At 68.2% G+C, this 115,343-nt stretch carries 102 protein-coding genes (1 of these 102 running past the window's edge); 52 read left to right on the plus strand and 50 right to left on the minus strand.

Annotated features, from left to right (window positions below):
• From LGY53_RS18905 to LGY53_RS18925, 5 genes are all read left to right on the plus strand, one after another.
• Window positions 1-669: IS630 family transposase (locus LGY53_RS18905; RefSeq protein ID WP_225727995.1), on the plus strand; the 669-nt coding region annotated here is incomplete at its 5' end.
• Window positions 670-790: 121 nt separating this feature from the next.
• On the plus strand, window positions 791-2,440 hold the full coding sequence (gene lnt, locus LGY53_RS18910) for an apolipoprotein N-acyltransferase (RefSeq protein ID WP_225727996.1): 1,650 nt from the start codon (window positions 791-793) through the stop codon (window positions 2,438-2,440).
• 361 nt (window positions 2,441-2,801) lie between these two features.
• Window positions 2,802-16,712 carry a non-ribosomal peptide synthetase gene (locus LGY53_RS18915; protein WP_225727997.1) on the plus strand — a complete coding sequence of 4,637 codons (13,911 nt, stop codon included), beginning with the start codon at window positions 2,802-2,804 and terminating at the stop codon, window positions 16,710-16,712.
• 231 nt (window positions 16,713-16,943) lie between these two features.
• A complete protein-coding gene (locus tag LGY53_RS18920; RefSeq protein WP_225727998.1) occupies window positions 16,944-17,933 on the plus strand; it encodes an ATP-binding cassette domain-containing protein in 990 nt (329 codons plus the stop codon).
• Window positions 17,930-18,772: an ABC transporter permease gene (locus tag LGY53_RS18925; RefSeq protein ID WP_225727999.1), complete on the plus strand. Its 843-nt coding sequence runs from the start codon at window positions 17,930-17,932 to the stop codon at window positions 18,770-18,772. The genes LGY53_RS18920 and LGY53_RS18925 overlap by 4 nt, the downstream gene beginning before the upstream one ends.
• 54 nt (window positions 18,773-18,826) lie before the next feature.
• Here LGY53_RS18925 and LGY53_RS18930 read toward each other — a convergent pair whose 3' ends face one another.
• Window positions 18,827-19,162, minus strand: coding sequence for an RNA polymerase-binding protein RbpA (locus tag LGY53_RS18930; protein WP_167475669.1), 336 nt, complete (start codon window positions 19,160-19,162; stop codon window positions 18,827-18,829).
• Between the two features lie 266 nt (window positions 19,163-19,428).
• Between LGY53_RS18930 and LGY53_RS18935 the strand changes: the two genes are divergently transcribed.
• On the plus strand, window positions 19,429-19,773 hold the full coding sequence (locus tag LGY53_RS18935; RefSeq protein ID WP_167479492.1) for a hypothetical protein: 345 nt from the start codon (window positions 19,429-19,431) through the stop codon (window positions 19,771-19,773).
• Here the strand turns inward: LGY53_RS18935 and LGY53_RS18940 are convergent.
• From LGY53_RS18940 to LGY53_RS18950, 3 genes are all read right to left on the minus strand, one after another.
• The gene (locus LGY53_RS18940) at window positions 19,745-20,785 is read right to left on the minus strand and encodes a hypothetical protein (protein WP_225728000.1); all 1,041 of its coding nucleotides are present in this window, start codon (window positions 20,783-20,785) and stop codon (window positions 19,745-19,747) included. The genes LGY53_RS18935 and LGY53_RS18940 overlap by 29 nt on opposite strands.
• Window positions 20,786-20,884: 99 nt before the next feature.
• Window positions 20,885-21,109 (minus strand): hypothetical protein, encoded by a 225-nt coding sequence (locus tag LGY53_RS18945; RefSeq protein ID WP_225728001.1) that lies wholly within the window; start codon window positions 21,107-21,109, stop codon window positions 20,885-20,887.
• A gap of 68 nt (window positions 21,110-21,177) precedes the next feature.
• Window positions 21,178-21,906 (minus strand): DUF2599 domain-containing protein, encoded by a 729-nt coding sequence (locus tag LGY53_RS18950; protein ID WP_225728002.1) that lies wholly within the window; start codon window positions 21,904-21,906, stop codon window positions 21,178-21,180.
• 186 nt (window positions 21,907-22,092) lie between these two features.
• Here LGY53_RS18950 and LGY53_RS18955 point away from each other — a divergent pair, with 186 nt between their 5' ends.
• A complete protein-coding gene (locus tag LGY53_RS18955) occupies window positions 22,093-26,028 on the plus strand; it encodes an AAA family ATPase (RefSeq protein WP_225728003.1) in 3,936 nt (1,311 codons plus the stop codon).
• On the opposite strand, the gene LGY53_RS18960 is transcribed toward LGY53_RS18955, so the two are convergent.
• Window positions 26,025-26,819 (minus strand): transporter substrate-binding domain-containing protein, encoded by a 795-nt coding sequence (locus tag LGY53_RS18960; RefSeq protein ID WP_225728004.1) that lies wholly within the window; start codon window positions 26,817-26,819, stop codon window positions 26,025-26,027. The two genes, LGY53_RS18955 and LGY53_RS18960, sit on opposite strands and share 4 nt — an antisense overlap.
• 83 nt (window positions 26,820-26,902) lie before the next feature.
• Window positions 26,903-27,583 (minus strand): M23 family metallopeptidase, encoded by a 681-nt coding sequence (locus LGY53_RS18965; RefSeq protein WP_225728005.1) that lies wholly within the window; start codon window positions 27,581-27,583, stop codon window positions 26,903-26,905.
• Window positions 27,584-27,766: 183 nt separating this feature from the next.
• Here LGY53_RS18965 and LGY53_RS18970 point away from each other — a divergent pair, with 183 nt between their 5' ends.
• The gene (locus tag LGY53_RS18970) at window positions 27,767-28,126 is read left to right on the plus strand and encodes a helix-turn-helix transcriptional regulator (RefSeq protein WP_225728006.1); all 360 of its coding nucleotides are present in this window, start codon (window positions 27,767-27,769) and stop codon (window positions 28,124-28,126) included.
• On the opposite strand, the gene LGY53_RS18975 is transcribed toward LGY53_RS18970, so the two are convergent.
• Window positions 28,108-29,094, minus strand: a complete 987-nt coding sequence (locus LGY53_RS18975) for a glycosyltransferase family 9 protein (protein WP_225728007.1) — start codon at window positions 29,092-29,094, stop codon at window positions 28,108-28,110. The genes LGY53_RS18970 and LGY53_RS18975 overlap by 19 nt on opposite strands.
• Before the next feature lie 190 nt (window positions 29,095-29,284).
• On the opposite strand from LGY53_RS18975, the gene LGY53_RS18980 reads away from it, so the two are divergent.
• The 3 genes from LGY53_RS18980 (at window position 29,285) to LGY53_RS18990 (ending at window position 30,881) form a co-directional block, all read left to right on the plus strand.
• Window positions 29,285-29,695: a VOC family protein gene (locus LGY53_RS18980; protein WP_225728008.1), complete on the plus strand. Its 411-nt coding sequence runs from the start codon at window positions 29,285-29,287 to the stop codon at window positions 29,693-29,695.
• A gap of 106 nt (window positions 29,696-29,801) precedes the next feature.
• A complete protein-coding gene (locus LGY53_RS18985) occupies window positions 29,802-30,380 on the plus strand; it encodes an HdeD family acid-resistance protein (protein WP_225728009.1) in 579 nt (192 codons plus the stop codon).
• A gap of 150 nt (window positions 30,381-30,530) precedes the next feature.
• On the plus strand, window positions 30,531-30,881 hold the full coding sequence (locus tag LGY53_RS18990; RefSeq protein ID WP_225728010.1) for a hypothetical protein: 351 nt from the start codon (window positions 30,531-30,533) through the stop codon (window positions 30,879-30,881).
• Between the two features lie 44 nt (window positions 30,882-30,925).
• On the opposite strand, the gene LGY53_RS18995 is transcribed toward LGY53_RS18990, so the two are convergent.
• From LGY53_RS18995 to LGY53_RS19015, 5 genes are all read right to left on the minus strand, one after another.
• On the minus strand, window positions 30,926-32,053 hold the full coding sequence (locus tag LGY53_RS18995) for a Dyp-type peroxidase (protein ID WP_225728331.1): 1,128 nt from the start codon (window positions 32,051-32,053) through the stop codon (window positions 30,926-30,928).
• A 145-nt stretch (window positions 32,054-32,198) separates the two neighbouring features.
• A complete protein-coding gene (locus LGY53_RS19000; protein WP_225728332.1) occupies window positions 32,199-32,687 on the minus strand; it encodes a copper chaperone PCu(A)C in 489 nt (162 codons plus the stop codon).
• A 209-nt stretch (window positions 32,688-32,896) separates the two neighbouring features.
• Window positions 32,897-33,421: a hypothetical protein gene (locus LGY53_RS19005; protein ID WP_225728011.1), complete on the minus strand. Its 525-nt coding sequence runs from the start codon at window positions 33,419-33,421 to the stop codon at window positions 32,897-32,899.
• 337 nt (window positions 33,422-33,758) lie between these two features.
• On the minus strand, window positions 33,759-34,529 hold the full coding sequence (locus LGY53_RS19010; RefSeq protein ID WP_225728012.1) for an SGNH/GDSL hydrolase family protein: 771 nt from the start codon (window positions 34,527-34,529) through the stop codon (window positions 33,759-33,761).
• Between the two features lie 68 nt (window positions 34,530-34,597).
• Window positions 34,598-35,302, minus strand: coding sequence for a S1 family peptidase (locus tag LGY53_RS19015; RefSeq protein ID WP_225728013.1), 705 nt, complete (start codon window positions 35,300-35,302; stop codon window positions 34,598-34,600).
• Between the two features lie 200 nt (window positions 35,303-35,502).
• Here LGY53_RS19015 and LGY53_RS19020 point away from each other — a divergent pair, with 200 nt between their 5' ends.
• From LGY53_RS19020 to LGY53_RS19035, 4 genes are all read left to right on the plus strand, one after another.
• Window positions 35,503-37,509 (plus strand): heavy metal translocating P-type ATPase, encoded by a 2,007-nt coding sequence (locus LGY53_RS19020; protein WP_225728014.1) that lies wholly within the window; start codon window positions 35,503-35,505, stop codon window positions 37,507-37,509.
• Between the two features lie 66 nt (window positions 37,510-37,575).
• The gene (locus LGY53_RS19025; protein WP_225728015.1) at window positions 37,576-38,277 is read left to right on the plus strand and encodes a response regulator transcription factor; all 702 of its coding nucleotides are present in this window, start codon (window positions 37,576-37,578) and stop codon (window positions 38,275-38,277) included.
• Between the two features lie 101 nt (window positions 38,278-38,378).
• Window positions 38,379-39,311 (plus strand): ATP-binding protein, encoded by a 933-nt coding sequence (locus LGY53_RS19030; protein WP_255664046.1) that lies wholly within the window; start codon window positions 38,379-38,381, stop codon window positions 39,309-39,311.
• A 1,121-nt stretch (window positions 39,312-40,432) separates the two neighbouring features.
• Window positions 40,433-41,932: a DUF4153 domain-containing protein gene (locus LGY53_RS19035; RefSeq protein WP_225728017.1), complete on the plus strand. Its 1,500-nt coding sequence runs from the start codon at window positions 40,433-40,435 to the stop codon at window positions 41,930-41,932.
• Window positions 41,933-41,934: 2 nt separating this feature from the next.
• Here LGY53_RS19035 and fabG read toward each other — a convergent pair whose 3' ends face one another.
• From fabG to LGY53_RS19085, 10 genes are all read right to left on the minus strand, one after another.
• Entirely contained in the window at window positions 41,935-42,699 is a 765-nt protein-coding gene (gene fabG, locus LGY53_RS19040; protein WP_225728018.1) for a 3-oxoacyl-ACP reductase FabG, read from the minus strand.
• Window positions 42,700-42,701: 2 nt separating this feature from the next.
• On the minus strand, window positions 42,702-43,319 hold the full coding sequence (locus LGY53_RS19045) for an HAD family hydrolase (protein ID WP_225728019.1): 618 nt from the start codon (window positions 43,317-43,319) through the stop codon (window positions 42,702-42,704).
• Window positions 43,320-43,354: 35 nt separating this feature from the next.
• The gene (locus tag LGY53_RS19050) at window positions 43,355-44,383 is read right to left on the minus strand and encodes a crotonase/enoyl-CoA hydratase family protein (protein WP_225728020.1); all 1,029 of its coding nucleotides are present in this window, start codon (window positions 44,381-44,383) and stop codon (window positions 43,355-43,357) included.
• 129 nt (window positions 44,384-44,512) lie between these two features.
• Window positions 44,513-44,752: a hypothetical protein gene (locus LGY53_RS19055; protein WP_225728021.1), complete on the minus strand. Its 240-nt coding sequence runs from the start codon at window positions 44,750-44,752 to the stop codon at window positions 44,513-44,515.
• Between the two features lie 32 nt (window positions 44,753-44,784).
• The gene (locus tag LGY53_RS19060) at window positions 44,785-45,021 is read right to left on the minus strand and encodes a hypothetical protein (RefSeq protein ID WP_225728022.1); all 237 of its coding nucleotides are present in this window, start codon (window positions 45,019-45,021) and stop codon (window positions 44,785-44,787) included.
• Window positions 45,022-45,130: 109 nt separating this feature from the next.
• A complete protein-coding gene (locus tag LGY53_RS19065) occupies window positions 45,131-46,516 on the minus strand; it encodes an APC family permease (RefSeq protein ID WP_225728023.1) in 1,386 nt (461 codons plus the stop codon).
• A gap of 87 nt (window positions 46,517-46,603) precedes the next feature.
• Window positions 46,604-47,611 carry an ABC transporter substrate-binding protein gene (locus tag LGY53_RS19070; RefSeq protein WP_225728024.1) on the minus strand — a complete coding sequence of 336 codons (1,008 nt, stop codon included), beginning with the start codon at window positions 47,609-47,611 and terminating at the stop codon, window positions 46,604-46,606.
• Window positions 47,608-48,351, minus strand: a complete 744-nt coding sequence (locus LGY53_RS19075) for an ABC transporter ATP-binding protein (RefSeq protein ID WP_225728025.1) — start codon at window positions 48,349-48,351, stop codon at window positions 47,608-47,610. Before LGY53_RS19075 ends, LGY53_RS19070 begins: the two co-directional genes overlap by 4 nt.
• Window positions 48,330-49,145, minus strand: a complete 816-nt coding sequence (locus tag LGY53_RS19080) for an ABC transporter permease (protein ID WP_225728026.1) — start codon at window positions 49,143-49,145, stop codon at window positions 48,330-48,332. Before LGY53_RS19080 ends, LGY53_RS19075 begins: the two co-directional genes overlap by 22 nt.
• A gap of 82 nt (window positions 49,146-49,227) precedes the next feature.
• Window positions 49,228-50,160, minus strand: a complete 933-nt coding sequence (locus LGY53_RS19085) for a zinc-binding dehydrogenase (protein ID WP_225728027.1) — start codon at window positions 50,158-50,160, stop codon at window positions 49,228-49,230.
• Between the two features lie 117 nt (window positions 50,161-50,277).
• On the opposite strand from LGY53_RS19085, the gene LGY53_RS19090 reads away from it, so the two are divergent.
• Entirely contained in the window at window positions 50,278-50,931 is a 654-nt protein-coding gene (locus tag LGY53_RS19090; RefSeq protein ID WP_225728028.1) for a TetR family transcriptional regulator, read from the plus strand.
• A 47-nt stretch (window positions 50,932-50,978) separates the two neighbouring features.
• A complete protein-coding gene (locus LGY53_RS19095; protein WP_225728029.1) occupies window positions 50,979-51,383 on the plus strand; it encodes a VOC family protein in 405 nt (134 codons plus the stop codon).
• Here LGY53_RS19095 and LGY53_RS19100 read toward each other — a convergent pair.
• Entirely contained in the window at window positions 51,380-52,561 is a 1,182-nt protein-coding gene (locus LGY53_RS19100; RefSeq protein ID WP_225728030.1) for a serine hydrolase domain-containing protein, read from the minus strand. The genes LGY53_RS19095 and LGY53_RS19100 overlap by 4 nt on opposite strands.
• A gap of 83 nt (window positions 52,562-52,644) precedes the next feature.
• Here LGY53_RS19100 and LGY53_RS19105 point away from each other — a divergent pair, with 83 nt between their 5' ends.
• A complete protein-coding gene (locus LGY53_RS19105) occupies window positions 52,645-53,289 on the plus strand; it encodes a pentapeptide repeat-containing protein (RefSeq protein ID WP_225728031.1) in 645 nt (214 codons plus the stop codon).
• A gap of 85 nt (window positions 53,290-53,374) precedes the next feature.
• Here the strand turns inward: LGY53_RS19105 and LGY53_RS19110 are convergent, their stop codons facing one another.
• The 9 genes from LGY53_RS19110 to LGY53_RS19150 are packed head-to-tail and all read right to left on the minus strand — an operon-like array spanning window position 53,375 to window position 61,830.
• On the minus strand, window positions 53,375-53,896 hold the full coding sequence (locus LGY53_RS19110; protein ID WP_225728032.1) for a hypothetical protein: 522 nt from the start codon (window positions 53,894-53,896) through the stop codon (window positions 53,375-53,377).
• 11 nt (window positions 53,897-53,907) lie between these two features.
• Window positions 53,908-54,879, minus strand: a complete 972-nt coding sequence (locus tag LGY53_RS19115) for an MlaD family protein (RefSeq protein WP_225728033.1) — start codon at window positions 54,877-54,879, stop codon at window positions 53,908-53,910.
• Window positions 54,876-55,910, minus strand: coding sequence for an MlaD family protein (locus tag LGY53_RS19120; RefSeq protein ID WP_225728034.1), 1,035 nt, complete (start codon window positions 55,908-55,910; stop codon window positions 54,876-54,878). Before LGY53_RS19120 ends, LGY53_RS19115 begins: the two co-directional genes overlap by 4 nt.
• The gene (locus LGY53_RS19125; protein ID WP_225728035.1) at window positions 55,907-57,001 is read right to left on the minus strand and encodes an MlaD family protein; all 1,095 of its coding nucleotides are present in this window, start codon (window positions 56,999-57,001) and stop codon (window positions 55,907-55,909) included. The genes LGY53_RS19120 and LGY53_RS19125 overlap by 4 nt, the downstream gene beginning before the upstream one ends.
• The gene (locus tag LGY53_RS19130) at window positions 57,001-58,038 is read right to left on the minus strand and encodes an MlaD family protein (RefSeq protein ID WP_225728036.1); all 1,038 of its coding nucleotides are present in this window, start codon (window positions 58,036-58,038) and stop codon (window positions 57,001-57,003) included. Before LGY53_RS19130 ends, LGY53_RS19125 begins: the two co-directional genes overlap by 1 nt.
• Window positions 58,026-59,048 (minus strand): MlaD family protein, encoded by a 1,023-nt coding sequence (locus LGY53_RS19135; protein WP_225728037.1) that lies wholly within the window; start codon window positions 59,046-59,048, stop codon window positions 58,026-58,028. The genes LGY53_RS19130 and LGY53_RS19135 overlap by 13 nt, the downstream gene beginning before the upstream one ends.
• Entirely contained in the window at window positions 59,045-60,085 is a 1,041-nt protein-coding gene (locus LGY53_RS19140; RefSeq protein ID WP_225728038.1) for an MlaD family protein, read from the minus strand. Before LGY53_RS19140 ends, LGY53_RS19135 begins: the two co-directional genes overlap by 4 nt.
• Window positions 60,086-60,091: 6 nt before the next feature.
• The gene (locus LGY53_RS19145) at window positions 60,092-60,958 is read right to left on the minus strand and encodes an ABC transporter permease (protein ID WP_225728039.1); all 867 of its coding nucleotides are present in this window, start codon (window positions 60,956-60,958) and stop codon (window positions 60,092-60,094) included.
• A complete protein-coding gene (locus LGY53_RS19150; protein ID WP_225728040.1) occupies window positions 60,958-61,830 on the minus strand; it encodes an ABC transporter permease in 873 nt (290 codons plus the stop codon). Before LGY53_RS19150 ends, LGY53_RS19145 begins: the two co-directional genes overlap by 1 nt.
• A gap of 304 nt (window positions 61,831-62,134) precedes the next feature.
• Here LGY53_RS19150 and LGY53_RS19155 point away from each other — a divergent pair, with 304 nt between their 5' ends.
• The 3 genes from LGY53_RS19155 to LGY53_RS19165 all read left to right on the plus strand — a co-directional run bounded on the left by LGY53_RS19155 (window position 62,135) and on the right by LGY53_RS19165 (window position 64,618).
• Window positions 62,135-62,770, plus strand: coding sequence for a TetR/AcrR family transcriptional regulator (locus tag LGY53_RS19155; protein WP_167475632.1), 636 nt, complete (start codon window positions 62,135-62,137; stop codon window positions 62,768-62,770).
• Window positions 62,754-63,425 carry a TetR/AcrR family transcriptional regulator gene (locus LGY53_RS19160; RefSeq protein ID WP_225728041.1) on the plus strand — a complete coding sequence of 224 codons (672 nt, stop codon included), beginning with the start codon at window positions 62,754-62,756 and terminating at the stop codon, window positions 63,423-63,425. The genes LGY53_RS19155 and LGY53_RS19160 overlap by 17 nt, the downstream gene beginning before the upstream one ends.
• A 152-nt stretch (window positions 63,426-63,577) precedes the next feature.
• Window positions 63,578-64,618: an AraC family transcriptional regulator gene (locus tag LGY53_RS19165; RefSeq protein WP_225728042.1), complete on the plus strand. Its 1,041-nt coding sequence runs from the start codon at window positions 63,578-63,580 to the stop codon at window positions 64,616-64,618.
• A 2-nt stretch (window positions 64,619-64,620) separates the two neighbouring features.
• Here LGY53_RS19165 and LGY53_RS19170 read toward each other — a convergent pair whose 3' ends face one another.
• Window positions 64,621-65,874, minus strand: coding sequence for an FAD-dependent monooxygenase (locus tag LGY53_RS19170; protein WP_225728043.1), 1,254 nt, complete (start codon window positions 65,872-65,874; stop codon window positions 64,621-64,623).
• A gap of 290 nt (window positions 65,875-66,164) precedes the next feature.
• Window positions 66,165-66,413 (minus strand): hypothetical protein, encoded by a 249-nt coding sequence (locus LGY53_RS19175; RefSeq protein ID WP_225728044.1) that lies wholly within the window; start codon window positions 66,411-66,413, stop codon window positions 66,165-66,167.
• A 240-nt stretch (window positions 66,414-66,653) separates the two neighbouring features.
• On the opposite strand from LGY53_RS19175, the gene LGY53_RS19180 reads away from it, so the two are divergent.
• The 11 genes from LGY53_RS19180 (at window position 66,654) to LGY53_RS19230 (ending at window position 78,646) form a co-directional block, all read left to right on the plus strand.
• A complete protein-coding gene (locus LGY53_RS19180; RefSeq protein ID WP_225728045.1) occupies window positions 66,654-66,980 on the plus strand; it encodes a hypothetical protein in 327 nt (108 codons plus the stop codon).
• Window positions 66,958-67,494, plus strand: a complete 537-nt coding sequence (locus LGY53_RS19185; protein WP_225728046.1) for a DUF6879 family protein — start codon at window positions 66,958-66,960, stop codon at window positions 67,492-67,494. Before LGY53_RS19180 ends, LGY53_RS19185 begins: the two co-directional genes overlap by 23 nt.
• On the plus strand, window positions 67,482-68,348 hold the full coding sequence (locus tag LGY53_RS19190; RefSeq protein WP_225728047.1) for a helix-turn-helix transcriptional regulator: 867 nt from the start codon (window positions 67,482-67,484) through the stop codon (window positions 68,346-68,348). The genes LGY53_RS19185 and LGY53_RS19190 overlap by 13 nt, the downstream gene beginning before the upstream one ends.
• Window positions 68,349-68,421: 73 nt before the next feature.
• Window positions 68,422-69,978, plus strand: a complete 1,557-nt coding sequence (locus tag LGY53_RS19195; protein WP_225728048.1) for a DHA2 family efflux MFS transporter permease subunit — start codon at window positions 68,422-68,424, stop codon at window positions 69,976-69,978.
• Between the two features lie 115 nt (window positions 69,979-70,093).
• Window positions 70,094-70,426 (plus strand): hypothetical protein, encoded by a 333-nt coding sequence (locus LGY53_RS19200; RefSeq protein WP_225728049.1) that lies wholly within the window; start codon window positions 70,094-70,096, stop codon window positions 70,424-70,426.
• A 122-nt stretch (window positions 70,427-70,548) separates the two neighbouring features.
• Window positions 70,549-71,820, plus strand: coding sequence for a hypothetical protein (locus LGY53_RS19205; protein WP_225728050.1), 1,272 nt, complete (start codon window positions 70,549-70,551; stop codon window positions 71,818-71,820).
• Window positions 71,817-72,794 (plus strand): glutamate ABC transporter substrate-binding protein, encoded by a 978-nt coding sequence (locus tag LGY53_RS19210; RefSeq protein ID WP_225728051.1) that lies wholly within the window; start codon window positions 71,817-71,819, stop codon window positions 72,792-72,794. The genes LGY53_RS19205 and LGY53_RS19210 overlap by 4 nt, the downstream gene beginning before the upstream one ends.
• The gene (locus tag LGY53_RS19215) at window positions 72,791-73,972 is read left to right on the plus strand and encodes a hypothetical protein (RefSeq protein WP_225728052.1); all 1,182 of its coding nucleotides are present in this window, start codon (window positions 72,791-72,793) and stop codon (window positions 73,970-73,972) included. The genes LGY53_RS19210 and LGY53_RS19215 overlap by 4 nt, the downstream gene beginning before the upstream one ends.
• On the plus strand, window positions 73,969-76,356 hold the full coding sequence (locus LGY53_RS19220; RefSeq protein ID WP_225728053.1) for a serine/threonine-protein kinase: 2,388 nt from the start codon (window positions 73,969-73,971) through the stop codon (window positions 76,354-76,356). The genes LGY53_RS19215 and LGY53_RS19220 overlap by 4 nt, the downstream gene beginning before the upstream one ends.
• On the plus strand, window positions 76,353-77,363 hold the full coding sequence (locus LGY53_RS19225; RefSeq protein WP_225728054.1) for a PP2C family serine/threonine-protein phosphatase: 1,011 nt from the start codon (window positions 76,353-76,355) through the stop codon (window positions 77,361-77,363). Before LGY53_RS19220 ends, LGY53_RS19225 begins: the two co-directional genes overlap by 4 nt.
• The gene (locus tag LGY53_RS19230) at window positions 77,360-78,646 is read left to right on the plus strand and encodes a VWA domain-containing protein (RefSeq protein WP_225728055.1); all 1,287 of its coding nucleotides are present in this window, start codon (window positions 77,360-77,362) and stop codon (window positions 78,644-78,646) included. Before LGY53_RS19225 ends, LGY53_RS19230 begins: the two co-directional genes overlap by 4 nt.
• Window positions 78,647-78,686: 40 nt before the next feature.
• Here LGY53_RS19230 and LGY53_RS44150 read toward each other — a convergent pair whose 3' ends face one another.
• The gene (locus LGY53_RS44150) at window positions 78,687-78,854 is read right to left on the minus strand and encodes a hypothetical protein (protein WP_225728056.1); all 168 of its coding nucleotides are present in this window, start codon (window positions 78,852-78,854) and stop codon (window positions 78,687-78,689) included.
• Between LGY53_RS44150 and LGY53_RS19240 the strand changes: the two genes are divergently transcribed.
• The 4 genes from LGY53_RS19240 to LGY53_RS19255 all read left to right on the plus strand — a co-directional run bounded on the left by LGY53_RS19240 (window position 78,841) and on the right by LGY53_RS19255 (window position 81,420).
• Complete coding sequence (locus LGY53_RS19240; protein WP_225728057.1) at window positions 78,841-79,326, plus strand: FHA domain-containing protein; 486 nt, start codon at window positions 78,841-78,843, stop codon at window positions 79,324-79,326. The genes LGY53_RS44150 and LGY53_RS19240 overlap by 14 nt on opposite strands.
• A gap of 55 nt (window positions 79,327-79,381) precedes the next feature.
• Window positions 79,382-80,230, plus strand: a complete 849-nt coding sequence (locus LGY53_RS19245; RefSeq protein ID WP_225728058.1) for an SDR family oxidoreductase — start codon at window positions 79,382-79,384, stop codon at window positions 80,228-80,230.
• Between the two features lie 42 nt (window positions 80,231-80,272).
• A complete protein-coding gene (locus LGY53_RS19250; RefSeq protein WP_225728059.1) occupies window positions 80,273-80,797 on the plus strand; it encodes an AAA family ATPase in 525 nt (174 codons plus the stop codon).
• 86 nt (window positions 80,798-80,883) lie between these two features.
• A complete protein-coding gene (locus LGY53_RS19255; protein ID WP_225728060.1) occupies window positions 80,884-81,420 on the plus strand; it encodes a GNAT family N-acetyltransferase in 537 nt (178 codons plus the stop codon).
• 7 nt (window positions 81,421-81,427) lie between these two features.
• Here the strand turns inward: LGY53_RS19255 and LGY53_RS19260 are convergent, their stop codons facing one another.
• The 5 genes from LGY53_RS19260 to LGY53_RS19280 form a co-directional block, all read right to left on the minus strand.
• Entirely contained in the window at window positions 81,428-81,934 is a 507-nt protein-coding gene (locus tag LGY53_RS19260; RefSeq protein ID WP_225728061.1) for a hypothetical protein, read from the minus strand.
• Window positions 81,935-82,153: 219 nt separating this feature from the next.
• Window positions 82,154-82,732, minus strand: coding sequence for a GNAT family N-acetyltransferase (locus LGY53_RS19265; protein ID WP_225728062.1), 579 nt, complete (start codon window positions 82,730-82,732; stop codon window positions 82,154-82,156).
• A gap of 18 nt (window positions 82,733-82,750) precedes the next feature.
• Window positions 82,751-83,824: an ATP-grasp domain-containing protein gene (locus tag LGY53_RS19270; protein WP_225728063.1), complete on the minus strand. Its 1,074-nt coding sequence runs from the start codon at window positions 83,822-83,824 to the stop codon at window positions 82,751-82,753.
• A complete protein-coding gene (locus tag LGY53_RS19275) occupies window positions 83,821-84,795 on the minus strand; it encodes a RimK family alpha-L-glutamate ligase (protein WP_225728064.1) in 975 nt (324 codons plus the stop codon). The genes LGY53_RS19270 and LGY53_RS19275 overlap by 4 nt, the downstream gene beginning before the upstream one ends.
• 43 nt (window positions 84,796-84,838) lie before the next feature.
• The gene (locus LGY53_RS19280; protein ID WP_225728333.1) at window positions 84,839-86,104 is read right to left on the minus strand and encodes an acetyl-CoA carboxylase biotin carboxylase subunit family protein; all 1,266 of its coding nucleotides are present in this window, start codon (window positions 86,102-86,104) and stop codon (window positions 84,839-84,841) included.
• An 85-nt stretch (window positions 86,105-86,189) separates the two neighbouring features.
• On the opposite strand from LGY53_RS19280, the gene LGY53_RS19285 reads away from it, so the two are divergent.
• From LGY53_RS19285 to LGY53_RS19295, 3 genes are all read left to right on the plus strand, one after another.
• On the plus strand, window positions 86,190-87,092 hold the full coding sequence (locus tag LGY53_RS19285) for a RimK family alpha-L-glutamate ligase (RefSeq protein ID WP_225728065.1): 903 nt from the start codon (window positions 86,190-86,192) through the stop codon (window positions 87,090-87,092).
• 144 nt (window positions 87,093-87,236) lie between these two features.
• Window positions 87,237-88,982, plus strand: coding sequence for an L-lactate permease (locus LGY53_RS19290; protein ID WP_225728066.1), 1,746 nt, complete (start codon window positions 87,237-87,239; stop codon window positions 88,980-88,982).
• Window positions 88,983-89,210: 228 nt separating this feature from the next.
• Complete coding sequence (locus LGY53_RS19295) at window positions 89,211-91,259, plus strand: AMP-binding protein (protein WP_374111202.1); 2,049 nt, start codon at window positions 89,211-89,213, stop codon at window positions 91,257-91,259.
• A gap of 3 nt (window positions 91,260-91,262) precedes the next feature.
• Here the strand turns inward: LGY53_RS19295 and LGY53_RS19300 are convergent, their stop codons facing one another.
• Window positions 91,263-93,503: a serine/threonine-protein kinase gene (locus tag LGY53_RS19300; RefSeq protein ID WP_225728068.1), complete on the minus strand. Its 2,241-nt coding sequence runs from the start codon at window positions 93,501-93,503 to the stop codon at window positions 91,263-91,265.
• 280 nt (window positions 93,504-93,783) lie between these two features.
• Here LGY53_RS19300 and erm point away from each other — a divergent pair, with 280 nt between their 5' ends.
• Window positions 93,784-94,587 (plus strand): 23S ribosomal RNA methyltransferase Erm, encoded by an 804-nt coding sequence (erm, locus tag LGY53_RS19305; RefSeq protein ID WP_225728069.1) that lies wholly within the window; start codon window positions 93,784-93,786, stop codon window positions 94,585-94,587.
• Here erm and LGY53_RS19310 read toward each other — a convergent pair.
• Window positions 94,584-95,486: a tetratricopeptide repeat protein gene (locus LGY53_RS19310; protein ID WP_225728070.1), complete on the minus strand. Its 903-nt coding sequence runs from the start codon at window positions 95,484-95,486 to the stop codon at window positions 94,584-94,586. The two genes, erm and LGY53_RS19310, sit on opposite strands and share 4 nt — an antisense overlap.
• A 765-nt stretch (window positions 95,487-96,251) precedes the next feature.
• Here LGY53_RS19310 and LGY53_RS19315 point away from each other — a divergent pair.
• Both LGY53_RS19315 and LGY53_RS19320 read left to right on the plus strand, forming a co-directional pair.
• Window positions 96,252-97,808 (plus strand): FAD-dependent monooxygenase, encoded by a 1,557-nt coding sequence (locus tag LGY53_RS19315; RefSeq protein ID WP_225728071.1) that lies wholly within the window; start codon window positions 96,252-96,254, stop codon window positions 97,806-97,808.
• A gap of 157 nt (window positions 97,809-97,965) precedes the next feature.
• Window positions 97,966-98,322, plus strand: a complete 357-nt coding sequence (locus LGY53_RS19320) for a Clp protease N-terminal domain-containing protein (RefSeq protein WP_167475609.1) — start codon at window positions 97,966-97,968, stop codon at window positions 98,320-98,322.
• Between the two features lie 48 nt (window positions 98,323-98,370).
• On the opposite strand, the gene LGY53_RS19325 is transcribed toward LGY53_RS19320, so the two are convergent.
• Complete coding sequence (locus tag LGY53_RS19325; RefSeq protein ID WP_225728072.1) at window positions 98,371-99,126, minus strand: bifunctional 2-polyprenyl-6-hydroxyphenol methylase/3-demethylubiquinol 3-O-methyltransferase UbiG; 756 nt, start codon at window positions 99,124-99,126, stop codon at window positions 98,371-98,373.
• 19 nt (window positions 99,127-99,145) lie between these two features.
• Entirely contained in the window at window positions 99,146-100,696 is a 1,551-nt protein-coding gene (locus LGY53_RS19330; RefSeq protein WP_225728073.1) for an amino acid permease, read from the minus strand.
• Window positions 100,697-100,940: 244 nt separating this feature from the next.
• On the opposite strand from LGY53_RS19330, the gene LGY53_RS19335 reads away from it, so the two are divergent.
• On the plus strand, window positions 100,941-102,185 hold the full coding sequence (locus tag LGY53_RS19335) for a glycosyltransferase 87 family protein (protein ID WP_225728074.1): 1,245 nt from the start codon (window positions 100,941-100,943) through the stop codon (window positions 102,183-102,185).
• 23 nt (window positions 102,186-102,208) lie between these two features.
• Entirely contained in the window at window positions 102,209-103,582 is a 1,374-nt protein-coding gene (locus LGY53_RS19340; RefSeq protein WP_225728075.1) for an FAD-dependent oxidoreductase, read from the plus strand.
• Here LGY53_RS19340 and LGY53_RS19345 read toward each other — a convergent pair.
• A complete protein-coding gene (locus LGY53_RS19345) occupies window positions 103,579-104,964 on the minus strand; it encodes an APC family permease (RefSeq protein WP_225728076.1) in 1,386 nt (461 codons plus the stop codon). The genes LGY53_RS19340 and LGY53_RS19345 overlap by 4 nt on opposite strands.
• Before the next feature lie 109 nt (window positions 104,965-105,073).
• Here LGY53_RS19345 and LGY53_RS19350 point away from each other — a divergent pair, with 109 nt between their 5' ends.
• A complete protein-coding gene (locus LGY53_RS19350) occupies window positions 105,074-105,715 on the plus strand; it encodes a TetR/AcrR family transcriptional regulator (protein ID WP_225728077.1) in 642 nt (213 codons plus the stop codon).
• The gene (locus tag LGY53_RS19355) at window positions 105,699-106,874 is read left to right on the plus strand and encodes a P1 family peptidase (protein WP_225728078.1); all 1,176 of its coding nucleotides are present in this window, start codon (window positions 105,699-105,701) and stop codon (window positions 106,872-106,874) included. Before LGY53_RS19350 ends, LGY53_RS19355 begins: the two co-directional genes overlap by 17 nt.
• On the opposite strand, the gene LGY53_RS19360 is transcribed toward LGY53_RS19355, so the two are convergent.
• Complete coding sequence (locus LGY53_RS19360; protein WP_225728079.1) at window positions 106,837-107,262, minus strand: pyridoxamine 5'-phosphate oxidase family protein; 426 nt, start codon at window positions 107,260-107,262, stop codon at window positions 106,837-106,839. The two genes, LGY53_RS19355 and LGY53_RS19360, sit on opposite strands and share 38 nt — an antisense overlap.
• Before the next feature lie 115 nt (window positions 107,263-107,377).
• Between LGY53_RS19360 and LGY53_RS19365 the strand changes: the two genes are divergently transcribed.
• The 3 genes from LGY53_RS19365 (at window position 107,378) to LGY53_RS19375 (ending at window position 109,948) form a co-directional block, all read left to right on the plus strand.
• Window positions 107,378-108,388 carry a saccharopine dehydrogenase NADP-binding domain-containing protein gene (locus LGY53_RS19365; RefSeq protein WP_225728080.1) on the plus strand — a complete coding sequence of 337 codons (1,011 nt, stop codon included), beginning with the start codon at window positions 107,378-107,380 and terminating at the stop codon, window positions 108,386-108,388.
• Between the two features lie 120 nt (window positions 108,389-108,508).
• Window positions 108,509-109,165, plus strand: coding sequence for a hypothetical protein (locus tag LGY53_RS19370; protein ID WP_225728081.1), 657 nt, complete (start codon window positions 108,509-108,511; stop codon window positions 109,163-109,165).
• A gap of 60 nt (window positions 109,166-109,225) precedes the next feature.
• Window positions 109,226-109,948 carry a hypothetical protein gene (locus LGY53_RS19375; RefSeq protein ID WP_225728082.1) on the plus strand — a complete coding sequence of 241 codons (723 nt, stop codon included), beginning with the start codon at window positions 109,226-109,228 and terminating at the stop codon, window positions 109,946-109,948.
• Window positions 109,949-109,970: 22 nt separating this feature from the next.
• On the opposite strand, the gene LGY53_RS19380 is transcribed toward LGY53_RS19375, so the two are convergent.
• Complete coding sequence (locus LGY53_RS19380; RefSeq protein ID WP_167475602.1) at window positions 109,971-110,393, minus strand: hypothetical protein; 423 nt, start codon at window positions 110,391-110,393, stop codon at window positions 109,971-109,973.
• Window positions 110,394-110,485: 92 nt separating this feature from the next.
• Window positions 110,486-110,890, minus strand: a complete 405-nt coding sequence (gene soxR, locus LGY53_RS19385; protein ID WP_225728083.1) for a redox-sensitive transcriptional activator SoxR — start codon at window positions 110,888-110,890, stop codon at window positions 110,486-110,488.
• Window positions 110,891-110,942: 52 nt separating this feature from the next.
• On the opposite strand from soxR, the gene LGY53_RS19390 reads away from it, so the two are divergent.
• Together LGY53_RS19390 and LGY53_RS19395 are read left to right on the plus strand one after the other, a co-directional pair.
• The gene (locus LGY53_RS19390; RefSeq protein WP_225728084.1) at window positions 110,943-111,425 is read left to right on the plus strand and encodes a nitroreductase family deazaflavin-dependent oxidoreductase; all 483 of its coding nucleotides are present in this window, start codon (window positions 110,943-110,945) and stop codon (window positions 111,423-111,425) included.
• Between the two features lie 40 nt (window positions 111,426-111,465).
• Complete coding sequence (locus LGY53_RS19395) at window positions 111,466-112,236, plus strand: trans-aconitate 2-methyltransferase (protein ID WP_225728085.1); 771 nt, start codon at window positions 111,466-111,468, stop codon at window positions 112,234-112,236.
• Window positions 112,237-112,241: 5 nt separating this feature from the next.
• Here LGY53_RS19395 and LGY53_RS19400 read toward each other — a convergent pair whose 3' ends face one another.
• Together LGY53_RS19400 and LGY53_RS19405 are read right to left on the minus strand one after the other, a co-directional pair.
• A complete protein-coding gene (locus LGY53_RS19400; protein WP_225728086.1) occupies window positions 112,242-113,447 on the minus strand; it encodes a hypothetical protein in 1,206 nt (401 codons plus the stop codon).
• Between the two features lie 133 nt (window positions 113,448-113,580).
• Entirely contained in the window at window positions 113,581-114,399 is an 819-nt protein-coding gene (locus tag LGY53_RS19405) for a Gmad2 immunoglobulin-like domain-containing protein (protein WP_225728087.1), read from the minus strand.
• A 197-nt stretch (window positions 114,400-114,596) separates the two neighbouring features.
• On the opposite strand from LGY53_RS19405, the gene LGY53_RS19410 reads away from it, so the two are divergent.
• A protein-coding gene (locus LGY53_RS19410) for a metallophosphoesterase (protein WP_225728088.1) crosses the window boundary here: on the plus strand, window positions 114,597-115,343 show its 5' portion. It continues 378 nt past the right edge of the window; only the first 747 of its 1,125 coding nucleotides appear in the window; it begins with the start codon at window positions 114,597-114,599; its stop codon lies off the right edge, out of view.

The following is a 115,343-nucleotide window of genomic DNA, read 5'->3' on the forward strand; positions in this document are numbered from 1 at the left end:
CATCTCAGCGACGGGTTCAAGATCTCCACCGACCCGTTGTTCGTCGAGAAGGTCGTGGATGTTGTTGGCCTGTATCACAATCCGCCCGAACGAGCGGTGGTGCTGTGTGTCGACGAGAAGTCCCAGATGCAGGCATTGGACCGGTCGCAGCCGGTGCTGCCGATGATGCCGGGCATGCCCGAACGCCGCACCCACGACTACGCCCGCCACGGCACCACCAGCCTGTTCGCTGCGTTCAACATCGCCGACGGCACCGTGATCGGCGAGCTGCATCGCCGCCACCGAGCCACCGAGTTCAAGAAATTCCTGACCAGCATCGACAAGGCCGTGCCCGCCGAACTGGACGTGCACGTGGTGTGCGACAACTACGCCACCCACAAAACACCACCGGTCCAGCAATGGCTCGCCGCACACCCACGGTTCCACGTGCACTTCACCCCGACCGGATCGTCGTGGCTCAACCAGGTCGAACGCTGGTTCGCCTTTCTCACTCAACAACTCCTGCGCCGTGGCGTCCACAAAAGCGTTGCGGCACTGGAGAAAGACGTCCGCAACTGGGTCGATCAGTGGAACACCAACCCCCGCCCGTTCGTCTGGCGCAAGACAGCCGAGGAAATCCTCGACTCCCTCGCACGATATTTGCAACGAATTTCAGGCGCAGAACACTAGCCGAGGCGATTGAGCCGTCGTAGCGTCGCAACCACGCACCCAACGCGCCGATCACTCCCGGACCCAAGCGTCCGTTAACACCGAATCAGCCGCCGTCGGCCCGATATGCGAGGCTGTGCGCATGAGTTCGGAGCTGCTCGAGGAGTCGCGGGTGCGGCGGTCCAGGCGTATCGGGGCCGGTGTGGCGTTGCTCGGGCGGTATCCGGTACTGGTGCGTTCGCTGGGTGCGGTGCTCGGTGGCCTCCTTATATATGGCAGCTTCCCGCCTCGTCCGCTGTGGTTCCTGGCGCCGTTCGGCATCGCGTTGCTGACGTTGGCGGTGGGCGGGGCCGGGAAGCTGCGCGGGGGTTTCGGGTACGGCTTCCTCGGCGGGTTGGCGTTCTTCGTGCCGTTGCTGCCGTGGACCGGCATTTATGTCGGGCCGGTGCCGTGGCTGGCGCTGTCTGCGGTGTGCGCGGTGTACGTCGGACTGTTCGGGCTGCTCACCAGGCTGCTGCGTGGGCTGCCGGGCCGGCCGCTGTGGGTCGCGCTGGCCTGGACGACGACGGAATGGGTGCGGTCGAGTTTTCCGTTCGGGGGATTCCCGTGGGGCCGTTTGGCTTTCGGGCAGGCCGACGGTTGGTTCCTGCCCCTCGCGGCGTACGGCGGCGCCCCGCTGGTGAGTTTCGCGGTGGCGCTGACCGGGACCGGTATCGCGGCGCTTGTGCTCGCGCTGCGCGGCATCGACGCAGGTAGGCTGCCGCTGAAGCTCGGAATTATCACTGCGACAGCAACTTTCGCTATCATGCCTCTCGCCGGGGTGATCCTTCGGCCAACGCTGCCCGGCCCGGAGGACGGCTACCGGACGATCACGGTCGCCGCCATCCAGGGCAGCGTGCCGCGGCTGGGCCTGGACTTCAACGAGCAGCGCCGCGCGGTGCTCGACAATCACGTCCGGGAGACGTTGGAGCTGGCGCGCCAGGTCGCGGCCGGGCAGGCGCCGCAGCCGGATGTGGTGATCTGGCCGGAGAATTCCTCGGATATCGATCCGCTGCGCAACTCCGATGCCGCACAGCTCATCACGCAGGCGTCCGAGCGGATCAAGGCCCCGATCCTGGTCGGCGCGGTGCTGGTGAACGATAACCGCACCACCACCAATTCGGTGATCGTGTGGAACGGCGCGGCCGGGCCGGGGGAGCGGCACGACAAGAAGATCATCCAGCCGTTCGGCGAATATCTGCCGATGCGCGGCTTCTTCCGACTGTTCTCCGAATATGCCGATCGCGCAGGGTATTTCGTTCCGGGTACGGGTTCCGGCGCGGTGCATGCCAACGGTATCGATATCGGCGTCGCCACCTGCTACGAGGTGGCCTTCGACCGCGCCTTCCGCGATTCCATGCACGCGGGCGCGCAGCTGCTCACGGTGCCGACCAACAACGCCACCTTCGGCGATTCCGAAATGACCTATCAGCAGCTGGCCATGTCCCGCGTCCGCGCGGTGGAGCACGGCCGGGCACTGGTGGTGGCGGCGACCTCCGGGGTGAGCGGCATCATCACCGCCGACGGCGTGGTCCGGCAGGAGACCGCGAAGTTCGTGCCCGCCGCGCTGGAGGCGCGACTCCCGTTGCGCGACACGACGACTCTGGCCACCCGCCTGGGGCCGATTCCCGAATACCTCTCCGTTATCCTGTGCGCGGCCGGGGTGCTGTGGGCCGTGGTCCTGCGCCGAAATGCACGGCGCGCCAGCGCCGTAGACCGGTTGCCCGAGACTAGCCAGGCCGTCGCGGACTAACCGAACATCCGGTAGGTTCCGTGGCCGGTGTGACCAACGGGTCTTTCGCGTGCCGGGAGAACCTGTTCGCCAGCGTGTAGCCGAAACGCGCACGCTGCGCCCTTCTGATGTGGGTTTGCTGGCGATTTCCGTTGTCCGACCGCCGCTTCCATCGTGTTTGCGGAGATGTAGCCATTGAAAATGGCCTACCGCCAATGTGGTTGGAAGGGAAACAAATCGTAAACGGTGCCAATCCGGCCGATGTGATGCTCCGAATCATAGGGCGTGGATCACGTCCGACGACTGGCGCTTGCGTGCCCGGCGGTGGCGATGCTCGGGGAGTTGCGGGGAGATGCGTCAACAGCGGCAGAAGGAGTGATTGATGAGTTCATTGGCCACCGATAGGGTCGCCAAATGCACCTCCGGCGAATTCTCGGCACACCCATTCGCACTCTCACCCGCCCAGACCGCACTCTGGTACGCCCAGCGCATTCGCCCCGAAGTCCCGCTGACCATCGCACAATACGTCGAGATTCACGGTGATCTCGATGTCGGGCGGCTGCTGTACGCGATCGAACGCTTCGGCTCGGAGACCCAGGTCGGCCATGTCCGGCTGATCGAAATCGACGGTGTGCCACATCAGCTGGTGGATCCGGCCCGCAGGCCCGGCTGGGCCAGGATCGACCTGCGCGGCGAGGCCGACCCGCATGCGGCGGCGCTGCGCTGGATGAACGAGCACGCCAGCTCGCCCATCGATCTGGAGCGCGACCCGCTCACCACCAATGTGGTGCTGCGGACCGGGGATTCGGATTACATCTGGTACGCCCGCGCCCATCACATCGTCATCGACGGCTACGGCGCGATGAACGCGTGCACCCGCACGGCGGAGATCTACACCGCGGTGGAGGCGCGCACCGAACCGGTCAGCTCGCGCGCGACCCCGCTGGCGCAGCTGTACGCCGACGAGTCGAACTACCGGGAATCCCAGCGTTTCCGCACCGACCGCGACTACTGGCTCGAGCAGTTGGCCGGCGCGGGCGGTCCGGTCAGCCTGGCGGCCAGCGGCAGCCCGGCGCATCCGGACGCGGGCAGGCGCATCGCCACCGGCGTACTCGGCGCGGCCGCGATGGCCGCCACCGAGGGCTTCGGCGCCCAGATCTCGACCCTGTTCGTCGCGGCATTGGCCGGATACGTGCGTTCGGTGACCGGCAATCCGGATGTGGTGCTGAGTCTTCCTGTGTCGGCGCGTACGACGGTGTCGTTGCGCCGGTCGGCGGGTGTGGTGTCGAATGTGGTGCCGATCCGGTTGAAGTTCGCCCCGCACACCACGATTCGCGATCTGGTGAAGGCGGCGGAGTTGCAGATCACCGGTGCGCTGCGGCATCAGCGTTACCGGCACGACGATATCCGGCGCGACTGCGGCTATTCGCGGGATGCGCGTGGGTTCTTCGGTCCGATGGTCAACATCATGCTGTTCCACCACGAGTTGCGGTTCGGTGGTCTGGTCGGGTCGATGCATGTGCTGTCGACCGGTCCGGTGGAGGATCTGTCGGTCAATCTGTACAACGGTGCCGGTGGGCGTATCCACGTCGATTTCGAGGCCAATCCGCGCCTGTACGGTGAGGCCGAGGTCCAGGTGCACCACCGTCGGTTCCTCGACTTCCTCACCAGATTCCTTGCTGCGGAACCGGATACGATTGCCGAGCAGCTGTCGGCGATCACCGCCGATGAGCGTGAGCTCGTGCTGCGCCAATGGAATTCGACGCGGACCGCGCCGCAGCAGGGCACCCTGGCCGGGCTGTTCGCCGATCGGGCTGCCATCTGCCCGGACGCGATCGCACTCGAATTCGATGACAGCGCAAAGGCCCACCCGTCGCCCGACCACCGCCCCTCAACGAGTCGCTTCGCGACGCTCACTTATCGCGAGCTCGACCGGCAGGCGAATCGGCTGGCCCGGTTGTTGATCGCGCGTGGCGCGGGCCCGGAGACCACGGTGGCGCTGTGCCTGCGGCGCAGCCTGGAGTTGGTGGTCGGGATGTACGCGGTGGTGAAAGCGGGTGCGGCGTATCTGCCGCTGGATCCGGAACATCCGGCCGACCGGATCGAACAGATCCTGGCCCAAGCCGACCCGGTGTGCGTGCTCACCGCCGCGGGCGACGGGCTCGCCCTCCCGGCGGGCACACCGCAGCTGGCCGTCGACGCGCTGGATCTGCGTGAGGTCGACGACCGTCCGATCACCGATACCGACCGGCGTGCGCCGTTGCGTGCCGATCATCCGGCGTATGTCATCTTCACCTCGGGTTCCACTGGAAAACCCAAGGGTGTCATGGTGACTCACGCGGCCATCGTGAACCGATTGCGGTGGATGCAGCACGAGTACCCGCTCGACGGCAGCGATGTGGTGTTGCAGAAGACCCCGGCCACCTTCGATGTGTCGGTGTGGGAGTTCTTCTGGCCCTTGCAGATCGGTGCGCGGCTGGTGATCGCCGCGCCGGACGGTCATCGTGATCCGGCGTATCTGGCCGGGTTGATCGCCGAAAAGGGTGTGACCACGGCGCATTTCGTACCGTCGATGCTGTCGGTGTTCGTCACCGACACCGATGTGCGTGGCTGCGCGAGCCTGCGGCGGGTGTTCTGCAGCGGTGAGGCGTTGCCCGCGGCGACCGTGCGGGATTTCCGTGCCGCGCTGCATCACGGCCCCGAATTGCACAACCTGTACGGGCCTACCGAGGCCGCCGTGGATGTCACCTATTGGCCGTGCCCGCCCGACCCGGAGTCGGTGCCGATCGGTGCGCCGGTGTGGAATACCCAAACCTACGTGCTGGATTCGCGGCTGCGGCCGGTGCCGCCCGGGGTGGTGGGCGAGTTGTATCTGGCCGGTATTCAGCTGGCCCGCGGCTATCTGGGCCAATCCCGGCTCACCGCGGAACGTTTCGTGGCCAACCCGTTCACCAGGGGTGCGCGGATGTACCGCACGGGCGATCTGGCGCGCTGGCAGCCCGACGGTGGTGTGCTGGAGTACTTGGGCCGCACCGATTTCCAGGTGAAGATCCGTGGCCTGCGCATCGAACTGGGCGAGATCGAGGCCGCGCTGCTGGCCGATGAGCGGGTCGCGCGTGCGGTCTGCATCGCGCACGAGGGGCGTAACGGCGCCGAACTGGTCGGCTATGTGGTCGCCACACCCGCGGTCGGGGACGCGTTGGATACCGCGGCCCTGCTGGCCGTGCTGCGTCGCACCCTGCCCGGCTACATGGTGCCCGCGGTGCTCGTGCGCCTCGATGAACTACCACTCAGCGCCAACGGCAAAATCGACCGCAAAGCACTGCCCGCCCCCGAGACCGCGGGGCAGCGGGCGGGCCGCGCCAGCGCCGAACCACGCACCGAGGTCGAGCGGGTACTCGCCGTCGTCTTCGCCGAGGTACTGGACCGGCCCAGCAGCGAAATAGGCGTCACCGACAGCTTTTTCGACCTCGGCGGCAATTCGCTGACCGCCGCCCGCGCGGTCGCGCGGATCAATGCCGCGCTCGGTGCCGGACTCACCATCCGCGATCTGTTCGAAACCGGCACCATCGCCGCACTCACCGAACATTTCGCCACCCACAATCCGGACACCGCATCGCCGCGGCTGGTCGCGGGCCCTCGGCCCGAACACATTCCGCTCTCGCTGGCGCAGCAGCGGCTGTGGATCCTGAACCGCTTCGCCGAACACGCCGCCGCGTACAACATGCCGCTCGCGGTGCGGATCGACGGACCGCTGGACGCCGCGGCGCTGCGCGCCGGGCTCATCGACGTGATCGAGCGGCACGAAAGCCTGCGCACCACCTTCCCGGAGGGGCCGAGCGGACCGCATCAGGTGATCCACCCGGCCGCCGAAATCCCGCTCACCATGGACCCGATTGATGCGGCGGGCGCCGACGTGCTGGAGCTGGCCACCGAATACGCCGGCTACGGCTTCGATCTGCGCGGCCAGGCGCCGATTCGCGTTGCGCTGTATCGGATCGCGCCGGACCGGCATGTATTTCTCGTTGTGCTGCACCACATCTGCGGTGACGGCTGGTCGATCGCCCCGCTGGCCCGCGACCTGATGACCGCGGTCGCGGCCAGGGCCGCGGGGACGGCGCCGCAGTGGATACCGCTGCCCGTGCAGTACGCGGATTTCGCGCTCTGGCAGCGCGAACTGCTCGGTGAGGAGGCCGATCCGGCCAGCGCGCTGAGTAGGCAGCTGGCCTACTGGCGCGGCGCGCTCGCCGGACTGCCCGACCAGCTCGACCTGCCGCTGGACCGCCCGCGCCCGCTGCGCCGGTCCACCGCGGGCGGCCGGGTCCCGTTCGCCATACCCGCCGAAATCCGGCGCGCCGCAGTCGAATTGGCGGCCGGGCGCGGTGTCAGCATGTTCATGGTGCTGCACGCCGCGCTGGCCACCCTGCTGGCCCGGCTGTGTGCCACCACCGATATCGCCATCGGCACCCCCATCGCGGGCCGCTCCGATCCGGCGCTGGACGATCTCGTCGGCATGTTCGTCAACACGCTGGTGCTGCGCACCGAGGTGGATCCGGCGGCGGGTTTCGACCGGATGCTCGACATCACCAGGGAGACCGACCTCAACGCCTTCGCCAACCCGGACGTCCCGTTCGAACGGCTGGTGGAGGCGGTGAACCCGGAGCGCTCCGCCGCACGGCATCCGCTGTTCCAGGTGATGCTGTCCTACGACCGCGCCCCCGAACTGCGCATCGACCTGCCCGGCGTACACGCCGAGGTGCTGCCGATCGACGCCGATATCGCCAAATTCGATCTGCGGCTCGAGGTGCACGACAGCCTTGTGGACGGCCCGCTGACGGCCGAATTCGGTTATGCCACCGATATTTTCGACCAGCGCACGATCGAGGGATTCGCCCGCCGGTTCATCGCGGTGCTCGGCGCGGCGGTCGCGGCACCGCAGCTGCCCGTCGGCGATATCAATATCCTGGACCGCCGGGAGAGCGCCAACCTGGTGCCCATCGCCGGCTCGCCCGCCGAACCGTCGATCACGTTGGCGCGCTTGCTTTCCGACACCGCGGAACGGGTGCCCGACGCCGTCGCGGTGCGTTACCTCGGCGTCGACACCACCTACCGGGAACTCGACGAGACGTCGAATCGACTGGCGCGCACGCTGATCGAGCACGGGGCCGGACCGGAGGTGGTGGTCGCGGTCGCGCTGCCGCGCAGCCTCGACTCCATCGTCGCCGTCTGGGCCGTCGCGAAAACCGGTGCGGCGTATGTGCCCATCGATCCCGGCTATCCGGCCGAGCGGATCGGGCATATGATCGCCGACTCCGGCGCCATGCTCGGCATCACCGTGCCGGACTGCCTGGCCGCCATGCCGTCCTGGCCCGCGGGCACCCGGGGCAAACACCGCAAGTCCTACGTCGACTGGCTGGTGCTCGGCTCCGCCGAATTGGCCGCGGAATCGGCGCGATTCGGCGTCGCGCCGATCACCGATGCCGAGCGGCACCACCCGTTGCGCACCGGGCACCCCGCGTACCTGATCTACACCTCCGGATCCACCGGCAAGCCGAAGGCGGTGATCATCACCCACGCCGGGCTCGCCTCGCTGGCGCATGAGCAGATGCACCTGTTCGGAGTCACGGATTCGGCTCGGACACTGCACTTCTCGTCGCCCAGCTTCGACGCGTCGGTGCTCGAGCTGCTGCTCGGCTTCGCCGCGGGCGCCACCGTCGTCGTCGCCCCCGCCGGCATGTACGGCGGCGCGGAACTGGCGGCGCTGCTGCGCACCGAACGGGTGACGCACGCCTTCATCACACCCGCCGCGCTGGCCACGGTGCCCAATGCCGACCTGCCCGACCTGGAGGCGGTGCTGGTCGGCGGCGAGGCGTGCGGTGAGGAACTGGTCGAGGCGTGGACCGTCGGACGTCGCATGCACAACATGTACGGCCCGTCCGAGGCGACTGTCGCGGCCACCGCGACCGGTCCGCTGGTCGCGGGACAGCCGGTGCCGCTCGGCCTGCCGGTGCGCGGCATGCGGCTGTTCGTACTCGACGCCCGGTTGCATCCGGTGCCGCCGGGCACCCCCGGTGAGCTGTACCTGTCCGGCCCCGGCCTCGGCCGCGGCTATCACGGTCGTTACGGCCTTACCGCGCAACGCTTTCCGGCCAACCCACACGGCCGCCGCGGCGAGCGCATGTACCGTACCGGCGATCTGGTCGTCGCCGACGCCAACGGCAGGCTGCGCTTCCTCGGCCGCGCCGACGACCAGATCAAGATCCGCGGCTTCCGGATCGAGCTGCGCGAGATCGACCACGTGCTGCGCGGACATCCCGGCGTCACCTTCGCGCTGACCGTCGTGCACACCGACGAGCACGGCCAGCCGCGCCTGGCCGCCTATCTGACCGGCGCCGCCGGACTCGATCCGGCGGCGGTCACCGAGACCGCGCGCCAGCGGCTGCCCGGATATATGGTGCCCGCGGCGATCACCGTGCTCGACGAGCTGCCCGTCACCCCGGCGGGCAAGCTGGACCGAAAAGCGTTGCCGGAACCCGTTTTCGCGGCGTCCGGCCCGTCCCGCGCACCGGCGACCGAACTGGAGTGCCGGGTCGCGGACGTCTTCGGCGCGATCCTCGGCCACCCGGTGGCCGGCGCCGAGGACAGCTTCTTCGAAGTGGGCGGCAACTCGCTGCTGGCGACCCGGCTCGCGGCGGCGCTGCACGCCGAATTCGGCGTCGAACTGCCGGTGCGGGTGATCTTCGAGGCCCCGACCGTCGCCGGGGTGGCCGTGCGGATTACGGAAGCGCCCCGGACGCAGCGGCTGGCGCTGGCTGTGCACACCCCGCGTCCGGGACGCCTTCCATTGTCGCTGCCGCAACAGCGACTGTGGTTCCTGAATCGATTCTCACCCGAATCGAGCGCGTACAACATCGCTTTCGTCATCAGGATCGCGGGTGAATTGGATGTCGACGCGCTGCGCGCCGCCCTCGCCGACCTGGTGGAGCGGCACGAGGTGCTGCGCACCATCTTCCCGGAGGACAATGCGGGCGCACACCAGGTGGTGCTGCCGACCGGCCGCGCCCTCCCGGCGCTCGAGCCGGTCGACGCCGACGACGCGGGCGCCAGGGAACTGCTGCGGACGATGGCGCAGCGCGGATTCGATCTCGTCCGATCCGTTCCGCTGCGAATGATGTTGCTGCGCACCGGAGCCGAGCGTCATCTGCTCGGCATCGCGATCCACCACATCGCCGCGGACGGCTGGTCGCTCGGGCCGCTCACCCGTGATCTGGCCGCCGCGTACATCGCCAGGCATCAGGGCGGGGCGCCGTCCTGGCCGCCGCTTCCGGTGCAGTACGCCGATTTCGGGCTCTGGCAGCGGGCCTGCCTCGGCGACGAACACGATCCGCACAGCCTGGCCCGCGCCCAACTCGACTACTGGCGCACCGCACTCGCCGAACTCCCCGAGGAGCTGCCGCTCCCATACGACCGCCACCGGCCTGCGCAGCCGACCCAGGAGGCGGGCACCGTGCGGTTCACGGTGCCCGATCCCGTCCAGCGGGCGCTCGCCCAGCTGGCCCGGGGGCAGGGCGTCAGCCTGTTCATGGTGCTGCGGTCGGCGCTCGCGGTGCTGCTGCGCTTCGTCACCGGCGGACGCGATATCGCCATCGGTACGCCGGTCGCCGGGCGTACCGACACCAAGCTGGACGAACTCGTCGGCATGTTCGTCAACACGCTGCTGCTGCGCTCGGATGTCGATCCGGACAGCAGTTTCGCGGCGCTGCTTCGCGCCGACCGGGATACCGAACTCGCCGCGATGGCGCACGCCGACATCCCGTTCGAGCGGGTGGTGGAGGAGTTGGGCCGCGGGGCGCGGTTCCAGGTGGCGCTCTCGGTGCAGGACGGTCCGGTGCCGATCCTGGAGCTGCCCGAACTCGCCATCAGGGCCGAGGAACTCGATATCGCGCGCGCGAAATTCGATCTGGAGCTGCGGGTCGCGCATATCGGCTGCGACGCCGGTCCGGGCGAACCCGGTCGAGCCTTCGAATTCGTGTACGCCGCAGAGCTTTTCGACCAATCGACGATCGAGACCCTGGCCGACAGGTTCCTGCGGGTGCTCGCCGCGATCACCGCCGATCCCCGGGTGCTGATCCGCGATATCGACGCGCGCACCGAAACCGAGCGCAGGCGGTTCGCCCCCGCGCTCGGCGGCCCGACCACGCCGCAGTGCACCCTCGCCGCGTATTTCACGGCCACCGCGCATATGCATCCGCACCGGCCCGCGCTGCGGTCCGCAACCACCGTGCTGACCTACGGCGAACTCGACGGCCGCTCGAATCGCCTGGCGCGGGCGCTGATCCAGCGCGGAATCGGCGCGGGCGACCGGGTCGCGCTCGGCCTGACCAGATCGATCGAATCGGTGCTCACCGTGCTCGCGGTGGCCAAATCCGGCGCCGCCTTCGTACCGGTCGACCCGAACTATCCGGTGGACCGGATCCGGCACATGCTCACCGATTCCGGTTGCCGCGTCGGGGTTTCCGTCGCCGCGCACGCCGAGCGGCTGCACGCGGGCGACGGTCCGACGACAGAATGGCTGCTGCTCGACGACCCGGCCGTCGCCGCCGAACTCGACGGCTACTCCGAGGAGTTGATCGACGATCGGGAGCGCTGGCTGCCGCTGCGGGCCGACGAACTCGCCTACGTCATCTACACCTCGGGTTCCACCGGAAAACCCAAGGGCGTCGCGGTGACCCACGCCGGGTCGTCCAATTTCGCGGACGAGATCCGCGAACGCATGCGGGTCGACCGCAACGCGCGCACGCTGCACTTCTCCTCGCCCAGCTTCGACGCGGCGGTCTTCGATCTGCTGCTCGCGGTCGGCGCGGGCGCGACGATGGTGATCTGCCCGCCCGATATCTACGGCGGCGACGAACTGGCCGCGCTGCTGGAGCGCGAACAGGTCAGCCACACCTTCATCACCCCGGCCGCGCTGGCCACCATCGACCGGGACCGCTGGCCGCTGCCGCGGCTGCGGTCGATCATGGTCGGCGGCGAGGCGTGCGGGCCGGATCTGGTGGCGCGCTGGGCGCCGGGCCGGATGCTGCTCAACGGCTACGGTCCGACGGAAACCACTGTCGTCGCTACCATTTCGCGTCCGATGACCCCTGGACAGCCGATCACCATCGGCACCCTGGTGCGCGGCGCGCGGGCGCTGGTGCTGGACGAGCGGCTGCGCCCGGTTCCGGTGGGTGTGCCCGGTGATCTGTACCTCGGCGGATTCGGTGTCGCCCGCGGCTATCTCGACAGGTTCGGGCTCACCGCGGCCCGGTTCGTCGCCGATCCGTACGGGCCCGCGGGTTCGCGGATGTACCGATCCGGCGATGTCGTGCGCTGGAACTCCGTCGGTGAGCTGGTCTACCTGGGACGCAGCGATCATCAGGTGAAGGTGCGCGGATTCCGCATCGAACTGGGCGAGATCGACGCGGTGCTGGCCGGGCACGCCGGTGTGCGGTTCGCGCACACCGAGGTGCGGCAGATCGCGGGCGCGGCGCGGATCGTCTCCTATGTACAACCCGCCGAAGGGCGCGGATTCGATATCGGCGCGGTGCGCGCGCACGCGGCGGCACAACTGCCCGCGCATATGGTGCCCGCGAGTATCACCGTGCTGGAACGGATTCCGCTCACGCCGGTCGGCAAACTGGATACCGCCGCCCTCCCCGAACCGGAACTCGTTGCGGCAGTACCGGATCGGATGCCCGAGACGGCGTCCGAGCAATTGGTCGCGCGGGTGATGGGCGAACTGGTCGGCGCGGATCGGATCGGCGCCGACGACAGCTTCTTCGATATCGGCGGAAATTCGCTGCTGGCAACGCAACTCGTGGCCCGGCTGGCGGCGGCCACCAATATCCGGCTGGAGGTGCGCACCGTCTTTGCTGCGCCGACGGTCGCCGGATTGGCCGCGCTGCTCGACGGCGGCACCGCGGGTGACGCCCGCCCCGGACCGGTCAAGCGGGTGCGTCCGGAGCGAATTCCGTTGTCGGCGGCCCAGTATCGGCTGTGGTTCCTCAACCGGTTCCATGCGGGCGACAACACCGCCGCGTACAACATTCCGGTCGTGCTGCGGATGACCGGGCCGCTCGACGTCATCGCACTGCGCGGCGCGCTGCACGCGGTGCAGGAGCGGCACGAAACCCTGCGCACCGTCTTCCCGGAGCGCGACGGCGAGCCGTGCCAGCGCGTGCTGGAACCGGAGGTGGCCGCCGTCCCGCTGACCACCCTGGTGGTCACCGAGGCCGAAATCGCGGATACCGTGCGGCATTTCGCCGCTGCCGGCTTCGATCTGGCCAATACCGTCCCCATCCGGGCCACCCTGCTGGAGCCGAGCGCGACCGAACACGTGCTGGTGCTGGTGGTGCATCACATCGCGATGGACGGCTGGTCGCTGCAGCCGCTCGCCGTCGATGTGGCCACCGCGTACCGGGCGCTGGCTGCGGGCCAGGCGCCGGACTGGCCCGAACCCGATATCCAGTACGCGGATTACACACTGTGGCAACGGGATACGCTCGGCACCGAGGACGATCCGAATTCGGTGCTGCGCACCCAGCTCGACTACTGGCGCCGCACGCTGGCCGACGGCCCGGAGCTGCTCGCCGTCCCGGCGGACCGGCCGCGCCCGCCGACGCCGTCCTATCGTGGCGGTACGGTGCACTGCGCGGTGGACGCGTCCACCCATCGCGGACTGCGCGCGGTCGCCACCAGTAACAACGTCAGCATGTTCATGGTGCTGCACGCCGCGCTCGCGGTGCTGCTGTACCGGATGACGGCCACCGACGACATCACCGTCGGCACCCCGATCGCCGGTCGCGGACATCCCGCGCTGGACCGGATGATCGGCATGTTCGTCAACACGCTCGTGCTGCGCGCCAGGGTCGATCCAGGCGCCCGGTTCACGGATTTGCTGCATGCGGTGCGCGACACCGACCTGGACGCGTTCGCGCACGCCGACCTGCCGTTCGAGCGGTTGGTCGAGGTGCTGAATCCGGTGCGCTCGCAGGCGCATCACCCGCTCTTCCAGGTGATGCTCTCGGTGCAGAACGAGCCCGCACGGGTGCTCGAGCTGCCCGGGCTGCGCATCGAGGCGGCCGACGTCGACACCGGCGTCGCCAAATTCGATCTGCAGTTCACCTTCGTCGAGCAGTCCGGATCCGCTGCGGCGCAGCGTGATCCGGGTGGTATCGCGCTCACGGTGAGCTACGCCCGCGACCTGTTCGACGAGGCGACGGCGCTGCGGCTCGGCCACCGGCTGGTCCGGCTGCTCTCCTCGATCGCGGCCGATCCCGTTGCCGCCGTCGGCGATCTGGATCTACTCGACCCGGCCGAATGGTCCGGGCTCGCCCTGGTGCGCGGCGCCGAGGCAGACCGGCCGGTCACCTTCCCCGAGGTATTCGCCGCGGCGGCGAACGCCGACCGGCAGGCGGTCGCGCTGTCCGCCGAGGGCACCCAGGTCACCTACGACGCGCTCGACCGGTGGACGAACCGGATGGCCCGAGTACTCATTACCCACGGTGTCGGCCCGGAAACCCTTGTCGCGCTCGGAATTCCGCGTTCGGTGGAATCGGTGGCCACCATGCTCGCGGTGGCCAAGGCCGGTGCGGCGTTCGTACCCGTCGATCCGCTGTACCCGGCGCAGCGCATCACCCATATGCTCACCGATTCCGGTGCGGAGCTGGGCATTACGCTCACGGCCTATCGGGAGAACCTGCCGTCGGCCGCGGCGTGGATCGTGCTCGACGATCCGGAATTCCGGGCCACCGTGCTCGCGGCGCCGGACGGGCCGCTCGACCCGCAAGAGCGGATCACCCCGCTGCGCGTCGACAATCCGGCCTACGTCATCTACACCTCCGGATCCACCGGCACACCCAAGGGCGTTGTGGTCACGCACGGCGGCCTGTCCAACTTCGCGGCCGAGACCGCGGCCCGATTCGAGGTCCGGCCCGGTTGCCGCGTACTGCATTTCGCCACACCGAGTTTCGACGCGGCGATGCTGGACCTGCTGTTCGCGCTCGGCGGCGCGGCCACCCTGGTGATCACGCCGCCCGGCGTCGTCGGCGGGGCGGACCTGCGGCAGGTGTTCATCGACGAGGGCATCACACACGCCTTCATCACCACCTCCGCGCTGGGCACGGTGGATCCGGCCGGCGTCACCGAACTGCGGCACGTGCTGGTCGGCGGCGAGGCGCTGCCGCCGGATCTGGTCACCAGGTGGGCGCCCGGCCGCAACCTGTACAACGTGTACGGGCCGACGGAAACCACCATCGTCACGGTGATTTCGGCGCCGCTGACGCCCGGCGGACCCATCACCATCGGCGGCCCGATCCGCGGCGTCGGCGCGACCATCCTGGACGGGCGGCTGCATCCGGCCCCGATCGGCGTCACCGGGGAACTGCACCTCGCCGGGGCCGCGCTGGCCCGCGGCTACCTGAACCGGCCCGGCCTGACAGCGCAGCGGTTCGTCGCCAACCCGTTCGGCGCACCGGGTGAGCGGATGTACCGCACCGGCGATCTGGTGCGCTGGTGGTCGGGCGGCGACCGGGAGATCGAATACGTCGGCCGCACCGACTTCCAGGTGAAGATCCGCGGTTTCCGCATCGAACTCGGCGAAATCGATGCGGCGCTGGCCCGGCACCGCGACGTCGAATTCGTCACCACCATCGGTCACCGGACGCCGGCGGGTGCGATGGCGCTGGTCGCATATGTCAAGCCGCGCAACGGGACCGCGCCCTCGGTGGCCGAACTCACCGAATATGTCGCCGAACGGGTGCCGAATTACATGGTGCCGCAGGCGATCATGCTGATCGACGAGGTGCCGCTGAATCCGGTCGGCAAACTCGACCGGAAAGCGTTGCCGGAGCCGGTGTTCACGGCGGCCGAGGGCTACCGCGCACCGGCGACGCCGACCGAGGCCGCACTGTGCGCCGCATTCGCCGCGGTGCTCGGCATGGATTCGGTCGGCGCCGACGACGGCTTCTTCGAACTCGGCGGCAATTCGCTGCTGGCCACGAAGGTCGTTGCCCAGCTGCGGGATTCCGGAATCGAACTGCCGGTGGCGCTGATGTTCGGCGAGGCGACCCCGGCCGCGATCGCGGCCAGGATCGACGGGCACGGCGCGGACGCCATCGCCGCGACGGCGCTGGCGCCGGTGCTGCCGATCCGGGCGAGCAGCTCCGCCGTCGCGGCCCCGCTGTTCTGCGTGCATCCGGCGATCGGGTTGGCCTGGTGCTACTCCGGGCTGGTCGGTCAGCTTCCGCCGGAACGCCCCGTCTACGGATTGCAGGCGCCGCACGTCGCGGGGGCGGAGAGCTTCGACTCGATCGCCGAGGCCGCGGAACACTATGTGGCTCATATCAAGTCGGTCCAGCCTGACGGTCCCTACCATCTGCTCGGCTGGTCGCTGGGCGGCCTGATCGCACACGAGGTGGCCGTGCGGCTGCAGGCGGCGGGCGATCGGGTCGCGCTGCTCGCCATGCTGGACAGCTACCTGCTCTCCGGTGAGCTGTTCGAGCGGGCCGTGCCGACCATCGCCGAGATCATCGGCGAATTCGGCGGCGATCTCGCGGCCGACCTCGATTCGGCGACGGATCTGCGCGCCGCGGCGGAACTGCTGCGCTCGCGGCCCGGCCCGTTCGCGGCGCTGACCGTCGACCACCTCGAGCGGCTCTACACCGGCTACACCAACGGCACGGTGCAGGCCAACGGGTTCCGGCCCGGCGTCTTCGACGGCGACCTGCTGTTCTTCACCGCCGCCGACGACGAGATCAACCGGGCCCATCCGGAACGCCGGGCCGCCGCCTGGCTGCCGTATATCACCGGACAGGTCGAGGATCACGAAATCCGTTGCGTCCATGCGGCAATGACGACACCGGAGGCGCTCGCGGTGATCGGCCCGGTGCTGCGGCGTCATCTCGTGGCCGAACCCGATGCCAGGGCGATCGTCGAGCCGCTGAAGCGCGGCAAGGCGCGTACGGCGGGGGAGCGGCGCCGGGATCGCGAGCCCGGCGAATCGCCGGAACCGCTGGAGGGATACGCCCCGGCCAATCCGGGACAGCTGCCGGTGGGCCGCATTCCGGGTGCGCCCGCCGATCAGCTCGACGGTCGGGTGACCGTGGAATCCGGGCAGCGGCGGGTGCCCGGCGTGCTACCACCGCGCGGAAAGACGCAGCCGCGCAACGGGTCCGCCGCCGACGGCGACCGTCCCGACGAACACCTGTCCATCGACTCGCCCGTGCGCGCCCGGCGAAAGGAGACACGGCAGTGAGCATGTGTGGTGAATCGGCGAGCGGTGGTGCCAGAGTCGGTCACTGGGGGCCGACCGGGCGCCGGTGGCGGCGCGCCGTGCTGGCCGAATACAACCAACGATCCGCCGCGCCGGATTCCCGCGCCGACGACGAAAACCCTTGTCGGCAAGCGGGATTCGAGATCGCGGCGAAACCTAGCGATAGTGGGGTCGAGCTGTGATGCGTTCTTGCTGGTTGTTCGAGGTGAGGTCGTGAGCCTCGCGGTCGAAGTGCTCGACCTGGTCAAGCATTACGGTCGCGTCCGCGTGCTCGACCACATCGACCTACAGGTCCCGGCGGGCACGGTGATGGGTCTGCTCGGCCCGAACGGCGCCGGGAAGACCACCACCGTCCGGATCGTCACCACTCTGCTCCGGCCCGACGCCGGGTCGGTGCGGGTGGCCGGGGTGGACGTGCTGCGCGATCCGGCCTTGGCGCGCAAGCGAATCGGGCTCTCCGGCCAGTACGCCGCGGTGGACGGCAACCTCTCCGGCTACGAGAACCTGCGCATGGTGGCCCGGCTGTACGGGATGTCGCAGCGGCAGGCCACCTCGCGCGCGGCGGAACTACTCGAGGCGCTAGGTCTGGAGTACGCGGCGCACCGGCGGGCCGGCACCTATTCCGGCGGTATGGCCCGCAGGCTCGACCTGGCGGGCGCCCTGGTGGCCCGGCCCGCGGTCGTGGTGCTCGACGAGCCGACCACCGGCCTGGATCCGCGCGGCAGGCTCGATATGTGGCGGGTCATCGGCGATCTCGTCGACGACGGCACCACCGTGCTGCTCACCACGCAGTATCTGGAGGAGGCCGATCTGCTCGCCGACCGGATCACCGTCATCGATCGCGGCCGGGTCATCGCGCGCGGTTCGGCCGATGAGCTGAAGACCGCCATCGGCGGCGACAAACTCACCGTCACCCTGGCCGCCGGACAGGATATGAAACCGGCGCTCTCGGTGCTGGCGCAGGTCGGGATCGGCGAGCCGATCCACGAGCCGGGCACCGAGGAGGCCACCGTCGTGGTCGGCGACGGCACCCGCACCATGGTCGAGGCGCTGCGCAGGCTCGACGACGCCGGAGTCTGCGTGGTGGACGCCACCGTGCACCGGCCCAGCCTCGACGACGTATTCCTTTCCCTCACCGGAACTTCCGCGAAGAAGGACGAGCAGCCGGTGGACGACGAGATCCAAGAGGAGGTACGGGCGTGACCACCGCGTCGGCCGCATCCACCACAGCGCCATCCGAGCGGGCCCCACGGCTGCGGGTTTTCCGGGACAGCGCGATCGTGGCCTACCGCAATCTGCTCACCATCCTGCGGGTGCCGACCCTGCTGGTCACCGCGACCATCCAGCCGCTGATGTTCGTCTTCCTGTTCGCATACATCTTCGGTGCCTCGCTGGGCGGCAGCCAGTACCGGGAATTCCTGCTGGCCGGAATCTTCACGCAGACAGTCGCTTTCAATGCCGCATTCACCACCGTCGGCCTGGCGGGCGATCTGCAGAAGGGCATCATCGACCGGATGCGGACCCTGCCCATGTCCCGGCTCGCGGTGCTGATGGGCCGCACGCTCTCGGATCTGGTGGTGAATATCCTGAGCCTCGGCGTGATGGTCGGCTGCGGCTATGCGGTGGGCTGGCGGATCAACGGCGCAATCGCCGATGCCGCATTGGCTTTCGGTGTCATCCTGCTGTTCGCCTTCGCCATGTCCTGGGTCGGCGCGCTCACCGGTCTGCTCTCGCCGACCGTCGAGGTCGCGCAAAGCGCCGGTCTCATCTGGCTTTTCCCGCTCACCTTCATCTCCTCGGCGTTCATCTCCGCGGAAACCCTGCCCGGCCCGCTGCGCACGGTGGCCGAATGGAATCCGATCACCGCGGTCTCGGCGGCGGGCCGCAAACTATTCGTCAACGGGTCACCGCCCACCTTCGTCCCGCCGCACGGCTGGGCCGCCGACCACTGCGTCGAATATTCGATCGCCTGCTCGCTGGTGATCCTGTGCGTGGCGATGCCGATGGCGCTGCTGCGCTATCGCAAGGTGGCGAGCCGGTAGTCCGGCCATACAAAAAGCCGCTCCCCTCGCGAGGGGAGCGGCTTTCGTGTCACGTTACGCCCGGCGCCGGGTCTTGAGCAGTTCGAGGCGCTCCTTGAGCAGTTCCTCGAGCTCATCCTTGCTGCGGCGTTCCAGCAGCATGTCCCAGTGCGTGCGCGGGGGCTTGACCTTCTTGGTCTCCTGGTTCGTGCCCTCGATCAGGACACCTTCCTGGCCGTTGCGGCACAGCCAGGTGGGCGGGATCTCGGCGTCGTCGGCGAACGGGACGTCGAATTCCTCGCCGTTATCGGTCCGGTACCGGGCAATCCGGCGCGGGGCCAGGTCGTGGTCGCGATCGGTCTCGTAGCTCACCGCTCCGAGCCGACTGCCTCGGAGTACGCGATCTGCCATATGTGCGGTCCTCTCCCTGTGTGCTCGAGCTCTTGCTGCGCCGACTAACGTCGATTCAGGAACAACGCGCGCGCCTGCCTCGATAGTTCCCGGCACGATGTAGTTCCCGATACGGTGCCGGCGAACCCTTCCATTGTAGTGGTTGCGCCGAATACGCCGCGCTCACGGTGTCCGCTCCGGCGCCGGTTCGTGGGCGGGCGACACCGGGAGGCGGCCCGTTTGTGCCGGTGGACACGTGAGTGGTTAAGGTGTGCGGCGTGTCTCATGTGCCCAGGTCAGGCCATAGCGCCCCGAAACGACAGGTGTCCTGCCTGTGGTGCGGGCGGGAGATCGTCGAATCCGAGGCGGGCCGTCGCCGCCGATACTGTCGTCAATCGTGCCGGCAGCGCGCCTACGAGCATCGAAACAGCTTGAAGGGCACGGGAATTCCGACCGATTCGGTGGTGCTGTCGGCGCAGGAGGCCAGCGATCTGGCCGATCGCTGGTTCGCGGCCCGCTGCGCCGCCGAGGATGTCGCGACGGCGATCGGCGAGGGCGCCGACCACGCCGAGCTGAAATCCCTCAGCGCCACCCTGCTGGAGCTCACCCGCGAAGCGGAACGGCTGCGCTGAGGCTCCCGATCGTGTTGCGGCCGTGCGCATATACCGCGGTCAGCAGCAGCCCGATCACCGCGACCAGTCCGCCGAACGCGGCGACGGTGATCGTGTCCGGGTGGATCAGCGGCTGTGCGCGCATGGCCTGCTGGAACACGATGGCGAGCAGCCCCGCGTAGCCGATGGCGAGCACCCCGACCACCCTGGCCCTGGCGCGCTCGTCGCGCAGCCAGCGGACCCGCGGCGCGAGCAGCCCGAGCGCCACGGCCGCGAGGATCAGCACCTGGATGCCGTGCAGGCCGACGAAGTGCGGCACCCGCAGGTCGCCGCCGACCGTGCTCCAGTGCGTGATCGGCAGCCCGGCGAGCGCGTCGCGGGCCTGCGGCACGGGTGTGTCGTGCAGCACGGTGTGCCCGGCCGCGAGCTCGACGATATTGCCGTCGGCGTCGCGCACCAGCTGCTTACCGGTGAACCCCATCAGGTAGCCGAGCATCATTCCGGCCACGGCGAGTCCCATGCCGGCGTGAATGGCCCGCGAGAGCGGCCGATCCGCCACCCGCTGCCACGAAAGAATCACGGCGATAACCAGATTCGCGAAGAACAGACCGGGAACGCCGGAGGCGAAGACCTTCTGCCCGATATCGTTGAACACATCGGTCTGCGTATTGAAATGGCTGAAGGTGCCGCGCGCCGCCTGCACGACGATGAATCCGACGTCGACACATCCGGTCACCGCGAAGACCGTGCCGAGCCACCAGGTAGCCCGGCTCCCCTTGTGCGGCAAGGAAAGCAGCCACGCCAACGTCCCGCTGTACAGCCCGAACGCAACAGCGAACTTGAACGGCTTGAGCCACACCGACTCGCCGAGCAGCATGCGATCGTCGAAGATCATCCCGACCGCCGAGAAGGCCGCAAGCGCGACCATCACCACCACCAATGCGAGTAGCGGCCGGTGCGGCCGTCCGGTGGTCAGGCGGTGATGTTCGGCGGCGGGCCGGGCGACGGACTCCAGGTGCAATGTCGTGGACATATTCAGACGGTAGGAAGCCGGACCCTCGAAAGACGTCCCGCCGCAGCGCCATCGGCGCCTGATACCGGGGTACTAGACGGCGGCCATGGCGCCGAACCGTTATCGAATGACCTTGTCCAGGAACAACATCGTCGCGGCGAACGCGCCGCCACCGGCCAGCACCCCCGCGGCGGGCGGTTGCCCGCTTTGCACGGTCAGCCAGCCGGCCGCGATTCCGGCCAACAGCGAGATCATCAAGAACACCAGTGCGCGCAGCTCGAACATTCCGTGCGTGACCTTTCCGGGATGACGGCCGGAACCCGGTGTGGTTCCGGCCGATTCCACCGTCGGACACCCGGCCGCGACGCTCCCAAGAACACCATCACCGCCGATCACGACACGCCGCCCGCCGATCACGGGTTGCATTCGGCCATCACGGTCTTCCAGTAGCCGACATTCGGCCGGGATGGCTCGAGGTTCCACTCGTACTTGTTCCGCCACTGCCACCAGTCGGCGTGGCAATCGAACTGGTTGTGCATGGACCAGTAGAGATCACCGCCCCAGTTGGCGTTCACCCTGTGGTACAGCTCGTCGAACGCGGCTTGCTTGTCGACCGTTGCCTTCACCAGCCCGCACGCGGTGGGGACGACGTGCAGCGACTTCAGGTTGTTCTCGCCGCGGGTGATCCAGGTCGCCGAGGCGATGAAACTGTCGCAGGGCAGTTTGGTCTTCTCCTCCACCTTCTTCGGATCCGCATGCGGGTCGGTCGCGCCCGGCGCGACCTTCGCGGTGTACTCCGAACATTTCGGGATGCCCGGGGTCCAGCCGTCGTGGCCGGTCTTGATGAACGCGTTGGGCAGCCAGGATCCGGTGCCGAGACGCTCCCAGACATCGATCTTCTTGTCGCCGTTGAAAACCGGCTGCCCCTGCTGCTCGCACACGATGGTGACCAGCGCGCCGTCGGGCAGCGACTTGCCGACCTGCCCGGACCCCATCGAGGGCGCGCTCTGCGGGTAGATGCCGATCCTGGTCCAGGCGACCGGATATTGCGCGTCGGCGTCGGCGGGGCCGGTGGCGAGCACGGTCGCGGCGGTGAGCGCGGTGGCGAGGCCGCCGATGAGTCGGAAACGCTGGTGGGACACGGTGATCAGCTCCTTGTCGAGTTACGGACAACTCAACGAGACGGCACGCCGACACGACACCCCGAGCGGTCCGATCGCCGACAATCACGGCGCGTCGCCGCGATGTCCCGCCGCGTGGAAACATGCTGGTCGGAAGGATCAACGCGGAGTGGTCTCGACGCGAATACCGCTGTGCCAGAATGCCGTATGCCCAGTTGGGCGGGCGGCATCGATCCGTCACAGATTCACACCCGCGGCGAATTCATCACCGCGCTCCGGCAACTCATCGAGCGGATCGGACAGCGCGAAGCCGCGCGCCGGGCGCGTGTTCCGGAAGGCACCGTCCTGGGCTGGTGCCGCAGCACGTTGCCCGAGGCCGACAGCCACCGATTCGAACCGCTGTTACGGGTCTGCGGAGTCAACGAGACCGAGTTCCCGGAGTGGTGGGCGGCGCTGTACCGGGCGCGCCGGACCCAGCCCGATCCCGGTGAATCGCCGTATCCCGGCCTTGCGCCGTACGATGCGTCGCGGGCCGTGGACTTCTGCGGTCGCGGCGAGCTCACCGCCGAGCTCCGCGCGACCGTGCGCGCCTGCCTGGACGGCGCCGAAGCGCGTCCGGTCATCGTGATCGGAGAGTCCGGCGTCGGGAAGTCCTCACTGCTGCTCGCCGGGCTCGAGCCCGGATTCGGCCAGGTCGCGGTCCTCGCACCCGGTACGAAACCACTTATGGCGCTGGGGAATGCGATCGATGAGGTCGAAATCGGGCCGGATACCGAGTTCGTGCTCATCGTCGATCAGTGCGAGGAACTGTGGACGCTGGAACCGATCGTCGGCGACGACGACGCGCTGCGCGCGCGATGGGAGCAAGAGCGCGACGAATTCCTGGCCGAGTTGGCCGCGTGGGCGAACCGCCCGCACACCGCGGTGGTGATCGGCCTGCGCGCCGACTACTTCGGGCGCGCCGCCGCCGATCCCTTCCTGCAGCGGGCGCTGCACAGTGACCGCCTGATCACGGTCACGCCGATGAACCGGCGGCAGTTGCTCGAGGTGATCACGAAGCCCGCGAGCGAGCGCGGGATAACCGTCGAGGAGGCGCTCGTCGACCGGTTGCTCGAGGAATTGAAGGTTACCGAGGGCGGTTCGGACGGCGGTGCGCTCCCACAGCTGTCGGAGGCGCTGAAGCGAACCTGGGACATTCCGACGCGGACCGAGCCCAAACTGACCTGGGCCGATTACCGCAGTACCGGCGGGATCGGGAAGGTGGTCGAGCTCAGCGCCGAAAAGGTCTACGGCGCACTCGACGAGCACGAACAGCTGATCGCGCGCCGGGTGGTCACCCGGTGTGTTGTGGTGACCGAGGAGTCGGCCGCCCGGCGTCGCGTGGCCCGCACCGAATTGGCATGGGCGGATGCGGAACCCGCGGTCGTCGACAGTGTGATCGCCCATTTCACCGCCGACCGGCTGCTCACGTCGGCCGGGTCCGGCGTGCAGCTCACCCACGAGGCACTGCTCACCGCGTGGCCCCGGCTGGCCGAATGGATCGGCACCGATCGGGCCACCCTGCTGCGGCATCGCAGGCTGGGCAACGAGGCCGAGGTGTGGGCCGAAAACGGCAGGCGCGAACGGGATCTGCTGTCGTCCGGCCGTACCGACGAATTCCAGGAATGGGCCGACACCCAGGACCGGTACAAGGAACTGACGGTGCGGGAACGCGAATTCCTCGACGCCTGCGTTGCCCACTGGGCGCGGGTGCGCGACCGCGATCGCAAGCGGGTCGCCGAGCTGGCGCGAACGGTGGAAGAGCGCGACCGGACCGTGGTGGAACTCGATCAGACCGTGCACCGCCTCGACCGGACCGTGCACGACTTGGAGACGTCGCGGCACACACTGCGGCGGCGAGCGATGGCGCTGATCGTCGTGGCGGTGCTGGCGGTTGCCGCGGCGCTCGGCGCGGGCGCCGTCTCATACGCGCTGGTGCTGTCCCGGCACGAACTTCAGCGAACGACCGATGAGGCGCTGTCTCGGCAGGGTGTGGCGGAGTTGGGCCTGCTGCGCTCCCGCGATCCGGGCCTCGCCCAGCAGTTGGCGCTGATCGGATATCGATTCGCGCCGACGGTCACGGTCGAGGCGCGTTCGGCACTGCTGGATTCCACCGGAATACTCACGCCGGTGCGCACGGCGACCGTGCCGGGACCGATCGGCACCGCGCTGAACCGGGACTCGACCCTGCTCGCCGTCGTCAATTCGGACGGTGCCGCCCGGCTGATCGATCGCCGGAAAGCGCGCAACGGTCCGGTCGGCGAATTGAAGGTCGGCGACGATCGCCTGTACGCCGCCGCATTCGCGCCGGACCGCCCGGTGCTGGCCATCGGGGGTGGCAAGACTTTGACGCTGTGGGATGTCTCCGTTCCGGAAAAGCCGTCGCGGATGCCCACAGAACTGCAAACGGGCGGTGCCAAGATCGGACATCTCGCCTGGTCCCCGGACGGACGCGAGCTGGCCGCCGCCACCGCGACGGGCATCCAGCGCTGGCGCATCGACGGCGCATCGGCCGATCAGGAACCGAGCCTCGATATCGGCGCACCGATGAACGCGGTGGCGTACAGCCCGGATGGCGCACTGCTCGCCGGGGGCGGCGAGGGTCAGGAGCTCCACATCTGGCAGCGCGCTTCCGCCGCGCCCATCGGTCGGCTCACGATGACGAACGTCGTGCTGGACCTCCAATTCGATCCGACCTCGACAAGACTCGTCGTCGGCTCGCAGGCTTTGAACGCGGTACTCGTCGATATCGCCGATCCGGCTCATCCGGCGCAGCGCAGTCTGCTCGGCGCCTTCGGCAGCTTCGTCAACTCGGTCGGGTTCAGTCCCGATGGGGCCACCATCGCCGCGGGCAGCTCCGACAATTCCACCCAACTCTTCCGCACCGCCGCCGCGACCGCCGTCGTGCCGGGCGGTCCGCCTACCATCGCCGTGCGCACACTACCCGGCACCGCATTGGTGACCTCGGTGGCCATGGCGGCCGATGCGGTGATCAGCACCTCGACCGACGGGATCGTGCACGAGTGGCCGACGGCCACCGATCCCGGCACCGACGACCTCGGCGGCCGCATCTTCACCGTCCCCGCGAGCGTCGATGGCCGGACCGCGCTGGTCGGGCTCGTCGCGCCGAATGGCAGCCCGCACAATGTGATCGACCGATTCGAACTGCCGCGCACCGGCCCGCCGCGCCCGATCGAGCCGCCGCTGACCATCGATCCGGGCCTTCGTCTGTCGGGGGTGGCGGCGATCTCGGACGACGGTCGCACCGCGGCGGCGGGCACGACTACCGGAGATATCTATCTGTGGGATATCGGCGTGCCGACCGATCCCCGCCGTTCCGGCGAGCGGCTGCACATATCGCCGAAGTCCATTGCCGAGGCGGTTTTCACACCCGACGCGAGGTACCTGTTCGCGGCGAGCGCCTCCGACGGAGCCGGGAATGTCATCAGCGTGATCGACCGCGGTGATCCGAACCGGCCCCGGGTCGTCGACACGCTGCGGACCACCACCCTGCCGCTGCTGTTGACGGTCAGCGCCGACGGAACCCTGCTGGCCGCGGCAACCGCCACCGACGTGACGGTATGGGACATTTCCCGTGGTCCGGGTTCGATCCGGATAGCCGACCGGTTCACGGGTTTCGGTTCCACGGTCACCTCGGTCCGATTCGGGCCGGGACACCTGCTGGCCGCCGGCAGCGACGACCGGACCGTCCGGATATGGAATCTGACCGCGGCGGGCGAGTTCGGCAAGTCGGCCCACCTGACCGGCCCGACGGGATCCATCGAATCCCTGACCTTCAACCGCGACGGCACCCGCCTCGCCGCCGGTATCGGCGATACGGAGGTCTGGATCTGGGATACGAGCGATCCCGCGCATCCGGCCACATACGCCACCCTGACCGCCTATGGCGGCCGCGTGAACGATGTCGCCTACGGACCCGACGGCGCGCAGTTGATCGCCGGGGGCCTGGCCGGTGTATTGCGCACGTGGGCAACGGATCCCGAGGCGGTGGTCGCCGCGCTGTGCGCGAACCCCGCCTCCGTCATCACGAAAGACGAATGGGCGCAACAATTCCCGGGTGTCGCGTATCGGAATCCCTGTTAGGCCGGGCCGAGCCATTCGGCCGTCAGCCGGTCGACCTGTCCGGTGCGGAGTTGGTAAGTGAGCCAAGTATTTACGACCGCGTTGAACAGGTTGTCGCCGCGCGGGAGCATGTACGCCTTGGTGAAGGAGTCGAAGGGCTTGTCCGGGTGCAGGACTCGCAGACCTGGATGGGTGAGTTGCCGGTAGCGGCCCTCGACCGAATCGGTGACGAATACGTCGGCGCGGCCCTGTTCGATCTCGTCGTAGATGGTGAGGTTGTCGGGCCAGATGGTGAGGTCGGCGGCGGGGAAGTTGGCGCGGGCGAAATCCTCGTTGGTGCCGCCGCGGTTGACGATCACCCGCACGCCGGGCCGGTTGATATCGGCGATGGTGGCGTAGGTGTCGCCGTCGGTCTTGCGGCTCACCGGCGTCTTGCCGACGGTGGCCAGCGCGACGGAGAAGTCGGCGACCTGTCTGCGCGCCGCGGTATCGGAGATCCCGCCTACCGCGATATCGCACTTCGCCGCGAAATCGCCGGCCAGCCCGGTCCAGGTCGTCGGCACCCACTGCGGTGAAACCTGAAGGGCGGCAGCGAGTTCCGTGGCCAGGGTGATGTCGACGCCGCGATAGGTCCCATCGTCGTCGCGCAGCGTGAACGGCGGATAGTCGCCGGTGGTGCACACCCGGAGCACGCCGGTGTCGCGCACGGTGAGCAGATGCGATGCGGCGGGCTCGTCCGCCCTGGCGCTGCCGAAGGAGAATCCCGCGGCGAGTGCGGCGGCGATGGCGATGCGGATGACGCGGTGGTGCATCGGGCGATCCTATGCGGACGGCGAATCGCGGCGGGCGGTGCGCCGTTTCGTGAGCCCCTCATGTACTCACGAAACGGCACGTCTCAGGACGGGTCGGCGGCCACGACGATGCCGCGCGCGGCGAGCCAGGGCAGCGGATCGATGGGTTCGCCTGCGGCGGAATGGATTTCGTAGTGCAGATGCGGGCCGGTGGAGTAGCCGCGGTTGCCGACGGTGGCGATGACGTCGCCCGCGCGCACGTGCTGGCCGACCGTCGCGATGATCTCGTTCACGTGACCGTAGATGCCGATGGTGCCGTCATCCTGTTGCACCCGCACCCAGAGGCCGAATCCGTCGGCCGGGCCCGCATCGATGACGACGCCGTCGGTGACCGCCTCGATCGGGGTGCCGATCGGATCGCCGAAGTCGATGCCCGCGTGCAGTGCGCCCCAGCGTATGCCGAAGGTGGAGGTGAGCACGCCCGCGACGGGCCGGACGGTGTGCGGCCGGGCGAGTTCGGCGGCGATCCGGGCCGCCTCGTCGGCAATGCGCCGTTGCGTCGCCAGCACGGCCTCGGGGACGGTCTGCGGCATCTGCGCTTCGCGCGGGGTGAAGGCGAGCGGCGCGGTGGGCGCCTGGGCCTGGGCCGGGAGGTCGTCGGCGGCGTTGAGGGCCGTCAAAGCGGAGATCGCGACCGCGGAGACGGCGACCGCGCGGGTCGCTGCGCGGTGTCGTCGACTACGGGTCGCGCCGCGCCGGGAAGGTAACGGAACGGTCACGAGCATTGGTCGAACGTAACGGGCATCCGTGGCGGCTTCGCAATCGTGTGGCTAGCGTCACCTTGGTACAAAAGCCCAGTTCGCCTATTACAAACAGATAACGCTACGGCGTGTCTCGCGGCTCGACCTTGGTGAATGCCGTATGGCGTCCGGTTGACCGGACGGTGGTCCAATGATCACACTATTTCAGTGGCCACTAATGGAGTCCGTGCCCTGGAGGCGCTATCCGACCCCACCCGCCGGGCGATCTTCGAGGCGCTGCCGCAGGCGCCGCGCTCGGTCGGCGAACTGGCCGCCACCGTCGGCGTCACCAGTTCCGCCGTATCCCAACACCTGCGGGTGCTGCGCGAGGCCCGACTGGTCGGCATGCGACCCGACGGAAATCGGCGGCTCTACCATCTGGACCCGCGCGGCCTCGGCGCGGCCCGCGACTACCTGGAGCAGTTCTGGCCCAGCGCGATAGCGGCATACTCCGCGGCACTCAGCGCGGCTCGGATCGACGACGTTGACCGAACCGGCGACGCCGGACCTCAGCCGACGCGCCGGTAAGCGGTGCGCCTGCGGTCCGCGGTCCCGGTTCCCGGCCAGCGCCTTTTGCTGAGCTGTTTGTCGACAGCGTTGATCACCTCGGTCACTCCGATGCGCAGCAGACCCGGATCCGGGGTGTCGGCGTCGCGGTCGCCGAGCTGACCCGCCCACAGCACCGAATGACGGCCGAGCAGATGCGGCGGCGGGCCGACCCAGCGCGGCGGCGTGGGGCCGAACAACTGCACCGTGCGAGTGCCGAACGCGGTTGCCAGGTGCGCGACTCCGGTGTCGCCGCAGACCACCAGCGCTGCCTCGGCGACGGTGGCGGCCAACTCGGTCAGGTTCTGTTCCCCGGCCAGCACCCGGCTCACGGAGAGTCCGGCCCGCGCCGCGATATGCAGCGCGAGATCGCGTTCGAATTCGTCCCCGGTCACCACCACCTCGCGCCCGAGCACGAGCAGATGCCGGATCACCGCGGCGAATCGGTCGGCGGGCCAGCGCCGGGCCTGCGCGCCCGCGCCGATGTGCACCACGACGCAATCGCGGTGGCTGGTGGTCGAAACCGGCGGCACCAGACCGAGATTGCGCCGATCGGCGTCGATTCCGTCGTATTCGAGCAGATGGCACCAGCAGTCGACGATATGCCGATCCTGTTGCCACTGTGGACCTTCCAGATCGGGGAAGGCGGGATTGCGGTAGCTCAGGATGCGGTCGGGATCGGTCTTGCCGAGCGCGACAATGCTCTCCGCGTGCGGGCCGTGCAGGTTCACCGCGAGCGCGGGACGCGGCCCGTCCCAACGCAATATGCCATCGGCGGTGGGCGCCAGCTCGTCGACCGAGGCGATCAGGTCGACGATGGGTTTGACCCGCTGCGGGGCCGCGAGCACGATATGGTCATGGGGTCTCGCCCGGCGCAGAGCACGTAGTGCGGGGACCGCGGTGAGCAAGTCACCGAGGCCGCGTGCTTGCAGCACGAGAACTACCGACACCCTGAACTCCTAGACCGACCCGACTTTCGGTATCGCCCGCCGTCACGAGCCAACTTAGGGATGACTACCCGACCAGGAGACCGGTGAAACGTGGTGTGGCGTGCGTTATGCAACGCGTGCCCCTTATATGTGCTCTAGCCTTGTTCGTGGCGCGAGTTTCGCAATGACATTCGGCGGCAAGGAGCATGCCATGGTCTCCCGGCTCAATCCGTACCTCGGTTTCCAGGATTCGGCGCGCGCTGCGCTCGAGTTCTACCGCGACGTCTTCGGTGGCAATCTCACCATCAGCACCTTCGGCGATATGGGCGATAAGGACGCGCCCGGCGCCGAATTGGTCATGCACGGACTACTCGAGACGGCCAAGGGATTCACGTTGATGGCCGCCGACACCCCGCCCGGGATGGAATACCACCCGGGCAGCAGCATCTCGGTGAGCCTCAGCGGTGACGACGCCGAGGAACTGCGCGGCTACTGGGACGGCCTGTCGGCCGGTGGCCGGGTGACGGTGCCACTGGAGAAGCAGATGTGGGGAGACGAATTCGGTATGTGCGTCGACCGCTTCGGCATCTCCTGGATGGTCAATATCGGTGCGCCGCAATAGGTTCGCGGCGCGGCGGTAGGTCTGTCCGCGCGGCGGGATCCGGCTCGCGACAGTGTGTGGGCCGGATATCCGGTGAATCGCCCATCTCGGGACATAGCATCTGTGCATGACGACAAACAGCATGCTAGAGGGCCCGGTCAAAGCGCTCGCTCGCAGTGCGTGGCAGACCACCCTGGTCACCGGACTCCTGTCGGTGGTTCTCGGCGTCATCATCCTGGTCTGGCCGGGGCCGACACTGCTTGCGGCGGGTGTCCTTTTCGGTATCTATCTGGTGGTCTCCGGCTTCCTGCAGCTGGTGGCCGCGTTCGGCATACCGTCCAGCACCGGGATGCGGGTGCTGGGCTTCATCAGCGGCGTGCTGTCCATCGCGATCGGCGTGTTCTGCTTCCGGGACGAATTGGATTCGATCCTGCTGCTCGCCATCTGGATCGGCGTCGGCTGGCTGTTCCGCGGGGTCGGCGTGACCATGATGGGCCTGTCCGAGCCCGCGCTGCCGGGCCGGGGCTGGGCCGTCTTCTTCGGCCTGCTCACCACCATCGCGGGCATCGTGGTGATCGCGTGGCCGCTGGAATCGGTGGCGACGCTGACGGTGGTGGTCGGCGTGTGGCTGCTGGTGATCGGCATTATGGAGATCATCATGGCCTTCGGCATCCGTAAGGACGCCCGCGCGCTCGACCAGGTCTGAGCCGGATTCGGCTGCGGCCGAAGGTATTTCACGCGGCGCGGCCGCCGGATCGCCCGGGCGATCCGGCGGCCGTTCTCGTATCGCCGCAGGTGGCGTCGGAAAACGACCTTATGTAGTAGAACGCGGAGGCGATCAACTAGCGTCTGCGGTATGAACTTCGTCTACAACGTCGTGGTCGTCACCCATCTGCTCGGTATGGCCGCGGTCGTCGGCGGCTACGCGGCGCAGCGCAATACGGTGTCCGAGCTGATGGTGTGGGGTGCGCGCCTGCAGATCGTCACCGGACTGGTGCTCGTCGGCATGGCCGACGGCATCCATTCGCTGGACAAGCATCCGAATATGGTGAAGATCGGGGTCAAACTGGTCGTCGCGCTGCTGGTCGCGGCGTTCGCGGAGATGGGGCACGGCGATGCCAAGCGCGGTAAGCCGGTGACCTGGATGCCGCATGCGGCCGGTGGGCTGGCGGTGGTCAACGTCCTGGTCGCCGCGCTGTGGCATTAAATGATGAGGTTCGATGCCCGGTGGCCGGGCATCGAACCTCCCCCTCATGATTCGAACAATGACTGTCCGAGATATCCGCCCGGTGCCCGCACCCCCGGCAGGATGACGAACACCGCGGACCCCACCGGGGTCGTCCACACATTGAGCGCGTCGAATTCGGCCAGCCGCCGCTGCACCGGCAGATACTGGGCGTCCACATCGCGCTGGAAGGCGGCGAAGAGCAGCCCCGAATTCGAGATGTGGCCGGGGGCGGGCGCGTCGTCGTAGTTGTAGCCGCGGCGCAGGAACCGCTCCCCGTCGCTGGTGTGATGCGCCCTGGCGATATGCGACGACGGCGGGATCACCGGAATGCCGAAGCGGTCTACGGCCGCGAAATCCGGTTCGTCGGATTCGTGCTTCCCGGTGAGCGGCGCACCCGTGTCCAGGGTGCGCCCGACCGTCAATTCCCTTCCATCCCGGTCGATTTCGTCCCAGGTGTCGAGTTTCATGGCGATCCGGCGCAGCACCAGCGACGTACCGCCGCGCAACCAGGGCTGCGCCGCACCGTCATCCCACACCAGCCGCTCGAAATCCGGTGTGCCCGGGGCGATATTGACGGTGCCGTCCACCTGACCCATCAGATTGCGCGGTGACGCACCGGGTTTCGCGTTGCGGAAGCCGCGCTGCACCCAGCGCACCGTCACCAGCGAACCGACCCCCTTGCACAGCACCCGCACCGCGTGCGACACCGCGGTCGCCTCGTCGGCGCAGATCTGGAGCAGGAAATCGCCGTCGCACCAACCAGGTTCGAGCCGATCGATCTCGAACGGCGGCAGCGGACGCAGCCAGGTGGGTCTGCGCTGTTCGGCACCGGCGACGGTGAAGGCGTTCGGGCCGAGGCCGACCGTGACGGTCAACCGCGAAGGACGTTGCGCCAGTTCGGGTTCGGTATCGCCCAGCGCCGCGGCGCCCTGGGTGAGACGGGCGGCGTCATCGGTCCAGATCTTCAGGATGCCGATGACATCGGCGCGGCGGGCGCCGGGCCGCAGATCGAGCGCGACGAAGGCGGCGTGATCCTGCGGCGCGGTCGCGATACCGGCCTGGTGTTCGCCGTAGAACGGCTCGGTATCGGTCGGTGCGCGGCCCGCGGGCTCGGTTCGATGCCCGGTGAAAGCCGCCGCGCCCCAGCCGATTCCGGCCGCCCCCGCGACGGCGGCGCCCCCACCGAAGAGGCGCCGCCTGGAGAAACCGCCGGTCCGCCGGTCACTCGGTCCGGCCGCCGTGCCTTGGTGCTCGGGCGCGTTCGCCGAGCCGATCGATCCGGCTGCCGTATCCCGCTCAGCCACCGTGTTCGGGGGAGTAGTTCTCCTGATTGCCGGAGAAATCGCGGACCTGGGCGGTGAAGGTCTTCGTCGAGCCGTCGTCGAAGGTGAGCGTCACCGGTGTGTCCGAGCCGGTGCGCAGCGGTCCGGTCAGGCCCATGAACATGATGTGCTCGCCGCCGGGCGCCAATTTGATGCTGCCGTGCGCGGGGATCGCGAAGCCACCCGCCTTGGGCCGCATCGTCTTCGATCCGTCGGCCGCGGCCACCACCTCGTGCAGTTCGACCGCCTTGGCCGCGGGGCTGGACGCGGCGACGACGGACACCGGCTTGTCGCCGGAATTATCCAATTCACCGAAGGCGGCCGACATTCCGCTGTCGGCGGCCTTGGCCCACTGATCCTTGACGGTGACCGCGTCGGCGGCCTTCGTCGAACCGCTGTCGTTCTTGGACGAACAACCTGCCAGCAGCGCGAGGGCGGTGGCCGCGCAGGCCAGTATCCGGATCGCGGGCATACGGGTAGTGACGGACATGAGAACTCCATTCGGGTACGGGTTTTCGAGATACCGCCGGTCGGAGTGTGTGCGGCACCGGAATTCCGGTGGTCGCCACTCCTTTTCGAGCGCTGTCGAGCCGATTCCGCTCGTGCGCAACCCACTTACCTGGAACGACCTCTTCGATCCGGCAGCGCGGTACGGCGGTGTGTGACGAACAACTACCGCGACACCGGCGGCCCGCGCCTGCCGATTCCCGAACCGAGCAGCGACCGCGGCGCCCGGGCCGGAGCCTGCCATGCCGTAACCGCCGTCGAAACCGCAACGGCGGGAAGCGGATCCAATGCGGCGACGGCTCGTCGCACGCCACCGGCGAGCCGGGCGATCGCGCGTTCCGCCCCGCGAATGAGTATGGCGCCCAATGGAATCGCCACGAGATGCGCGGCCAGCATGACCTGATTCGCGCCGCCGCCGTGGTGATGTTCGGGCGCCACCGAAAGCGCGGTGTGCCCGATGGCCTGCCCACCGGCCAGCAGCGCCATCACCTCGGCGATGCCGTACCGGTTCCGCATGGCGGCCACCGCGTAGCCGACCGCCGCGCAGGCCGCGATCAGCAGCGCCAGCCCGGACTGCCCGACCGCGACGCTTCCGCCCGCCAGGGCGTGCGCGGCAATGCTCACCGCACCGGACGCGCAACCGACGAACGCGCCACGCGCCCGCGCCATCGCATCCGTCGGTTTCCGCACCGCGCCATACTACTGCCGGTCGTAGGGAACGTTCGTCATCGGCCCAGGTCTGGGGATCGGCGGGGCGATTCCGTGTCATCGATGCGGTCGAGGTGCTGTGCTCGGCAGCTCGGAGGTCTTCGCCAGTCAGCCGCCACGCCCGTCACCAACGCCTGTGGGCAGTGCACCTAGCGTTCTGCGCCTGAAATGCGTTGCAGACATCTGGGAGTCGAGGATTTCCTCGGCGGTTTTGCGCCAGACGAATGGTGGGGGGTCCACGCCCTGTGCCGAAGTTCCGTCCGGCGCATCCGGCCGGACTTCCGCACAGAGCCTGGGGGCGGGCCGCAGCGGGGTCCGCTCAATCCGAAACAGGTTGCAGCTCAGGGCGTTTCGGGGGTAAGCCCGCGCCGGTGGAGATGCCCCGGGCCCGGCGGCCGAGCCACGGCAGCATATGCCGGGTGGTCCAGCGCCATTCGGCGGCGGTCGCGGCAGCGAAGGTGCGCTGGACCGGGGGGAGTGGGTCGCGCCAGGTGGTATCGGCGCCGGGGATGCCCAGGGTGTCGGCGACGGCGCGGGCGACCAGATCGTGGCCGAGCGGGCTCAGGTGCAACCGGTCCTCGGCCCAGACCAACGGATGGGTGGTGGCGTGCACCGGTTCGAAATCCACCAGGGTGATGCCGTGGCGCGCGGACAATTCGCGCAACCGGGCGTTGAGCGCGCGCACCCGCCCGGACAGCGGGCGCACGAACGGCGCGATCGCGCCGATATCCGGGTACGTGAAGGTGACCACCCGCGCGCCCGCGGCGACCAGCGCGGCGAACATCGCGTCCAGGTCGGCGAGCAGTGCTGTGCCGTCGAGGCGCGGCCGGATGACATCGTTCATCCCCGCGACGACGGTGACCAGATCGGGGCCGAGCACGAGCGCGGGCGGCAGCTGTTCGGCGCGGATCTCCGCGGCGCGGCGGCCGCGCACCGCCAGATTGGCATAGTGCAGCCCGGGACTGGCGGCGGCGAGCAGGGCGGCGAATCGGTCGGCCCAGCCGCGGTGGCCGCCGTTGCCGTCCGGGTCGCCGATGCCCTCGGTCTGGCTGTCGCCGAGTGCGACGAAGCGTTTGTACGAAGGCTCCACGATTCGCTCCTGCGTTGGCTCGGTGGCGCAGCGATATCGTACGGGCGCCGCCGGATTCGGGCCACGTGTCACACGGGCCGGAAGCCGGCGCCGGGGCCGCCGGCTTGCTCGATGGCGGCGAGCACCATGCCGATCTGGATGGCGACGGCCGGGTCGTGGCCGGATGCGGCCGGGTGACGGCAGGTCAGATCGGCGAGGGTGATCCCGATCGCCTCCGTGCCGATATGGCCGACGTTCATGCCGACCAGTCGATCGCCGAGGGTGACCGGGCCGCCGGAATCGCCGGGCCGCGAACAGACCTGGTTCTGGAACCACCATTCGTGGGTCGCCCATACGAGGCCGCAGTCGACGCCGGTGGTGCGTCCGTTCTTGCAGACGAGATCGCCCTCCCGCGGCGGTGCGCCGATGCCGGCGATGACCGTCGCGTCGACGCGACGCACCGGCGTCACCCGCTCGCGGTCGAACACGATGACCGCGTAGTCGTCCGAATGATCCACCGCGGCAACCGTGCCGACGACAACGGTGTCCGGCGTGGCCTCGGCCCGCACCGGCATCCCGGGTTCGGCGCAGTGGCCCGCGGTCAGGCCGGTCAGCCTGCCTGCGCGGTCGTAGCCGATGGTGGTGAGGGTGCATGCGGTGCTCGATCCGAGCAGGATGCCGGAGCCGCCGCCGAGGGCGACCGTCTCCTGTGCCGCCGCCGAACCGCATGGACCGATCGTGACCAGCGCCGCGACGGCCGCCACCAGCATGCGGCGAATCCCCGGAACGACCATATCGGTGTCCTTCGTCCAGCGAGTGGGGCACACCCGGCGAGTGGGCGATGGTGGAGACCCCTTGATTGTCCCGGATCGCGACCGGTATTTCGGTTTCGCCGGATCCCGGTACGGCAACGGCTCGGCGGCGATCAGGGGTGCGGCGAGGTCATAAAGCAACCATATATCTAGATATTGCAATCTATGCATATAATCACCTCATGACGAAACGCGATCAAGAAGGCACGGACGCGCACAGCGGCCCGCTCGGTGAGCGCGCGGAGCTGATCGCCGCCATCGCCTCCGGCGTCACCTATGCGGGCGGTATGACGGCGAAATATCTGGTGGACGCGCCGGGCTGGCTGGCCCTGACGCTGTTCGCCGCCACCTATGTGTTCGGCGGATTCTTCACCGTCCGGACCGCGCTGGCCACCGTGCGGCGCGGGCGGTTCGAGGTGGACTTTCTAATGCTGGTCGCCGCGGTCGGTGCGGCGCTGGTCGGCAAGTGGGCCGAGGGATCGGTGCTGCTGTTCCTGTTCAGCCTCGGGCACGCGCTGGAGGAATACGCGATGGGGCGGGCCAAGCGGTCCATCGAGGCGCTGGCCGAGCTGGCCCCGAGTACGGCGCTGGTGCGGCACGGTGACGCGGTGACCGAGGTGCCGGTGGACGAGCTGGCGATCGGCGATGTCGTTGTGGTGCTGCCGAATTCGCGTCCACCCGCGGACGGCGTCGTGGTCGCCGGGACCAGCGGCGTCGACGAGTCGTCGGTGACCGGCGAGAGCATTCCGGTGGAGAAGAGCCCGGCGGCCGATCCCGCCGCGCTGCTGGCGAGCGATTCCGCTGTGCCGGAATGGCATCGGGTATTCGCCGGGACATTGAACGGGTCCGGCGCACTGGATGTGCTGGTGACCAGCCTGGCGCGCGACAGCATGCTGGCGCGGGTGATCACCATGGTCCGGGAGGCCGATACCCAGAAGTCGCCGACGCAGCGATTCCTCGATCGATTCCAAATCTTCTATGTCCCAGCGGTTCTGGTCGGTGTCGCGGCGGTGCTCGGCGTCGGGGTCTTCGCGTCGAGCGAGCCGTTCGCCGACAGCTTCTACCGGGCGATGGTGGTGCTGGTGGCCGCCAGCCCGTGCGCGCTGGCCATTGCGACGCCGAGCGCGGTACTGGCCGGAATCGCCCGCGCCGCGCAGGCCGGTGTGCTCGCGAAGGGCGGCGGACCGCTGGAAACCCTTGGGCGCGTTCGCTCCATCGCCTTCGATAAGACCGGCACGCTGACCTGGGGTCAGCCGCGGGTGACCGATATCGTGCCCGCGCGTGCGGAACTGCGGGACGAATTGATCGCCACGCTGTACGCGGTCGAGTCGTACAGCGACCATCCGCTTGCCACCGCGATCACCAGGGATCTGGGGCCGCTGGTGACGGCCGAGCGGACCGCGGATTCGGTGAATTCCGTTACCGGGCGCGGTATTACGGCCTTGGTGGACGGACGGGCGACCGAGGTCGGCAACAGGACCATGTTCGAGGAGTTGGATCCCGATGGCCTGCCGCCCGCGATCGTGTTCGCGATGGACGAACTGCACGAGCGGGGTCGCACCACGATGATCGTGCGCAGCGGCGGCGGCTATCTGGGCGTGGTCGGTGTGATGGATGTGCCGCGCGCCGAGGCGGCGCCGGTGGTCGCGATGCTGCGGTCGCTGGGCGTCGCGGAGGTGGTGCTCATCTCCGGCGACAATCAGCGGGTCGCCGATGCGGTCGCCCGCGATATGGGGTTGGACGCGGCGCACGGCGGGCTGCTGCCCGAGGACAAGGTCACCAAGATCGGCGAAATCGGCGGGCGGACGGGCGCCGCGATGGTCGGCGACGGGGTGAACGACGCGCCCGCGATGGTGCATGCCTCGGTCGGCATCGCGATGGGGGCGAGCGGATCCGCGGTGGCGCTGGAGACGGCCGATGTGGCGCTGATGGTCGACGATATCGGCAGGCTGCCGTTCGCGGTGGCGCTGAGCAGGCGGACCGCGCGCGTCATCCGGCAGAACCTGGCGTTTTCGCTGCTGATCGTCGCGGCGCTGGTGCCCGCGACGTTGCTCGGCCTGCCGATCGGGCCCGCGGTGTTCATCCACGAGGGTTCGACGCTGCTGGTGGTGGCGAATGCGTTGCGGTTGCTGCGGTTCCGGCGCGGCGCCGAGCACGCCGGGATCGAGCACGAGGCCCGTCCCGTGTGATCCGCACACGGAATCTCCACATTTGGCGCGGCTTCTCTGCACAGTGGGTGGCTAGGGTTCCCTTTTATGGAACACAGCGGAAGGCCGGCCGCGACGGTGGCGCGGCGGATCCTGGTGGTCGAGGACGAGGTGACCATCGCCGAATCGGTTGCCGCACGATTGCGGGCCGAGGGTTTCACGGTGGATCTCGCGCATGACGGGCCGGGTGCGGTGGCCGCCGCCGCGGCGCTGGCTCCGGATCTGGTGGTGCTGGACGTGATGTTGCCGGGTTTCGACGGACTGGAGGTGTGCCGACGCATCCAGGCCGATCGGGCGGTGCCGGTACTCATGCTGACCGCGCGCACCGATGAAACAGACCAATTGGTCGGCCTCGGTGTCGGGGCCGACGACTACCTGACGAAACCGTTCTCCATGCGGGTGCTTGCCGCACGGGTGCACGCGCTGCTGCGACGGGTCGAGCGCACCGCGGAGCTGGAGACCGCCACCATCGCGGTCGGCGATCTGCGCATCGATCTCGATCAGCGCCGGGTGTGGCGGGCCGAGCGGGAGGCACAGCTCACGCCGCTGGAATTCGAACTGCTCGCGCGCCTGGCCCGGCGGCCGCGCGTGGTGCTGGCCAGGGAGCGGCTGCTCGAGGAGGTGTGGGACTGGGCCGACGCGTCGGGGACCCGCGCGGTGGACAGTCACGTGAAGGCGTTGCGGCGCAAGCTGGGTGCGGATCTGATCCGGACAGTGCACGGTGTCGGCTATGCGCTGGAGCCCCGGTGAACGACGGCAAAAGGCCTCGGACAGTGGGGGATTGGGTCGCGGATGTGCTGCCGCGCCCGCTGGACCCGGTGCGATCGATCAAGCTGAAGCTGGCGATCCTGATGGTCTGCTCGGGCGGGCTGGCATTCAGCTACTTCTGGTACAAGATCGGCTGGCTGCCGACCCGAACCACCGTGGCGGCCATGGTGATCGCGCTGGTCACCTCGCAGATCCTGGCGCACGGGATCACCAGGCCGCTGCGTGAGATGACAGCGGCCGCACAGCGAATGGCGCACGGCGACTACACCTGGCGGGTGCGGGCCACCTCGCGCGACGAGGTCGGGCAGCTGGCGACGGCCTTCAACCAGATGGCCGCCGACCTGGCCGCGGCCGACCGGCAGCGGCGCGAACTCATCGCCAATGTCTCGCACGAATTGCGCACGCCCATTACGGCTTTGAACGCGGTGCTGGAGAATGTGGTGGACGGCGTCTCGGATCCGGACCCGAAAACCCTGCGGACCGCGTTGGCGCAGACCGAGCGGCTGAGCGTCCTGGTGTCCGAACTGCTCGACCTATCCAGCATCGAGGCGGGCGCACTGCCGCTGGATCGCGAAAAGCTAGCCGTCGCACCGTTACTCGCCGAGGTGGTGGCCGAGGCGGAAATGCTGGCCGCGGCGCTCGGGCGCGGCGTGCGCTTCCGCTCGGATGTGCTGCCGGCCACGGCCACCGTATACGCCGATCCCGCGCGCCTGCATCAGGTGCTGCTCAACCTGCTCGACAACGCGGCGCGGCACGGCCCGGCGGGCGGTGAGGTGCGCATCAACGCCCGTGCCTGCGACGGTGTCACGATCATCGACGTCCAGGACGAGGGTCCCGGCATCCCGCCCGCCGAACGGGCCCGCGTCTTCGACCGATTCACCAGGGGCGGCCGGACCGACGGCGGCGGCACCGGCCTCGGACTCGCCATCTCCCGCTGGGTCGTCGACCTGCACGGCGGCACCATAGCGGTCGCCGACCCCGGCTCCCGCATCCGCGTCACCCTACCGAACCCCTGATCGCTTAAACCCCAACGCAATTCAGCAACCCGGAGTGCCCTGCGCTCCCGGGCGGATACCGTATCCCCACGGAAAGGTCTGCCATGCCCGAAATTCCCACCACCCCAGACGATCCGGATTCGCCGAAACCTGAATCCCCGGCCACACCCGCCGGATCGTCATCCACCTCGAATTACTTTGACCCACTACCTATTACGGGAACCGGCGGGTCAACGACGGACTCGTCCCGAATCCCTTCATCGGGAGAGTCGATCCCGGGCGGCGTACACGCCGAGAGTCGGCCGCGTCCACCGGCCCCGCCGGGCGAATCCCATCGATCACCGCAGGCCTCGCCGCCATTCCCTGTCCGCCCGGCACCCGCTTGGCAATTCGTCGCCTATCCGGCGGGAGTGGTGCCCGCGGCCGTAGTCATCGGATTGGCGGCGGCAGTACTGGTTCCGTTGGACCGCCCCGGAATCGGTTGGCTACTGGCCGGATTGGTAGCGGTATGTATGGTATTCGCGGTAGACCGTCATGCCCGCCGGACAGCGCAACCCGGGCGTGGGTCGAGCGAGCATGCCTCGGATGCCGACAGCCCGCGGCGGCCGGTGTCCGCCGCAGCACCGAATTCGCCCAGAACCGATGCGGCCGAGGGCAATTCGTCACATGAGGCGGGAGTTTCGACGCGGCTCACCCGACCGGTGCGAGTCCGGTCGGTAGGAGCGGCGAGTGAGGCTACCTGGCCGCATGGATCGGATGCGGCAGCCGGTGTGGAGGCTGACGCGCTGGAAGATCGACCCGGGGCGGACATGGATGCAGCTGTGCCGCTGAGGGATTCGGGTGCAGCGGGCGTCCAGAAGGAGGCCGAGGCGGTCGAGGTCCGACCGGTGGCAGCAGCGGACGGTGCGGAGCTTCCGGAATCGGATGGGACGACCGGGAGTGAGACGGTGCGTGAAGTAGATGCGGACCGGGTGTGCGGTGGCGCGAATGCTGCTGTGCTGCTGAGTGGTTCGGATGCAGTGCATGACGGGGAGACCGACAAGGCGGAGGTGACGGCTGAAGGGGACGTGCGGCCGCGGGAGTCGGGTGCGGCGGCCGGGAGCCGGGCGGTGCTTGGAGTCGATACGGGTCGAGTGTGTGGTGTGGATGAGGCTGTGTCGCTGAGTGATTCGGGTGCGGCGGCCGGGAGTCAGGTGGCGGGAGACGTCGATGCGAGCACGGCGCGTGGTGCGGATGACGGGCGGCTGGTCGGATCGCATGCCGGTGCGTCGGATGTGGCTTGGTCGTCCTCTGCCGGAACTGGTGTGCTGCACGGGGCCGATGCGGGTGAATCGGATGCGGAATCCGGGAAATCCGGCAGGGCGCGGGGGTCCGGTACGGGCTATGCGAAATTCGTTGGTGTAGGGGAGGGTTCGTCCGGCGGGTTGGGGAGTTGGGGGCGGGTTTGGTGGGTTGGGGTGGGGTTGGCGCTGTTGGGGGTCGGGGCGGTGCGGGCGGCGGGGTGGTTGTTCGGGTTGTGTGTGGTGGGGGCGGCGGTGGCGGCGTCGTTGGGGGTGGTGGGGCGGCGGTCGAGGTTCGGTGTGTTGTATGACGTGATCGCGGTGCCGGTGGCGGCGGTGGCCGCGATGCCGTGGGTGTATGCGGGGATCGGGCGGATGCGGGGCGGGATGGATGTGCGGCGGCGGCGGATCGGGGTTTCGGTCGGTGCGACCGTCGTACTGCTCGCGGTGTTCGTGCCGCTGTTGGCGGGGGCGGATGCGACGTTCGCCGCATTGGTGGGTGATGCGACGCCGCGGATCGATGTCGGCTCGGCGGTGCGGTGGTGTGTGGTGTTCGGCGGTGCGGCGGCGGCCGCGATCGGCGCCATCTTCCTGCTCGCGGGGCCGCCGGTGCCGGCTTCCGATGCGGCGGAAAAGGTTTCGGGTCGCCCGTGGCGGCGGATCGAGTGGGCGCTGCCGGTCGGTGCGCTGACGGTGCTGTTCGCGGTATTCGTGGGTGCGCAGTTCGTCGCGCTGTTCGGCGGCGACGACTATGTGCAGCGCACCGCCGGACTGACCTACGCGGAGTACGCGCGCAGCGGATTCTGGCAGCTTTCGGCGGTGACCATATTGACCCTGGCCGTTGTGCTGGCCGTATTGCGTCGGTCGGCACAGGATTCCGTCGCGGATCGGCTGTGGTTGCGGGTATTGCTTTGTGCCGTCGGTGGTTTGACGTTGATCATCGTGGCCTCCGCGCTGAGCCGGATGTGGACCTACCAGCAGGCGTACGGGTTCACCGTGCTGCGGCTGCTGGTGCAGACCTGCGAGCTGTGGCTCGGCCTGGTCTACCTCCTCGTGCTCGTCGCGGTGCTGCGGCTGGAGCGGAACTGGTTGCCGCGCGCGACGATCGGCACCGCCATGGTCACTCTGCTCGCGCTGGCCGCACTCAATCCGGAGGGTTTGATCGCCGACCGCAATATCGACCGCTGGCAGCACGGCAAGGAACTCGACACCGAATATCTCGGCAAGCTGTCACCCGATATCGTGCCCGCCCTCGACCGGCTGCCCGAGCCGATGCGCGCGGCGCTGCTCGCGGACCTGCGGCACCGGCTCGACGACGACACCTGGCAGAGCTGGAATTGGGCCCGGCGCGGCGCGCGATGAGCTCAGCGCGCCCCGCCGTTGACGTACAGCGTCTGCCCGCTCACGTAGGACGCGTCGTCGCTGGCGAGGAAGGCGATCACCGCGGCGACCTCCGCGGGCTGGCCGATCCGGCGCAGCGGGGTCTGTTCGGCGACGGTGCGCTGATGCTCCTCGGGGGTGAGCCCGATGCGGGTGGCGGTGGCGGCGGTCATCGCGGTCGCGATATAGCCGGGCGCGACCGCGTTGACGTTGATGTTGTACGGCCCGAGCTCGATGGCGAGGGTGGCGGTGAAGCCCTGGATGCCCGCCTTGGCCGCCGCGTAATTGGCCTGCCCGCGGTTGCCGAGGGCCGACCGGCTGGACAGCGAGACGATCTTGCCGTACTTCTGCTCGACCATGTATTTCTGCGCCGCCTGGGTGCAGTGGAAGACGCCGCTGAGGTTGACCGAGAGCACCGCGTTCCAATCCTCTTCGGACATGCGGAAGAAGAGGTCGTCGCGGGTGATCCCGGCATTGTTGACCAGGATGTGCGGGCCGCCCAATTCGGTTGCCACGCTGTCGAATACCAGTTGCACCGACTCGCGGTCGGTGACGTCGCAGTTGTAGCCGTGCGCGGTGCCGCCCGCGAGGGCGATGTCGTCGAGCACCGTGTCGAGCGCGCCGCGGTCGACCACCGCGACCGTCGCGCCCTCGACGGCCAGCCGTTTGGCGGTGGCCGCGCCGATACCCTGTGCCGCGCCGGTGACCACCGCGACCTTGCCGCTGAAACGTTCCGGGAACAGATCCACGTTTAGGAGGCTAACCCAAGAACGAACTCGCCGAACCAGTCCGGGAATTCGGTGAGGTCGGCGAGGACGATATCGGCGCCCGCGGCCGTGAGTTCCGCCGCATCGCAGGGGCCGGTGGTGACGCCCACCGCGACCGCGCCCGCCGCCGCAGCGCCGCGCATATCGCCGACGTGATCGCCGACATAGATGCGCGCCCCTTGTTCGCGCAGCGCGTCCGCCTTCGCGGCGGACCAGAGGTCGCCTGCCAGATGGTCCACCCGCCATCCGAGTTCGTCGAGGTGCAGTTGCGCGAGCGGTGCGTGCTTGCCGGTGACGACCAGCACCCGCCCGCCGCGCTCGGTCACCGCGGCCAGCGCCGCGTCCGCGCCGGGCATGGCCGGAACCTGCGGCACGATCGTCGGATACAGCTGCCGGTACCGCGCCACCAGTTCCGGCAACCGTTCCTCCGGCGCGCCCGCCTGCCGCAGCAGGTTCGCCAACGGTGGACCGATATGTTTCGCGACGTCCGCCCCGCGCACCGGGAGCCCGAGCTCGGCCGCCGCCAGATCGACCGCCCTTGCCACGCCGGGGCGCGAATCGATCAGCGTCATATCGAGGTCGAAACCGACGGTCCAGCTCATCCCATGACTGTATCGGCACGGGTGGGCGTCGAGCGTTAGTCGGTGTCGAACCCGGCGCGCTTGTAGTCGCCGTACGGTTCGTCGCGCTCCCGCACCGCCTCACGGAATCCGGCTGTGGCCGAACGTAATTGGAAGGCGTAGCCCTCCCGCGTATGCCGCGAGACGCCGTCGAAGACGGTGCTGATCATCGCCGAATTCGCCACCCCCTGGGACAGCAGCGCCGAATTGAGCGCCAGTTTGGCCATCATCAACTGGTTGACCGGCATTCTGGCGATCCGCTCGACGAGGGCCTCGGTGCGCTCGTCGAGTTCGTCGGCGGGCCAGGACTCCACCGCGAGGCCCCATTCGGCGGCCTGTTTGCCGCTGATGCAGTCGCCGGTGAACAGCAGGCGTTTGGCGCGTTGATCGCCGAGCCGGTGCGCCCACATTCCGGCCGCCGGAATGCCCCAGACGCGGGTGGGCGGATAACCGATCTTGGTGTCGTCGGCGCAGATGATCTGGTCGGAGTACAGCGCGATATCGGTGCCGCCGGCGACCGCGAAGCCGTGCAGCTTCGCGACGGTGGGTTTGTCGGCGTGCAGCAGGCTGGCGAAGCCGCGGTTGAAGCGGCTCATCATCGCGTAGTCGATCATCGGATCCCAAGTGCCCCACGGGTTGTGGTTCACCGCCTGCACCACCGGATCGAGAACCGTTCCGGTGCGGTCGAGTTCGCCCTCGGTGGGTTTCATGCCCTGCTCGGCGAACAAGTTCAGGTCGTAGCCGCCGCAGAAACCCTTGCCCCGCCCGGATACCAGGATCACGTGCACCCGCGGGTCCAGGTCGGCGCGCTCGACGGCATGCGCCAGATCGATCGGCGTATCCGGGGTGATGGAGTTGCCCTCGTCGGGCCGGTTGAAGGTGATGCGGGCGATGCGGCCGTCGCGCTCGTAGGTGAGGGTGCGGTACTCCCGGTCGTCCTTCGGCTCCAGCCGGTCCCGGAACGGCGAATCCGGTGTCTGCGCCCAGTTTTCGTACCAGGCGGCGGGACGGGTGCCCGAATGATTCTGGTAATCCGGCTGATTCACGTGGAACCCCTTGTGCACTCGCTGCAATTTTGGTATGGCGACTCCGCGGTGTACGCCGCAGCGCGCGTGGATGCCGACATTACCTGGTACCGGCAGTCGCGGGAACGACTGCCGGTGGCGAGGCGCCGGTCAGCCGGCCGATCCACAGAAAATCGTCTTGCCCGCCAGCCAGCAGGACAGCGTGGCCGAGCCGGAGGCCAGCGAATTCGCGGAACCGGACGGCGACAGGTCCGCGACGGGCCGTCCGTCCGTGGCGGACTGATGCGCCGCGGCGGGTTCGAGCGGGAGGCCGGGGTCGGCCGCCGCGAGGCCCGCCGAGGCGAACGCCACGCTACCGGCCAGCGCTGCCGCGATTCCGAAACGCTTCATCGATAACACCTTTCGTGATCGCACGGCCGAGATCAGCCGTTGAAGCAGTTGTTCGTCGGACCGTAGCCCGACAGACTGCATGCCAGACCGGGCGCCGAGGATCCGGAGCCGATCGTGCCGACAACCGGCTGTGCCTGCTGCGATGGTGTCGTATCGACGGTCGCCTGCTCGAGCGGGAGCCCCGGCGCGGCCATGGCGGGCGTCGCGCCCAGCCCGGCCGCGAACAGCACCGCTCCGGCGGCCAGGGTTCCGATTCCAATTCGCTTCATTTCCAATACCTTTCGTGCGTCCCGCCCCGCGTAGAAGGTAGTGGCCGATGGGTCGGCGAAAACGCCGTGACTTGCCGTGCCACCGGTCGGGGTGCCCCCGAACTACGGGTCAGGCCAGGGTGGAATTGCGGCGTCCGTACCCGAGATACACCGCGATACCGACCGCGACCCAGACCGCGAAACGCACCCAGGTGAGTGCGTCCAAGGTGGTGGCCAGCAGTACGCAGCCGATCAGGGCCAGGATCGGGACGAGCGGAACGAGCGGGGTGCGGAAGGGGCGTTCCCGGTTCGGTTCCAGCCGCCGCAGCACCAGCACCCCGACGCACACCACCGCGAATGCCGACAGCGCACCGATATTCACCAACTCCACCACGATGTCGATGGGCAGCAGACCCGCGATCACCGCGCAGATCGCGCCGAGCAGCAGGGTCAACCGCACCGGCGTCGCCCGTTTGCCGGTGACGGCGAGCCGCGCGGGCAGCAACCGGTCCCGGCACATGGCGAACGACAGCCGCACCGGTGCGTAGATGATCAGCAGCAGACCCTTGGTGAGCGCGACGATGGACGCGATCACGATGACGTTGCCGATCCAGCCGATGCGCAGCGCCCCGAACGCGGTGGCGATCGGCGCGCCGTTGTTGAGCGAGGCGTACGGCGACATTCCGGTGAGCACCGCGCTGACCAGCGCGTACAACAGGGTCGCGATGAGTACGGTGCCGATGATCGCGAACGGGACGTCGCGGCGCGGATTGCGCGCCTCCTCGGCCGACGCGGCCACCACGTCGAAGCCGAGGAAGGCGAAGAAGGCGATGGCCGCGCCGCCGATGATGCCGCCGGCCCCGAACGGCGCGAACGGCGTCCAGTTGCCGACGTCGATATGCGGCGCGCCGATCGCGATCACCAGCACGAGCACGCCGATGGTCACCCCGACCAGCGCCTTGGTGATCCGCGCCGTCAGCGATACCTCGCCGGCCAGCACCGCGACGATCACGACGATGATCAGGACGGCGGGCAGGTTCACCACGCCGCCGTCGGCGGGGCCCGAGGTGATCGCGGTGGGCAGTTCGATGCCGAAGATCGATTTCAGCGCCGAAACCGTGGTGCCGGACCAGCCGATGGCCACCGCGGCGCCCGCGATCACGAACTCCAGCAACAGATTCCAGCCCACCAGGAAGGCGGGCGCCTCGCCGAGGGTCGCGTAGGTGTATGTGTACGCGCTGCCGGAGACCGGCACCATCGCGGCGAGTTCGCTGTAGCAGAGCGCGACGAGCACGCAGACGAGTCCGGCCAGGCCGAACGACAGCACGATCGACGGTCCGGCCTTCTCGGCCGCCGCGACACCGGTGATGACGAAGATGCCCGCGCCGACGATGGTGCCGACGCCCATCGCGGTGAGATCGAGCCTGCCGAGGCTGCGTTTGAGGGCGGTGGCGCCCGATCCGGTCGTCTCGTCGGGTACGCGGCGGCGCCATTGCCGGGTTGCTGGGCTGGTCATCGACTCCCTCACGAACGGTTCGCGGTCTCGCGGTGCGGACCGAAGGGTCCATTCTCGTCGTTCGGGAGGTGTCGTCGTCGACTGGGGTCAGGGGTTGCCGGAGAACAGATCGTTGAAGCGGGTGTCGATCGCGGACTTGATATCGAGCTTGCGCGGGATGAGGCCGGCGGCGGCGAAGATGTCGGCGACCGACTGTTCACCGTCGATGGTCGGTCCGTCGATCGGATGGTCGCGGTAGGTGCCGCGTTTCACCGCGGCGAGGGTCACCTCGTAGGGGAGTCCGGTGAGCTCGGCGTAGGTCTTCGCCCACTGTTCGGGATGTTCGTTCACCCAGGTGTGCGCACGCTGGATCCGGGCGAGCAGGTCACGCAGGGCCGCCGCGGTCGCCTTATCGGCCAGCGCCTTGTCGCCCGCGACGTAGAAGCTGTCACCGTTGAGATATCCCTTGCCGCTCACCAGGATTCGCGCGCCGGTCTGCTGTTCGGCCTGTGCCGTGTACGGATCCCAGATGGCCCAGGCGTCCACCCGGCCGGTGCTGAGCGCCGCGAGCGCGTCGGCGGGCTGCAGGTACTGCGGTTCGATATCGCTCCACTTCAGCCCGGCCTTGGCCAGCACGGTGAGCAGGTGGTGGTGTGCCGAACTGCCCTTGGCGACCGCGATCTTCTTGCCGCGCAGGTCTTCCGGGCCGTGCAGCGGCGAATCCTTCGGCACCGCGATGCCTTGACCGTCGACACCCGCCTGATACGCGGTGACGATCTTGATCGCGGAATTGGCGGCCGCCGCGAATACCGGCGGCGCGTTGCCGACGCCGCCGACGTCCACCGCCCCCGCGTTGATCGACTCCAACATCGGTGGGCCGGAGGTGAATTGGGACCAGCTCAGCTTGTACGGCACCTTGTCCAACTCACCGGCCGAGGTCAGCAGCGCCTGCAATCCGGTGCCCTTCTGATCACCGATGCGCAGTGTGACCCGGGTCAGATCGACCGAACCATCCGCGCGCACAGCGGGATCGGCCTTCTCGCCGGATCCGCATGCCGTGCCGACCGCCGCGACCAGCGCGAGTGCCGTTGCGAGGACCAGTTTCCTGACGATCATGCGGATCCTTCCTGGGTGACGCCGAGCTCGGCGAGTAGCCGATTTCGCAGTGGGGCAAGCTGTTCGGTGCGGCGCGGGCGCGGCGCGTCGACCACCGTCCGGTGCACGATGCGGCCCTCGCCCAGTACCAGCACCCGGTCGGCGAGCAGCAGCGCCTCGTCGACGTCGTGGGTGACGAGCAGCACGCCCGGCGCGCGGCGCTGCCACAGCTGGATCACCAAGCGGTGGATGGTGATTCGGGTGAGCGCATCGAGGGCGCTGAACGGTTCGTCGAGCAGCAGCAGGTCCGGTTCGCGGACCAGGGCGCGGGCCAGGCTGACGCGCTGTGCCTCGCCGCCGGAGAGGGTGAGCGGCCAGGCATCGGCGCGTTCGGTCAGCCCGACCTCGGCGAGTGCGGCGCGGGCGGCGGCCTTCGGATCCGGGTGTCGCAGACCGAGGGATACGTTGGCCAGCACCCGTTTCCACGGCACCAGGCGCGGCTCCTGGAAGGCGACGGCCGTGGTGCCGTGCGTGGTGAGGTCGCCGTCGACCTCCCGATCCAGTCCGGCCAGCGCGCGCAGCAGTGTCGACTTGCCGGAGCCGCTGCGGCCGAGCAACGCGACGAATTCGCCGCGGGCGATATCGATATCGAGCCGGTCGAGCACTCGGCGGCCGTCGAAGTCGCGGACGAGGCCGCGCACCTGGGCGACGAATTCGGTTGTCCTGGTGGGTTTTTCCTTCACCGGAAGTTGCGTCGCCATACCAGCGCCTTTCGTTCGATCAGCCGGACCAGCGCATCGGTGAGCAGGCCGAGCGCCCCGTAGACCAGCAGCCCGACGACGATCACGTCGGTGCGCAGGAAATCGCGGGCGTCGTTGATGAGGTAGCCCAGGCCCGCGTCGGCATTGACCTGTTCGGCGACGATGAGCGCCAGCCAGGCGACGCCGAGCGACTGCCGCAGGCCTACTAGGGTCTGCGGCAGCGCGCCGGGCAGCACGATATGCCCGATCAGTTGCAGCCGGCCGAGCCGCTGCACCTCGGCGAGTTCGGCGAGCTTCGGGTCGACGCCGCGGATTCCGGCAAAGGTGTTGAGGTACAGCGGAATCGCCACACCGAAGGCCACCAGCACGATCTTCGGTGGTTCGCCGATGCCGAACCACAGGATCAGCAGCGGGATGAGCCCGTAGAACGGGACGGTGCGCAGCATCTGCACCGGCGGATCGACCAGGTATTCGGCGAATCTGCTCAAACCGGCCAGTACCGCGAGCCCGATCCCGAGCACCGTGCCGATCGCGAAACCCGTTGCGGCGCGGCCGAGCGATACGGCGATGGCGTGCTGCAGCGTACCCGCCGCGATCAGGTCCCACGCGGTGCGTACGACGGTGGCGGGGGAGGTGAGCAGCCGCGGCGGCAGCGCACCGGTCGCGCTGGCGATCTGCCACGCCAGCACCAGCGCGGCCGGGCTCAGCACCCGCGCCCACCAACCGGCGCGCAGCCGAACCGCGTTGGGGCGCAATGCGATCGACGACATGAATTCCTCGGGCAGCAGTGACATGGCACGGCCGACCGTGGTGACCGCGGACCTTCGATGATCGGCGCATCGGCCCACCGGGTCACCGATTGGAACCATCCGGGTTTTAATTCCGTATCTCGAGTACCGCCTTGCCGTGCAGGCGACGGCCGAGCAGAGCTTCGGCCGCGTCGGCGACCCGGGACCAGTCGCCGCGCCAGGTGATGTTCGGATCGAGCGTGCCGTCGGCCACCTTGGCCGCCAGCCAGCTCAGATCCGGGGCGAGGTCTGCGCACGCGAGCAGGAAGAAACTGACGATCGCGCGATCGTGTCGTCCTTCGTGGCCGAAGAGCGCACCGAACGGGAACGACTCGCCGTCGCCCGCCGCGTGGCCCGCGGCGACCAGGGTGCCGCGCTCCGCCAGCACCCGGTATGCGCCGACCAGTTGGTCGCCGCCGATCAGCTCGACCACCCCGTCGACCTTGGTGCGCACCTCGGCCGGATCGCCGACCACCTCGGCCGCGCCGATGGCGCGCAGACCGGCGCCGTGCGCATCCGGATCACCGGTGCTCGCAACGACTTCCGCGCCGCCGAGCCGGGCGAGCTGCACGGCGTACCGGCCGGTCCCGCCCGTGGCGCCGGTGACGAGTACCCGTTTGCCGAGGATCGGGCCGATGCGATGCAATGCCCGCAGCGCGGTCGCCGCGGCGACCGGAATCGTGCTGATCGCACTCATATCCGCCCCTGCGGGGACGATGCCGATCCAGTCGGTGTCGACGGCGCGCAGTTCGGCCCAGCCGCCACCGGGGCCGAGGGCGACCACCGGCGTGCCGACGGCCGGGCCGGATCCGTCGGCGGCGGCGCGCTCCACCACACCGGCCGTGTCCCAGCCGAGCACCGTTCCGTCCGGGGAGTCCACGGCGGCATGCCGGAGTTCGCCGCTGTTCAGCGAGGTCGCGGTGACCCGGATCAGCGCTTGGTGCGGGCCCGGTTCCGGATCGGGTGCGGTACCGAGCCGCAGTCCGGTCGGGGCGGAGTGGTCCACCAGCAGTGCACGCATTGTGGCTCAACACCTTTCGAATGGGGTAGTCGATGACGATCGACAATGTGCCACTCAGTGGCAAAAGCTGTCAAGGCGCGATAGGCATGGAGGCGCGTCGACTGCTATGGTCGGGTCATGGCAGATGCCGCGGCCGAACGGCTACCGCTGCGCGAACGCAAGAAGTTGCGCACCAGGCAGGCGCTGATCGATGCGGCGCTGGATCTGTTCACCGAGCGCGGGTTCGACCGCACGACCCTCGATGAACTCTGTGACGCGGTCGAGGTGTCCAAGCGGACCTTCTTCCGCACGTTCACCAGTAAAGAGGCGGTGGCCATGGCACCGCTGCAGGACATGTGGACCGCCTTCCTCGATGACCTGCAAACACGACAACCGGTGGACGGCACCATGTTTCGGTTGCTGCAAGACGCACTCGCGGCCGCGCTCGACGGGCAGCTGTCGGTCGAGTGGGCCGCTCGCGCACTGCGCAGCCATCGACTCGCGCAGGTGACGCCGTCGATGTCGGCGCACAACCTGCGCTTCTGCGATGACACCTCGCGTGCGGCGGCGGCCGTGCTGCGCGAACGATTCGACATCGATGCGGCGGATCAGCGCCCCCGATTGGCCATCGATATTCTGGTCGCGGCCTTCCACAGCGCCATCGAAACGTGGGCGGCGAGCGGAGCCACCGCCGATTCGGGGCGGCTCGCCGCGGAGCTGGACCGTGCGTTCGCCGCGGTGCCCGGCGCGCTGACCATGGCGCTACCGAGCCGCACCGGGCGAAAGGTGTGATGAATTACCCCGCCGGATAAGCGTTTCCGGTGAGTAGGGTCGTGATCATGGGTTTCACAGTGGAGCGGCTCGATCATCTCGTTCTCAACTGCGCCGATGTCGCGGCCACCGCGGACTGGTACGCGCGGGTGCTCGGGATGCGGGTGGAGAAATTCGGGCCGAAGGGGCGCACGGCGTTGAGTTTCGGGAATCAGAAGATCAACCTGCGCCCGCTCGGTGCGCTCGCCGACGACCCGGACTGGGTGACGGGCGTGGCCGAGGCCGCCGGATCCGAGGATCTGTGCTTCATCACCGAGGCGTCGCCGCAGGAGGTGCGAGATCATCTGCGCGCGTGCGGGATCGAGATCACCAACGGACCGGTGACCAAGATCGGTGCGCTCGGCGAGATGACCTCGCACTACTGCCGCGACCTGGACGGCAATCTGGTCGAGATCGCCGTGTATCCCCGCTAGTTGTTGAGCGAATCCATAACGGCGGCAACGAGATTGCGGGCCCGGAAGTCCGGTGCGCCCTCCAGGATGTAGTTGGTGACGTAACCGAATGCGATGCCGTTGCCCGGATCGGCGAAGGCCAGCGAACCGCCGCGGCCCGGATGACCGAACGAGGCCGGACCGCCGAAGGCGAAAGTTTCGGTGGGCAGCATATACCCGGTGGCGTAGCGGTCCTCGAGCATCACCACCCGATCGATGCCCGCGGCCTGTTCACGCGTCGCGGCGGCGACGGTTTCGGGGGTGAGCAGCCGAATGCCGTCCACCTCGCCGATGAGCGCGGCGTAGAGGCGGGCCAGCCCGCGCGCGGTGCCGATACCGTTGCTCGCGGGCATTTCCGCGGCGTGCACCTCGGGTGAGTCGAAATCGATCTCGGCCGGATCGGTCACCTGAAATGCCCTGTTGGCCAACGATTTCGGGTCGCGCAGCGCGGCGATGAGCGGGGCCATCGCGGGCGGGATCAGCTCGTCGGGGATGGCGTTGGGATCGACCTTCGGCCCGAACACCAGCCTGCTCACCCGCCGCCGCTCGGATTCGGGCAGTCCGATGAAGAATTCGACGCCGAGCGGGCCCGCGATCTCCTCGGCGAGGATGCGGCCGACCGTGCGCCCGGTGGCCCGCCGGATCACCTCGCCGACCAGCCAGCCGAAGGTGCGCCCGTGGTAGCCGTGCGCCGTACCCGGCGGCCAGTTCGGCGCCTGCGCGGCGAGCGCGTCGGTCATCGGCTGCCAGGCCAGCGCGTCGGCGAGCGGCACCGGCCGGTCCAGCGCGGCTAGCCCCGCCTGGTGGGTCAGCAGCCAGCGCACCGGAATGTCGGCCTTGCCCGCGGCCGCGAATTCCGGCCAATACTTGACAACCGGTGCGTCCAAGTCGATTTCGCCGCGCTGGGCGAGCAGATGAGCGACCGTGCTGGTGACGCCCTTGGTCGCCGAATACACCAATTGCAGCGTGTCGCGCTCCCAGGCGCGGCCGGCGCTGGGATCGGCCTGACCGCCCCAGAGATCGACCACCGGCTTTCCGTCGCGATAGACCGCGACGGCCGCGCCGACCTCGTCGGTTTCGGCGAAGTTGGCCGCGAATACCGCACGCACCCGCTCGAATCCGGTGGCGACCTCGCCGTCGATATGTACTTCTGAACCCATGGGTTCAACATTACATACGGTCTGGTTGCGGGTCTTTTCGCTCGGCTACTGTCGACACGACAGCCCTATCCGGAGGAACGTTCATGCCGCATCAGCTCGCAGATCTGCCGTACGCGCGTCATCTCGCGCCGTTCGACGGGGATCTCGAGCCCGAAGGCGACTACGAATGCGTGCACCTGGACGGGCGCACCCTCGAGGATCTCGCCGCGGGCAATGCGCGCTTCACCCAGTGCGCGTTCACCGGTCTGGTCCTCGGCCGCGGTTCGGTGCGCTTCGCCCGGTTCGCCGATGTATGGCTGCGTGAGGTCCGCTGGATCGGCACCGATGTATCCGACACCGCGTGGCAGGACGCCGAGATGATCGACGGCGCGCTGTCCGGTGTCGACGCGGGCGGTACGAATCTGCGCCGTATCCGCTTCGAGGGCTGCAAATTCGATTCGGTGAACTTCCGCAAATCCGTCCTGCGCGATGTCACCTTCGTCGATTGTGTATTGCGCCACACCGATTTCGGCGACGCCAAGCTCACCAACATCACCTTTCCCGGCACCGCCCTCGACGATATCTCCTTCGCCAGAGCCCAACTCGCCAAGGTCGACCTGCGCGGCGCCACCGCGCTCGGCGTCACCGACGGCCTCGACGCCCTCCGCGGCGCCACCATCAACCACACCCAACTACTGGACCTGGCCCCGGTCTTCGCCCGCCACCTCGGCCTCGTCGTCAAGGACTGAGGCGGGTCGGCGCCGCCGGAGTTCTTGTCCCACAACACTTTCGGCATCGGTCGGACTCTGGCCGCGCCCTGCCCTGTTTGGGCGGTCACTTGAGCGGGAACGGTTTATCGTTGCCCGCTTCGGTGACCTGCCAACCGGAATTCTTGTCGACGGTGACCGAGTAGTCGACGGTTGCCAGTGCGCCCTGCGGGTTTTGGATGTTGGTGGAGTTGATGGTGAGGAAGACGTCGACGGTGTAGGCGCCGTTGGTGGCGGAAAGCACTTTGGCGGCAATGGGTTTCGCGGTGGAGACCCATTTGAGGGGGGTGAGCAGCTCGCGCAGGGCCGGTGCGGTCGCGTCGAAGCGGGTGGAAAGGGCCGGGGCGGCGTTGGTTTTGAGGCGGCCGACCCAGGTGTCGAGGTTGTTGAAGTCGATGGTGGAGGCGCCGACGGCGTAGTCGGTGGCGACCTTCTCGGCGTGCCGGGCATCGGCGGTCGCGGCGTCGTGGTCCGCGAGGTCGCCGCGCGCACTCGCGACCAGCACCGCCAGCACGGCGACTGCCGCGATCAACAGCGAGATCACCGCGGCGGCAACAAGACTCGATACCCTGACCGAAATGTCGCGCATGGTTCCTCCGGTCATTTGACGGTGAGCTGCAGCCGCAGCGCGCCGTCGGGGCTGGTGGCGTGCAGCGCTTGGGAGATGAGCGCGCTGAGATCGATCTGCCCCGCGACACCGGTGGCGAGGTGGACGAACGGTTCGAACAGTGGCAGCAGGGTTTTCAGGTCCGGGCCCAGCACGTTGATCCTCGCGGCGATCTGGTTGATCAGCGGTACCAGACCGATCACATCGGGTGTGTCGGTCAGGAAGGCATCGGGTGCGTCACCGGCCCGGATGATCCGCGCGATATCGTCGGCGACATCGGTCACCCTGGGCCCGAATTGGGCCCACGGCCCGGACGCCTTCGTCAATTCCGGTCCGGCCCACCACATGTCGTCGGCGCGCGTCTGCAGGTCGACCAGCAGTTGGCGGATCACGGCCGTGCGGCTGAGCAGGGTGGCCGCCAGCAGGTCGGTGGATCTGGACAGGTCGGGAATCACCGACCGGGTGCCCGCGAACGCCTGGGTGAAATTGTCGATGATGGCGCCGACCAGCTTCGGATCCACCTGCTCCAGCATCTTGGTCGCGGTGCGCGCCACCTCGGGTAGGGAGACGGGCGCGATCACGGTCCGCGCGTCCACCTGCTGGCCGTCCCTCAGGTACGGGCCGGCATCGGTGCTCGGCATGAACTCCAGATAGGGTTCGCCCAAACCCGAAAGGCTTTCGATCCGGGCGGTGCTCGTGGCCGGTATCCGGTAGTCGGCGGCATATCGGAAATCGACCCGCACCCGCGGGCCGGTGTGCTCCACCGAGGTGACCTGACCGATCTGGATCCCCTGCAGCAGCACCTTCGAACGCGGCAGCAACCCACCGGAATCCGGCACCACCATGGTGGCGGTGTTGTCGTGCTGGAACCAACGCACCTGCACCACACCGAAAGTCAGATACGAGCTGCCGACCACCAGGATGGCGGCGATGGCGGCGAGCGAGGCGACCGAGGACGTTTTCACCGGACGACTCCGATCATGCGCAGCACGTTGATGATTCCGCTCACCTGCTGGTCGGCGCCCGCCCCGCCGACATCCTGAACCCCGGTGACGTTGATCTTCGGCCCGCGCTCGGCGAACGGAATGATCTTCTCCCGCAACAGGGTGACCACCCGGTTCAGATTCGACGGCGCGTCGAGGTTCAGCGGGTGATCGGCGAGCAGGATCGGCACCAGCGCCCGCGCCGCCGCGTCGGCCCGTTCCAGCAGCGGGGCCAGCCAGGCGACGGCGTGCCCGATCACGCCGAGGCCACCCACCACGCCGAGGGTGAGCACCAGCGAATTGGCATCCGCCGGAATCTCCACCGCGCCACGGGGACTGAGCAGCGTGCCCAGCTCGACCGGATTGTCCAGCACCGCCTTCAGATCCTCTTTGATCGCTTGTAGGAAGCGGTCGGCGGTGTCCGTATCGGCGGCGACGTCGATGGCGTCCTTGCCGAGGACATCGAAAACGTGTGCGGTGTCGGCGGGTTGCGCGGGCAGCGTGGCATTGACCCGGTTGATGATGTTCTGCGCCTGCTGCACCGCGCCGCCGCCGACGAAGGTGGACAGACCGGCCAGCAGATCCTCCACCTGTAGCGCGGGTTTGGTCTGCGCCAGCGGGATGACACCGCCCGGTGCGATCGTCTTGCTGGAACCTGTTGTGGGCGTGGTCAATCCGATGAAGATATCGCCGAGGATGGTGTTCTGGCGCAGCTGCACGGTGGTGGTGTCGGGCAGCCGGACCGAGGCGGAGATGTCGACGACGGCATCCACCCGGCCCGGCGCACCCGCCGTCGGATCGATGACGCGCACCGTGCGCAGGGTGCCGACCTGTGCCCCGTTGGCCACCACCTTCGCCTTCGCGGGCAGGTTGAGCGCGTTCGCGAGTTCGATGTGCAGCTGATAGGTGGGCCCGGCGACCTCGGCTCCGGGCACCGGGACGCTGGACGGATCGAAGGAGCAGGCGGTTACCAGCAAACCCGCCGAAACGGCCACGGTGACAGTCTTTTTCATCGCGCACCCACCATGCCGAGCACCATCGGGATCAGACCGGCCGGCGACATCGCATCCGCACCCGCACAGCGGCCCGGCGCCACCGCGTCGATGGCGGCGCAGACCTGATCCGCTTGATCGCGCGGGACGACGACCTTCGGCGCCGCATAGGTGATCCTGGGCCAGCCGGTGACCGGATCGATGATGCTCTGGAACGAATCCACCAGCGGCGGCAGCATATTCACCAAATCCTGCAGGGTGCCGACATGTGCGGCCAGCAGCCGCAGACCCGGCACCGCGCCGTCCAGCGCGCCGAGCAGCGGCCTGCCGTATTCGCGGGCCAGCCGATTGAGCCACGGCATGATCACCAGCAGCGAATCGATCCACTTCACCGTGGTGTCCCAGAGCTCGTTGATGAATCCGAGCGCGGTATTCAACAGCGTCACAACGGTTTTGATGGAATCCCAATTGACCGCCATACTGTTGCCGATGGCGGAGACCGAATCGATCAGCGCGCCGATATTGTCGATCGCGGCATCGGGTTTGCGTAGCGCGTTCGCCAGATCCCGCACCAGCGCGTTGAATTTCGGCCCGGTCCCGGCGGTGGCGGATTGCAGTGCGGCGACGCTGTCGCGGATGCGGGTCTGTTCGGCCGGATTGTCGCCGCCGCCGAGCTGCGCGGCCAGATCCGAGAAGCCCTGCAGGGTTTCGCTGATGCTCTTCGGGGTGAACGTCTTGGTCAGGCAGCGGCTGCTCGCCCAGGCGGCGCCGCCGGAGTCGCCGAGCACGGCGAGATTGCGGTCGGCGACCAGGGTGTCCGACACCGTTGTCGCGGAGGGGTCGCCGCGCAGCGGGTGTGCGGCGTCGACGGTGAAATCGACACGGACGGAACGTCCCTCGGTGCGGATCGCGGTGACCGAGCCGACGGTGACACCGAGCATGGTGACGTGATTGCCCGGGTAGAGGCCCACCGCGTCGGGCATCAGCGCGCAATAGGCCAGCTTCGGCTTCACCGGGTCGTACACCACCAGATACCCGGCGACGGCGACCATGGCCAACAGCACCGCGCCCACCACCGTCACGAAACCCGGCGACGCCAGCACGCGTTTCATCAGCACCCCCGTCCCGGCACCGGAATACAAACGTTCAACGCCGATTGATCGACCGTCACACCGTCTTTTCCGGCCGTCGCGGCGACCAGCCGGTCGCGCAGCTCCTTCCACTGCGGCAGCGCGATATCCAGCTGGGCGCCGAGCTCTTTCAGCTGCGGCAGGGTTTCGCGGAGCTTCTCGGCCAGCGGTTCGAGCACCTCGCGGGAGGTGGGTTCCAGCGCCGCGATCCGAGACAGCAGCTGTGCGGTCACATTCAGCGCCACGGTGATCTCCGCGCGCTTGTTCAGCCCCTCGATCTCCAACATGCCGGTCTGCCGGACGAATTGACCGATCAGGCCCTTGCTGTCCTCGACGGTGCCCAGGAATTCCCGCGCCACCGTCAGCGCCTGGGACACCTCGGCGTTCTGGTGGTTGAGGATATCGACGAACGACTGCATCGCGCGGCCGACCCGGCGCAGCGCGTCCGGGCTGTTGTCGAGTGAATCCTGGAGTGCGGCCAGGTTTTTCCGCAGCGTGTCACCGTCGACCTGGGCCACCGGCGCGGCCGCGTCCTGCAGGGTGCGCACCAGGCTGTACGGCAGCTTCACCCGGTCGGGCGGAATTATCTTGCTGCCCAACGGCTTCGAACCGGCCGGCAGTACCGCGAGGTAGTGGCCGCCGATCGCGGTGAGCATCCGGACCTCGAGCGTGGTCGCGTCGCCGATGGATACGTCGCTCTTGACCGTGAACCGTGTCCGCACCCGGTCCGGCCGCAGGTCGAGCGCGGTGACCGAGCCGACCGTGATCCCGGCCACCCGCACCTGGTCGCCCACCTTCAGCGACTGGGCCTCCGGCAGGTCTGCGGTGTAGGTGGATTTGCCCAGCGGCAGTACATAGATCGCGGCCGTCACCAGCAGCACCACCGCGACGAAGCAGGCGCCGAGCAGGCCGAGCCGGAACTCGCGGCGGTTCTTCACCGCCTCGTGCCGGTCGATATACCCGTCGGCGTCGAGCAGCCGATCGAATAGTAGATTCCACAGTCGGATCAGCCGTTGCATATCGCGATCCTCTGTCCGGCGACCAATACCGAAAGTACTTGCGGCAGTTTGGCATTACCCTTCGAACAGGTGAGGTTCACCTCGGTGGCGGCCGCACCGGCGGGCGGCAGCAGCGAGCTGAGCGCCTGCAGCAGACCGGGTAGCCTGCCCAGCACGTCCATGGCTGCCTGCGGATCCGGGAAGAGCAGCCGGATATCGCGCATCAGATCCGGATTGGTCTGTTCGGTGAAGCCGAGTGCGTCGAGCAGGCTGTTGAGCGGGCCCAGCGCCGAGGGCGCGACCGCCGCGAAGTCGAGTAGGCCGTCCAGCTTGGCCCGGAACGCGGTGAACACGTCGGCGATGCCGCGCAGCAGCACCTTCAGATTGGGCGACTTGCCGCCGATCTGCGCCGAGATATCGCTGAGGTTGGCCACGAGCGCGGTGATCACCGCCTGGCGGTCGGTGGTGTAGCGGCTGAGCTTGTCGATGGCGTCCAGCGCCGGGCCGATGCCCGAACCGTTGCCCTGGATCACCGCGAGGATGCTCTCGGTGAACTGATTCAGTGCGGCGGGGGAGAATTGGGCGATCACCGGCTGTAAACCGTTGAACAGCTGAGTGATATCGAACGACGGTATCGTCTTGGCCTCGGCGATATGCGCGCCGCCGCCGAGCCGCGCCGTCGGCCGGCCGGGCTGCTGGATGTCGAGATATCGCTGGCCCGTGAGGGTTTGGTACCGGATGGCGAGCACACTGGCGTCGTAGACCGGCCGGTCCCGCTGCACGGTGAACGTCACCCGCGCCGTGGCGCCGACGAGGTCGATCGCACTGACCTTGCCCACCTGAACCCCGAACATGCGCACGTCGTCACCGGTTTTCAGGCCGCTGGCATCGGTGAAATCGGCGCTGAAACTGTCGGTGCTGCCGCCGATCGGCCTGGTGATGGCCTGCACGATCACCACCAGCAGCACGATCATCGCGATCGCGAATATGCCGAACCTGATCAGCACCGCGCCGATGGACAGCCTGGTCATCGGCCACCGCCCAGTGCGTCGAAACCGCTCTGGCCCAGCAGCGGTACGCCGAGACCCGGGATGGCGCGCAGCGCCACCGTGACGTTCAGCGCCGGACCGTCCGGACCGTTGGTGAACATGCGGTCGAGACGATCGATCAATTCCTGGACGTCCGTGCGTGATCGGCCGGGTGTCGGCACCGTCGCGGCGATCGCGCCGATGAGCGGCGTGAAAAGCTCGGCGTAGCCCTGCAAATGGGTGTGCGCCACATCGCCGACGTGACCGAAAGCCGGGAATCCGCCGTCGACGACCATATTGATGGTCGCGTCGTAGCGCGGCCGGTCGTCCTTCAGTATCTCGATATTCAGCACCGAGTTGAACAGTTTGAAGGTGGCCGAGGCGAAGTCGCCGAGCCCGCCGAAGAACGACGAGTACTGGTCGAGCAGGTACGGTGACGGAAAGCGTTGGGTATCGGCGATATTGCGGCTGAGCATCACGATCGCCTGGAGCAGCGGAGTGAATGCCTGCAGATCGCTGTTGAAGCGGGTGATCAGGTCGGTGAGCTTGGTGGTGAGCACATCGGTGGTGGTACCGGCCAACGTGCGCAGCAGGTTGCCCATCGTCACATCGTTGACCCGGCCCGCCAGATCGATGACGCTGTTGTCGCGCAGCGCGGCGCCGCCCTCGGCGCGGCGCAGCGTGAGCGCGCTGATCCCGAACAGGTTCTCCGGTGCGTAGTCGACGGTGAAAGCGTCGGTGAGCGAGCCGGTTTCGCGGCGATCCAGATCCAGCGTGATCAGCTGACGGCCCTGGGCGACGGGTTGGATATCGGTGATCTGGCCGATCGTGACCCCATCCATGCGCACCTTGGTGCCGGTGACGATGCCCTCACCGATCTGCTCGGTGCGCAACTGGACGTGCAGGTGGGTGTCGCCGGGCCCGCCGGTGTGCACCCGCGCGCCGACCACCGCGACGACCGCCACCACGACGACGAATGCGCCGACCGCGCGAGATCCGTTGCGGCCCATGGATACACCGGGCATTCCATAGATCGGCACGGCTGCTCACCCCGGGAACTCGATGGCGGAATTGATGCCCCACAGCAGGATCGAGAGCACCATGTCGAGGGCGATGATCGCGACGAAGCTGGCCCGCACCGCCCGACCCGACGCGATGCCGACCCCTTCGGGTCCGCCCGCGGCGAAGAAGCCGTAGTAGCAGTGGATCAGGATGACGGTGACACCGAACACCAGGATCTTGATCACCGCGGCCAAAACGTCGTAGCCGCTGGTGAATTGGAAGAAGTAGTGATCGTAGACGCCGCCCGCCTGCCCGTGCAGCAGCACGATGACGACCGAACAGGACAGGTAGCTGAGGATGAGCGCGATGAGGAAGGTCGGCACGATGGCGACCGCGCCGGCGATCACCCTGGTGGTCACCACGAACGGGACCGAGCGCAGGCCCAGCGATTCGATGGCGTCGATTTCCTCGGAGATGCGCATGGAGCCGATCTCGGCGGTCATCCGGCAGCCCGCCTGTGCGGCGAAGCCGACCGCGGCCGCGATCGGTGCCAGCTCACGGGTATTCGCGAACGCCGACACCACGCCGGTGACCGGGCCGAGGCCGAGCAGATCCAGTGCGGCGAAGGATTGGATGCCGACGCCCGCGCCCATCGCGATGCCGAGCACCACCAGCATCGGCACGGTGCCGCCGCCGACGATCACCGAGCCGCGGCCCCAGGTCATATCGGTGATGGTGCGCATGGTCTGGGCGCGATACCGCTTGAGCGTCAACGGAATCGCCCACAGCGCCTGCCAGACGAAGCCGAGCATGAAGCCGGTGTGCTCGAGCGGCGCGAGCATCCGGCCGGGTTGGCGCGCAAGCGAATACGCCCAGCCGAGACCTTTGGGATGGTATGGCGTCGCGACCATCACGCCACCCGCAGCGGCAGGAACATCGCGACCACCTGGGTGATCACCAGATTCACCAGAATGATTCCGGCCACCGAGACCACCACCGCGGCATTGACCCCGTCGGCGACGCCGCGCGGGCCGCCCTTGGCCTCCAGCCCGCGCTGGCAGGCGACGATCACCACGAGGAAGCCGAACAGCATCGCCTTGGCCAGCGAGATCCACACATCGGCCAGCACCGCGAAGGATCCGAAAGTGGCCCAGTAACTTCCGGGCGTCACATTCTGCGCGCTGATCGCCACCGCGTAGCCGGAGACGATGCCGACGAAGATGATCAGGATGTTGAGCAGCGGCGCGACCACCATCATCGCGGCCACCCGGGGGATCACCAGCCGGTGCACCGGGCTGATGCCCATGGTGCGCAGCGCGTCGATCTCCTCGCGGACCGTACGCGCGCCGAGATCGGCGGCGATCGCGGAAGCGCCTGCGCCGCCGAGCAATAGGCCGGTGGCGATCGGCGCGCCCTGCTGGATGACGCCGAGCCCGCCCGCCGCGCCGATCATCGAATCCGCGCCGAGTTGATGGATGAGGTTGCCGACCTGCACCGAGACGACCACCCCGAACGGCACCGCCATGAGCACCGCCGGTATCGCGGTCACCGTCACGAGATACCAAGCCTGGCGCAGCATTTCGTGCCATTGGAAGCGCAGGCCGAGCAGATCGGTCACGGTGCCGCGGACGGATTCCGCGGCCAGGTCGACGGCGCGGCCGAAGGTGCGGACGGCGGCGACCGCGGTATCGGTGAAGTTGCGCCGGACGATGCGGAGGGCGGATTCGTCCGGCGGCTCCGGCACGGCGATCATCCGGTCCGGTGCCGTATTCGCACTCGTCATGAAGCCTCCCTCAACCCCTTTGCGAAGGATCCGGAAAGGGGTTCTCCCGCAACGTGATCCGAGACATGACGGCAGAGCCGTCGCGCCCCGGCAAGGGATCGGCGAGGATGTGATGCTGCTCACCGACGTCGGCCAAAAGTAGCACCCGTCACACCAGAAAACAACGTCGTAAATTTGCCGTGAAAATGCCGCTGAAGTCGTAAAATTCGGCCGGTGCCGCCTGTGGGTTACCCAGTGCCGGCGAGGGGCGAAAGCCGGATTCGATGCGTAGACTGTCCGATTCGGGCATCAACGACGATGATCGATGCGGAGTACGAGGGAGGTGACGGTGTCGAACCGGCGCGACCACATCCTCGACGCGGCCCGTGATCTCATCGTCCGCGACGGCTATCCCAACGCCAGCATGCACGCCATCGCGCGGGCCGCCGGGACCACCAGGCCCGCGCTGTACGCCGAATTCGCCGACCGCGACGAACTTTTCGCCGCCCTGCTGGACCGGGAGGAGGAGCGGGCGCTCATGATGGCCGCGGCCTCGGTGCCCGAGGTGCCGCCGGGCGCGGATCTGGCCGAGGTGGCCGCCGATTCGGCGGACATCTTCTTGGACATCGTGCTCGCCGCACCCGAGACGTGGCGGTTCGTACTGCTGCCCGGCGAGGGCATGCCGCCCGAAGCGCATCAGCGAGTGCGTCAGGGCCGCAACATAATTCGAGAACGCACCGAAGCGCTGCTCGGGCTCATGGCGGCGCTGCGCGGTCAGGAGATCGACGCCGAACTGGTCGGGCACACCGTGATCGCGATCAGCGAGGCGGTGGCGAGAATGGTGCTGGCCGAGGACGGGCCCGCCCGCCGTGATGCCGTCGCCGCGACGATGCGCTGGCTGGCCCGCCGGGCGGTGGCCGCCGCCGCGACCGGAAAGGTGGACCGTGCCGAAAGCCGATAGCGGACCCGCGCAACCATCCGACGAGCCAACCCGTCCGCGCCGCCGCTACGCCAAACGGCTGCAACCCGCCGACCGCCGCGAACAACTGCTCGACGCGGCGCTGCGCATCATCACCACCGGCGGCTTCGCCGAGGTCACCATCGCCGCGGTCGCCGAACGCGGCGGGGTGACCAGGCCGGTGGTGTACGACTCGTTCGGCAATCGCGACGAGTTGCTGCGCGAGCTGATCGACCGGGAGACCGCCCGACTGCGCGACGCGGTGGTGCACGCGCTCGACGACGAGAGCACCGAACCGGGCGCCGATCCGCACGAGGCGATCGCGATCGCGCTGGCCCGCTTCCTCACCGCGGTGCGCGGTATGCCCGACACCTGGCGGCTGGTGTATTTCCCGATCGACGGGGTGCCGCCGCCGCTGCGCGAGCGGATCAGGAAGGCGCGCGACGAACTGCGAATCCCGCTGCGGCGCTTGGTCGGCGAATGGCTGGCCGATCGGCCCGCGGGGGAGGGCGCCGAAGCGGTCGACCTCGATGTGCTGGTGGAGGTGGTGCAGGCCGGGGTGCACACCGTGACCCGGCTGGCCCTGGACCGCCCCGAACAGTTCGGCGTGCCACGGTTGCTGACGGTGCTGGATCTGCTGCTGCACGAGGCGCACTGACCGTCGGCGCGCGACCACGGGCAAACTCGGCGCCGGAGCGCGCGTCGCGGCGGTGTGTTTATGTGCCGTCACAGATATTTGTAATTCCGCCCATATCCGGTGGTTCGCATTGATACATTGCGCCAATTACCGGCTCATCGAGGGTGCGAAGTATGTTCGACTGGGATTTTCCGCTCGGCGCGTCCAGCGTACGGGTGCTGGTGCGACTGGCCGAGGAACGCGGGATACGTCCCGAGCAAGCTTTGGCCGGAACGGCTCTCACGCCGCGTTCGGTGACCGATCCCAATGTGGACGTCTCCGCGCGACAGGAGTTGCGGGTGGTCCGCAACCTGCTGGCGCGCTGCGGCGACGAACCCGGCCTCGGTGTCGAAGCCGGTGCGCGCCACCATATTTCGCTGTACGGGCCGTGGGGGTTGGCGCTGCTCAGCAGTCGCACCCTGCGCGAGGTGATCGACGTCGCGCTGCGCTATCTCGAATCGGCCTTCGTATTCGGGCGATTGACGCTCGAGGAGGATGCGGACGAGGTGCGGCTGGTTTTCGACGGCCCCGATATCCCGGAGGATCTGCGCCCGTTCCTCACCGAACGGGTGCTGGCCGGACTTCCCGTCATCGGCCGCGAGCTGTATTCGGTCGCCCTGCCGCTGCATCGGGTGACCTTCCGGCACGCCGCGCCGGCCGACACCGCGCGCTACCGCGAGATGTTCGGTGTGGAACCGGTTTTCGGCGCGCCCGCGAATATCGTCGCCGTGGATCGGCGTCATCTGGATCAGCCGCTGCCGCAGGCGGGCGACTGGGCGCGGCAGACTTGTGAACAACTGTGCCGCGATCTGCTCGCCCAGCGGCGGGCCCGCGGCGGGGTGGCCGGATCGGTGCGAGATCTGTTGGTGCGCAGGCCCGGTGAGATCCCGGATCAGGCGGCCGTCGCGGCGGGGCTGTACATGAGCCCACGCACCCTGTCCCGGCGGTTGAACGAGGAGGGCACCTCGTTCCGCGCGCTGCTGGACGAGGTGCGCCAGATGCTGTCGGAGGAGTTGCTGACGCATACCCATATGACCACCGAACAGGTAGCAGGCCGCCTCGGCTACGCGGAGGCGGCCTCGTTCATCCGGGCGTTCCGGCGGTGGAAAGGGTGTCCGCCGCAGGAGTTCCGGGCCCGCAACGGGTTCGCGCGCCGCCAGCCCGCACTGGTCTGAGTTCAGACCGCCGGCTCCGTGCTGCCGGAGTAGTCCGGCAGCGGGAACTCGTCCGCCTCGTCGCCGAGCAGCTTGCTCAGCCGCGACCGCAGCGGCGCAAGCGATTTCGCGGTGACCACCCGGAATATGGCCAGGGTCAGCGCGATTCCGGCCCTGCTGCGCGGATGACGCAGGCGCACCCGGGTTTCCAGCCCCTTTTGTATGGCGGTGACCATCGGACGCAGCAGTTCCTCGTACCGGCCGAACGCGCGGGCGTGATCGTCCGGTGTGGCCGCGATCTCACCGGCCAGCAGATAGGCGCCGATGATCGCCAGCGCGGTACCCATCCCGGTGACCGGCGAACCGCAGAAGGCCGCATCGCCGAGCAGCACCACCCGGCCCCGCGACCAGCGCGGCAGCCGGACCCTGGCCAGCTCGTCGAAATAGAAATCGGGCGCGTCGTCCATCGCGGCCAGCACCTCCGGAATCATCCAGCCGCCACCGGCCAGTCGCTCCCGGATCAGTCGTCGCTGCGCGGCCGCGTCACCGCGCAGGCCGGGCACCAGCGGCTGCCCGACCGAGATGATCGCCATCGAGGTCGCCGGATTCGTGTCCGGCCGCAGCGCGAATACGCTGCCGGGCACGATATGCACACCGACCCAACCGGTTTCGAGATCCAGGCCGGACGGCGTCGGGACGGTGAAGAACGAGATGTAGCCGCCCAGATTCTCGACGATGCTCTCATCCGGCCCGAAAACCTGTTCGCGCAGCGCCGAATGCAGTCCGTCGGCCCCGATCACGAGATCGAATCGCTCGACCGCACCGGAGGCGAAGGTCACCTCGACACCGTCGGCGTCCTCGCGCACCCGCTCGGCCCATTCGCCGTAGCGGTAGTCGACGGTGCCGGAACTTGTGGGCAGCGCGTCGATTTCGTCGAGCAGCACCTGGTTGAGGTCGCCCCTGGCTATTTCGATATCGGCGATGATCCCGCGCCCGTCGAACATCTCGACCGGCATCCGGACCAGCTTGCGGCCGCGCGCGTCGACGAAGGCCATGCCGCGCTCGTCGAGCTGACGCTTCCTGATGCCCGGCATCAGCCCCATCCGCTCGGCGACCCGGCGGCTCGGCCCGCGCAGATCGACCGCCTGGCCGCCGGGCCGCGGCGCGGGCGCGCGCTCGACGACGGTGGTCGCGATGCCCGCGCGGGCCAGCTGCAATGCCACCGCGTTACCCGCGATACCACCGCCGCAGACCAGAATGCTCTTCGAATTCGACATGGCCGATCTCCCCTGCTTGTGCTCCGGCCCCAAGTCTGGCGAATCGGTGCGGTTACCGACAAACGAGTTCCGCATGCTCGACGGTTTCGTGCGGCGCGGAGTCCGGCGCGGGGCGAAACCGTCGACGATCGCGGTGCGGTCCCGGAAATCCGCCGCAGTGGAAACTCGGGGATCGCCCGGCGCACACCGTAAACTTTTGTCCGAGTTGTCGATTCGAAGCTACGAAGTTGCTGTTCGGCCGAATGTGGCGTCGGCGGCCCGGATTCGCGCCGCCGGCGCCACGCGTCAGCTCAGTTCCAATGGATGCGAAGCAGCGTGGCCGCCCTGACCCCCGCCGCGGTGATGGCCCAACCCGCCGGGCGGGTCGGGCGCACATAGCGAAGTGCCAACAACGAGGGCAGGCAGGCCCGAATCTGTCTACCCGACTTGCCGGTTCGTGCCGAGATATCCGCGACGCTGCGTGGGGTGCCGTCTACCAGGCACCGAAGTACCGCACGTTGATTCGGGCCGAGGCGGTAAACGCTTGCGACGGCCCGCACCCGCTCTCCTGTCACTGAACCCGCACATCCCTTCGCACTGCCAACTCCCTTCCGCTCGCGGCGCACCGCGACGGCCCCGTTGCCATGAAGTTGCGGACGCCACGAGGCGACGCTACGACCGCCGTGGTCGCGCAGCCATCGAAGTGCGCGAAAGTGCACGCACTCTTGCTGCTCTACGCCGTAAACGGCGACCATTGGACGAACCCATTGCACTCGCACGCGACACAAGGGGGCTTCAGCATGAAGATTCGACTTCTCGGCGGGCCGTCCGGCAGTCAGGGATCGCCACGGCTGTACGCCACCGACCGCGACACCTTCGCCGTCCAGGGGTGGAAGACCGGACGAGCGGACCGCATCGAGATCCCGCACAAACTGATCGCGTACGCCGAGCCGGGCACCTGCCTCGCCGGACTCTCCGACACCGGGCACGGCACCTTCCTGCTGACCGGTATCCCGTTCACCGACGCGGAAGCGTTGGCGGCCATGGCGATTCCGAGTCACGAGACCGTGCTCGAGCTACCGGTGGGAAGGGAAGTGATACCGGATGAGGCGGATCCTCGCCGGTGAACCGTTCGACCAGCTGATCGACGAAGCACAGCACAGGGCATTTCATTTGGAAACCAACGACGACTATCTCGCGCCAGGCGAGGCGGATTCGCTGCGGGCCTGGCTCGCCGACCCGAGCGGAGATCCGGGCGGCGACTGGTTCGAGCCGTGGGCCCGCCAGGTGCGGGCCACTGTCGCCCGCAACGTGGTGGTGCAGCGGGCCCGCATCGTCAGCGAACCGCACACCGCGTACACGAAATACCTGCTCGCCCTTGCCGAACACAATGTGGCCGCCGGTGAGGACGTGCGCTATCTACCGCGCGCCGAGGCCGATCCGGCCGACGCGGCCGCGGAGGATTTCTGGATGCTCGACGATTCCACCGTCGCCTACAGCCTTTTCGACGCCGCCGGGTACTGGGTCGGCGCGGCGGCCACCCGCGATCCGGTGCTCGTCGCCGCCGCGGCGGAGATTCGCGACCGGGTGTGGGCGGCGGCGATTCCATTCGGGGACTACGCATTCCGATGGCGGGCGTAACGGCGGCCGACCAGGCCAGGCAGGTTCTCGGCGCCCGGCTGCGCGAACTCCGCAAGGACGCGCGGCTCGACGGCAGGCGATTCAGCACCGCCGCGGGCTGGCACTGGTCCAAGACGAGCCGCATCGAACACGGTAAGCAGGCACCGAGCGAGGACGATGTCGCCATCTGGTGCCGGGTCTGCGACGCCGAGCTCGCGCTGCCCGATCTCATTGCGGCACTGCGGAATGTGGAGGCGCAGTGGGCGGAGTGGAAGCGGGTCGCGGCCACCGGCCACGCGCGCAGGCAGCGGCGCGGAATCGAGCTGGAGGGCAGAACCCGGCTGCTGCGCACCTATACGGTGGTGCTGGTGCCCGGACTGCTGCAGACCGAGGCGTATGCGAGAGCTGTTCTGGCGCAATGTATCCGGTTCCTCGGCACGCATGACGACCTGGCCGAGGCGGTGGCCGCGCGGCTGGAGCGCCAGCAGGTGCTGCGCCGCGGCAATCACCGGATCGCCACGCTGGTACACGAATCCGCGCTGCATACCGTGGTCGGCGATGCCGGGGTGATGACCGAACAGCTGCACCGGCTGCTGGAAACCGCATTCGACAATCCGCGGCTGATCTTCGGCGTCGTGCCGTTCGATTCCGAATTCATCTATACCACAACATCATTCGATATGTTCGATCAGCGGATGGTGATGGTGGAGACGATCAGCGCCGAGCTGACCGTCACCCGCCCTTCGGAGCTGCGCTACTACGAACAGGCCTGGGCCGCACTGCACCGGCAGGCCCGCTACGGCGATCAGGCCAAGGAGCTGATCAGATCCGCGCTGCCGCGTTGGACCGACGACCGAATCCGCCCGCCCGGCTGACGGGTGGGCTTGGGCGCGCGGACACAACCGGGCGCTACCACGCATTTCGGCTTGAAGCTGCAAGGATGCTGGCGTGACATTCACTGCGCCCAACGCGCCCGGAGAGCCGACAGCGGGTCGGCGTGCGGCGGTGCTGGCGATCTGCTGCACCGCCGTGGTGATGGCCAATCTCGATACCACCGCGGTGAATGTCGCACTACCCGCGATCCGCCGTGACCTGGGCGCTTCCGTCGCCGGCGCGCAGTGGGTGGCCGCGGGCTACACCCTGGTGCTGGCCTGCCTCCTGACCTTCTCGGGCGCGCTCGCCGATCGGATCGGCAGGCGCACCGTCTTCCAGTTGGGCACCGTGATATTCGCTGTCGGATCGCTGGCCTGTGGTCTCGCACCGTCGCTCGGCTGGCTCATCACCTTCCGCGTCGCGCAGGCCGTCGGCGGTTCGATGCTGAATCCGGTGGCCATGGCGATCATCACCGTGGTGTTCACCGACCCGAGGGCACGGGTGCGCGCCATCGGTGTCTGGGGTGCGTCGATCGGCGTCAGCATGGCCGCGGGTCCGGTGGTCGGCGGGTTGCTGGTGGACGCTGTCGGCTGGGGCGCCGTCTTTCTCATCAATGTGCCGATCGCTGCGGTTTCCGTGGTGGCGGCGAGCTTCCTTGTGCCGCAATCGAAATCGGAGCTGCCGCGGGCGCTGGACCCGATCGGGCAGCTGCTGCTGACCGGGACGCTCGGCCTGCTGGTGTTCGCGATCATCGAAGGGCCGCACCGGGGTTGGCGTTCGGCGGTGACCGTGGGCTGTCTGCTCGGCGCGGCGGCCTGTCTGGCGGTATTGCTGCGGTACGAGCCGCGGCACCACGATCCGCTGATCGATCCGCGCGCCTTCCGGTCGGTGTTGTTCAGCGGCGCGTTCGTGATCGCGGCGCTGGCGTACGCCGCGCTCGGCGGATTCTTGTTCCTGAATACCTTTTATCTCCAAGAGATCCGGGGCGACACCGCGCTGCGTGCCGGGCTGTCGTTGCTGCCGATGGCGGCGGCCATGTTCGTCTTCGGGCCGCTGTCGGGGCGACTGGTCGCCGAGCGCGGCGCTCGCATCGCGCTGACCGCGGGCGCGAGCGCGGCCACCGGCGCCGCGGTGCTGCTGGGTTTCACCTTCGACACCAGCGCTCGGGTGGCGCTGCTCGCCGGATACGCGGTCTTCGGCGCGGGCATCGGGTTGATCAATACGCCGATCACGGCGACCGCGGTGGCCGGGCTGCCCATCGAACAGGCCGGTGTCGCGGCGAGTTTGGCCACCACCTCGCGCCAGCTCGGGCAGACCATCGGGGTCGCGGTGATCGGCTCGATCATCGGCGGCCACCCCGACGCGCTGCGGTCGGCCGCAGACTTCCACGCGCCCGCGGCGGCGAGCTGGCACACCATCGCGGTGCTGACCGTCGCCGCGCTCATTGTGACCCGCATCGCCACCGGACCCGCCGCGCGGCGGACGCTTGCGCTGCCGATCGGCCCGCGCGGTCCCCGCCCGAATGTGCCGCCGCCGGTCTCGCGGCCCATGCATTTCGCGCCCGCCCTGGCCGTTCGCGTCACCGATCCCGGTGTGCGTCCCGATGTCGGCGTGCTGGTCGCGGCGCGATGACGGCGGTATGTCGCGGCGCGCCCGGCCGATCCGCGGGTTGTCGCGAGATCACCAGACCGTAAATTTTCCGCCCCGGGCTCGGGGCCCGGTGGCGACGGTATGCGACAGTTGACCAATGAGTCTGCGCCCCAGGGCAATTGGCTACCTGCGCCGTGATGTGTCCGGCGTCTCACAGGTGTGGGACGAAACGCTCATACGCAGCACGGCCAAGCGGCTCGGCTACGACCTGGCCAAGACCATCGCCTTCGGGCCGGAGACCGACGCTCCCGTCGCCCGGCTGATCGCCACCGCGCGCCGGATCGATGCCGAGGCCGTGATCGTCCCCGGGCCCGCGCATTTCGACGGTGAGATCCCGGCCGAGGTGGTTCGGGTATGCGATGTGATCACGGTGTCGCCGGAGAACACCTTCGCGCGCAGGCTGTGGCCGTTCGACGACGAAACCGCGTGACGGCACCGGAAAACCCCTAATCCGCCCGGTGATTCGTGGGGCAAGCCCATCCGGCGACAATGTCGGCGGCCTCCCGTACTATCGCGAACGGGAACGCCGACCGGTTCGAGAAGGGGGGCGGTGTGGGTTTTCGGCTACCGGTAGCCGTCGGCGCGGGGGTGGGATGGTTGCGGCGCTTCGCCGCGACGGCGCCGGGCGCCATCGGCGCAATCGCGGCGCTGACCATCGTGCTGTGCCTGGTCAGCGGACTGGTCGGTGCGAATCAGTTGGGCGACAAGCTCACTCAGCGCGATACGCTGCTGAACCGCACCGAGCCGCTCGCCGACGCGGCGCAGCGGCTCTATGTCGCGCTCTCGGCCGCCGACGCCACGGCCGCCACCGCATTCCTCTCTGCGGGTATCGAACCCGCCGACGTGCGCGCCCACTACCAGCAATCGCTGGCCGACGCCGCGGCCGCGCTCGCCGATGCCACCGCCGGCGCCGACGACGCGATGACCAGACAGGTCCTCGCCCGCATCGCCGCCGACCTGCCCGCCTACACCGGTATGGTCGAGGCCGCCCGCGCGAACAACCGGCAGGGTTATCCGGTCGGCTCGGCATATCTGCACGAGGCGTCGACGCTGATGCAGAACTCGTTGCTGCCCAATGCCGAACGGCTCACCGGCGCCCGCTTCGCCGCGGTCCGCGACCAGGAGCGCGCGCTCACCGGGCCGCCGCTGCTCACCGTCGCTCTGCTGCTGCTCACTCTGCTGGCCTGCCTGGCCTGTTCGCTGATCCTGTTGCGCCGCACCAACCGCCGCGTCAACCTCGGCGTGCTGGCCGCGGCCTGCGCGGTGCTGCTGGCGGGACTGTGGGTCACCGGCGCGGGCCTCGCCGCGAGCGAGACCGTCGACACCGGTCCGGGCGGCGCCACCAATAGATTCGACAACCTTTCCCGGGCAAGGATTCTCGCGCAGCAAGCACGCTCCGACGAGACCCAGGAACTGGTCACCCGCGGCGAGATCACCGCCATCGAGGACAAATACAAGGCGCACAGCGACGAACTGCGTGCCCTGCTCACCAGTTCGCTGGCCAAGGATTCCACCGCGTGGCCGGAATTCGACGGCTGGGCGGAAAGCCACGGCAAACAGGTCGCGGCCTATCAGGCCGCGAATTATCCGGCGGCGGTCGAGCAGGCGATCGGCGGCGGGCGCGACGCGTCGGCCAGCCGGTTCACCCACCTCGACAGCGCATTACAGACGAATATCACCCGGACCAGGGGCGATGTGCGCGACGATGTCGACACCGGCGGCGGCTTCTTCCTGGTCGGCCCCGAGGGCGTACTGGTGCTGCTGCTCGTGGCCGCGGGCGCGGTGGCCGCCGGAATCTGGCCGCGGCTGGAGGAGTACCTGTGAAGGCTTGGACACGGCGGTTGCGGTCCGCCGCACTCGCGGGCGTCATCCTGCTCACCGCCGCCTGCTCCGGCTCGCACGTGCCTGCCGGGACCAGTATCGGCGCGGTGAGCCCGCTGCCGCCCGACGCCGCCGAGATCACCGCCCCGCCGCAGGGGCCCGCCGAGGGTTCGTGCGATGTCGAGGCCAGCCTGCGGCCCATCTCACAGCCGAAACCACTTGCGGTGCAGCCGAATTCGCCGATAGCGGCGATTCTCGCGCGCGGCAGGCTGCGCGTGGGCGTCGACCAGAACACCTACCTGTTCGGCTTCCGCGACCCGGTCTCCGGTGAGCTGAAGGGATTCGATATCGACCTGGCGCGGGAGATCGCGCGCGACCTGTTCGACGACCCCAACAAGATCGAGCTGCGCACGCTCACCGCGCAGGACCGCACCACGGCACTGCAGAGCAAACAGGTCGACATGGTCGTGCGCACCTTCACCGCGACCTGCGAGCGCCGCCGCGATGTCGACTTCTCCACCGTCTACTACTACGCGCAGGAACGATTCCTGGTCGAGAAGGGTTCGGGCATCACCGACCGGGCGAGCGCGGGCGGCAAGCGGCTGTGCGTGCTCAACGGCAGCAGTTCGGTGGCCGCGGTGTTCGCACTGCCCAAGCGGCCCAAGGTGATCGGGGTGACCAACTGGACCGACTGCCTGGTCGCGCTGCAGCAGGGGCAGGTGGACGCGATCTTCGGTGACGAACCGATCCTCTACGGGCTGATGGCCCAGGACCACAACCTGTCGATCGTCGGGGAATCGCTCGGCACCGGCGCGTACGCGGTCGGCCTGCCCAAGGGCAGCGATCAGCTGGTCCGCTTCGTCAACGGGGTGCTGGAGCGGGTCCGCGGCGACGGCACCTGGCAGCGGATCTACAGTGCGGATCTCGGCGTCATCGGGCCGCCGCCCGCACCACCGACCCCGAAGTACAACGGATGACCGGGGCCGTACCGCCGCTCGGCATCACCGAGATCGACCACGAATTGGCCAGGCGCGCCGCGGAAATCGATCGGGTCACCGCGACGCTGCTGGAGCTGGACAAACATCCCGGGCTCACGCTGATCCGCCGATTTCCGCCGACCGGGATCACCGAGGTGCGCTGGCAACCGGTGCGTGCCGCGCTGGAGCTGATGTGGGAGGACTTCGGTCGGATGCGGGCGATCCTGGATTCGGCCACCGCGACCCGCGGGGTGAAGCACAAACTCACCGACACCGAACGCGCCGAACTGACCAGGCTGCTACGCGGCAGGCCGTACGAGGCGGCGCGCACCCCGATCCCGATGGCGCAGCGTTCGCTGACCGGTCCGAGCGAGCAGGTGCTGTTCGTCGGCCTCGCCGATACGCTGGACCGCATGCGGGAGACGTTCCCGAGGATCGCCGAATTCCTGGACGCGGTCGACGCGGTGAACACCCGCGTGACAACGGGGCTCGCGCCGCTGCAGGAGCAGCTGGACCGGGTGGGGGGAGCGAACGAGCGGCTGCGCGCGGTCGGCGACGGCATCGGGGAACTGCTCAGCCGCTCGGCCACCGATCCGCTCGCCCTCACCGCCGCCGAGATCGACGACCGGATCGCGGAATTGGCGGCGCGGTTGCGCCGGGAGTCGGCGCTGCTCGCCGAACTCGGTGCGCTGGTGTCGGATTGGCCCGCCGCCGTCGCCCGGACCCGCGCCGATATCGAGGCGTTGCGTGAGACCAATGCGCGCGCCGAACGGGCACGTGCCGAGGCGGGGCGAACCATCCGGACCGGTCCGCTGCCGAGCCATCCGGACGAAAGTGCCGGGCTCGCAGCACGATTGGACGAGGTGGCGGCGAATACCGGTGCCGCGGCGGCACTTCTGGAGTTGCGCGGGCGGATCGCGGCCGCGACCGCGGTGGCCGAGCGGGATCGCGAACTGGCACAGGGATTGCTGGACCGGCGCGCCGAGCTGCGCGGGCGGCTCGACGCCTATCGGGCGAAGGCGGCCCGGCTTGGAATCGGCGAGGACCGGGACATCCTCGCCTCGAATCAGATTGCGCTGGGGCTGCTTTCGCGCATGCCGTGCGATCTCGCCGCGGTCACCCGGGCGGTCGCCGACTTTCAGCAGCTCATCGGGGAGAAGACGGGGAGGCGACCATGACGTGTGACGAGCCGGGCTGCGGTGGGGAGGTGGTGGACGGCTACTGCGCGGTCTGCGGCACCGCGCCCGCAGCGGCCGCGGGAGCGGAAATGCCCGCGCGCTGCGCCGAAAGCGGTTGTGCCGGAACGATTGTCGACGGTTACTGCGATATCTGCGGTGCCGCGCCCGATACCACGCGCGGCACAGGGATCACGCAGGGCACAGGTATCACGCAGGGCACCGGTACGACGCGCGGCACCGGGCGTTCGGTGCGGACCGGCCGCGCCTCGGGCCGGTCGAGCACGAGGGGTCGCCTCGGCGCGGGCATGGTCGACGTGCCCCGGGTGCCCCGGGTCGATCCGGCCACCGCGATCATGGCCGATCCGCAGGTCGCGGAGAACAAGCGCTTCTGCGGCAAATGTGAGCGTCCGGTCGGCCGCGGCCGCGACGGGCAGCCCGGCCGCACCGACGGCTTCTGCCCGAACTGCGGCACCCGGTTCTCCTTCGCGCCGAAGCTGGCCGCGGGCGATGTGGTCGGCGGGCAATACGAGGTGGCGGGATGCCTGGCGCACGGCGGACTCGGCTGGATCTACCTGGCCGTGGACCGCAATGTCAGCGACCGCTGGGTGGTGCTCAAGGGCCTGCTGAATTCCGGTGACGCCGACGCCATGCTGGCCGCGCTCGCCGAGAAGCGGTTCCTGGCCGAGGTGGAGCATCCGAGCATCGTGAAGATCCACAACTTCGTCGAGCACACCGGACGTGACGGCGTTCCGGTCGGCTATATCGTGATGGAGTACATCGGCGGCACCTCGCTCAAGCAGATCCTGCGCGACCGTCGCGACGCCGACGGCGCGAATCTGCCGCCCGCGCAGGCCATCGCCTATGTCCTGGAGATGCTTCCGGCGCTCGGCTATCTGCATTCGCTGGGTCTGGCGTACTGCGATTTCAAACCGGACAACGTCATGCAGACCGACGAGCAGCTCAAACTGATCGATCTCGGTGCGGTCATCGCGATGGACGACCAGGACAGCCCGATCTACGGGACCATCGGCTATCAGGCGCCGGAGATCGGCGAGACCGGACCGACCGTCGCCACCGAGGTGTACACGGTGGGCCGCACGCTCGCGGTGCTGACCATGGATGTGCCGCAGCAGGGCGGGCATTTCGGCGCGCTACCCGATCCGTCGACGGAACCCGTTCTGGCGAAACATGATTCGCTCTACCGGTGCATTCTGCGGGCCACCGATCCGGATCCGGAGGCCCGGTTCGCCTCGATGGAGGAGATGGCCGATCAGCTCACCGGCGTGTTGCGCGAGGTGCTGAGCGCCGAAGACGGTGTGCCGCGGCCGGGGATGTCGACCTATTTCGGTCCGGTGCGCGCAGTGTTCGGCGCGGGTATCGCGCCGCTGACCGATCCGGTGAAAATCATTGCCGCGCTACCTGTTCCACTGGTGGACCCGACCGACAGCGCGGCGGCGCTGCTGGCCACCACCACCGGGGCGACGCCCGCCGAGCTGGAGCGCGCGTTCACCGCGGGCCTGCGGTCGGTGGTCACCGGGCGGGGCGAATCCATCGAGATCCCATTGCGTTTGGTGCGCGCGGCGCTGGAATCGGGCGATGCGGCCGATGCACTGCGCCGCCTCGACGCGCTCACCGCGGCGTTGCCGGGCGACTGGCGGATGGCGTGGTATCGCGGCCAGGCCCGGCTGCTGACGGGCGAATTCCCGGAGGCCGCAGCGGAATTCGAGGCCGTCTACGCCGCGCTGCCCGGTGAGCCCGCACCGAAACTCGCGCTGGCCGCGGTGGCCGAGCTGTCCAGCGGAACCGCCTCGGGCGCAACGGTTTCGGAGCCGGGTAAGCATGCGGCGCCGGACGAGGCGGCGGCGCGGCTTTCGACGGCGACGGCGGCGAAGTATTACGAGTTGGTGTGGCGCACCGACCGCGGCTATCTGAGCGCCGCGTTCGGGCTGGCCAGGCAGCGGCGGCGCGGCGGCGACCGGGACGGCGCGGTCGCCGTGCTCGACCAGGTGGATCCCGGTTCGTCGCTGTTCACCGAGGCGCGTATCGCGGCGGTGGAAACCATACTGGCCGAACGGGATTCGGCGGATATCGCGGAACGGGTGCTGCGCGACGTCGCCGACCGGGCGGGCCGGCTCGCACTGGATTCCAAGCGCCGCGGCGCCGAGGTGCGCAGGCAGGTGCTCAGCGTGGCGCTCGGCTGGCTGCTCGCGGGCCGCGAACCCGACGACGACGCACCGCTGCTCGGCGCGCCACTGAACGAGGACGGCGTGCGCACCGGCCTGGAACGCTGCTACCGCGATCTGGCCCGCGAGGCCGAGGACAGGTGGACCCGGATCGCACTCGTGGAGCAGGCCAATACGATTCGCCCGAGGACCACGCTGTGATCTGCCCGCAATGCACGGCCACCGTCGGCCGCGCCGACCGTTTCTGCGAATCCTGCGGCCACGAGCTGGCCGGTAGACGAATCGCCTTGCCGCGCCACGAATCCGGCCTGCCGGGACCGTGCCGGGGTTGCGGTGCGACGGATTACGATGCCGACGGCTACTGCCTGGCCTGCGGCGAGCTGCGCGGCGCACCGGACCGTTTCGAGGCCGATCTCGGGGCGGTCGCGGTGGTCACCGACCGCGGAATCATGCACGCGCACAACGAGGATGCCGTCGCGGCCGCGGTACTCGACGATATCGCGCTGATCGTGGTCGCCGACGGGGTGTCCACCTCGGAGGATCCGCAGGCAGCCTCCGGCGCCGCCGCGGGCACCGGGGTGGAGGCCGCGCGGATCGCGCTGGCCGAGGGCAAATCGGCGCCCGGGGCCGCGATGGTCGCGCTCGCGGCCGCGGCCGAGGCGGTGCGCGCCGTCGCCGTGCACGACGGGCAGGCCCCCTCGTGCACGTACGTGTCGGCGATCGTGCGGCACGGGCCGGACGGCGTCGACATCACCATCGCGAATGTCGGTGACAGCCGGGCCTATTGGCTACGCGCCGACGATGCGGACGCACCGGGTAACGCCCCGTCGCAGCAGCTCACCGTCGACGATTCGTGGGCGCAGGCCCTCGTCGACGCGGGCGCCCTCGACGCGGGCTCGGCCATGGAGGATCCGCGCGCGCACACCCTGCTGCGCTGGCTCGGCGCCGACTCGGGCCCGAAACCCTGGTCGGACAACTGCATTCGCACTCTGCGCACCACCGGCCCCGGCGTGCTGCTGGTATGCAGCGACGGCCTGTGGAACTACCTGCCCGATCCGGCCGCGCTGGCCGCCGTCGCCACCGGGGCCGATCCGATGTCGGCCGCGCGCGAACTCGTCGAATTCGCACTGCGTTGCGGGGGCAGCGATAACATCACCGTCGCGCTCGCCCCCGTGCCGTGGTCCGCACCTTCAGGAGAAATATCATGAATGCTGCTGCCGGAAACGGTATTTCGGTCGCCATAGACCAGAACGAGTATCTCGCCGCCGGCCACGGCACGGTGGACGCGGTGGTCACCGTCGAGGCGGGCGCCGAACTGGTCGCGGCGGGCAGGCCGCAGCAGCGGCTGGAGATCCTGATCATGGACTGCTCCGGATCGATGGGCACCGGCGGCAAATTCGAGGGTGCGCGCCGGGCCGTGCTCGCCGCGCTCGATGCGCTGCCCGATGGCACGCATTTCGCGATCGTGGAGGGAACGGCGTTGGCGCGCTTGATCTTTCCGACCGATGTGCCGTCGCTGCCCGCCAATGCCGATTCGCGCGCCGCGGCCCGGCGCAAGCTGGACAAGCTGCGGCCGACCGGCGGCACCGCCATGGGCACCTGGCTGGGGCTGTCGCGTCAGCTGGCGCAGAAACATCCGGATGCGATGGTGCACGCCATCCTGCTCACCGACGGCAAGAACGAGCACGAGGAACCCACCCGGCTCGCCGCCGAAATCGAGCTGTCCCAGGGATATTTCACCTGCGACTGCCGCGGCGTCGGCACCGACTGGCGGGTGGACGAACTGCGTGCGATCGCCACCGCGCTGCACGGCACCGTCGATATCGTCGCCGATCCGGCGAATCTGGCCGCCGATTTCGCCGCCATGACGCAAGGTTCGCTGGCCAAGGCTATTCCGGATCTCACACTGCGGGTCTGGACGCCCGCGGGCGCGACGATCCGTTTCGTCAAACAGGTCGCGCCGACCATCGAGGATCTGACCGGGCGCCGGGTGGACACCGGGCCGCAGGTGGGGGAGTACTCGCTCGGCGCGTGGGGTGCGGAGGACCGCGACTATCACGTCCAGGTGCAGGTGGAGCCCGCGGCGCCGGGACGCGAAAAGCTCGCCGCCAGAATAACTGTCGTCGCGGGCGAGGAGGTGCTCGGCCAGGGTCTGGTGAAGGCGGTGTGGACCGACGACGCCGAACTGTCGGCCCGGATCAGCAGGCGCGTCGCGCATTACACCGGCCAGGCCGAACTGGCGCAGGCGGTGCAGGAGGGGCTGGCGGCGCGTAAGAGTGGTGATGTGCAGACGGCGACCGCCAAACTGCGCCGCGCCGTCGTGCTCGCGGCCGAATCGGGTAACGAGGGCACCGCGAAACTGCTGCGCGGTGTGGTGGAGGTGGACGAGCGCAGCGGCACCGTGCGGCTGCGCTCGCAGGTTCAGGCGGCCGACGAGATGGCGTTGGACGCGCGCTCGACGAAGACGGCGCGGGTGCGAAAGGGAGAGTGATGGTTGTCTGCCCCGATGGCCACGAGTCCGTGGCGACCGACTACTGCGATGTGTGCGGGTCGCCGATCGGGAGTACGGCCGCGCCGACGGTGGCCGCGGCGCCGATCGCGGCGTGCCCGTCGTGCGGATCGCCGAGTTCGGGCCGGTTCTGTGAGGTCTGCGGATTCGATTCCGCGCTGCCCGCGCCGCCGCCGGTGGAGTCGGTCACCGACCCCCGGCTCGCGCCCACCGTGCATGCGGCCGAAGTCGTTGGCGCACAAGCTGTTCCGGAATCCGGATGGGTGGCGATCATCACCGCCGACCGCGAATTCTACGATCGGGTGATCGCGCGCAAGGGGCCCGATGCGGACCGGGTGGAGTTCCCGGCGTTCTATCCGGAACGGCGGATCACGCTGCGGGGCGGTGAGATCCTGATCGGCAAGCGCAGCGTCTCACAGGGGTTGGCGCCGGATATCGACCTCGGCATCCCGCCCGCCGACGCGGGCGTCTCCCGCGCGCACGCGATGCTGCGGATCGACGGCGAGGCGCTCACCATCACCGATCTCGGCTCCACCAACGGCACCAGCCTCAACGGCAGCGACGAGTTGATCCCGGCGAAGGTGCCGGTGCTGCTGCGCAGCGGCGACCGGATCCACCTCGGCGGCTGGACCACCATCGTGGTGTCGGCCGAAATGCGGTGAGGCTCTTGACGCGCCAGTCTTTTATAGACAGCGGTGTTCGTCTATCGTCGTCGGCATGACGAAGTTCGGCGGTAAGCGCTGTTTGATCACCGGAGCGGCCAGCGGGCTCGGGCGCAGCACCGCGCTCGCGGTGGCGGCCAGGGGCGCCTCGGTGGTGCTCACCGATATCGCGGATCCGGGCCTGCAGGAGACCGCCGAGCTGGTGCGCGCGACCGGGGCCACCGTGCACCTCGCGCAGGCCGCCGACGTCAGCGATTACGACGCCGTCGTCGACCTGGCCGCCAAAACCCATGCCGAACTCGGCAATGTCGATGTCGTGATGAACGTCGCGGGCATCGCCACCTGGGGCTCGGTCGACCGGCTGACCCATCAGCAGTGGCGGCGCACCATCGATATCGACCTGATGGGCCCGATCCACGTGATCGAGGAATTCGTGCCGCCGATGATCGCCGCGGGCAAGGGCGGACATCTGGTCAACGTATCCTCGGCCGCAGGGCTTTTCGGGCTGCCGTGGCATGCGCCGTACAGCGCGGGCAAATTCGGGCTGCGCGGCGTGTCGGAGGTGCTGCGCTTCGATCTGCGCAGGCACCGCATCGGGGTGAGCCTGGTGGTGCCCGGCGCGATGGCGACGCCGATGGTGGACAGCGTCGACATCGCGGGCATCGACCGCTCCACCGCCGCCGTGCAGCGCGGCATCTCGCTGTTCATGCGGCACGCCGTCACCCCGGAGGCGGCCGCCCGCGCGGTGGTCCGCGGCGTAGAACGCGACCGCTACCTCATCTACACCTCGCCCGACATCCGCATCGGCCACCTGGCGCAACGGTATTTCCCGCCCGCCTACAACGCGGCGATGCGCACCATGAACTGGGCCATGCACCGCTATATCGATCAGCCCACCCACTGATTCGCCGGAGTCATCGGGCGTCCGTACTCGATCATGTTCGGCATGGCAGGCGCGGTATATCTCATCACCGGCATCCAAGCGGCCGGAAAGTCCACCGTCGCACAGGCTTTGGCCGAACGCCTGCCGCGCTCGGCACATGTGCGCGGCGATGTGTTCCGGCGTTTCGTGGTGAACGGCCGCGCGGAGATGTCCCCCGACCCGACCCCGGATGCGTTGGCGCAGCTGCGATTGCGCTATCAACTGGCGGCCCGAACCGCGGATGCCTACGCGGACAACGGGTTCACCGCGATCGTCCAGGACGTGGCACTGGGCGCGGAACTGGCGTGGTTCGTGGACCGGATCCGAACCCGCCCCCGCTACGTCGTCGTACTCGCGCCACGCGCGGAAGTGGTGGCACGCCGTGAGCTGGGCCGAGCGAAGAAGGCATACGGTGTCTTCAGCGTGGCCGACCTCGACGCCGGACTCCGCGACAACACCCCACGAATCGGCTTATGGCTGGACACTTCCGATTCGACGGTCGACGAAACGGTAGACGCGATCCTCCGCGACGCGCGCCCGATCGATTGACCGGGCCGGGGCTATCGGGCCGACCGACCGGCAAGTGCGAGGAAAACGGTGTGACGAGGGCGGGGTGGTCGTCTTAGGCTGCGTTGATGGTGGACAGTGCGCCGGAGTTGATACGTACCGACCGGTTGGTGCTACGGAAGGTGGTGGACGGTGATCTGCCGGTGATGGTGGAGATTCACGGTGATCCGGCGGCTAATGTGTTCCGGCCGGATCGGGCGCGATCCGTGGACGAATCCGTCGAGTTGTTCCGAATCTGGTTGCGCGACTGGGCCGAACACGGCATCGGGTATTGGGCGGTCGAAGCGGTCGAAGTGGCCCCGGCGGGCGGGATCATCGGGTTCGGTGGATTGCGGGTCACGGTGCGGGACGGAGAGCGGCTGTTGAACCTCTACTATCGTTTCCGGCCGAGCGCATGGGGGAAAGGTTTCGCGTCGGAGATGGCGGCGGCCGCGGTGGCCTGGGCCGAGCGGGCGTGGCCGGATCACCCGGTCGAGATCATGACGACGACGGATAACGCGCCGTCGCGGCGGGTGGCGGAAAAGTTGGGTTTCAGCATCGTCCGATCGGTGCGCCGGGACGGGTTCACAGACGTGCACATGCGGCGAGTCGGGAACCGTCGATAGGCGTGCCTCACTGGAATGTGATTGTGGCGTCGTCGAATTGCAGTTTGCGGATGTATCCGGCGCAATCACCGTCGGCCGTAACGTTTCCGGGAGAGATCGTCAGGGTATCGCCCTGGAGCGGTCCCGCGACGACCTCGGCGGTCAGGGTTCGGTCCCCGCGCACGGTGATGGTGAGATGCCATTTGATGGAGCTGGCCGGATTGCCGTTGTTCCAGGCGATGGCACCGGTGCCGGTGAGATCGGCGTGTGTGCAACTGAATACGGCGCCGAACGGATCCAGCGTGAACGTGCCGCCCGACATCGTCGCCCCGGTGTCCGATGTGCACGGTGTGCCCGTATCGGCATTCGCGCCCAGGTCGACCGTGCCGGAGGGCGTGAGATAGGTGTCGTAGTAGGACAGCGGGTTGGGGTCGAAGATGAACGTCGCCTTCGCCTGACAGGTCAGATCGCCCTCCGCCGCCCGTGCCGGTGCGGTCGATGGTCCCGCCGAGATCGCCACCGAAAGCAATGCCAATGCAACGATATTCGACCCGAATTTCCCGAATACACTGCCGGGCCGTAACTTTCGCCGATCAGATCCGCGCATTGCCCCTCCTGTCCTCGAACTCGATGGCAGCGTAGCACCGTGCACTGCACCGAAGTCTCCCCAATTGCGTTGTATGCCAGTCGAATAGCAAGTATCAGCTAGTACTGGGGAGCGCTGCTCGTCGGGACCTATTCGCCTGCTCGACCGTCAAGCAGGATGATCATCCGCGAGCCGAGCGTGCAGATGCATATCGTGCCACCCGTCGGCATGTCGAGCTTGCCTGCGTTTGGTGCCCTCCCACGGATATCCGGCGCGCTCGGCCACCCGGCACGATGCCGGATTCGAGGTGGAATGGGCGACTTCGATGCGGTGAAGGCCGAGCTCGTCGAAAGCCCATCTCGTCAATTCGGATAGTGCCCTGCTCGCGACCGCGCGTCCCCGGGCCGATGGCAGCACCCAGTACGAGATTGCCGACAACCCTTCGGCGAGAACCAGCTTCCGCAGGCTGATCTGACCCAGGACGTCGGCGCCGTCGGTCACCGCCCACCCCGCGCCGCTCTCGGCCGTCCAGCGGTGCGGCCATTGGGCGATCCAACTGCTCGCCTCCTCGCCGGTCATCGATCGCATGTGCCACCGTTGGATATCAGGTTCGGCATAGGCCGCGACAACGGCGCGCACATCCGTTGGCTGCCAAGGGCGTAACACGAGTTCGTCGACCTTCAGCGACGGCTGCGCCAAGCGCGCGAGGTTGCCCGCCGGCACGACGGGTTCGGTGAGAAGCGGCATATGGACCAGTATCCGGACTCAGGCGGGCGCTGCCGGTCGCGGGGCGAGTTGGTCGTCGATGAGTTCGGTGATGATGTCGGCGAATTCGAGCCCGTGGTTGGCCCAGGAGTTGAACGAGCCGTATGCCGCGTTGCGGCGCAGGCCCGGAATCGAGTTGATCTCGTTGAACAGCAGATCACCCGCGTCGGTGAGGAAGAAATCGAGTCTGGCCAAACCGTGACCGTCGAGCAGTCCGACGATGCGAAGCGCCGACTGCTGGATGCGGTGGACCAGGTCGGGTGCGAAATCGTCGCCGGCGAGGCGACGTACCCCGTGCGGGGTCCGGACCTTGTCGGGGTAGCTGTAGATACGGTCGGGCGGAATTTTGCCCGAGACGAGCGAAACCCTGGTCCTGGTCCCGGTTTTCAGCACATAGCAGTGCACCTCCATGGCCTGTACATACTGTTCGACCAGGCAGTCGGGTCCGAATCGGCGCGCCTCGGCGATCGCCCGCTCGAGTTCGTGCCGGTCGGCGGCGAACGAGACACCCAGTGAGGATCCTTGGGATCGTGGCTTGATCACGTAGGGGCCGTTGAGGATAGCGGTGAGCGCGTCGAGGTCGGGATCGGCGGTCTGCACGACGGTGTACGGCCCGATGGGGATTGCGTGCTGCGCGGCGATCGTCTTGCAGATGACCTTGTCGAGGCTGAGGGCGGCGCCGAGCAGCGTAGGTCCCGCGCATGCCACGCCGAAGAATCGGCACAGTCCCTGGATGCTGCCGTCCTCACCGATCGCTCCGTGGAACAGCGGCAGCACGATGTCGATATCGATATCCGGGTGGCCGCCGTGCACCGGAACGAGACGCATTCGGCCGGCGGAGAGCATCATGTGGTACTCGGGCAGCTCGTGCAGCCGCTCGACCGGCGTGGCCGAATCGATTCGGGCATCGACCGCGGCGGTGTCTCCGACGAGCAATCGCCCCTGTTCGCTGACGTATATCCAGGCGATGTCATGGCCCGGCTGGCGGAGCAGCGGTATGAGCGCGTTGGCCGTTTCGACGGACACGATATGTTCGTGCGAGCGGCCGCCGTAATAGATTCCGACCGTGGTCACCCGCGGCCTCCTATCCATGATTCCCGCGATCCGGGTTCGGCGGATGGCCCGCCGTCCAGATGCGCCTGAACGAAAGGGATTGTGACCGTGTCGAATCCACGGTCGCCGGTCAATACGGGGTGCACGTTCACCTCGAATACCACGCCGCCGTTCTCGGCGGCCAGGTCGACACCGCCGAGGGGAAGTCCGAGCGATCGGGTGGCGTCGATCGCCAGCTCGGCCAGGGCGGGCGGTAATGCCTTCGGCGACAACAGGTCCGAGCGGGCGCCTTGCGCTTCGTTGCACGGCGCGTCGGGGTCGGGCTGCACATGCTCGCAGACCCGCAACACCCGATCACCGAGTACGACCACGCGGTACTGATGGCGCAGTCCGCGCGCATCGAAATTTCCGGCATCGCGAGTCAGCAGAAACTTCTGTCCACCCGCCGCGTATCGCGCGACAACGCGGTGGAGTTGTTCGACGCCGGTGATGTGGAAGACATCGCGACCACCCAAACCCGTTGCCGGGCGGGCCCATACGTCGCGGCCCAGCCGATCGAACACCTCCTCCGCATCGGCGGGTCGTGGTCGATGCAGCACTACCGACTCCATCTGCCGGATACCCGCCGCCGCGAATCGCTCGACGGTGCACTGCTTATCGGTGGCGTTGCGCCACGCGTCGGCGTCGGCGCCGAGGCAGGCGATGCCGCTGTGCCGGATCGTGTGTTGAAAGCGGCTGAGCCGGTGCCGATCTCCCGGCGGGATCTCGTAGATGATCAGAACCGTCGGCCGGATCCGGATGCCGTCGGCGGGCACCTCCAGAACCGGTGTCGGCCCGTCCATCCGAACGTGCCCCTTGCCGCCGTCGTAGAAGTGGCGGGCGTCGAGCACCTCGGGCGCGCTGCCGGTGAGTAGCCGCACCGCGCGGGCCAGCGGTATTCGGCTGCCTTCGGTCGAGCCGAAGTCGGTCATCACGACGACGTTGTTCACCATCGAATTCCTGGATAGGTCGGGAAGAGCGAAAAACGGGTTCCCACTAGGAAATCGGTCGTCCTTTGATCTCGATGGCCGCGGACATGTCACGCAATGCCTCGTCGCAGCCGTCGGCATCGGTGGCGATGACGAATCCCATTGCCGCCCGGCCTTTCACGAAGGCCCGGGGTGGGCGGCGCAGCTCGGTTCCCGGTTCGGCGAGCGGTGTCACCGACCAGGTCCGCTTCGGCAGCAGCTGGGTGTGGACGCGAATATCGTCGACGATGAGATCATATGGCGGATAAAAGAATCGCACCGCCGCCGCGGCTCGTCGGCGGGGCCGGATATCCGGTGCTTCGCCCACCGCCAACTGTCCGGCGGCCAGCGCCAGGTCGATACCCGTGGCGAGCAGACCGACATAGGTGATCAGATCTCCGCCCAGCCGAGCGTTCAATTCGATCAGCTTGGGACCGGATTCGGTGAGGCGCACCTCGGTATGGGTCACGCCATGCTCGAAACCGGCCGCGGTATGCGCCTGTTGGACGATCCGAAGGATGTCCGGATCGGCGAGCAGCGGATCCTCCGCGACCACCAGATGACCCGTCTCCTCGAAGGTCGGCGCCAAATCTTGGCGCTTGTGCGAAATGAACGCGGGCACAACCTCTCCGCGCCACACCACCGCGTCGACGGTGATCTCCGGACCGTCGAGGTACTCCTCCACGAGCACACCACCGTGGCCTGCCGTCGCGCCGAAGTTGCCGTACGCCGCGGCGGCGAATCCGAAAGCATCCGCGATCCGATCGGCGTGATCGACTCGTACGACGCCTTCACTGGCCGCGAGCGTCCGCGGTTTGACGATGACCGGGTACCCGATCCGCTCCGCGGCGGCCGATGCCGCGGCAACGTCATCGACCGGAATCGAGGCCACCCCACCCGCGCTGTGCCGCAGCATCGCTTTGTCGTGACAGGCACGGACCGAATCCGCGGAACTGGTCGGCACGCCCAGCCGCTCGGCGAGAGTGGCCGCCGCGGTGATCCGCATCTCGTCATAACACAGGACGCCGGAAACGGGGTAGCTCGCCCGAAGCCGGTGCGCGGCGTCGACGGCCGCCTCGACATCGAGCACATCGACCAGCGTCTGTCCGACGACGTAGGGCCGCTCCCAGCTCGCGGGCCGAATGCTGAACAGCCACAGGCGAAACCGCTCGGCCAGGCTCCGCAGCGTCCAACCCCGGTAGGCGGCATTCCTGCCACTGTTGACCAGAATCAGCAGCGGACGTCCGTCGGCAGGTGCGTCGTCCAACGAGTGCGCCACCTCGCCCAGTTCCATCACCGTGCCAGACTAGCCTGAGCCGGGGGATCGAATGCCGTTGACATGCAACATGACCCGCTGAACTCTGGAAAGGAGCCGTGCCATGAACCGGTGCGGACCCCGGCTGGCCTTCGCCACCTGTGTGGACTATCCGACGCTGTTACCCGAGGATGCGGGTCTGTTGCCGGCGCTGCGCGCCCGCGGTCTCGACGCGCACCACGTCCCATGGGACGACCCCGCGATCGACTGGACAGGGTTCGAAGCCATTGTGGTGGGCGGGGTTTGGGGATACTACAAACGCTACCCGGAATTCCTCCGCTGGCTCGAACGGATCGAGCGCACCGCCGTCCCCATCTGGAATCCGCCCGAACTCGTCCGCTGGAACAGCGACAAACGCTATCTGCGTGACCTCGCCGAGCGCGGGATCCGCATCATTCCAACGGCTTTCGTCGACGCCGGCGCCTCGGCCCGGCTCTCGGACATCCTGCGCGCCAACGATTGGACCGATGCCGTCGTGAAACCGTCGGTATCGGCCTGCGGATACCGCACCATCCGCGTCGGCCCTCCCGACGCGGATCGACACCAACAGCACCTCGATACGATCCTCGAGTCGAGCGGCGCACTGGTCCAACGGTTCATGCCGGAGATAAATATCGAAGGTGAGTGGTCGGCGAGCTTCTACGCGGGGACCCTCAGCCATGCGGTCCTCAAAAGGCCTGCCGCGACCGACTATCGGGTGCAGCACCGATACGGCGGTAGCTGTGCGCCTCGACAACCTCCGGCTTGGCTGCTCCCGCAGCTGCGGGCCGTGCTCGACGCGCTACCGCACCAGGCCGCGTACGCCCGCGTCGACGGCATCTGCCACGGCCGCGACTTCTACCTCATGGAAGCCGAACTGATCGACCCGTCCTGGTTTTTCGACGCGCACCCGGCCGCGATCGACCGCTACGCCGACCTGCTGGCATCGCTCGTCACGGCCACGGTAGATCGGCTCCAGCGGCGCTGATCCGACCGCGTTGTCGCGAAACAAACCACCGAACACCCGGCAGTTGACCAGAATTCACCTGCCGGGTACCGGCCGACCACCCGCCGTAGCTCGGTGGCTACTCGGACCGGTGCTCGGGCTCTGCTCGGTTCTGGAGGTTTCGCGATGTATCACCAAGTGCTCGATCCACTGGCCCATTCACTCGCGTGGAGTTCGCTCGTCGCGGCGCTGCCGCTGCTGGTGCTCTTCGCGCTGCTCGGGGTGCTGCGGTGGGCCGCGTGGATCGCGTCGTTGGTGGCGCTGGGCACAGCGCTGATCGTCGCGATCTGGGTGTACGGAATGCCCGTCGGCCAGGCGCTGCTCGCCGGATCCGAGGGTGCGGCGTTCGGGTTCTTCCCGATTCTGTGGATCGTCATCAATGCGATCTGGCTGTACAACATGACCGTCGCCACCGGGCATTTCGACGTGCTGCGCCGATCGTTCGCCGGTGTCAGCGACGACCAGCGGGTGCAGGCCATCCTCATCGCGTTCTGCTTCGGCGCGCTGATGGAGGCGCTCGCGGGCTTCGGCACCCCGGTCGCCGTCACCGCGGTCATGCTGATCGCCCTCGGATTCGCGCCGATGAAGTCCGCCGTCCTGGCGCTCACCGCGAATACCGCGCCGGTCGCATTCGGCGCGATGGCGACGCCGATCGTCACGCTCGGCGCGGTGACCGGCCATTCCGCCGACACGCTCGGGGCGATGGTCGGACGGCAGACTCCGGTGCTGTCGGTGCTGGTTCCGCTGGTGCTCGTCTTCATCGTCGACCGCAAGAACGGGATACGGCAGACGTGGCCGGTGGCCGTGGTCTGCGGTGTCTGCTTCGCGCTCGCGCAGTATGCGACAGCGAATTTCGTTTCGGTGCCGCTCGCCGATGTGGTCGCCGCCCTGGTCTCCGCGGCGGCCGTCGTCGTATTTCTGCGGGTGCGGCGACCCGCGCCAGCGGCAGCCGATCCGGCGCGGGTCGGCGCGGTTGCCGTGGCGGACGTCGCGCCTGAAGCCGGTGTGGTCGCTGCCGCGGAGGTCGCGCCCGGAGGAACCGCCGCGGACGTCGCGTCCAGAGGAACCGGTGCAGCCCCTGCCACGGAGGTCGCGCCGGATGACCGCACGCGCCGCGTGGAGCAGCCCGATTCGCGGCGGGAGATCGCTCGCGCCTACGCGCCGTACCTCATCATCATCGCCGTCTTCGGTCTGGGGCAGATCGGGCCGATCAAAACACTGCTCGATCACGCGACCCGCAAATTCGCCTGGCCCGGCCTGCATCTGTTCAATGCCAAAGGCGCACAACTCGGTTCGGTCACCTTCACGCTGAATCTCCTGACCTCACCCGGTACTCAGATACTGGTGGCGGGACTGCTGACCATGGCGACGCTGTCGGTATCCATCCCGAAAGCGTTGCGCGCCTATGGCGCAACGCTGCGCCAACTCCGCTGGGCGATCGTGACGGTGCTGGCCGTCCTGGCCCTGGCCTACGTCATGAACGCCTCGGGCCAGACCATCACGCTCGGCGCCTGGCTCGCCGGGGCGGGCGGGGTGTTCGCACTGCTGTCGCCGATACTCGGCTGGCTCGGCACCGCCGTCACGGGATCGGACACCTCGTCCAATTCGCTGTTCGGCGCGTTGCAGGTGGCCGCCGCCGACAAGGCGGGCCTGTCGCAGACTCTGTTGGCCGCCGCGAACAGCTCCGGTGGCGTTCTCGGCAAGATGATCTCGCCGCAGAACCTGGCCATCGCGGCCGCCGCGGTCGGCTTGCCGGGCAAGGAGGGCGACATATTCCGGCGGGTACTCGGCTGGAGCCTGCTGTTCCTGGCGGGCATGTGCGTGCTGGTCGTCCTCCAGTCGACACCCGTGCTGTCCTGGATGGTGCCATGAGCCGCGCGGTGTCGAGCCCGCTTACACCGCCGCAACGACACGAACCGACCGGTTGTTGATGCTGATGGCCGGTGCGTCGCCATGTGCGCGACGCCCAACCGGCCGGTATACGCGAAGGCAATTCGACAGATCGGCGACACTTACTTGACCGTAGTGTTACCGGTGGGTACAAATACATAACGATGCCGATCCATTGGGGACGGGTCGGCCGACCAGAAATGCACGCCATTGGTAACCGATGTCATCACTGTCGATGCGGAGTTCGCTGTCGCGCGCAAGGTTATCTGGGATCTGCTCATGGATCCGCAGACCTATTCGCGAATGTTCCAGTGGGTTGGTGTCTGTGAACGCGCGGAATCCGCCGAGCCGCATCCGCTGCTGTTGATCCGTGCCGGATCCAAAGGTGAAATCGCTTTGCCCCCGGTACATCTGGCCATCGGCAAAGAACCGGAAACCTTCGAGCTACGGTGCCCGAGCCACGGCGGATTCGCCTCGGTCCGATTGCGCGGCGACCATCGGCAGACCAAGATCACCGTCACCTATATCGGTGTCGGCCGGGTGCACGAGGCCATCGCGGGTCATGGTCGCGACGCCGTGATCGCCTGGACCCGTGCGGGTTTGGCCCGGGTGGCGGCCGCCGCGGCGGGCACCCCGGATTCGGTGCTGGTGAACGGCGAGGATTCGCAGGCCAAGCTGCAGGTCGGCATCTACAAGCAGCTGATGACCACCGGCGTCGTGCGCAGCCTGCGCCCCGATCGCGGGCTGAAACAGCTCGGCGGACTGGCCAAATGGGGTTTCACGCTGGCCGGCGGATATGCGGCCGCGGCGGCGTACACCCCGGGGCGGCCCGCGATCGTCGACGGTGACGCCACCTACACTTTCGCCGAGGTGCACGAGCGGACGCACCGGCTCGCCGGTGCGCTCGCCGCATTGGGTTTCGGGCCCGAACATGCCGTCGGCCTGCTATCCCGCAATCGGGTGGCAATGGTCGAAACCATGGTCGCCGCAGGGAAATTGGGTGTCGACACGGTATTGCTGAATACTGGACTGTCGGCACTTCAGATTGAGGAGGTCGTCGAAAGGCATTCACTCGCCGCGATTTTCGTCGACGACGAATACCGTTCGCTGATCAAATATCTCGCTCCGGAGATTCATCAATTCGCCACTTCCCGCCGCACCGGCGCCGGTCCGACAACGGTCGAGGAATTGATCGCACTGGATTCCCCGCGGTTCACCCGGCCGCCCCATCCCGGCAGGCTGATCGTGCTCACCTCCGGCACCAGCGGCACCCCGAAAAGCGCGAAACGCCCGCAGCCCAAGGGTTTCGGCACCATCGCCGCGCTGCTGTCCCGGATCCCGTTCCGGATGGACGAGACCATGCTCATCCCGGCGCCGCTGTTCCACACCTGGGGTCTGTCGGCGCTGCAGATCAGCACTCCGATCCGGGCCACCGTCGTGCTGCCGGAGCGATTCGACGCCGAGGACTGCCTACGGCTCATCGCCGAACAGCGGGTGACCTCGATGATCGTGGTGCCGGTTATGGTCAACCGCATCCTGGATCTGCCGGTGCACGTGCGCGCCCGCTACGACACGTCCAGTCTGCGCATCGTCGCCAGTTGCGGTGCGCCGCTGGCCGGTCCGGTCGTGCAGCGGTTCCTCGACACCTTCGGTGACGTGCTCTACAACATCTACGGCTCCACCGAGGTGTCCTGGGCGACCATCGCCGACCCGGCCGACCTGCGCGCCGCGCCGACCACCGCGGGCCGTCCGCCGCTCGGCACCAAACTCGCCGTGCTGGACCAGGATCTGCGTCCGGTGCCGCACGGCGTCACCGGACGCATCTTCGTCAGCAACCACATGCTGTTCGACGGGTACACCGACGCGACACCGCCCACCGAATCGGCGGGCATGCTCGACACCGGCGATCTGGGCTATCTCGACGCGGACGATCTGCTGTATGTCGCGGGCCGCGACGACGAGATGATCATCTCCGGTGGCGAGAACGTCTTCCCGCGCCCGGTCGAGGAGGCGCTGGCATATCTGCCGCAGGTCAGCGAGGTGGCGGTGGTCGGGGTGCCGGATACCGAATACGGCCAGCGGCTGGCGGCTTTCGTGGTGACCCGGGAGGGTTTCGGGCTGGACCGGGAGATGGTGTGCAATTACATCCGGCACCGGCTGAGCCGCTTCTCGGTGCCGCGCGATGTCACCTTCCTGGACGCGCTGCCCCGCAACGCCACCGGAAAGATACTGAAGCGCACGCTGATTCAGCCGGGTTGAGCGTCAGCGTCGCACGATCCGCCGCAGCGCGGCCAAATCCCGTTCCAGCGAACGGAATACCCAGTAGACGCCGACGAAGGCGAGCGCGCCGCCCACCCCGAGCACCCGCACGGGCACCAGCACCGCGGGCAGGTCGGTCGCGGGCACGAAGGTGGCGCCCGCGACGCCGAGTAGCGGCACCGCGGCGGCGACGGCCAGGAAATGCGTACTGCGCCGGTCCAATTGGCTCAGCTGGACCGAATCGGGACGGCCCGGACCACCGTGCGGCAGGAACATCGGATACACCGAACGCACCGCGTACCAGCTCACCAGGAAATACGGATACGCGACGGCGATCGCGCCGCAGACGAGCTGGGTGAGGAAGAAATGCGCGTACGAACCTGCGGGTATGTGGTTGCCGGACAATTCGACCGACACCGGAACGAACACCCCGGCCAGCACCCACAGCGCCAGGCAGATCAGCTCGATGCGCGCGCTCAGTCGCAGGGTGTCCGCGCGTGCACGCGCGAGAGTCGCTGTGTCGTAGGTCTTTCCGCGGCGCAGGCCGAGCGTCATCGACCACAGCCTGGCGATGAGCACGTTCGAGGCCAGCACGCCGAGGGCGAAGCAGACGGCGTAGGTGGTGACCGCGTATTCGATGAAGCGGCGCTGTGCCCCCGCGTCCAGCCTGTCGATGATCAGGGTCCGGATATGGTTGTAGGAGTACAGGATCGCCAGCGCGTTCGGCACGCCGATGGCCAGCGCCATGATCGGATGCATCAGCAGGCGGGCGCGCAGCCGCCAGCTGCGTGGCGGCGGGTCCACCAGATCGCGGGCGTGTGCGTCCAGGCATACGTCGAGCTGCTGGGCGAAATCGGCGCCGCTCGGCCAGCGCCGCCCCGGATCCGGTTCGAGCGCCCTGGTGAGCGCCCGGCGCAGCGCGGGCGGGCAGTCCGGCGGAAGTTGTTCGTAGGGGAGGGATTCCGGGATGGCGGCGCGGCGCTCGAGCATGCCGTCGAGCGCGGTGCGGTCTCCGCCTTCGGCCACCTCCTCGCCGAACGGCTTTGTGCCGGTGAGCAATTCCCACAGCACCACGGCCAGCGAGTACAGGTCGCTTCGGGTGTCGAGATCGGCGGCGGTGGCGGGCCGGTCCGGATGCACGGCCGCCAGTTGCTCGGGCGACATATAGGCCAGCGAACCGCCGAAGTAGGCCACCGGGCTGTCCCCGGAGACATTGCCGCTGAAGCTGATATTGAAATCGGCGAGCTTCGGCAGCGCCTCGGCGGTGAGCAGCACATTGGCCGGTTTGACGTCGCGGTGCAGCACGCCGTGATGCCCCGCGTAGTCGAGCGCGACGGCGATCCGGCGGCCGAGCCAGGCGACGGTTTCCGGCCAGGACAGTGTCGCGAGCTCGGTGCGGGCCGCCGATTCGGCGGGACGGATCTCGCCCCGCGCGGCGAGCACCTCGTCCACCGTGGCGAGCAGCAGCGCCCCGCTGCGTTCGGTTGGTGGTGTGCGCCTGATCTTTTCGAGAACGGTGAACAGCGTGCCGCCCGGCACGTACTGCATATAGAGCAGCCGGAGACGCCCGGGGAGCACCCGTTGATCGAAGACCCGCACGATATAGTCGTGGTCCAGTTGGGCCAGCGTCTGCGGTTCGGCGCCGCGATCCCGGGAGATCTTCACCGCCACCAGCCGCTGCATCGAGCGCTGGCGCGCCAGGAAAACCCGCGCGAACGCGCCGCGGCCGAGCCCGGTCATCAGGTCGAAATCGTCGATCGTCCGGCCCGGCTCCAACTCGTCCAATCCGGCGGGCTCGCCCGGATTCAGCAGCGTGCTCCGATAGTCGTCGGTGGCCAGCATTTCCGAAAGTTGTTGCGCCTGTTCCGGATACGCGGCCGTGTAATCGACGACCCGGACGTCGCCGCCTGCCCGCCTGCGCAGATGGAACTCCTCGTAGATCAGATCCGGCGGCAGCGGCCAGGTGCTCAGCTCGGGCAGCTCCCGGACATAGTCGGCGAGGCGTTTCGGCTCGGTTCCGCGCGACCACCGATTGGCCAGATCGATCTTGATGAGCTCGATCAGCGTGACCCGGCGGACCGCGGGGGAGTCGGGGAGGTAATCGAGCAGCGGGGGCGGCGTATCCGCGTCACGCCACGCGTCGGTGAACCGCTCGACGACCTCGGCCACCCCGCCCAGCGAATCGCCCGGCGACGGACCCGATTCCACCGTCGCCCGAACACCCGGCGATGCGGGACGCGCCATTTTCGCATGGTAATCCGATGCGGTGACAAGTCAGTCGATCTCGGCCGAATAAATAGGTTTCCCGGCAGGCGGCGCCTGCCGTAGGTTTGCGGACATGGGAGGCAGTCCAGGGATCAACGGCGCGTACGCCGTGTGCGCGTTCTGTATCCGACTGCGCGCGGCGACCCGGACTCGGCCGGGGCATCGCACCGTCATCCACAGCTGATCACCGCTGCCCCGGCATGGGTCCGGGCGAATCACACCTTTCCTGATTCGACCGCTCCGTTTCTGGAGGACACCCATGTCCCGTCATCGTTCGCTGCCGCATGCCCGCGAAACCGGGGTGCGCACCCGTAAAAGGCTTTCCCAGAATTTCCTCACCGATACCGGTATCGCCCGCGCGATCGTGCGGGCCTCCGGGGTCGGGGCCGACGATCTCGTCGTCGAAATCGGCCCCGGCGCAGGGATTTTGACCAGGGAGCTGGTCGGCTGCCGCCGTCTGCTCGCCTATGAGAAGGATCCCGGCTACGCGGCGCTGTTGCGTGACAGATACCTCGATGATCCGCGAATCCGGTGCTACCACATGGATTTTCGAGCCGCACCGGTGCCGCGCGAGCCGTTCGCCGTCGTGGCGAATATTCCCTTCGGCAGTTCCACCGATATCCTGCGCTGGTGCCTGGCCGCGCGTCGGCTGACCTCGGCCACATTGCTCACCCAGCTGGAGTTCGCGCGCAAGTACGCCGGCGCGTACGGGCGCTGGACCAGACTCACTGTTGGCCAATGGCCTTGGGTGACAATGGAATTGGGTCCCAAGGTGAGCCGGTTCGCATTCGATCCGGTACCGCGGGTCGATGCCGGTGTGCTGTTGCTGCTCAGGCGTCGCGAACCGCTGCTCCCGATGGCCGACTTCCGGGATTACCAAAGGACTGTCGAGCTCGGATTCTCGGGAGTCGGTGGCTCCCTTGCACGTTCGCTGCGCTGCGGCTATCCCGCCGGGGCCGTGCGCGATGCGTGCGCGGCGGCCGGAATCGGTACGGATGTGCCGGTCGGGTTGGTCGCGCCGGACAGGTGGCTGACGCTGTATCGGAAGCTGCGCAGGCGCTAGTTCACCGGTTGATCGGTGGAGCGTTCCTCGGCCGCGCAGGCGCGCCACACCCTGGCCTCGGCGTGGTTGCCCTGGCGGTCGAGGAGTTCGGCGAGCCCGGACATGGCACGGGATTCGCGGCGGTCGGCGGCGGTGCGCCACCAGTGTTCGGCCGCGGCCAGATCGCCGCGACGGAACCGGACGACGCCGAGATCGTATGCGGCGCCCGCATGTCCGGCCTCGGCGGCCTGCGCCCAGAGCCCGCAGGCGTGCTCCTCCTCGCCGCGGCTGTACATGGCGACGCCGAGGTCGTAGAGGGCGCTGCGGTAGCCGGGATCGGCGGGTTCGTCGTCGACGGTGACAACGGGCTGCGGATGGGTGTGGGCGTCGGTATCCGCACCGACCTCGTATTCACCTTTGCCGGTGGACAATTCGACGACGAGGTTGGCGAAGTTGGCCGGTCCCGCGCCGACGCTGCACCACAGCACCAGCGAACCGCTCGGCGTCGGTTCGACGAGGATGCCGTAATTGCCGGTCCAGGACTGTTGTGTGCCGTCGGCGTCGACCCACACCGGTGTCAGGGTGAACATGGCGCTCGGCTCGGTCGGCACCAGTTCGAAGGTGATGCCGGTGGCCAGCGCGTCGCTCCAGACGTCGACGCCGCCGAGTCTGCGCCCGTCCAGCCCCACATAGGCGTCGACCATGGACATTCCGATGCCGAGTCCGCGCACGCCGAGCGGCGGCGCTGCCGACAGCAGTGTCAGCGTGACCAGGGCCGGATCGCCGGCGATCTGCTCGGTGTACATCGGGTAGACCATGCTGCCGTTCCAGCGGATCGGGTCGGCGCTGCGGTAGTGGGCGGCCAGCGTTAGATGTTCCGACGAATTCCGGGCATCCCACTGTGAATACGGCCCGTTCATGTCGCGCCCCGCCTTTCCACCGGTACGGCTCACCCATGTTTGCGCGGGTATACCGTACTCGTCGACCGCCGATCGGGCGGGGCAAACTCCACGCGGCGACCGAACCGTGACAGCGATCGGTAGTCCGCGTCCGCGGCGAACGAATTCGAATGTGTCGCGCGCCCTGCGGATTCGATGGTCCTGCCATTGGAAATGGGATTCAGTATTCATCGGATGCGGGCGAACAATTTGCGAACTGGTCGGTATTTACCGAGGTCAAGAGGTGTTGCGATCGCTGCCGATTCGGACACCGCCGCGCTTCTTCATCGGTAATCCGTTCGGGCGAATACGGAAACTACCCGCCCCCGCCGGTTGCGTCAGCGCCTGACAAAAACTCGCCAATCCACACCGAATTTCGTTCTGTGGTACATCGAGGGCAATCGTCCATTCGGACGAATGTGATCCGATGGCCGGAGTCGATCATGACCATCGCTTCTCCAGCGAGCACCCCCGTCTCTATGGGTGCACACCGCGTACAGGCAATGCGGTTCGAAGACGCGGTGCGACTGCTCGGATTTACCTTCCGGCCGAGGCCGCGCGTACGAGAGTTACTGTAACTCGCGGTTACACATACCTCGGAGAACTGGCCCGGCTCGGGTGAATCGGCGATCGACGCCTGGGTAGCAGCCTACCAGCATGTGTCCGCGTCCGCGCGCCCGGGTGCACGCAAGCGCGGTGTAAGCCGGTGCAAGACGATCGCAATCGGGGCCCAGCACAGTGGGTTTCATGAATGAGACATTCGATGCGGTGGTGGTCGGCGCGGGGCCGGTCGGGTTGACGTTGGCTTGTGAACTCGGGCTTGCCGGGGTGAAGGTGCTGGTGGTCGAGCGGCTGGCGGAACCGGATATGACGCTGAAGGCGGGTGCGATCAATGTGCCGACGGCGCAGGCGCTGTACCGGCGCGGCCTGCTGCCGGAGCTGTTGGCCGCGCAGCGGGTATCCGTGGAGGGTTTGCGGACCTTCTCGCTGTCCGGGAAACCGCTCAGTCCCGCCTTCGATCGAGGGCTGGTGGACGGGTCGGGCGTCAGGCGCAGGCCGATCATCGGCCACTTCGCGGGCATCATGCTGTCCGGCGACAGTATCGATCCGGACGACCTGGTTTTCACCGAGATCGGCCCGGCGGGCGAGGCCTTCCTGATCACGCAGCAGCAGATGGAGGCGATATTGGGGCGTAGGGCGGCCGAACTCGGCATCCCGGTGTGGCGCGGCACCGAGCTCATCGATTTCACCGACGAGGGCGACGGTGTCTCGATCCGATTGGGCGACAAGCAGATTCGCGCCGGTTGGCTGATCGGATGCGATGGCGGCCGCAGCACGGTGCGCAAGCTCGCCGGATTCGAGTTCCCGGGTCTCGACGGGGAGATCACCGGGCATCAGGCGGTCGCGGATGTCGCCAACACCGATGGTCTGGGGGTCGGCTGGCAGTCCACCCCGAACGGCATCTACGTCTACGGTCCGACGCCGGGTCGCTTCCTCACCGTCGAGCTCGACGGCCCGCCCGCCGACCGGGACGCGCCGATCACCCGCGAGGAGCTGGAGGCCAGCCTGCGCCGGGTTTCCGGTGTGCCGGTGGAGATTTCGGCCGTCAAGTCGGCGACCCGATTCACCGACAACACCCGGCAGGCACCCGAATACCGCAAGGGCCGGGTGCTGCTCGCCGGCGATGCGGCGCACGTGCATTCACCGTTCGGCGGGCAGGGACTGAACCTCGGCGTCGGCGACGCGGTGAATCTCGGTTGGAAGTTGGCGGCCGTGATCGCGGGCCGGGTATCCGAGGAACTGCTCGACACCTACACCGCCGAGCGGCATCCGATCGGTGCGTGGGTGCTCGAATGGACAAGGGCGCAGGTCGCTTTGATGCGACTCGATCCGCGCACCCGCGCGCTGCGCGGTGTGGTGTCGGACCTGATCGGCACCACCGACGGGACGACGTTCATCTTCAAGAAGCTCTCCGGCGTGCTGCACCGCTACGACCTCGGCGGCGGGCATCCGCTCATCGGCGCTGCCGCACCGGATCTCGAACTGTCCGACGGCACCCGGCTCGGCGAGCACTTCGGCGACGGCGGCGGTGTGCTGCTCGATATGTCCGCCACCGCCGAGGTGAAATCCATTGCGGCGCAATGGTCCGACCGGGTCCGAGTCGTGACGGCGAAACCGGTGCTGCCGCAGCCGACGGTCGCGATGCTGGTGCGCCCGGACGGTTATGTAGCGTGGGCGGCCGACGATGCGAGCACCGCGGGACTCGCCGATGCGCTCACCCGCTGGTTCGGTGAGCCGGTCTGATCGCCGCGCGGGTTCCGCTGTGCCGCAGCGGAACCCGCGACAGTATTGATCGGTCGGCCAAAGTTTGTGGGGCATAAGGTTTTCAGACTTGGCACCGGAGCGCGCCGGTGTTCGGTAGCGTGGTCTGAATTCAGCTGTTCGATCGAAAGGGGCCACTGTGACCAGCACCGACCGGGACACCACCGTCACGACCATCACCGGCGCTGCCCCCGGAGTGATCATCGCGCTGCGCCGGGCCGCCAAGATCGCGGCCGAACACGGCCACAACTACATCGGCACCGAGGATCTGCTCGTCGCGCTGCTCAACGCGGAACCGATGCCGTTGTTGGAGGTGCACTGGCAGCTGCGTGGCGGTGGCGCGCTCACGTTCTCCGAGCTGCGCGAACTCGCCGAATCGATCGTTCCGGGACCGGCCATCGGCAATCACGGACCGGCGGAACCGGCGCGGGTCGAATTCGAATGGACCGGCCCGCACGCGGCGGCGTTCACGGAGGCGATCAATCGGCAGTCGTAGGATATAAGAACCGGTCATAGGATGAAATTCGCTGCGCCGTAAGCGGATTCACGGAACGGTTCCGACCAGTTGGAATAATCTGGCGATGTCCCGATACGGCGCACGATCGGTCACCGCCGACTCCAGGCGCAGCAGATCGGCGTAGTAGGCCGGATCGGCCTTGTCGACAGTATCGCTCTGCAGATCGCAGATACTGCGAATTCCATAGTGCGCCAGCACTTTCGCATTCGCATCGGTGAGCATGCCGCGCAGTTCGGCCGCGGTGAGCAGTGCGAATTCGGCGCCGAAGACCTCGCTGCGCTGGCGGGTGGCATCGAGTTCGGTGAGCGCGGTCGCCGGATCGAGCCGGCGCACCGCGGTGATCAGCGGGACCGAATCGCGGTTCACCGCGATCATCGAGAACACCCCGCCGTGGCGCAGCGGCCCGAGTGCGGTGCGCACACCGGCGGCGATATCGTCCAAGTACTGGATCACGTTGTGACACAGCACCACATCGAAATCGCCGTCCTCGATCTCGGCCGCGGCGACCGGTAGGCACCGCACCGTTTCCGTGAATCCGGCTGCGGCGACCCGTTTTTCGGCCACGGAAAGCATCGCCCCGTTGGGGTCCGCGATCGTCACGCGGTGGCCGTGGGCGGCGAGCCGCAGCGCGTCGCCGCCGTCGCCGCCACCGATATCGAGGATGCGCAGCGGGCCCGGCGGCAGATGCCGGAGCAGGTTCGTCTCCGCGAGTGCGTAACGCAGGCGCCCCCAAGGGCTTTCCTGCCAGGCGTGCCAGGATGCGAGGTCGGGTTGGTCGCGCATTGGCGCGACTGTACTCGGATCAGACGGATACGGAGGTTTCGTCGACGGTGCGGCGCGGGCCGGTGAACCAGCGCCGGGCCGAGGCGAGCCACCAGACGGTGATCGCGCCGACCACCGCGACGAGCGCTATCGGCGCGTAATTCACCGCGTTCCAAGTGAATCCGTCGTTCCACGGGAAGCCCTTGGCGTCGGTCGGCAGGATGAACAGCACGCTGATGGCGACGATCCAGACCAGCGAGACGATGCCGACCGGTCGATACCATGCACCGAGTTGCCAAGGGCCGGTAGCGAATCGGGCGCCGTGCCACTGCCGGAGCAGGATCGGGATGCCGTAGGCGATGTAGAGGCCGATGGTGGCGACGGAGGTGGCCGCGGCATAGGCGGTCGGCGCGTTCGCGGCGGGCACCAACATCGACGGGATCAGCAGCACGAAGGCCCAGAAGGAGATGAACAGCACCGCGTGCACCGGCACCTTGCGCGCCGAAAGCCGGGACCAGTAGGCCGATCCCGGCACCGCGCCGTCGCGGGCGAAGGCGAACAGCATCCGGGAGGCCGCGGTCACCGACGCGTAGCCGCAGAACAGCTGGGCCACCGCCGCAATGATCAGCAGCAGCCCGGACCAGAACGAGTCGAGCGAGTTGCGCAGGATGAAGATCACCGGATAGCCGCTGTTCTTATCCGGATTCAACGCGTCGTCGAGGTTGGGAATCGCGAAGGTGACCGCCAGTATCAGCAGATAGCCCGCGACCGCCGAGACGACGATGGTGTTGATGATGCCCTTGGCCGCGCTGCGCGCCGCGTCATGCGTCTCCTCCGACATATGCGCGGACGCGTCGTATCCGGTGAACGTGTACTGCGCGTGCAGCAGGCCGAGCAGGAAACTGAACCCGACCCCGCCGAATCCGATCGCGCTGTTCTCCACGGTCTTGGTGAAGACGAATCCGACGCTCTGGTGATGATTCGCCCCGATGCCGAGCACGGCGACGAAGATCAGCACACCGGCCACATGCCACCACGCGGACACATTGTTGATCAGCGCCGACAACCGGGTGCCGATCGCGTTGAGCACCGCGTGCGCCACGAGAATGACGACGAAGACGAGAAATATTGCGGTGCGGTCTGTTCCGATATCGATGCCGATCACGTTCAGCACCGCGGTTGCGAATACCGCCGCGCCGTAGTCGATGGCCGCGGTGACCGCGATCTGCCCGATCAGATTGAACCAGCCGGTGAACCACCCCCACACCGGACCGCCCAATTCGGCCGCCCACCAATACAATCCGCCGGAGGTCGGATACGCCGAGGCCAATTCGGCCATGGCGAGCCCGACGAACAGGACCAGCACCGAGACCAGGGGCCAGCCCCATGCCATGGTGATCGGCCCACCGTTGGCCAGCCCGATCCCGTAACTGGCGAGGCCGCCGGTGAGGATGGAGACGATGGTGAAGCTGATGGCGAAGTTGGAGAAACCGGACCAGGTCCTGGCCAAATCCTGCTTGTAGCCGAGTTCGGCGAGCCGCCGTTCGTCGGCCGACGGCGCAGGCTCGTCACCGCTCGATACTGTATTCATAACTGCTCCCGCATGAAAACGCCTCTCTCGTACGGCGTTTCGCCCAAGTGTGCGGCGACCGGCCAGCGATCGTGCGAAAAACGGCAAAACGTAATGGAAGGCCCACCCGTCACCCGACCACCATCCCCTCATCGAATCGCTACGCGATGCCAAATCAATCCCGACCCACGGTTCGAACGACGGAACCCGGGTCGGTATAGTCGCTCCGGATGATTAGTGTGACCACCCCGATAGGCCGAATTCAGTGAACCGTCGTTTCGGGCCCGTCGTGTGGCTGATTCCCGCCGTCCTGGTCGTATTGTCCGTGGTGTACCAGTACGTGCCGCTATGGCCGCTGGACCCGATCACCGGCGATTTCATCGATCTACAGGTGTACCGTCTCGGCGTCGAGGCGCTGTGGCACGGCCGGGATATGTACGGCACGCTGCCGCCGACCACCCTCGGCATCGGGCTGCCGTTCATCTATCCGCCGTTCGCGGCGCTGGCACTCGGGCCCTACGCCTTCCTGCCGTGGGGGATCGCGAAGGTCGCGTTCTTCATCACCTCGGTGCTCGGGCTGGCGCTCACCCTGTACCTGGTGGCGCGCCGGATCTGGCCCGGCGAGTCGGCGCGCCGGACCGCGCTGCTGGTCGGCGCGTGCGCGCTGCCGCTGGCCATGCTGTTGGAGCCGGTACATCAGACGCTGGACTTCGGCCAGGTCAACATCATCGCGATGGCCTTGGTCGCGGCGGACTGCCTGACCGAGAAGCCGCGCTGGCGGCGCGGCATCCTGGTGGGCGTCGCCGCGGCGATCAAGCTGACCCCGGCCGCGTTCGTGCTGTATTTCCTGGTGCGCCGGGAGTACAAGGCGGCGGCCACCGCGGCGGTATCGGGTGTGGTGGCGACGCTGCTGGCGTTCGCGGTGCTGCCCGCCGCTTCGGTGCGGTACTGGTTCGGCGGTATGGGCAATCTGTCCGGGTTGAGCGGTTCGGCATTCCGTACCAATCAGTCGATTCAGGGCATGCTGACGCGGTTGGGCTTCACCAAGCCGACTTCGACGCTGATCTGGCTGGCCATCGGCGTCGTACTGCTCTTGCTGGTCGCGACGGCGATGCGCAGGGCCGCGGCCATGCCCGCCCTCGCCTTCGCGTTCAACGCGGTGTTCACGCTGCTGCTCTCGCCGATCTCGTGGTCGCACCACTGGGTGTGGATCGCGCCCGCGCTGCTGGCCATGGTCGGCTACGCGACCCGGTTGCCGTCGCGACAGGCCATCGGCTGGTATGTCACCAGTGCGGTGACCGCCGCGATATTCGTCTACGGTCCGCAGGACTGGCTGCCCGGCGACGATAAACGCGAGCTGGCGTGGACACCGTGGCAGCACGTCATCGGCAATACCTATGTGTGGTTCAGCGTGCTGCTGGTGCTGCTGTACCTCGCCGCGAGTAGGCGGCTGCCGAGCGCGACGGAAGCGGTCGCCGAAACCAGGGAGCCGTCGCTCACCGGTTCCTGATCTTGATCGGTAGCGTTGGTGTCATGACTGAGCGACTGGTGGTCATCGGCGGCGACGCGACCGGAATGTCGGCGGCCTCGCAGGCCCGCAGGCTGCGCACGGCCGCCGAATTGGAGATCATCGTCTTCGAGCGGAGCCGCTTCACCTCCTATTCCGCGTGCGGAATTCCGTACTGGGTGGGTGGCGCTGTGCCGCAACGGGATTCGTTGATCGCGCGGACCGAGGCCGAACATCGGGCGCGCGATATCGACCTGCGGATGCGCACCGAGGCGATCGCCATCGATGTCGCGGGCGGCCGGGTGCTGGCCAGGGATCTGGCATCCGGCGCCGAAACCTGGACGGACTACGACAAATTGGTGATCGCGACCGGTGCGACGCCGATCCGGCCGGAACTGCCCGGAATCGACGCGATCGGGGTGCACGGCGTGCAGACCCTCGACGACGGGCAGGCGCTGCTGGACACCCTCGACCGCATCGACGGCAGGCGGGCGGTGGTGGTCGGTGCGGGCTACATCGGGGTGGAGATGGCGGAGGCGCTGATCCAGCGCGGATTCGAGGTCACGGTCGTCGATCGCGGCGGCGAACCGATGTCGACGCTCGACCCGGATATGGGCGCGCTGGTGCGAGATGCCATGTCCGGCATGGGGATCGAGGTGATCGGCGACGCCGAGGTGATCGAATTGCGCACCGATGGCGATGGCCGGGTCCGCGCGGTGGTCACCAAGGATGCCGAAATCCCGGCCGATGTGGTGGTACTCGGCATCGGGGTGCGCCCGGCGACCCGCCTCGCGCGCGAGGCGGGCCTGCCGCTGGGCGCGTCCGGCGGGCTGCTCACCGATCGCGCGATGCGGGTGCGTGGATACGAAAATATCTGGGCCGGTGGCGATTGCGTCGAGGTGCTGGATCTGGTTTCGGGGGAGCTGCGCCACATTCCGCTCGGCACACACGCCAACAAGCACGGCCAGATCATCGGTTCCGGCGTCGGCGGCGGATACGCCACGTTCCCGGGCGTCGTCGGTACCGCGGTGAGCAAGGTGTGTGATCTGGAGGTGGCGCGAACCGGGTTGCGCGAGAAGGACGCCCGGGCCGTCGGACTCCAATTCGTCACGGTCACCATCGAATCCACCAGCCGCTCCGGCTATTATCCGGGCGCGGCGTCGATGCGGGTGAAGATGCTCGCCGAACGCCGCACCGGGCGGCTGCTCGGCGTACAGATCGTGGGGCGCGAGGGCGCGGGTAAACGGGTCGATGTCGCCGCCGTCGCACTCACCGCCGGGATGACCGTCGAACAGATGGTCGCGCTGGATCTCGGTTACGCGCCGCCGTTTTCGCCGGTGTGGGATCCGGTGCTGGTGGCGGCGCGCAAGGCGATGGCCGCGGTGCAACGAGACCGTTAGTCCTCGTGGATCGGGTCCGGTAACGACCAGCGGTCGCCGCGGCGCGGATGCAGATAGAGCAGGTAGTACAGCGCGCCGAGCACCATGGTGCCGACGGCGACGGCGAGTTGGGCCCAGCCGTCGAGCAGCACCCGGTACGCGACGTAGAGCACGACGGCGATGACGATCAGCGGCGGCGCTGGCCACAGCGGCATCCGGTAGCCGCGGCTGGGCAGTGCGCCCGTGCGGCGCAGCCGCAGCGCCGAAAGCGCGACCATCAGATAGACCAGCACAACGGCCGCGCCGGTCGCGGTGATGAGCCAGTTCAGCGGCAGGAATGCGGCTGCGAGACCGGCACATCCACCCACCACGATGGTCGCGGCCACCGGCGCGTGCGTCCGGGTGTGCACCGCGCCGAGCACGGCATCGATCGGTCCGGGCCAGGAGCGGTCCCTGGCCGAGGCGAACAGCAGCCGCGCGATCTGCAGCACGATCGCGATGACCGCGTTGATGATGGCGATCGCGATGCCGACGCTCACCGCGTCGTTGATCGCCGCGCCGCCGCGGCTGGTGAGCAGGTAGTTCATCGGCGCGGCGGCACCGAGCAGTCCCGGCATGCTCGGCGCGCCCGAAACCACCGCGGCCAAAGGGATTACCTCGACCGCGACGGTTATCGCGAGGCTGATCATGATGATCCGGCCGATCGAGCGAGCCGCGTTCCTGGTCTCCTCGACGTAGTACACGGCCTGGCCGTAACCGTTGTACGCGAACAGCGCGACGGGCACGAACGCGACCAGCGCGCCCGTGCTCACCCCGACCACGTGGCCGGAATCCATTGTCCGCGCGTGGAAGAACTCGCCGGGGCCGCGTTCGTAGTGCGCGAAACCGAGTACGGCCAGGACGGCGACGGCGATGATCTCGATGGTCAGCGCAATACCCGTGATCCAGGCGTTGGTGCGGATGTTCAGCAAGGCGATCAGCGTCGTGCCCGCGATCACCGCGACCCCGATCCACTTGCCGCTCAGCCCGGACCACACCACGCCGAGATAGGACCCGGTGCCGAGGGCGATCACCGCGATGATCAGCATCCCGGTCACCAGCGTGAGCAGAAAGGTCGCGAATCCGGCGGACTTGCCGAGTAGCCTTGCGGCCCAAGAATATTCGCCGCCGGCAATGGGATATGTCGCGGATAGTTCCGCGTAGCACATGCCGACGAAGACGGCCGCGGCCGCCGCGATCAGGAATGCCGTCACGGCCGCGCCGCCGGCCCCGAGCAGGACGGCGGGCGCGATGATGAAAACGCTGGACGCGGGGGTCACCGCGGATAGCGTCACGAGGATGTTCTCCCGCATGGACAGCGAGCGGGAAAGCTGCTGGGCGTATCTGGGCAGAGGTTCGGTCATGACAACCCCTTTCTTCGACGATCGATCAAAGAATGCGGGTAATCGCCTGTCCGTACCGGCAAAACGGGCTAATCTTCACTTAACCGACAGTCAGCTAACAGGATTCGGGTTGGGCAGGAAGAAGAATCAGGACGCGGCCCGCGCGGCCATCGTCGATGCGACGCTCAGCGCCATCCGGGTTCGCGGCGTCAATGCGCTGCGGGTCCGCGACGTCGCCGAAATCGCCGGTGTCTCAACAGGAACCGTGCACTACTACTTCGACGATTTGGACAACCTACTGCGCGCGGTGCACCGCCAGGCCAGCGAACGCTTCTTCGCCGACCGGATGACGATGGTCGCCGGTATCGCCGATGCCAGGGCGAAGATGCGCGCCATGATCGTCGCGGGCATTCCGAGTTCGGCCGACGATCCGCTGGTGGTCGCGCTCTATCAGCTCAACAACCACCTGAACTTCCGCGACGAGCACGCCGCACTGCTCACCGCGCTGTACGAGAAACAGGTCGCGCTGTATCTCGCGGTGCTGGAAGTCGGTGTGGCGCAAGGGCATTTCACGCTCACCGAAACCGCGCTCGATATCGCCAACAATTTGGTCGCGCTGGAGGACGCGTACGGGCTGCACATCATCACGCCCAATCGCGCGGTGCCGCCCGCCCGCGCCGCCGCGCTGATCTGCTCCTACGCCCGCACCGCGACCGGCTGTTCGACCATAACGACGATCGGCGAGGTGACCGGCGATGACCGTGGCGCATAGCGATTCGACGGGTCGGCGCGCTCGCGAGCTCGGACTCGAACTGCCGGGAACGCCGGGGTCGCACAACGCGATCACCGATGTGCCGGGTGTCGAGGTCGGCTACCGGACGTTGATCGAAGGTGAAGGGCCCCTGGTGGTCGGGCGGGGGCCGGTGCGCACCGGCGTGACCGCGATCCTGCCGCGCGGGCGGGCCGGGGTCGGGCGCCCGTGCGCGGCGGGCTGGTACTCGCTGAACGGTAACGGCGAGATGACCGGCACCACCTGGATCGACGAGGTGGGTGAATTGTGGTCGCCCATCACGATTTCCAATACGCACGCCATCGGCGCCTGTCACATCGGCGTGGTCGAATGGATCAACGCGGTGCGTCCTGCCCTGGCGCGGCAGTGGTTGCTGCCGGTGTGCGCGGAGACCTGGGACGGGTATCTCAACGACATCAACGGCGGTCACGTCACCCCGGATGTGGTTCGCGCGGCGCTGGATTCGGCGCGTCCGGGACCGGTGGCCGAGGGTTCGGTGGGCGGCGGCACCGGCATGAACTGTTACGGATTCAAGGGCGGCAGCGGTACCGCGTCGCGCCGGATATCCTTCGGTACAAAGGTATTCACGATCGGCGTATTCGTGCAGGCCAATTTCGGCGCCCGCGCCGAACTGACGATCACCGGCTGCCCGGTCGGCCGAATGCTCGACACCCCGAACCCGCTGGAATCCGACGACTGGTTCGAGCAGGATATCGCCGGGCCGGGCGCCGGTTCGGTCATCGTCATCGTCGCGACCGATGCGCCGCTCGATGCCGCCCAGTGCAAGGCCATCGCGCGGCGGGTTCCGCTGGGCCTGGCCCGCACCGGCACCACCGGCAGCGTGTTCTCCGGCGATATCTTCCTGGCCTTCAGCACCGCGAACGATCGCCCCGGTGCCACTTCGTTTCCGGCGCGGGCGATTTCGGACGCCGAGCTGGAAACCCGGATCGTCCTGCCGTGGAACCGCATGGACCTGCTTTATGCGGCGGTGGCGCCCGCGGTGGAGGAGGCCGTGCTGAACGCGCTGTTCGTCAACGCGGAGATGACCGGCCGCGACGGCCACCGGTCACCCGCGTTGCCGAGGGAAGCGGTGCTGGCCCTTGTCAATTCACCCAGTCACCGTGACCGCCGACCCGATTGATCGCGATGCGAATCAGGTCACCGGGCCCCAGCGACGGATCCTCGAAGGAGTGGGAGTCCGGTCCGATATACGCCTTCGCGAGCCGGGTGAGCAGTTCCCGGCCGCCGGGTCCGACGACCTCCGCCGTACCCTCGACGACGAGGTATTCGGCGAGCCCGTGCGCGTCGTTCCGCCCCGATTCGTAGGACACCGAAACCCGCTGATCCCGTTGCAGATTACGGACATAGCGCTTGTCCAGTCCCATCGAGCCGATGGTGAGCGCATCGGGTTCGGCGAAGGTCCAGACGCACCGGACGAGCGGCGATCCGTCGGGGTTCACCGTGACGAGGTGGGCGAGCAGACCGCCGTTGATCGCGGCAACGGCCTTGTCGGACAGGGTAGTTGGCATGTAAGACAGTAACTCGCAGGGGTTGTGGGATGTTCCGAATCAGCTTGACACGCCTCCCTTGTGGCTCGTACGTTCGAACATACATACGAATCGAAGGTATGGAAGTGGGTCTGTGATGACCGATCCCGTCTTCGCAATCTACGGCGCCACCGGGCACACCGGACGGTTGGTCGCCGCCGAACTACACGCTCGCGGAAGGCAACTGGTGTTGTCCGGCCGCGATGGGCAGGCACTCGACGACCTGGCGAAACAGTTGGATGCGCGCAGTCATCCCGCGGCCGTTGACGATCCGGTCGCGCTGCGCGAACTCACCGATCAGGCAACGGTGCTCATCCACTGCGCAGGCCCGTTCAAGGAGACGGGGGAGCCGGTCGCGGCGGCCGCCGTCGCGGGCGGCTGCCACTACATCGATCACGCGCTCGAACCACATCACGTCAAACGGCTGTTCGATTTCGAACCGCTGGCACAGCGCCAGCACGTCACGATGATTCCGTCGATGAGCTTCTGCGGCGGCTTCGGCGATCTGCTCGCCGCGGCGGTGGCCGACGGATTGAGTGCGATCGATCGGCTCGTGGTCGCCTACTCGATAACCGGATGGCGGCTCACCACCGGCGCATTGAACACCGCGCGCCATTTGTTCGCGGAGACCGAACGCATTTCGTTCACCGACGGCGCCATCGCGCTCGGCTACGTCGAACCGCGCAATGCGGTATTCCCGTTCCCCGCACCGCTGGGGCCGCGCCGGGTGATCGCGCCGGTGCCCTATCCGGAGGTGCTCACGGTGCCGCGACATACGCCGGTGCGCGAGGTGGAGGTGATGCTCACGGCGCGGACCTTCGAGGAGGACGGCGTGTTCAACAGCGCCGATGTCGATCCCGAGGCCAGGGCGGCCACCGAATTCACCATTGCGGTGCAGGCGATTTCGGCGCACGGCGGATATGCCGGGCACCTCGGCGGGCGCGATCTGTGGCGCGCGGCGGCGCTGGCCTCGGTGACGGCCGCCGACCGGCTCGCATTCGGCGAAGGTCCCGGCAAGGCGGGCGTGCTCACTCCGGCCGAGGCTTTCCGCGCTCGACCGTTCCTGCACACGCTGGAACAGCTCGGCGCGATCACGGTCGCGCTCTGAGCGGCGGCGGCCCGTGCGGATATGCCTGCCGCACGGGCCGTTTCGTCCGACTCGCCGGGTTTCCCGGTCGATTCGGGCGATCGCGCCGTCGCGCCCAACACCCGGCCATACCATCGAGAAATGTCCGTCCCGCAGAGTGGCTCGACGCTGATCGAAGGCCGGGTCGTGCACAAGACGTCCAATGCGCTGAAGATCACCTTCCGGAGCGGGCCGGGCGATCCGCTCGCCGAGGGCGTGCAGGGTGCGGGCGACGGGATGGGTGCGAAGCTGGCAATCCTGTTCGGATTCAAGAACGGTGGCACCGGCAGACATCGGATCACCTACGCGGACGGGTCGGCGGTTTGGGTGCGGTCCGCATCCGCCGCGCCCACCGTGCTCAGCCGCGACGACGGTGGCGAGATCGCCACCATTCGGCGCGGCGACACCTCGACGGCGGTGGCGGCAACGGGCGGAACGCTTTTCACGTTCGTGCCGGATCCGGCCGAGCCGAAGACGCCTGAGCTGTTCCGAATGCTGGTGCGGGACAAGGGTGATCAGGAGTTCGGCAGGCTGGACGTGATCCGCACCGCCGGCGGCTGGAGCGTCGGGCGGCTGGTCGACGAGCTCTACGACACCTACATCTGGTGGGACCGCGCGGGCGAACCGCTGTCGGTGCCGATTCTGGGAACTCGGCTGTTGCTGCGCACCCCGGTCGACGGTTTGGCCCGCGACGTATTGCTGGGTGCGTGCGCGGATATCACGCTCGGCCTGCGTCCCTACATCGCCGCGATGAAGTAGACCGACCCGCCGGTCTCGCGAATTATCAACGCCTACCGCACAATTGATGCGGAGGTTCACATGAAAATACGCTACCGGCAGGCAACCGCCGAGAACGACGGCGCGTGCGCCGATTCATCGTTACATGCTCGACTTTCCGGTCCGATGCTGGTGGGTGCATCGATCGCGGTGATATTGCTGACCGCCGGTTGCGCCCAACACAATTCGGTCTCGTCCACCCGGCCCATTCTCGGGCCCGCGCCATCGGTGCATCAGAATACCCAGATTCCGGTCGGGCCGGGGCCGACCAATTACACCCATCAGGCGCAGCCCGCGCCGGGAAGTTGCCACTACCGCAAGGCATCCGACGGACAGCCGCTGCCCGACCCGGTGTGCACGCCGGGCGCGGTGAATCCCAAAGTGACACCCGAGGACATCGCGACGACGATCTGTAAATCGGGCTACACGGGATCGATTCGGCCGGCTCAGGGCATCACCGATACGGAGAAGAAGGGCAACGCCCAGTCCTACGCGTACACCGGCGATCTCGGCCAGGCCGAATACGACCACCTCATCTCGCTGGAGCTCGGCGGCGACCCGAACGATCCGCGCAACCTGTGGGTCGAACCGCCCTCGCCGGGGCATCAGGCCAAGGACGGCGTCAACAATCCGAAAGATCAGGTGGAGAACAAATTACATACGCTGGTGTGCGGCGGGAAGGTCGCGCTCGCCGACGCCCAGTACGCCATAGCGACGGATTGGACGACGGCGCTCGCGGTGGTCGGTCACCCGGACGGGAAATAGCCTCCGCCCGAGCGGAATACGGTTACGGCAGCACGAGGCACGCTGGGCCGAGGGGAATCCCGGTGCCGACGGTCACCGAGGTGATGTAATACCGCTCGCCCGAAATGTATTCGGCGGCCCAGATCTTGTGCTCGCCCTTCTTGGCCGGTGTCCATGTGGTGGTGGCCTTGCCGTTGGCGTCGGCGGCCGGGCCCACCGGTTTCAACGTATCGGTGGTGCGGAATCCGTCGACCTCGTCCAGGAATACCACCGCGACACCGGGCGTAGCGGTGGCGGTGACCTGGTATGAGCAGCCGGTGCCGTATGAGCCGGAGCTGCCGAAGCTCATACCGGGCGCGATATCGATGCCGGTGACCGATGCTCCGGCCTGGGGTGCGGCCAGCGCGACGGCGGCGCTCACCGCACCGAATGCGGTGACGGCGGCGGTCTTTGTCGAAATGCTCAACGAATTACCCCTTCCAGCATGGCTTTCGGCGGTGCGGGCCTGCCGAGAATCGCATATCGCCCGCCGGGTCTGCCTGCCCATAGTTCCCGGGGCTATTCGGCCGAACGCACCAGGGTGCACCGCGTGAGCGATGGGCAGTCGCATTCGGCGCATTCGGCGAGTTGTTCGCGCAGGCCGGTGAGTCGGGCGGCCCTGGCGTCCAAATCAGCGCGCCAGCACGCGGATGCCCGCGCCCAAACCTGCGGCGTCCCGGCGGCGCCCGGCGGCACCAGCGCGAGTACGTCGCGGATCGGCCCGAGCGCGATGCCGAGGCGCTGCGCGGCCCGGATGAACGCGATATCGCCGAGCACGGTATCCGGATAGCGCCGCTGGTTACCGCCGGTGCGGCGGCTGGTAAGCAGGCCCTGTCGTTCGTAGAAGCGCAGCGCCGACGTGGAAACGCCGCTGCGCCGCGCCAATTCACCGATGGTCAGCTCGTCGGTGCGGTGCGCCGTCATCCGGATACCCTAGCTTGACTTGAACATATGTTTAACTTCGATGCTCGAACGCATGAGTGAAGTCTTCGACAGCCCGACCGACTGGGTAGCCCACCACGTCCGCAGATATGTGGAAAGCGATGGCGCGGACGGGCATTCGTACAACGGCTGGCCGACGCTGCTGTTGACGGTGCGCGGCCGCAGGTCGGGTAAGCTGCGCCGCACCGCGCTGATCTACGGCCGGGACGCCGACCGCTACCTGGTGGTCGCCTCGAACGGCGGTGCGCGGGAGCATCCGGAGTGGTACCGGAATCTGCTCGCCGATCCGGATGTCGGCATCCAGGTGGGTCGCGACCACTTCGTGGCGCGGGCCCGCACCGCCGATGCGATGGAGGTGGCGCGGCTGTGGCCGGTGATGGCGGAGATCTTCCCGCTCTACGAGAAGTACCGGGCCGCAACGGATCGGGAGATACCGTTGGTCATCCTCGAGGAGCCGCGGGCGGTGCAGGGGATGGACACGTTCTCCGCCCTTGTCCGGGACCGGAAAGAGGAATAAAGTACGTACGTACGGTTTGGTAATTCGAAGGGAGCGGCCGATGTGGGATCCCGTGAAGTATCTGGCATTCGACGACGAGCGGTCCCGGCCGTTCTTCGAACTGGTCGCCCGGGTGCGAGCGGATGCGCCGCGACGGGTGGTCGATCTCGGCTGTGGGCCCGGCAATCTGACGGTGACGCTGCGCGAGCGCTGGCCGGGCGCGGCGCTGCAGGCCACCGACTCGTCCGTCGAAATGGTCGGCGCGGCAAAGGAAAACGGCATCGACGCGGTACTGCAGGATGTGCGGGACTGGCGTCCGGAGCCCGATACCGACGTGGTGGTCAGCAATGCCGTGCTGCAGTGGGTGCCCGGCCATCCCGCGCTGCTCACCGAGTGGGCGAAACAGCTGCCGCCCGGCGCCTGGCTCGCCATTCAGGTACCCGGAAACTTCGACGCGCCTTCACATCTGGCGATCCGCGAGCTGACCGACAGCGAGCGCTGGCGGCCGGCGCTGGCCGGGGCCCCGCTACAGCATCCGCGCCCGGTGCTCGATCCGGCGGGCTACGCGCAGTTGTTCGCGGCCGCCGGCTGCGCCGTCGACGCCTGGGAGACCACGTATTTGCAGCGGTTGACCGGTGACGATCCGGTGCTCGAATGGGTCACCGGCACGGCGCTGCGCCCGGTCCGCGACACCCTCGACGAGGACGAATGGCAGGAGTTCCGTGCGGAATTGGCCCCGCTGCTGCGCGCGGCCTATCCGCGTCAGGTCGACGGCACCACCTGGCTTCCGTTCCGCCGCGTGTTCTGCGTGGCGCAAACGCCAGGCGCCTAGGCCCCTCAGGTGGCCGGGACCACCTGCTGGAACCAGTCGAGGATCCGCGGCATGGCCAGCCGTGCGCCGGTGTTGTGGTCCACCTCGCCCAGATCGGTGAGCGACGCCTTGTCCGAATTCAGCGCCCGCAGGGAGCTTTCCGAATTCTGGTACGGCACATCGTGATCGCCCGTCGCGGCGTAGAGCCGCACCGGGACCCGCGGCGTCCAGTCGCAGGTGCCGTCGCTGTCGCGCATGGCCGCGAGCACCGAGCCGGTGGGATCCTTTGCCCTGGCCAGGAATTCGGGTGTCAGCAGCTGATCCGGCCGGCTCGGCAGACCGGTGGCGATCTGAACGTCGGTGTGCGCACCGTCGAAGAGTTGCTCGACCGTATCGGCGTACGGCTGCTGGAAGGCTTGCGCCGGTTGGTCGTACAGGTGGTGGATGCGGTTCATCGAGGTGATCCAGTAGGCGAAGTAGATGGTCGCGACGGCGGGGGTCACCCGGCCGTCGAGACCGGCGGGCGTCTCGACGTGCTGCACGTCGTACGGTCCGCTCACCGGAGCCAGTGCGGCCAGCCCGAATCCCGGCACCTGCCCGGCCTGCAGCGCCTTGCCCAAACCGGTTGCGGCCTCACCGCCTTGGGAGAACCCGGTGACGAGCACATCCGGTTCGATCTCCCGATGTCGTTGCGCCGCAAGGGTTCGTGCGGCGCGCAACAGATCGGCCGAGGCGCTGACCTCGGAGGGTGCGTGGGTATAGGGGTGGAAGCCGGGGCCGTCGCCGAGGCCGAGATAGTCCGGCGCCACCGCCGCGTATCCGGCGGCGGCGAACATGATGGTCCGCGCCTTGTCCGGGTGTGCGCCCTGATCGACCGACGGCGCGTCGCCGCGGTTGAACATGGTTCCGTGCTCGAAGCCGACCAGCCGCAGCCGGGGCGTTTCGGTGCGCGGCAGCACCACCAGCCCGGAGGCCGTCGTCGGTTTACCGTCGGGCGTGATCGTCCGGTAGTCGACGCGGAAGGCGTCGACGCCGTTGCGGACCGGCGTGCCGAATTTCGCCTGCGCCAGGAATGCGCCGGTCTCCTCGGTGTCGAGCTGCGCGACCGGCGTACTCGACACGATATCGCCGCGCGGCGGTGCCGGATCGTCCCGCGCTGGATCCGGTGCGCAGCCCGCCACACCGGCCAGCACGGTGGCGGCGGCGGTGACGGCGATGGTGATCTTCCGCATCGTGCTGCTCGTCCTTCCGATACATATATGGGTGAGCCACCATCGTCGCGTTCGTGCCCCCTCGCGCGCATCGGGTTTCGACCCTGAGCCGCGACTCCGGGACAACCCTTGGTTCAGCCCCGTGAACCTGTGCTCAGCACCGAACGCCGGTGATGGCGAAGCGTTCGACATCCGCGATATGACCGCCGGTCGACACCGCGACGGTGAGTGTGCCGGGGCAGGCGGCGGTGAACGGCACGCGCGCCGACCACGGAGTTTCAGTTCCGCCCGCCGGTATGCGCGATACCTCGCCCGCAGGCGACTGGTCGGTCTGGCGGACCTGCACGCGCAGGCTCTCGTCGACTCCGGTGATGCGGCCGCCCGCGGTCACCGGTGAACGCACCGTCGACCCGTATGCCGGAGCGGTGAGCGTCAGCGTGGTGTCCTCGGTGCCGACCACCTCCCAGAGCGAATCCGGGTTCGGGCCGAAGCGCACCAGATGGATGACGGCCGCAGTGGCGGGCGCTCCGTTCGGATTCGCGAAACCGACACCCGCCCAGGCCTCGTCGCCGCGGACGTCGACCTTCCACACCTTGTCGATGCCCTGGAAGCCGAGGTGCCACTGGGTGAACATCTGGGCGATCGTGCCCGCGTCCAGCCGCCACGGTTGATGTCCCGCGCGCACGGACTGTTCCATATCGGCCGCCTGTTCGGCGGTGGCGTACGGGTACAGCGGCTGATATCCGAAGTGGTACGAACCGCCGGTCGGCTGGGCGGAGGTCGAAACACTCGGCGGCACAACCGGTCCCGACGTGATCGCGGTCGGCACCGGCGAAACGGTCGTCGGTCCGTTGCCGCCGCCACCGCGGGTGACCGCGAAAACCAGTGCCGCGGCGGCGAGTACCGCCGCGGCGGCGGCAATCACCAGGGTTATCGTCGAACGACGTTGTGGTGCCGGAATTTTCGTGATCATCGCGATCCGCTCCGTGGCCTGAGGACGGGTACTGTCGAGGATCCGCGCGATGACCGCCCGGCGCACGGGCCGAAGGACCACACCCGAACCGCGAACGTCACAATGGGCGCCGCGCTCCATCGAGCACAGTAGTGGGCGGTGATACGAACCGCCGGTCGCGTATCGTCGGAGGTTCCGACCACAGAGGATGACGTTCGGTGAAGTATGTGCCACGCCTGGTGCTGTTTCTGGCGATTCCCGCGCTGCTGTGCGCGCTGCCCTGGTGGACGCTGATCGGCGCGATCGCGTCCGGACCGGTGCTGTTCGCCGGATCGGCGCTGTTCGTCGCCGCGGTGCTCGCCTTGCCCGCCGCGATGTATCTCGGGCACGGGCCCGCGCAGTCGGATGCGGCGTCGGTGCTCGGCGATACGTTGCTCGGCGTGCTGTGGGTGGTGTTCACCTGGTCGGTAATAGGTAACGTCGCCGGGCTCGCGCTCGCGGTGGGCGGCGTCGCCGATCCGGCGCGGTCGCGAATCGTCGCGGCCGGTGTGTTCGCGGTCTCGGCGGCGCTGGTCGGCTGGGGTGTCTACGAGGCGCGTCGGGTGCCGCGGGTGCGCACGCTCGAGGTGGCCATCCCGCGACTGGGCCCGGCCTTCGACGGGTTGCGGCTCGTGGTGCTCACCGACACTCATTTCGCCGCGCTGAACCGGTTGCGCTGGTCGGAGCGGGTTGTCGCGCTGGTGAACGAGCAGCGGCCCGATATCGCCTGTCACGCGGGCGATCTCGCGGACGGTTCGGTGGCGCGGCGGCATCCGCAGGTGGATCCGCTCGGCAAGGTGGACGCCCCGCTCGGCCGGTTCTACATCACCGGCAACCACGAATATTTCGGTGACGCGCCGGGCTGGATCGAGCATATGGCCGGACTCGGCTGGCAGCCGCTGCGCAATCGGCACGAGACGATCGTG

Origin of the sequence: Nocardia sp. JCM 34519.1 (assembly GCF_020361265.1) — a bacterium.
GTDB lineage: Bacteria > Actinomycetota > Actinomycetes > Mycobacteriales > Mycobacteriaceae > Nocardia > Nocardia arthritidis_A.

Coding starts and splice junctions, on each gene's coding strand:
- LGY53_RS19060 (WP_225728022.1), bottom strand. CDS start 45,021: ATGAAGCGAATTGGAATCGGAACCCTGGCCGCCGGAGCGGTGCTGTTC.
- LGY53_RS19355 (WP_225728078.1), top strand. CDS start 105,699: ATGACCGTGGCGCATAGCGATTCGACGGGTCGGCGCGCTCGCGAGCTC.
- LGY53_RS19255 (WP_225728060.1), top strand. CDS start 80,884: ATGGTGGACAGTGCGCCGGAGTTGATACGTACCGACCGGTTGGTGCTA.
- LGY53_RS19325 (WP_225728072.1), bottom strand. CDS start 99,126: ATGCGCGACCAACCCGACCTCGCATCCTGGCACGCCTGGCAGGAAAGC.
- LGY53_RS19030 (WP_255664046.1), top strand. CDS start 38,379: ATGGTCTGCTCGGGCGGGCTGGCATTCAGCTACTTCTGGTACAAGATC.
- soxR (WP_225728083.1), bottom strand. CDS start 110,890: ATGACGGCGCACCGCACCGACGAGCTGACCATCGGTGAATTGGCGCGG.
- LGY53_RS19110 (WP_225728032.1), bottom strand. CDS start 53,896: ATGCGCGACATTTCGGTCAGGGTATCGAGTCTTGTTGCCGCCGCGGTG.
- LGY53_RS19055 (WP_225728021.1), bottom strand. CDS start 44,752: ATGAAGCGTTTCGGAATCGCGGCAGCGCTGGCCGGTAGCGTGGCGTTC.
- LGY53_RS18930 (WP_167475669.1), bottom strand. CDS start 19,162: ATGGCAGATCGCGTACTCCGAGGCAGTCGGCTCGGAGCGGTGAGCTAC.
- LGY53_RS19080 (WP_225728026.1), bottom strand. CDS start 49,145: ATGTCACTGCTGCCCGAGGAATTCATGTCGTCGATCGCATTGCGCCCC.
- LGY53_RS19090 (WP_225728028.1), top strand. CDS start 50,278: ATGGCAGATGCCGCGGCCGAACGGCTACCGCTGCGCGAACGCAAGAAG.
- LGY53_RS18985 (WP_225728009.1), top strand. CDS start 29,802: ATGACGACAAACAGCATGCTAGAGGGCCCGGTCAAAGCGCTCGCTCGC.
- LGY53_RS19315 (WP_225728071.1), top strand. CDS start 96,252: ATGAATGAGACATTCGATGCGGTGGTGGTCGGCGCGGGGCCGGTCGGG.
- LGY53_RS19300 (WP_225728068.1), bottom strand. CDS start 93,503: ATGGCGCGTCCCGCATCGCCGGGTGTTCGGGCGACGGTGGAATCGGGT.
- LGY53_RS18955 (WP_225728003.1), top strand. CDS start 22,093: ATGCCCAGTTGGGCGGGCGGCATCGATCCGTCACAGATTCACACCCGC.
- LGY53_RS19345 (WP_225728076.1), bottom strand. CDS start 104,964: ATGACCGAACCTCTGCCCAGATACGCCCAGCAGCTTTCCCGCTCGCTG.
- LGY53_RS19290 (WP_225728066.1), top strand. CDS start 87,237: ATGTATCACCAAGTGCTCGATCCACTGGCCCATTCACTCGCGTGGAGT.
- LGY53_RS19165 (WP_225728042.1), top strand. CDS start 63,578: ATGTTCGACTGGGATTTTCCGCTCGGCGCGTCCAGCGTACGGGTGCTG.
- LGY53_RS19360 (WP_225728079.1), bottom strand. CDS start 107,262: ATGCCAACTACCCTGTCCGACAAGGCCGTTGCCGCGATCAACGGCGGT.
- LGY53_RS19245 (WP_225728058.1), top strand. CDS start 79,382: ATGACGAAGTTCGGCGGTAAGCGCTGTTTGATCACCGGAGCGGCCAGC.
- LGY53_RS19310 (WP_225728070.1), bottom strand. CDS start 95,486: ATGAACGGGCCGTATTCACAGTGGGATGCCCGGAATTCGTCGGAACAT.
- LGY53_RS19405 (WP_225728087.1), bottom strand. CDS start 114,399: ATGATCACGAAAATTCCGGCACCACAACGTCGTTCGACGATAACCCTG.
- LGY53_RS19180 (WP_225728045.1), top strand. CDS start 66,654: ATGAAGATTCGACTTCTCGGCGGGCCGTCCGGCAGTCAGGGATCGCCA.
- LGY53_RS19145 (WP_225728039.1), bottom strand. CDS start 60,958: ATGGTCGCGACGCCATACCATCCCAAAGGTCTCGGCTGGGCGTATTCG.
- LGY53_RS19135 (WP_225728037.1), bottom strand. CDS start 59,048: ATGACCAGGCTGTCCATCGGCGCGGTGCTGATCAGGTTCGGCATATTC.
- LGY53_RS18960 (WP_225728004.1), bottom strand. CDS start 26,819: ATGCACCACCGCGTCATCCGCATCGCCATCGCCGCCGCACTCGCCGCG.
- LGY53_RS19085 (WP_225728027.1), bottom strand. CDS start 50,160: ATGCGTGCACTGCTGGTGGACCACTCCGCCCCGACCGGACTGCGGCTC.
- LGY53_RS19150 (WP_225728040.1), bottom strand. CDS start 61,830: ATGACGAGTGCGAATACGGCACCGGACCGGATGATCGCCGTGCCGGAG.
- LGY53_RS19275 (WP_225728064.1), bottom strand. CDS start 84,795: ATGGTGAACAACGTCGTCGTGATGACCGACTTCGGCTCGACCGAAGGC.
- erm (WP_225728069.1), top strand. CDS start 93,784: ATGTCCCGTCATCGTTCGCTGCCGCATGCCCGCGAAACCGGGGTGCGC.
- LGY53_RS18915 (WP_225727997.1), top strand. CDS start 2,802: ATGAGTTCATTGGCCACCGATAGGGTCGCCAAATGCACCTCCGGCGAA.
- LGY53_RS19130 (WP_225728036.1), bottom strand. CDS start 58,038: ATGCAACGGCTGATCCGACTGTGGAATCTACTATTCGATCGGCTGCTC.
- LGY53_RS19020 (WP_225728014.1), top strand. CDS start 35,503: ATGACGAAACGCGATCAAGAAGGCACGGACGCGCACAGCGGCCCGCTC.
- LGY53_RS18965 (WP_225728005.1), bottom strand. CDS start 27,583: ATGCTCGTGACCGTTCCGTTACCTTCCCGGCGCGGCGCGACCCGTAGT.
- LGY53_RS19125 (WP_225728035.1), bottom strand. CDS start 57,001: ATGAAACGCGTGCTGGCGTCGCCGGGTTTCGTGACGGTGGTGGGCGCG.
- LGY53_RS19155 (WP_167475632.1), top strand. CDS start 62,135: ATGCGGAGTACGAGGGAGGTGACGGTGTCGAACCGGCGCGACCACATC.
- LGY53_RS19250 (WP_225728059.1), top strand. CDS start 80,273: ATGGCAGGCGCGGTATATCTCATCACCGGCATCCAAGCGGCCGGAAAG.
- LGY53_RS19265 (WP_225728062.1), bottom strand. CDS start 82,732: ATGCCGCTTCTCACCGAACCCGTCGTGCCGGCGGGCAACCTCGCGCGC.
- LGY53_RS19075 (WP_225728025.1), bottom strand. CDS start 48,351: ATGGCGACGCAACTTCCGGTGAAGGAAAAACCCACCAGGACAACCGAA.
- LGY53_RS19045 (WP_225728019.1), bottom strand. CDS start 43,319: ATGAGCTGGACCGTCGGTTTCGACCTCGATATGACGCTGATCGATTCG.
- LGY53_RS19065 (WP_225728023.1), bottom strand. CDS start 46,516: ATGACCAGCCCAGCAACCCGGCAATGGCGCCGCCGCGTACCCGACGAG.
- LGY53_RS19340 (WP_225728075.1), top strand. CDS start 102,209: ATGACTGAGCGACTGGTGGTCATCGGCGGCGACGCGACCGGAATGTCG.
- LGY53_RS19220 (WP_225728053.1), top strand. CDS start 73,969: ATGACGTGTGACGAGCCGGGCTGCGGTGGGGAGGTGGTGGACGGCTAC.
- LGY53_RS18940 (WP_225728000.1), bottom strand. CDS start 20,785: ATGTCCACGACATTGCACCTGGAGTCCGTCGCCCGGCCCGCCGCCGAA.
- LGY53_RS19400 (WP_225728086.1), bottom strand. CDS start 113,447: ATGCGGAAGATCACCATCGCCGTCACCGCCGCCGCCACCGTGCTGGCC.
- LGY53_RS19200 (WP_225728049.1), top strand. CDS start 70,094: ATGAGTCTGCGCCCCAGGGCAATTGGCTACCTGCGCCGTGATGTGTCC.
- LGY53_RS19285 (WP_225728065.1), top strand. CDS start 86,190: ATGAACCGGTGCGGACCCCGGCTGGCCTTCGCCACCTGTGTGGACTAT.
- LGY53_RS19025 (WP_225728015.1), top strand. CDS start 37,576: ATGGAACACAGCGGAAGGCCGGCCGCGACGGTGGCGCGGCGGATCCTG.
- LGY53_RS19365 (WP_225728080.1), top strand. CDS start 107,378: ATGACCGATCCCGTCTTCGCAATCTACGGCGCCACCGGGCACACCGGA.
- LGY53_RS19390 (WP_225728084.1), top strand. CDS start 110,943: ATGAGTGAAGTCTTCGACAGCCCGACCGACTGGGTAGCCCACCACGTC.
- LGY53_RS19230 (WP_225728055.1), top strand. CDS start 77,360: ATGAATGCTGCTGCCGGAAACGGTATTTCGGTCGCCATAGACCAGAAC.
- LGY53_RS19170 (WP_225728043.1), bottom strand. CDS start 65,874: ATGTCGAATTCGAAGAGCATTCTGGTCTGCGGCGGTGGTATCGCGGGT.
- LGY53_RS18990 (WP_225728010.1), top strand. CDS start 30,531: ATGAACTTCGTCTACAACGTCGTGGTCGTCACCCATCTGCTCGGTATG.
- LGY53_RS19105 (WP_225728031.1), top strand. CDS start 52,645: ATGCCGCATCAGCTCGCAGATCTGCCGTACGCGCGTCATCTCGCGCCG.
- LGY53_RS19100 (WP_225728030.1), bottom strand. CDS start 52,561: ATGGGTTCAGAAGTACATATCGACGGCGAGGTCGCCACCGGATTCGAG.
- lnt (WP_225727996.1), top strand. CDS start 791: ATGAGTTCGGAGCTGCTCGAGGAGTCGCGGGTGCGGCGGTCCAGGCGT.
- LGY53_RS19120 (WP_225728034.1), bottom strand. CDS start 55,910: ATGAAAAAGACTGTCACCGTGGCCGTTTCGGCGGGTTTGCTGGTAACC.
- LGY53_RS19070 (WP_225728024.1), bottom strand. CDS start 47,611: ATGATCGTCAGGAAACTGGTCCTCGCAACGGCACTCGCGCTGGTCGCG.
- LGY53_RS19280 (WP_225728333.1), bottom strand. CDS start 86,104: ATGGAACTGGGCGAGGTGGCGCACTCGTTGGACGACGCACCTGCCGAC.
- LGY53_RS19095 (WP_225728029.1), top strand. CDS start 50,979: ATGGGTTTCACAGTGGAGCGGCTCGATCATCTCGTTCTCAACTGCGCC.
- LGY53_RS19185 (WP_225728046.1), top strand. CDS start 66,958: ATGAGGCGGATCCTCGCCGGTGAACCGTTCGACCAGCTGATCGACGAA.
- LGY53_RS19330 (WP_225728073.1), bottom strand. CDS start 100,696: ATGAATACAGTATCGAGCGGTGACGAGCCTGCGCCGTCGGCCGACGAA.
- LGY53_RS19375 (WP_225728082.1), top strand. CDS start 109,226: ATGAAAATACGCTACCGGCAGGCAACCGCCGAGAACGACGGCGCGTGC.
- LGY53_RS19015 (WP_225728013.1), bottom strand. CDS start 35,302: ATGGTCGTTCCGGGGATTCGCCGCATGCTGGTGGCGGCCGTCGCGGCG.
- LGY53_RS19190 (WP_225728047.1), top strand. CDS start 67,482: ATGGCGGGCGTAACGGCGGCCGACCAGGCCAGGCAGGTTCTCGGCGCC.
- LGY53_RS19395 (WP_225728085.1), top strand. CDS start 111,466: ATGTGGGATCCCGTGAAGTATCTGGCATTCGACGACGAGCGGTCCCGG.
- LGY53_RS19215 (WP_225728052.1), top strand. CDS start 72,791: ATGACCGGGGCCGTACCGCCGCTCGGCATCACCGAGATCGACCACGAA.
- LGY53_RS18980 (WP_225728008.1), top strand. CDS start 29,285: ATGGTCTCCCGGCTCAATCCGTACCTCGGTTTCCAGGATTCGGCGCGC.
- LGY53_RS19370 (WP_225728081.1), top strand. CDS start 108,509: ATGTCCGTCCCGCAGAGTGGCTCGACGCTGATCGAAGGCCGGGTCGTG.